Origin of the sequence: Streptomyces sp. NPDC050997 (assembly GCF_040660135.1) — a bacterium.
GTDB lineage: Bacteria > Actinomycetota > Actinomycetes > Streptomycetales > Streptomycetaceae > Streptomyces.
In genome coordinates this window covers 1-114,278 of sequence record NZ_JBFAGK010000007.1, presented here as the reverse complement: position 1 = coordinate 114,278, position 114,278 = coordinate 1, and the positions used below count along the sequence as shown (strand labels likewise).

Below are 114,278 nucleotides of genomic sequence, written 5' to 3'. Positions count from 1 at the left end.
CACGGTGCGGTGGGTGCGCGCGAACTCGTCGAGGGTGGTGTGCCCGTCGGTGGTCTCGAACGGCAGCCAGGGCAACAGCATCCGCAGGATTTCGTCGTCGTGCACCGCGAGCGACTTCACGGCCAGGTGGTGGGCCTGGAGGAAGCGGGCGAGCAGGTCCGGGTCACTGGCGGCGGCCCGGGCGATCCACGCGCGCAGCCGGTCGGCAAGGGCGTCGCGGACGGCGGCGAGCGTGTCGTCCTCGTACAGGGACTCGCGGGACGCCGTAGGGCGCAGGCTCTCGGCGTCGACGACGCAGCGGACGAAGAAGGCCCACTCGGGCAGGATCTCCTCGGCCTGCTCGGACAGCAGCATGCCCTTGACGTGCACGCGGTGGCCGTGACGACGCCCGGCGGGCACCGTCTCGGGCAGCACGCACGCGATGCCCTTCAGGCCCACGGCCGGCAGGTCCAGCTCGATGGTGTCCAGCGGCGTGAATCCGAAGACGTCCGCGCCGTATGCGGCCAGCGCACGGGAACGGGCTCCCGGCGTGGGGTACGTACGCGCCCAGGGTGCGGGCTCGGGGTTGACGGACGCGCCCGGGCCGCCCGCGCCGCCGGTGCCGTCGTCGAAGGTCACCGGGTGGCGCAGCAGGGAGCCGAAGTGCCGGGCCAGCGCGTGCACCTGCGCCGGGCGGGTCCACTCGCCCGCGTCGGCGCGCGGCGTCAGCGTGACGGTGGTGCCGGGCCGGGGGCGGGCGGTGGCGGGCAGGGTACGGACGGTGTAGCTGCCGTCGCCGCGTCCCCGCCACTCCACGGCGGGGGCGTCGGGGGTGCGGGCGGATCGGCTCAGGACGTGGATCTCGTCCGCGACCAGGAAGCAGGAGAGCAGGCCGATTCCGAACTGGCCGATGAAGTCGGCGCGTTGCTCGGCTATACCCTCGGCGCGCTTGCTGCTGCGGCCGATCGTGGCGAGGAAGGTGTGCACGTCGGCCTCGGTGAGGCCGACGCCGTCGTCCTCGACGCGGACCACCGAACCGTCGGCGTACAGACGGATGCCGAAGGCGTCGGCGGGTGCGGGCGGTTCGAGGGCGTGCCGGGCGGTCAGCGCGTCCACGGCGTTCTGCATCAGTTCGCGCAGGTAGACGCGGGGGCTGGAGTAGAGGTGGTGGGAGAGGAGGTCGACGAGGCCGCGCAGATCCACCTGGAAGGTGCGGTCGGCGCCGGCGGCCGGGCTCAAGGGGGTGTCGGGCAGAGTCATCGGGCAGTCCGGGGTGAGGTGATCGGTGGCAGGCGGGGGCGGAGTCAGGCGCGACGCCGGAAGCGGGCGTACGCCTTCTCCGGCTGTGCCATGTACTTCCAGGGCCACGGGGTGTAGGCGCCGTCCAGCTCGTGGAAGACGCGCGGGGCCACGATGCTCTCGGTGGACAGGGCGAGGGCCATGGCGAAGATGTTGAAGTCCTCCTGCCAGCCCGGACGCCGCTCGTAGGCGGGGTGGAGGATGCTGCGTCCGGCCGCCTCCCTCAACTCGTCCTGGGTCCCAGGTGTGTCGAGATGGTCCTGGTGGTCCGACTCCACCCACTCCTCGATGTGGGCCATGGCGATCACACAGCCGAGACGATGCCCGTCGGGCGCGTCGGCGAAGGCTTCGCGGGCGAACGCCAGTGCCTGCCCCGGCTCGCCACCCCAACGCGGCTGCAACTGCGACACCCACTCGAGATGGGTCTCCAGGTCCAGCGGGTCGCGGCGCAGGGCGGCGTCGAGCCGGGTCTCGTTGACGGCGGGGCCCAGCGACATACCGCGGCCGGAGGTGAGGAGACGGCACCACGGCGTGACCCAGTCCGGCCGCAACTCGGCGGCCTCGAGCAGGTGTTCCTCGCCGATGTCGAGCCGCTCGTGGAAGACCCGCCACTGGTCCTGCGTGACGTTCACGGCACGCGCGGCGGTGCGTGCCTCCCAGCCCCAGCTGATGTGGCGCGTCCCGGATATCAGCAGGGCGGTCGCCCGGTGCTCCTTGTCCTCCTCGACGGCCCGGCCGATCCAGTCCTGCACACCGTCCAAGTCGGCCAGCTCACCCAGGACCTGGTGGTCGCGGCCGAGATCGAAGGGGGCCAGGGCGGCCCTGACCGCCTCCCAGTCGCCCGCCTGGGCGGCCTCCACCAGCGCGAGCACCCGCGCGTCCCCGAGCGCGCGCAGCGTGTACGTCCCGTTCCTCTGCCTGCGCGGGACGGGAAGGGCGTGCGGATCCGCCGCCTGTCTCTCCGCGCCCCTGCCTAACAGCTTGCCGAACATGCCGCGCCCTCCCCTGGTCCCGCGTGATCGTCCGGGGCAGCATAAACGGGCCCACCGACACCGCTTCCACAGGCGTCGTACACGGCGTCATCGGCGCCGTACTGTCACTGCTCCGCCGTGGTCCTCAGGCTTCGGGCGTGTGCTCGAGCATCGCGAGCGTCAGGACGTTGCCGCCGATGCCCCAGCCGCCGTCGGTGACCTCCTCGACGAGGACCATGGTGTTGGCGCGGGCCCGTTCCCCGTAGATCTCCACGTAGAGCTCGGTGGTGCGGGTGACGATCTTCTCCTTCTGCTTCTCGTCGAGGGTGCCGGCAACGACCTTGAAGTTGGCGAACGGCATGGTGGTTCTCATTTCTTGAATGGGGTTGTGGGTTACTGAAATGGGTGGGAGGGAGCTGCCTGCGGGGTGCGAGGGGTCAGATGATGCCGCCGTTGGCGCGGATCACCTGGCCGTTGACCCAGTGCCCGGCCGGCGAGGCGAGGAAGGCGACGACCTCCGCGATGTCGGCGGGGGTGCCGAGCCGTCCCAGCGGGGGCTGGGCGGCCAAGCGGGCGATGGTCTCCTCGTCCTTGCCGTCGAGGAACAGGTCGGTGGCGGTGGGGCCGGGGGCGACGGCGTTGACGGTGACGTCCCGGCCGCGCAGTTCTCGGGCGAGGATCATCGTGAGCGCCTCGACGGCACCCTTGCTGGCGCTGTAGGCGCCGTAGCCCGGAAAGGCGAGGCCCACCACGGACGTGGAGAAGGTGACCATCGCGCCGCCGCCGCGGATCTTCCGGGCGGTCTGCCGGGCGACGACGAAGCTCCCGCGGATGTTGGTGCGGTGAACCGCGTCCAACTCGGCCAGGTCCAGGTCGGCGACCGGAGACAGGTACAGCCGGCCGGCCGCGTGGACGACCACGTCGACGCCGCCGAACTCGGACTCGGCGGCGTCGAACAGCGCGGCCACCTGATGCTCGTCGGCGACGTCGGCCTGGACGGCGACCGCCCGGCCGCCGGCGGCCCTGACCTCCTTGACGGCGGCCTCGGCCAGATCACGACTGCCCGAGTAGCCGACCACGACGGCGAATCCGTCAGCGGCCAGCCGACTCACCGTCTCGCGGCCGATACCTCGGGAACCTCCGGTGACGATGGCGACGCGGGACCGGCCCGCGGGGTGGTCGACCGCGGCGCGGCTCGTCGCGGTTCCTTGGGTCGACATGGAGACTCCTACGAGTTGCCGGATACGGAACGCCACGACGGGTGGATCGTGGCGGGGGCGTCGGTGTCGTCACCGGCTGCTCCCTGCTTGCGTCTCCAGCGTGCGCCGGTACTGCCGCGCCAACCAGGGCTGTCTCTACCCAGGGGTTGGCACCCCCTGGCTCAGGACACCGGTGCGAGCGACGATGGGGAGCGTGAACCACTCCGAACTCGCCGCGTTTCTGAAGTCACGGCGCGCCCGCGTCCGCCCGTCCGACGTCGGCCTGCCCACTGGTCCGCGGCGCCGGGTGCCCGGACTGCGACGCGAGGAGGTCTCCCAACTGGCGGGTCTGTCCGCCGACTACTACACCGAGTTGGAACGTGGCCGCGGCACCCAGCCCTCGGCTCAGGTGCTGGCCGCCCTGGCCCGGGCGCTGCGTCTGAACGGCGACGAGCGGGACCATCTGTTCCATCTCGCCGACCGTCTCGTCCCCCCGGCCGCGCACGGCCCCACCGCACATGTGCAGCCGGCCCTGCTCGGTCTGCTGGACCAGCTCACCACCACTCCCGCCCAGGTCATCACCGACCTGCACGAGACCCTGGTCCAGAACCCCCTGGCCGCCGCGCTCGTCGGCCGGCCCCCGGCGGTGCGCGGCCCCGCGGCGAGCTTCGTCCACCGCTGGTTCACCGACCCCGACGCCCGCACTCTCTACCCGGCCGAGGACCACCCCCACCACTCGCGGGTCTTCGTCGCCGACCTCCAGGCGGTCGCCGCCCGGCGCGGCTGCGACACCGAGGTGCACGAGATGGTGGCCGCGCTACGGCGGCGCAACCAGGAGTTCGCCGACCTGTGGGACACCCGCGATGTCGCCCTGCGACGGACCGACCACAAACGCATCGTGCACGCCACGCTGGGTGTCATCGAGCTTGACTGCCACAGCCTGTTCAGCGAGGACGGGCGCCAGCGTCTGCTGTGGTTCAGCGCTCCACCCGGCACCGAAGGCGCCGCCCAGCTGCAGCTTCTCTCCGTGATCGGCACGCAGGACATGACTCTCAGCACGCAAGAGTGACAGTTGGCCCCGCCGCACGTCCGAGTCAGCTGCGCAAGGTGACCGCGACTGCGCTCGACGAGGTCGACCGGCCTCAGGCCCGATGGTCACGCCTTCGCCGTGTCGTACTCCTCGCGGGCCTTCTGGATCGCCGCTATCCGCTGTTCCGTCCACTGCGCGAGGCCGCGGACCTGTTCGGCGGCCTCGCGGCCGAGGTCCGTGAGGCGGTAGTCCACGCGGGGCGGGATCACGGGCTTGGCGTCGCGGTGGACCAGGCCGTCGCGTTCCAGGGTCTGCAGGGTCTGGGTCAGCATCTTCTCGCTGACCTTGCCGATCTCCCGGCGCAGTTCGCTGAAGCGGTAGGAGCGGTCCAGCAGCGCGATCAGGACCAGGGTGCCCCAGCGGCTCGTGACGTGCTCCATGGCCACGCGGTGCGGGCACGTCGTGCCGCCGTCGGCCATCCGCACACGGTCCACGAGCGTCGTCTCACTTACTTCCACACCCATACCGTACTTCGAAGGTGACACTTCCGAGCAGATAGCGCATCTCGTCACGCGACCGGAGCGTGGCCGAACGGCGAACGGCGAACGCCGGACGAGCGCCGCCGAACGATCCGTCACGGTCAGCCAGTTGCCAGCAGGGCGTCGGCGGTTCCGCCCTCGTCGAGAAGATCTATCAGGGTCGCCCGGGCGCGGGCCACGCGTGAACGGACCGTGCCGACCGGGCAGTCGCCGGCCTCGGCCGCCTCCGCGTACGGCAGGCCGACCATCTGGGTGAGGACGAAGGCTTCCCGACGCTCGTCCGGAAGGGAGGCCAGCAGATCGAGCAGGGCGATGCCGTCGTCGAAGCCGGGCAGGTCCCGCGGCTGGGCGTTCTCGACGGCCAACTGCCAGTCCGGTACGTCGGACAGGCGGGGCCGGGCGGAGGCGTGCCGGTAGCTGTCGATCACCGCGCGGCGGGCGATGGACAGCAGCCACGCGCGGGCCGAGGAACGGCCCTCGAACCGGTGCAGGCTGCCCAGCGCGCGCAGGAACGTGTCCTGTGCCAGGTCGTCGACGGCCTGGGGATCGCCGCAGAGGTGGGCGACGTACCGCTGGACGTCGCGGTGCAGGGCGCGCACGAAGTGCTCGACCGCGTCCGCGTCACCGCCTCGTGCGGCGAGGGCCCATGCGGTTATCGACTCGTCGAGCGATGCCGTTCTCTCGCTTTTCTCGCCCTTGTGGCCTTCGTCGCGTGAGGCGGGCGAGACAGAAGTGATCACCTGGTGTCCTTCTCGTCATCCATGATCCGGGCCGGTGGCGCGGGAGAGCGCGAACGGTGCGGTCCGGTGAGTGGGGAGACGGCCGTACGACGCCTGCGTGGGCGTACGGCCGATGCCCTAGGCGCGTGGAGCTGCCTCGGGAAACCGACTGTCTTCAGACGACAGAGGTCCCCAGGGGCGGACCCCGAGAGGTGATCGCGTGGACGAGGAGGAGACGCGGCGCCCGGTCCGAGCGACGTCGGCGCGCACGGACGCGCGGGCGGTCCGCGGGGGCGGGGAGCGCGAGCAGCAGCCGCAGCGGAGCCGCCAGCCATCCGGCCACGGCCCGCAGGATCCGGAAAGCGGCCTTCTCGCCGTAGGCCAGCCACAGCCCGCACAGCAGGGCGGCCAGCAGGTGGGCGGCGAGCATGCCGAACGACGAGGAGTCGACCAGGGATGAGCCCGAGTGGGTCATGTGGCCCACGTCCATGTGACCCACGTCCATGTGGCCCGTATCCATGGCGTCCATGGAGTCCATGGAGCGCCTGTGCAACGGCCCCATGTGCGTGGGACCCATATTCATCGGGCCCATGCCCCGGGGCCCCATGGTCAGGGGCTCCATGCCGTGACCCGTGGGAGCCGCGCTCGCCGACTGCGCGAGTGAGAACGCCGAGTGCAACGCCGTCTGGGTGGCGACCACGGCGGTCATGATCAGCGGCAGCCCGCGCTCACGGCCCGCCAGGCACCAGCCCGCGACACCGGTCGCGGCCACCCCGGCGGCCAGCGTCCACGCGGGCACGTGGCTGCCGGACATCATGACGTGGCCCAGGGCGGCGAGCAGCACACAGACGGCCGCGAACACCGCGGCCCGTAGCGTGCGAGAACACCACCCTGCTGTCATGGCGCCTCATCCTCGCATCCGGACATCGCTCGTCATACGGGGTACGGAAATCTCCACAGGTCCGCACTCACTACTCAGGGCAGGCGCGTTCTACTCGCGCCGAGAACCGGCGGACCGGCCGCGTACGACGGCGAACGCCGCCGCGGCCAGCCCCAGCAGGCCCACGATCAACCCGGCGATGCCGAGCCCGCGGGCCGTCGAGTCACTGCTGGACGTGGCCGACGTCGAGCTGTCGGCACTCCTCGGTACCCCTGAAGAGGTCGTCGAGGCGCTGCTGCCCTCGCCCTGCGCGACCTTGGCCGTGAGCTTGACGACCGGCGCCGGGTTCTCCGGCTCCTCGCCACCCGACTCGGCTTCGTCGATCCAACGGGTGATCTTGCCGTCGGAGTACGTCTGGAGTGCCTTGAACGTCAACTGGCCGGTGTCCTCGGGCAGTTGACCGAAGGCGACGTCGAAGTCCTCGTACTGGCCGGCTCCGATCTTCCCGCCGGTCCAGGTGATCTCGGAGACGGCGTCGGTGATCGTGCCGTCGTCGGTCTTGACCGGTGTCTTCAGCTTCGTGTTCGTCACCTTGGCGGTCCAGCCGTCCTGCGGGGAGACGAGCACCCCGAGGACGGGGTGATCGGTGGGCAGGAAGACCTGGACCTTGGTGGTGTCGGCGGTGTCCTCCTCGTTGGGGACCCGGAAGGTGAGGACACCGTCCGTGGCTCCCTTCGCGTAGCTGTCGGGGTGCACGGTGACATGCGCGGAGGCTACGCCGCCGGCGGTGAGCACTGCGGCGGTGGCCAGCGCGGTGACGAGACCGACGCGGCGCAGGGTGGTGCGTGTCGTGGACATGGGTGGGTTGGTCTCCGTACTGAGGAAGGGATGTCGGGGGTCAGATGACGTACGACATCCCCGTCGGCGGTCCGCGCCGGTGTACGGCGTACCGCAGCCGCAGCTGACGCGACGGCCGAGTCTCACTGGCGACCCGACGTACCGGACGCGGCACGACAGGTCCCCGCGCTCCTCTCGCCACCTGCCACCAGGCAGCGAGCCCGGGTACGAACGCGGCCGCCCACCGCAGCAGCGACCACAACGCGGCCTCACCGCGCCGCAGCCACCAGGTCAGGACGACGGCCGCCCCGACATGGGCGGCGGTGGCGTGCGGCGTCAAAGCATGGGTGTGGGCGTGGACGTGGGCATGAGCGTGGACGTGGGACATCCGCATGCCCTGCATGGCCATCACGGCATGCGGGCGGGTGGCGTCGAACGCGTAGTGCAGCCCGCCCTGGACGGCCAGCGTCCCGCCACCGATGCCGGCCAGCGCCCGTTCCCGCCCACTGAACACGCAACCGGCCAGGAAGACGGGCACCCCGCCCGCGATCTGCGTCCACACCGGCGGGGCCGCGCCCGTGGCCAGCACATGTCCCGCGGTGGCGAGCAGCACACACAGCACGGCGAACACCGCCGCGCGCAGGCTCCGAACCGCCAGGGACGCACTCACATCGGCCGATGCTGCCATGCCGCCCGAGACGCGCTCCCCTCGTCTGCGCATGCGTACCACCGCCCACGTCCTGTCCGGCCGACCTGCCTCCTCCCTACGAGTCGGACGCGGACCCTGTTCAGTTCCCGCCGCACCGGGTGAAATCGAAGCAAGGGAAGCAGCCGTAGGAGCAGGAGCGCACACTCGCCGCCCGGCGCGCCCCTCGCACACACCGGCAGCGGGCGTCCGCGTCGCTGACGCCGGGTATCCCCCGGACAGTCCTCGCGACCGCCGGCCCGGGACGCCGACGCGCCGCGACCCCATGCCCACGGAGGTGGAGCACCATGACCGACACCAGCGGACTGCGGCCCGTCGCGACGTTCTGCGGAGAGTGCGACTGCGGCTGTCCCCAGTTGTTCGTCGACCCGAACGCCCCGGCGGAGCAGCGGATCATCCTGACCGACGACTTCGGTCAGCGCGTCCAGATGAGCTTCGACCAGTTCTCCAACCTGGTCGGCGACGCCAAGGCGGGCAAGCTGGACGGCATCGCGCTGCCCTGACCCGACGTCCCGGCGCCCGCCTGACGCGGTCGTAGGTCCGGGGGCGCTACGAAGTGGTAACGAGACGCAACCGTGCGGCACTTCGCGTGGTCCAGTCCACTATGAAGATCTCTTTCCTGCTCCACAACGCCTATGGAATCGGAGGCACGATCACCACCACCTTCAATCTGGCCCAGGCACTCGCCGAGCGCCATGACGTGGAGATCGTCTCTGTGCTGCGGCACCGGGAGCATCCGAACTTCACCCTGGACCCGAGGGTTTCGCTGCGGCCGCTGGTGGACCTCAGGCAGGAGAAGGAGCACCCGTTACATCTCCGACCGGCGAAGGTGTTCCCCCGCTCCGAGTACCGGCACGGCCAGTACAGCGAGTTGACCGACCAGCGGATCGGCGAGTGCCTCGCCACGATCGACGCCGACGTGGTGATCGGAACCCGGCCGGGGCTCAACGTGCATCTCGCGCTCCAGGCTCCGCGCCATGTCGCACGCGTCGGGCAGGAGCACCTCACCCTGGACAACCATTCACCCCGGCTGCGCGGCGCGCTGCGCGCCGCCTACCGCCGGCTGGACGCGCTCACCACGGTGACCGAGGCGGACGCCGCCGCCTACCGGCGCAAGATGCGACTGCCCGGGGTGCGGGTGGAGGCCCTCCCGAACAGCGTGCCGGACCCCGGCCTGCCGGCCGCGGACGGCACCGCGAAGGTCGTCGTCGCGGCCGGCCGGCTGGTCCCGGTGAAGCGGTACGACCTGCTCATCGAGGCCTTCGCCATGGTCGTCGCCGAACGCCCCGACTGGCAGCTGCGCATCTACGGCAAGGGCGAGGAGCACGACCGGCTGCGAGGGCTGATATCGGAGCTCGGTCTGTACAACAACGTCTTCCTGATGGGTGCGGTGGCACCCATGGAGGCGGAGTGGGTCAAGGGTTCGATCGGCGCGGCCGCCTCCAACTTCGAGCCGTTCGGGATGACGATCGTCGAGGCAATGCGCTGCGGCCTGCCGGTGGTGAGCACCGACTGCCCGCACGGGCCCGCTGAGATCATCGAGGACGGCGTCGACGGCCGGCTGGTACCGGTCGGGGACCGTGACGCGATGGGTGCGGCCCTGCTGGAACTCGTCCGTGACGACGAGCACCGCCGCCGCATGGGTCGTGCGGCCCTGGAGAACGCCCGGCGGTTCGCCCCCGGCCCGGTGGTCGAGCAGGCCGAGCGGCTGTTGGCCGAGGCGGTCTCCGCGAGACGGGCGGGACAACCGGTCGCCCAGGAACGCGCCCCCGTGCACCGGGTCCTGGTCAGCAAGGGTTTCGCCGCTCGCGACACCGCGATCACCGCGGCGGGCAACGCGCTGCGCGTCGTACGAAGGGGGCAGCGGTGAGCACGGAACCGGAAGGGACGAAAGAGGCGGAAGGGACAGCGGTGAGCGCGGAACCTGAGGCGCGGCCACGCGTCGGCTGTGCGGTCGACACGGACGGCCGGATCACGTTCGACGTGCCGTCGCGGCCGGCGGAGGCCAACCAGCTGCTGCTTCGGCTGCGTCCGAAGAAGGGACAGCCGGAGAAGACCCTCCACGTCCTCGACCTGGAGCCGACCGGCGACGGCGGCCGACGTGCCGTCCTGGACACCCGGCCCGTTCTCGCGGAAGGCCGGTGGGACGTCTTCCTCCTCCAGGACCCCGAGTCCCGGCGACTGCGTCTGCTGCCGGGGCCGCGCGACGTACGAGTCCTCGTCGACGGACACCTTCGTGACCGGCGGTCACCTCTCGCCGTCCGGATTCCGTACGTGACCAAGGACGGCCATCTGGCGATCCGGGCCTGGCGGCGCACCGCCCACGCGGAGGCCGCCGGCATCGAGGTCACGGACCGGTCGATGACCGTCGGCGCCCGTCTGCACGGCGCCTCACTCCGGGAAGGAGCCGTCGTGCGCCTGCGTCGGCGAAGCGGCGACGGCGCCGTACACACCTTCGAACCACGGGCCGGAGACGACGACCGAAGCTTCTCCTTCACCGTCGACTACGAGAAGTTGGCCACCGGGACGGGCGCCGGGAGCGGCATCTGGGACGCCTTCGTGCAACCCGCGCCGGAAGCGTCTCCCATCCGGATGGCCAGGCTCCTCGACGACGTGGCGGACCGCAAGGCGGTGTTCGTCTATCCGACGGTCACGGTCGGAGGTGCCCTCGTGCACCCCTACTACACCGTCGACAACGACCTCTCCGTGAAGGTCACGAAGGCCGGCTGAGGCGAGGCTCCGGCGGCGCCCCTGGTCAGGCCGCCGCCCCGTCCTCCGAGGCGATCGGCGCCAGCTCGCCCGGCTTCTGCGTGAACTGTGTGTGGTGCAGCTGCGCGTACCGTCCGTCCAGGGCGAGCAGTTCCTCGTGGGTGCCGCGTTCCACGATCCGGCCGGCCTCGACCACCAGGATTTGGTCCGCGCCGCGGATCGTGGACAGCCGGTGGGCGATCACGACGGCCGTCCTGCCCTCCAGCGCCTCGGTGAGCGCCTCCTGGACGGCCGCCTCGGAGGTGTTGTCCAGGTGGGCGGTGGCCTCGTCGAGGATGACGACGCGCTGGCGGGCCAGCAGCAGCCGGGCGATGGTCATCCGCTGGCGTTCGCCGCCGGAGAGCCGGTAGCCGCGTTCGCCGACCACGGTGTCGAGGCCGTCGGGCAGGGAGCGTACGAGGTCGTCCAGGCGGGCGCGCCGCAGGGCGTCCCACAGCTCCTCCTCGGTCGCCGTGGGACGGGCGAGCAGGAGGTTGGCGCCGACGGTGTCGTGGAAGAGGTGCCCGTCCTGGGTGACCATGCCGAGGGTCTCCCGCAGGGACCGCGCGCTCAGGTCGCGGACGTCGACACCGCCGACCCGGACGGCGCCCTCGTCGACGTCGTACAGCCGCGGCAGCAGTTGGGCGACGGTCGACTTGCCGGCGCCGGACGAGCCGACGAGGGCGACGGTCTGTCCGGGTTCGGCGCGGAAGGAGATGCCGTGCAGGACCACGGCGCCGCCCCGGGTGTCGAGGGCGGCCACCTCCTCCAGGGAGGCGAGGGAGACCTTGTCGGCTGACGGGTAGCCGAAGCGGACCTGGTCGAACTCGACGGCAACCGGGCCGTCGGGGACCTCGCGGGCGTCCGGCTTGTCCTCGATCAGCGGCTTCAGGTCGAGCACCTCGAAGACCCGCTCGAAGCTGACGAGGGCGCTCATCACCTCGACGCGGGCGCCGGCCAGCGCGGTGAGCGGGGCGTACAGGCGGGTCAGGAGCAGCGCGAGGGCCACGACGGCGCCCGGGTCGAGGGTGCCGCGCAGGGCGAACCAGCCACCGAGGCCGTAGACGAGGGCCAGCGCCAGGGCCGACACCAGGGTCAGGGCGGTGATGAACACGGACTGGGCCATCGCCGTCCGTACGCCGATGTCCCGGACCTGGCGAGCCCGGACCGCGAACTCCTTCGACTCCTGCTCCGGACGGCCGAAGAGCTTGACCAGGGTGGCGCCGGGGGCGGAGAAGCGCTCGGTCATGCGGGTGCCCATCGCCGCGTTCAGCGCCGCCGCCTCCCGCTGCATCCGGGCCATGCGGCTGCCCATCCGCCGGGCCGGGACCACGAACACCGGCAGCAGCACCAGCGCGAGAAGGGTGATCTGCCAGGAGAGCGTGAGCATGACGGCGAGGGTGAGGACCAGCGTGACCAGGTTGCTGACCACTCCGGACAGGGTGTTGCTGAAGGCGCGCTGGGCGCCGATGACGTCATTGTTGAGACGGGAGACGAGCGCACCCGTACGAGTGCGTGTGAAGAACGCGACCGGCATGCGCTGCACATGATCGAACACAGCGGTCCGCAGATCGAGGATGAGTCCCTCCCCGAGCGACGCCGACAGGCGTCTGCCGAGGATGCCGAGCGCCGCCTCCGCAAGGGCGATCAACGCGATGAGCAGGGCCAGGCGGACAACGGTGCCCTCGTCGTCGCCCGACACGATCGCGTTCACGACCCGTCCGGCGAGGACCGGGGTCGCGACGGCGAGCAGCGCGGTCACCACTCCGAGGGCGACGAACCGCGCGATGCGGCGGCGGTGCGGGCGGGCGAACGCCCCGATGCGGCGCAGCGTGGCGCGGGCCAGGGGGCGTCGTTCCTGCTCGGCGTTCATGACACTGTGCAGTTGTGTCCAGGCCGTGGTCTCCATGCTCATAGGAGGGACCGTAGAGCCTCAAGCATGCTTGAGGTCAAGGGAACCCCCGCTGTCCCGACAGTACGAAGGATCCGATGACCGTACGTAAGCCCCTGTCCCCGCTTCCGCAACCCGCAGTTGGCGCGGGATGGGAAACCTTGCCGACTGTGACAGCGGTACACCTCCCCGAGATCCCCGGCCGCCCCGAACACCCCGACTTCTCCCACATCTGCGACCTCGCCGACGACGTCTCCGACCTCGCCGACCTCTCCGAACGATCCGACATCCCCGAGGGACGACTCCCCCGTCGCGTCCCGATCCGTCGGATCCGCCAGATCCTGTGTCTGCTTCCGCTCCTGCTCGTCACCGTCGTCGCGGTCCAGCACCGGTCGGTGCTCGCCGAGGGCTTCGGCCATCTGCGGCATGCCCAGTGGCCCTGGCTGGTGGCCGCGATCGGTGCCACGTGTCTGACCTGGGTGGCCGCCTCCGTGACCCGGCAGGGTGCCGTCGTCGAGGCGCTGCCGAAGCGGCGGCTGCTGGCCACCCAGTTCGCCGCGGGCGCGGCCAACCATCTGCTGCCGACCGGGCTGGGCGCGAGCGCGGTCAACCTGCGGTTCATGACGGTGTGCGGAATTCCGCTCGCCCGCTCGTCCGCCGCGCTGGCGCTGTACATGCTGGCCGAGACGATCGGCCGGCTGAGCCTGCTGGCCGCGCTGCTCGTCGTCTTCCCCGACGCGCTGCGGCTGGGCCCCCTCCTTCCGGACGGGGCGGTCGGCCCGCTGCTGCTGGCGGTCGGCGCGGCCCTGCTCGTCGCCGCGGGTGTGCTGGCGGGCGTACGACGACTGCGTACGGCCGCGTGTTCCTTCCTGCGTACCGCGTTCGGCGAGGCGCGCTCGGTGCACACCCGGCCCGCGCGGGCGTTCGCCCTGTGGGGCGGCTCGCTGGCGTTCCCCGCGTTGCAGGCGGCCGGGCTGGCCGCGGTGGGGCAGGCCTTGGGACTGCCGGTGCCGCCCGCGCACATGGCGGTCGCCTACCTGGCGGCGACGGTGGCCGTCGCGCTGGTGCCCACGCCGGGCGGGATCGGCTCGGTGGAGGCTGCGCTGGTCGTGGCGCTGGTGGCGGCGGGCGGCCCGGCCGCGGTCGCCACGGCGGTGGTGCTGGCCTTCCGGATCATCACCGTCTGGCTGCCGCTGGTGCCGGGAGCGTTGACGCTGGGCGCCCTGGTACGGCTGAAGGTGATCTGACCGGCGCCCGTGCGTCACACCGAGATCCGCACCGGCCCGCCCTTCGGGTCCATGCGGCCCGTCCAGTGGGCCGTCAGGGTCAGGGTTCGGTTGGGCAGGGCCGTGCCCGGTGACAGACGTGCGCGGTGCAGGAGACGGCCGTCCTGGGTGATCCGCAGGACCGGCCGGGACAGTGGGACCGAGGTCCGCAGGATGTACGGCAGCCGGTCGGCCGGAGTGACACGGTTCGGGGCGATCCAGCGCAGGGGCGGATCAACGAGCAGGGGGACGCCGACCTGCCGTACGGCTCCGGCGGCGAGCGTCTCCAGGACCGCGCCGGCCGCGTGGACGCCCTCGCGGGTCGCGGTGGCCGCGCTCGCCACGGCGTGCAGCACACTGCCGACGGCGAACACACCGGGACGCGAGGTGTGCAGGGCGCCGTCGACGGCCGGGCCGCGGGTGCCGGTGTCGAGGGCGAGTCCGCCGCGCCGGGCCAGTTCGTGGTCGGGTACGAAGTCGCCGGTGAACACGACGGTGTCGCAGGGCAGTACGGCCGTCCTGCCGTCCTGGTGGCGTACCCGCACGCCCGACAGCCGTCCGTGGCCGAGGAGTTCGGTGACCGTGGTGTCGGCGAGGAGCGGGATGCCGTGGCGCAGCCGGGTGTCGAGGGCGCGGGCGGGTGTGGTCTGGGGGCGGGGCAGGTCGGTGAGCATCGCGACGACCCGGGCTCCGGCGGAACGTACGGTGTCGGCGGCGGCGTAGGAGACGTCCTCCGCTCCGACCACCACCGCGCGCGTGCCGATGTGCTGCCCGTACAGGTGGACGGCCTGCTGGAGTTCGCCCGTGGTGTAGACCCCGGCGGGGCGGGTGCCGGGCACGAGACGTGCGGCGCGGGGGCGTTCGCGGGCTCCGGTGGCCAGGACGAGCGCGCGGGCGCGGACGGTCTCGGGTCCCTGCGGGCCGACGGTGCGCAGTGCCAGGGGCCCGTCCCAGTCGAGGGCCGTCACTCCGGTGCGTACGACGGCTCCCGCGCGCTCGGCGGCGGTGACCAGGAGGCGGGCGTAGGCGGGGCCGGTCAGGGGGTGCAGCAGGGTGCCGTAGCCGCCGTGGGCACAGTGCCGGGGTACTCCCCCGGCCTGCCGCTCCCGGTCCAGGATCTCCACCCGACGCACGCCGGCGGCGGCCAGCCGGGCTCCGGCGGCGAGCCCGGCGGGTCCGGCACCGACGACGAGGACGTCGACCTCGCGTCCCGCGCTCACGGCCGGGCCTCCTCGGCCGGGTTCCGCACCAACCCGGTGTCGGGCGGTGCCTCCTCGGACAGTGCCTCCTCGAAGAGTGCGCGCACCGTCGCCCCGCAGTAGAAGCCCTGGCAGCGCCCGGCCCTCGCCCGGGTCCGGCGGCGCAGTCCGTCGTGGCCGGCCGGCGGGATCGTGCTGTTCAGGGCGTCGCGGATCTCCCCGCGGGAGACGCGCTCGCAGTGGCAGACGAGGGTGCCGTACTCCGGGTCGGCGGCGATCAGGTCGGGCCGCTGGTACGGGCGTGGGAAGGCCTCGCCCAGGTTGGGCATGCGGACCGGGTCCAACTCCCGTGCCGGGCCCGGGTCCAGGCCGGCGTCGGTGAGCAGACCTGTCACGTGTTCGGCGATGGCGAGGGACGCCGTCAGACCGGTGGAGCGGATACCGCCGACGGTGACGTACATCTGCTCGGGGTGGGCCGAGATGCGGTAGTCGTCGTGTTCGGTCGCGGCGCGCAGGCCCGCGTAGACGGCGGTGACCTCCTCGTCGAGCAGTTCGGGCAGGACGCGGCGGCCCTGGTCACGGAGCAGGGCGAGCCCCTCGGCGGTGGAGCCGGTGGCCTGTTTGTCGTCGAGGTCCTCGGCGGTCGGTCCGAGCAGCACGTTGCCGTACACCGTGGGGGCGACCAGGACTCCCTTGCCGAGGGCGGTGGGGACGGGCAGCAGGATGTGCCGGACCAGGGCGCGGGCGAGCTTGTCGAAGACGAGCAGCTGGCCCCGGCGTGGGGTGACCGTGAAGTCGTCGTGGCCGAGGTGCCGGTCGAGCGTGTCGGCGTGCAGACCGGCCGCGTTGACCAGCCAGCGGGCGCGCAGGGTGCCCCGGCCGGTGGCGAGGACATGCGAGCCGTCCCGCCGACTCGCCTGCCGCACCGGGCAGTCGAGGTGCAGGTCGACGCCGTGACGGACGGCCTGGGTGGCGTACGCCAGGGTCGTCGTCCAGGGGCAGACGATGCTCTCGCCGGGCACGTGCAGGGCGGCGAGCGCACCGGGGCCGAGGTGCGGCTCGCGGTCGTACAGTTCGGCGGGACCGATCACCCGCGTGTCCCGGTAGGCGTTGCGCTCGGCCTTCTCGGCGAGGCGGGGCAGCGCGGCGAGTTGTTCCTCGTCCCAGGCGACGAGGAGCGCGCCGACGGGTTCGACGGGGATGCCGGACTCGGCGGCGTAGCCGGCCAGCAGCCGGGCGCCCTCCCTGACCAGGCGTGCCTCCAGCGAACCGGGGACCGCGTCGAAACCGGTGTGCAGGATCGCGGTGTTGGCCTTGGAGGTGCCCTGGCCGACGTCGTCCCGCGCCTCGACGAGGGCGACCCGCAGGTCGGGGTGGCGGGCGAGGGCGCGGGCGATGGCGCAGCCGACGACTCCGGCGCCGACGACCGCCACGTCGTACGTCGCCGACGGCAGCGGGCCGCGGCGGGTGACCGTCATCCGGCCGGCCCGTCGAGCAGCGCGGTCACCGCGGCCCGGAAGCGCGCCAGGCGTTCGGCGGCCTGGTCGGCGCGGACGCGTGGCTCGTACACGGCGGCGGGCTTCCAGTCCGGAAGCGCGTCGGCGAGGGTCAGTCCCGGTTCGGCGCCGAGCCGGGCCAGAGCGCCCACGCCCAGAGCTGTCGCGTCGGGCAGCGCCGACACCTCCACGGGGCGTTGCAGCAGGTCGGCCTGGGTCTGCATGAGCAGGGCGGAGCGGGTCAGGCCGCCGTCGACGCGGAGCACGGCCGGTGTCTCGCCGAGGTCGGTCGCGGCGGCCTCGGCGAGCGAGACCACCTGTGCGGCCAGCCCCTCGCACAGCGCGCGCACCAGGTGCCCGGGGCCGGTGTCGAGGCCCAGTCCGGTGAGCGAGCCGCGCACGTCGCCGCGCCACCAGGGGGCGGCGAGTCCGGCGAGGGCGGGGACGAAGGTGACGCCCCCGCTGTCGGGTACGGCACCGCCCACGGTGTCGAGGTCGGCGGCGCCCCCGATGACGCCGAGGTCGGCGAGCCAGCGGACGGCGGAGGCGGCCGTGTACACCTGGCCGTCGAGGCAGTAGCTGGTGTGTCCGGCGAGCCGCCAGGCGACACAGCCGACCAGTCCGGAGGTGCCCCGCGTCGGTGTGTCACCGGTGTGGGCGAGCAGGAACGCGCCGGTGCCGTAGGTGCACTTGGCGCCGCCGGACGCGGTGACGCGCTGGGCGAGCAGGGCGGCCTGCTGGTCGACGACGAGTCCGGTGAGCGGAATCGGGTGATCGGTGCCGAACGCGGTGGTGGTGCCGACCGGACCGGCGTTCTCGACGACCTCCGGGAGCCGCTCGCCTGACAGGTCGAACAGGTCGAGCGCCCGCGGCGACCATCGTGCGTGGTCCAGGTCCAGGAGCTGGGTACGGCCGGCGGTGGCGGCGTCGGTGACGTAGGCGCCGGTGAGGCGGTGGACCAGCCAGGCGTCGCTGGTGGTGACGACTCCCTCGGCGGTGAGGTGTCGTCGTATCCAGGCCATCTTGGGCGCGGCGAAGTAGGGGTCGAGCGGCAGTCCGGTCAGCCGGCGCAGTTCGTCGGCGTGTTCGGCGAGTTCGGCGCACACGGACTCGGCGCGGCGGTCCTGCCAGACGAGGGCGGCGGTGAGCGGGTGGCCGGTCGCCGGGTCCCAGGCGAGCACGGTCTCGCCCTGGTTGGCGAGGCCCAGCGCGACGACGGGCTCCCCGGCCTCGGCCAGGGCCTGCCGGCCCGCGTCGACGACCGAGTCGTACAGCTCGGCGGGGTCGACCTCCACCAGGCCGCCGGGCAGATGGCGGGGCCGTACTGCGGCGAACCCGGCGCCGATGACACCCCGTTCGGGACAGATCACCAGAGCCTTGGTGCCGGACGTGCCCTGGTCGACGGCGAGCACCGGACCTGTCATCCCGCCCCTCCCTCGGTGATCACGGCCCCGCCAGCCTGCCGCCGCCTCCCGCACCGCGTCAAGGGCCTCCGACCAGCGACGACCTCGCTCCGTCCACTGACTGATGGCCAGTCAACAGACCTGCCGTGAAAAGAAGTTCGAAATGATCGGGGAACCCTTGGCTGACACATGGATGGCGCCCCTATAGTGACCGCCGACCGACGCGATCTCCTCAACCGCCGCCCAGAGGAGGGCTGTTGTTACTCCACCCTGCCGTCGCCCCGCCCGACCCGAAGTCCGGGGCGAGCGGTTGATGGCCAGAGACGGAGCCCGACCCTCGTACGATCCCGCCGGCCCTGACACCGAACTGCGCGCCGCTCTCCAGGAAGTGCGCACCGGGCGCTGGATGTCGATGCGCGCCCTGCTGGAACGGACCACGGCCTGGTGGCAGTGGACGCAGCGCACCCAGGTCCTGGCCGCCGGGGCGGCCGGCACGGACGTGGTGCGGGCCTGGCTCGCGGAGGAGCCGCACAGCGTTCCGGCCGCGGTGATGCGGGCCCGGGTCGCGGTGGAGCGCGCGTTACGGGCCCGGCGCGAGGGGCATCGCCGTACGCACGAACTGTGGATCGAGGCGTGGGACGTGAGCGACGCGGCCACCCGGGTCGCGCCCCTGGACCCGGTGCCCTGGGTGTGTCTGCTGGCGCTCGCGCAACTGGACCGCCGGCAGTTGTGGGAGGAGCACCGGGTGGCGCCGCCCGAGCCGATGCTGCCGCCCGGACCGTGGGGGCTGCTCGCGGAGGCCGAGAAGCGCGACCCGGGCAACCGCGAGGCCCACCACCGTGTGCTGCAGTTCCTGTACGCGCACGCCGCCTCGGACCGGCTCCCGGAGGCGGCCGGTCACGCCCACCGGGTGGCGGCAACCGCCCCGCCGGGCTCGGCGCTGCACGTTCTGCCGCTGTATGTCCGGGTCGAGCGCTACCGGCGCGGCAGCGGGCGCTCCGCCGCTCTCGACCTGCACTGGGTGGCCGACGAGGCCACCCGCGAGGCGAGCCGGGCGTACGCGTCCTGGTTCGAGCGGTCCCGGCCCGCCGAACGCTCGCCGCTGGACCTCAACCATCTGGCCCACGCGCTGTGGGGTGCGCTGCGGTTCGAGGACGCGGCCCGGGTGTTCGAGGCGATCGGCCCGTACTACACCCCCCTGCCCTGGGCCTACCGCGCCACGGATCCGGGCGACCAGTCCGAGGCCGTACGGATCTTCCGGCAGGCGCGTGCGCGCAGCCGGTCGGCGGCGCCCGATCCCGACGCCTGACGTCGTCCCCCGTTTCTCCCGCCCACCCATCGGAGGTTCCCCATGTCCACCAGCCCCGATCCGTCGGCCTCCCCCGGGGCCCCGCAGCACGACGAGGAGCGGCGGCTGCGCGAACTCGGCTACCGCCCCGTACTAGCCCGCCGCATGGGCGGCTTCGGCAACTTCGCGATCAGCTTCTCGGTGATCTCGATCCTGTCCGGCTGTATGACCCTGTACGGCTTCGGCATGGGCGCGGGCGGTCCGGCCGTGATGCTGTGGGGCTGGGCGGGCGTCGGCCTGTTCGTGCTGTGCGTGGGCCTCGCGCTGGCGGAGGTCACCAGCGCGTATCCGACATCCGGCGCCCTGTACTACATGGCCGACCGGCTCGGCGGGCGCCGCTGGGGCTGGTACACGGGCTGGCTGAACCTGCTCGGGCTGCTCGGCGCGATCGCCGGCATCGACTACGGCGCCGCCCTGTTCACCGGCGCGTTCATGAACCTCCGGTGGGGCTTCGAGCCGACACCGGAGAAGACGATGCTGATCTTCGTGGTGATCCTGCTGCTGCACGCCGTGCTGAACCTGTTCGGGGTGCGGCTGGTCAGCGTGCTCAACTCGATCTCCGTGTGGTGGCACCTGGCGGGCGTCGCGCTCATCGTCGGCGCGCTGGCGATCGTCCCCGACCACCACCAGTCGCCGTCCTTCGTGTTCACGGAGTTCGTCAACGACACCGGCTGGTCCAACCCGGTCTACGTGGCCGCGATCGGCCTGCTCCTCGCGCAGTACACGTTCTCCGGCTACGACGCCTCCGCGCACCTGTCCGAGGAGACGTCCAACGCCTCGGTGTCGGCCGCGAAGGGCATCGTGCGCTCCATCTGGGTGTCGTGGCTGGCCGGCTTCGTACTGCTCGCCGGTCTCACCTTCGCCATCCAGGACTACGACGCCACGCGGGCCAGCGAGACCGGGGTGCCGCCCGCGCAGATCCTGCTCGACGGCCTGGGCACGGACGGCGCGAGCGCGCTGCTGCTCCTGGTGATCGTGGCGCAACTGTTCTGCGGCAACGCGGAGGTCGCGGCGGCCAGTCGGATGGTGTTCGCGTTCAGCCGGGACAAGGCCCTGCCGGGCTCCACGCTGTGGCGCAAGGTCAGCGCGCGCACGCAGACACCGGTCGCCGCCGTGTGGCTGTCGGTGGTGGCCGCCTGCCTGCTCGCGCTGCCGTCCCTGTACTCGACGACCGCGTACGGCGCGGTGACCGCCATCAATGTCATCGGCATCACACCGGCGTACGCCATTCCCGTGCTGTTGCGTCTACGCGCGGGCGACCGTTTTGAGCCGGGTCCCTGGAACCTGGGGCGGTGGAGCAGGCCGATCGGCTGGGTCGCGGTGGCGTGGGTGGCCTGTGTGACGGTCCTGTTCTGTCTGCCACAGTCGTCGCCGGTGACGGTGGACACGATGAACTACGCGTCCGTGGCCCTCGCCGTCGTCCTGGTCCTGGCCACGGTGTGGTGGTTCGTCGCCCGCGGTTCGTACGGCACACCCACCACGGCCGCGTACTCCGACCGGGAACAGGCCGAACTGGCCGAGGGAATCGTCTGAAACCATGCCATCCGGCGCCCGTCCAGGTACGAACCCCTGTGCCGGATACGGCAGGATGAGCGGTCGCGCGGGCCACGGGGGGCCGGTTGGCCCGCGCGATCGCACTTCCCGGAATCGAGCAGGTGGCAACGTGACGCAACTTCACATCCGGCCGTCGGCGAACGCCTTCGCCGCAGTCCTCCCTTCCGGAGGTGACCGGTGAAGCGCGACCTGACCGTGGACGACCTGGTCGTCGCGGGGATCGCGCTGGCCGCGGGCCTGCTGGCGGCGTTCCTGCTGCGCATGCTGCTGCGCTGGCTGGGCAAGCACGCCGACCGCACCCGCTGGGGCGGCGACGACGTCATCGTGGACGCGCTGCGCACGGTGGTGCCGTGGGCGGCGATCTCGGGCGGCGCGGCGTCCGCGGCGGCGGCCCTGCCGCTGCTCTCGGCGGTCCAGCACACCATCAACCAGACCCTGACCGTGCTGCTGATCTTCGTCGTGACGGTGGCGTCGGCGCGGTTCGTCGCGGGCCTCGTGCGGACCGTCACCCAGTCCCGCTCCGGGGTCGCCGGATCGGCCACGATCTTCGTGAACATCACCCGGGTGCTGGTGCTGGCGATCGGCTTCCTGGTGGTGCTGCAGACGCTGGGCATCTCCATAGCGCCGATGCTCACCGCCCTGGGGGTCGGCGGTCTGGCGGTCGCCCTGGCCCTCCAGGACACCCTGGCGAACCTGTTCGCGGGCATCCACATCCTCGCCTCCAAGACCGTCCAGCCCGGCGACTACATCAAGCTGAGCAGCGGCGAGGAGGGCTATGTCGAGGACATCAACTGGCGTCAGACGACCGTACGCGCGCTCTCCAACAACCTGGTCGTGATCCCCAACGGGGAGCTCGCGAAGTCGAACATGACCAACTTCATGCGTCCCGAGCAGCAGTTGACCATCCTGGTCCAGGTGGGGGTCGGCTACGACAGCGACCTGGAGCACGTCGAGCGGGTCACCTGCGCGGTCGTCACCGAGGTGATGACCGAGATCACCGGCGCCCTCCCCGATCACGAGCCGCTGGTCCGCTTCCACACCTTCGGTGACTCCCGGATCGGGTTCACGGTGATCCTGGGCGTCGGGGAGTTCAGCGACCAGTTCCGGATCAAGCACGAGTTCATCAAGCGGCTGCACCGGCGCTACCGCGACGAGGGCATCCGGATTCCGGCGCCCGCACGGACGGTGGCCCTGCAGCAGGGCGCGGTGGTGATCCCGCAGCAGCGCGGCGGCGCGGAGATCGAGCCGGGCGAAGTCGCCTCCACCCGGCTCGACTGAGCCACTGTCCCGGCCGGGCCGATGTCCCGGCCGGGCCGATGTCCCGGCCGGGCCGATGTCCCGACTAGGCCGATGTCCCGACTAGGCCGATGTCCCGACTAGGCCGATGTCCCGACTAGGCCGATGTCCCGACTAGGCCGATGTCCCGGCTGATCCCTGGTCCCGGCTGATCCCTTACAGGGTGGCCGAGTTGTCGTGGTAGTGCCCGTTCGTCCGGCGGTTCGGCGCGACGAGCGAGGCGCTCGCCGGGGTGACCGTCCAGTCCGGGTGGCCGGGCATCCGCGGGGTCTTCGTGCCGTACAGCCAGTCCCGCAGGAAGCCGGACAGATCCTGGCCGGAGACCTCCGAGGCGACGCTGATGTAGTTCTCCGTGGTCGCCGCGGAGTTGCGGTACCGGTCCAGGAAGGTGCGCTCGACGGAGCCGAAGGCGGCCTCGCCGATCAACTGCCGCAGCGCGTACAGGACCAGGACGCCGCCGAGGTAGCGCTGGCTGTCGAAGAGGTTCGTCGCGTTCGGTGAGGCGACCGGACCGGAGGTCTTGCGCCACTGGTCGCCGCGCGCGTAGGTGTCCTTCATCCGGGCTTCCATGGTGGTCAGCCCGAGAGAGTCGGCCCAGCCGCGCTCGTAGCGGTAGAGCAGCCCGTAGAAGTCGGCGTGGCCCTCGTTCAGCCAGAGGTCGCCCCAGGTGGCGGGGCTGACGCTGTTGCCGAAGTAGGAGTGGACCAGCTCGTGCATCATGTGCGAGCCGATCTTCGACTCCTCCTGGAGCAGGAAGTTCGGCTTGTACAGCGTGAGGGTCTGGGTCTCCAGACCCGTGAAGTCGAAGGCGTTCGCGGCGTCGGAGTTGCAGGGCAGCAGCCCGTACGTCTCGAAGGGGAACGCGCCGAGCCGCTGCTCGACCCAGCTCAGCTGCCCCGAGGTGAGCGCGAGCGCCGGTTCCAGGGCACTCGCGCGGGCGGTCGGCACGACGTCCCTGAGGGGCAGTCCGCCCGGGCCCTGCCGGTCCTTGACCACGTAGTCGCCGACCGTGATCTGCACCAGTTCGGTGGCCATCGGCTCACGCGAGCGGTAGGTGTACGCGGTCCGGCCGTCGGTGAGGGTCTCGGTGTTCACGAGGAGGCCGCCGGCGACCCCGCGCAGGCCGCTGGGCACGGTGACGCGGAAGGTGAAGGCCGCCTTGTCCTGCGGGTGGTCGTTGCAGGGGAAGACGGTGTGCGCCGAGTCCGGCTGCGGGCAGACCGCGAAGCCGTCCGGTGTGGCGACCCAGGCGGTGTGCGCGAGGGAACGGCGCGGGTCGGCGGTGTACGCCACCACGACGGTGGCCGTGCACGTGTCCGGCAGGTCGCGCACGGGCGTGACCCGCAGCTTCTCGCCGACCTGTTCGAAGGCGGCCTCGCTGTCCGCGACGCGGACGGACGTGATGTCCAGGCCGAGGGCGTCCAGGGAGAAGCGGCTCAGGGCCTGGGTGGTGAGGATCTCCAGCGTCGCCGTGGCGGTGACGAGCTTGGTCGTGGCGTCGTACGCGAAGTCGAGGGTGTACGCGTTGACGCGGTAGCCGTCGTTGCCGAGGCTCGGGAAGACGGGGTCGCCGAGGGTCTCGGCGCCCGGGGAGGAGGCTGCCGGGGAGGAGGCCGCGGGGGCGGCGTGGGCGGCGGATCCCACGGTCAGCGCCGTGGCGGCGCCTATCAGGGCGGTGGCGGGTGCCGTCACTCTGGTGCGATATCTCATGGTCCGCTTTCGCTCGGGCGGCCGGGTGGTCGGGTCCGGCCGTCGGTCAAAGGGTGATCACAATGCATGACCACAAGATCAGACGCTTCGGTTGCCTCGGAGGATGCACGCGTCTCGCGGGAGTGTGTCCGGAAGTACCCGAGGACCGCTGTCGATGCCGGGTCGACCACGAGATATCTTGATGTCGAGCAATGTTGCAGACGTGGAGCGGAGCACCCGGTGACTGACTCGACCATCATCTATACGCACACTGACGAGGCCCCGGCCCTGGCGACGTATTCCTTCCTGCCGGTGGTCCGGACGTACGCCTCGCAGGCGGGTGTCGCCGTGGAGACGCGTGACATCTCGCTGGCCGGGCGCATCATCGCGTTGTTCCCGGAGTACCTCACCGAGGACCAGCGGATTCCGGACGCCCTGGCGGAGCTCGGCGAGCTCGCCAAGACGCCCGCGGCGAACATCATCAAGCTGCCGAACATCTCGGCGTCGATCCCGCAGCTGAAGGCCGCGGTCGCCGAGCTGCAGGCCCAGGGCTACGCGCTGCCGAACTACCCGGACGACCCGAAGACCGACGAGGAGCGGGACATCCAGGCCCGCTACGACAAGGTCAAGGGCTCCGCGGTCAACCCGGTCCTGCGTGAGGGCAACTCCGACCGCCGTGCCCCCGCGTCGGTCAAGAACTACGCCAAGACCCACCCGCACCGCATGGGCGCCTGGACCCCCGAGTCCAGGACGAACGTGGCGACGATGGGTGTCGACGACTTCCGCTCCACCGAGAAGTCCGCCGTGATCTCCGAGGCGGGCGCGCTGAGGATCGAGCTGGTCGGCGACGACGGCTCCACCACCGTGCTGCGCGAGTCGGTACCGGTCCTCGCGGGCGAGGTCGTCGACGCCTCCGTCCTGCACGTCGCGCCGCTGCGCGAGTTCCTGACCGCGCAGATCGCCAGGGCCAAGGCCGAGGGCGTGCTGTTCTCCGTGCACCTCAAGGCCACGATGATGAAGGTCTCCGACCCGATCGTCTTCGGCCACGTGGTGCGCGCCTTCTTCCCGAAGACCTTCGCGAAGTACGGCAAGACGCTCGCCGCGGCCGGTCTCACCCCGAACGACGGTCTGGGCGGTATCCACAAGGGCCTGGAGGCCCTGCCCGAGGGCGCCGAGATCAAGGCCTCCTTCGACGCCGAGCTCGCCGAGGGCCCCGCGCTGGCGATGGTCGACTCCGACAAGGGCATCACCAACCTGCACGTGCCGTCCGACGTGATCGTCGACGCCTCGATGCCGGCCATGATCCGCACCTCCGGCCACATGTGGGGCCCGGACGGCGAGGAGGCCGACACCCTCGCGGTGCTGCCGGACTCCTCGTACTCCGGCGTCTACCAGGCCGTGATCGACGACTGCCGTGCCAACGGCGCCTACGACCCGTCGACGATGGGTTCGGTCCCGAACGTCGGCCTCATGGCGCAGAAGGCCGAGGAGTACGGCAGCCACGACAAGACCTTCGAGGTCCCCACCACCGGCACGGTCCGCCTCGTCGACCAGGCCGGCGACGTGGTGATCGAGCAGACGGTCTCCGCCGGTGACATCTTCCGCGCCTGCCAGACCAAGGACGCCCCGATCAAGGACTGGGTGAAGCTGGCCGTCACCCGCGCCCGCGCCTCCGGCAGCCCGGCCGTGTTCTGGCTGGACGAGACCCGTGCGCACGACGCCAACCTGATCGCCAAGGTCCAGGCGTACCTGCCGGAGCACGACACCGAGGGCCTGGACATCCGGATCCTCAACCCGGTCGAGGCGACCAAGCTGTCGGTCGAGCGCATCCGCCGCGGCGAGGACACCATCTCCGTCACCGGCAACGTCCTGCGCGACTACCTGACCGACCTGTTCCCGATCCTGGAGCTGGGCACCAGCGCCAAGATGCTGTCGGTGGTCCCGCTGATGGCGGGCGGCGGCCTGTTCGAGACGGGCGCCGGCGGCAGCGCGCCGAAGCACGTCCAGCAGCTGGTCAGGGAGGACTACCTGCGCTGGGACTCGCTCGGCGAGTTCTTCGCGCTGGTCCCGTCCCTGGAGCAGTTCGCGACGGTCACCGGCAACACCCGCGCCAAGGTCCTCGCCGACACCCTCGACCGCGCCACGGCGACCTTCCTCAACGAGGACAAGTCCCCGACCCGTCGCGTCGGCGGCATCGACAACCGCGGCAGCCACTTCTTCCTGTCCCTGTACTGGGCGCAGGAGCTGGCGCGGCAGACCGACGACGCGGACCTGGCGAAGGTCTTCGCCCCGCTCGCCGAGACCCTCGCGGCGAACGAGCAGAAGATCGTCGACGAGCTGAACGCCGTCCAGGGCAAGCCGGCCGACATCGGCGGCTACTACCAGCCCGACCCGGCGAAGGCCGCGAAGGTCATGCGCCCGTCGACCACGTGGAACGAGGCACTGGCGTCCCTCAGCTGACGCCACGCCCTCGCGGGCCCGTTGTGTGACTCCGCCCCGACCGGCGACCAACCGGCCGGGGCGGAGCCGTATGACCACATCGGCGTGCGGACCGGCGAGGGCGGTGTTCCGGACGCCTTCGTCCCGCTCGGCACGGCCGCCGCCCGGCAGCCCCTGTTGTGACACCTTGATCGTGCACCCACACCACTGACAACGCCCCCGGGAGCAGCCTCATGACCTCCGCCGCGCCGTCCTTCGAGCTGCTGCCCGGTGCCGGGATGTCGCCGGTGATCCTTCATGTGCCGCACTCCTCGCGGGAGATACCGGCCGACGTGCGCGACGGCATCCTGCTCGGTGACGCGGAGCTGGAGCGGGAGCTCGACCACATCGTCGACGCGCACACCGCTGAGCTCGCCGCGGCGGCGGCGAGGCTGTCCGGCGTCGCTCCCTGGCGGTTCGTCAACCGGCTCTCCCGGCTGGTGGTGGATCCGGAGCGGTTTCCTGACGAGCGGGAGGAGATGCTCGCCGTGGGGATGGGCGCCGTGTACACACGCACCACGCACCGCGCCCCGCTGCGGTCCGCGGACACCGGCCCCGAGCCGTTGGTCGCGCGGTACTTCCGGCCGTACGCGCGAGCGATGACGGACGCGGTGGCCGGGCGGCTGGCCGCGACCGGGCGGGCCGTCGTCATCGACGTGCACTCCTATCCCACCGAGGCGCTCCCCTACGAGCTGCACGGCGACGGGCCCCGGCCGCCCGTCTGTCTGGGCACCGACTCCTTCCACACCCCCGGCGGGCTGCTGGGCGCTGCCCGGGAGGCCTTCGCGGGGCTCGGGGAGATCGGCCTGGACAGCCCGTTCGGCGGGGCCTACGTGCCGCTGGAGTTCTACGGCAGGGATCCCCGGGTGAGCGCGCTGATGGTGGAGATCCGTCGGGACACGTACATGAGTGAGCCGGGCGGGCCCGCGGGGCAGGGTCTCGGGCGTCTCGCCGACGCCCTGGCCGGTCTCGTCGACGCCGTGAGCGGCTGACGGGGACCCTGCCTGTCACCTGATGACGGACGACCTGGCCCCGGTCAGACGCGCAGCCACTGGGTGACCACCACCTGCCCGCCGGTCCGCAGCCTGAGCGCGAAGGGACCGGCGGGAGTCGTGTCGGACGCGAACCGTCCCATGTCGTCGGCCAGGAGCGGCACGCCCGGCTGGGGCCCGTTCAGCACCTCGACCGTGCCCGACCGCGGAGGCAGCACCTGGCCCATCAGGCCCTGCGCGGTCACCTCGACGTCGAGGGTGACGTCCCCCGAGTGGAAGGTCAGCATCCGGGGAACGTCCGTCGCCCCCCGCACCGGGATCGCGTCGGTCAGCGAGTCGAAGGTCAGTTCGGCGAGTTGGGCGTCGAGGTCGTGCAGCGCGTAGGCCTCGACGGCGAGCTGCCGCAACGCCGGCGGGACCGGGTCCAGGATGCCGGCGGCCCGCCGCAGCTCCTCCTCCAGCAGGTCACCGTCGACCTCGTCGTTCATGTCGTTCATGCCGTCCATGGCGCTCACAGTGCTCCCCGTGCGTCGAGTCGGGCGCGCAGCCGGCGCAGACAGCGCTGACGCAGCGGTCCGATGCTGCCCACCGCGATACCCAGGGCGGCGGACACCTCCTGGTAGCTGGGCGGCGGTGAGGCCATCAGGACGCGCAGCAACTGCCTGCACCGCTCGCCGAGTTCCTCGAACTCCTGCCACACACGCCGGATGCGTTCGGTCTCGGCGGCGGCCTCCTCCGAGTCGAGGAACGACTGCTCGGGCGTACGGTCCTCGCTGACCCGGTCCAAGAGCTGGGGGTCGTCGGTCGGCATCAGCCGCCGCAGGCTCTTGAGCACCTTCAGGCATTCGTGCCGTGTCGTGCTCGCCAGCCAGGACCCGGCCTTCTGCGGTTCCCGGATCCGTCCCAGGTGCTGGGCGAAACGGAACCACACCGTCTGGTACACCTCGTGCGCGTCGGCGTCGGAGAGCCGGTGTGCGCGCACCACCGACCACACCAGCGGGCTCATACCTTCCACCAGCGCCTTCCAGGCCGCCGCGTCACCGTCGACGGCTGACTGGACGAGCACGCCGACATCTGCACGGTCCACGGCCCCACCCCTCGTGTACGGCACGTCATCGTACGCCGTGGAGGGGGCGATTCCGGACCTCATGCGGGGGCCGAGCGGCGCACGACCGGGACCGGGCGCCAGGTGCCCGGTCGCAGCGCCGGAACGTGCGCCCCGCGCACTTCCGCGAACTCGGTGTTCGCGGCGAGCAGTTGCTGTCGGGCGACCCGCGGGTCGGACTCCTTGTGGGCGCTCATGTGGGCGGCGACCATCCCGGTGGCGACGGGGGTGGCGAAGGAGGTGCCGCTCCAATGTGCGAACCCCTCGAACATCACCTGGTCGGGCTTGGCGGTGGTGCCCTCCTCGCTCAACGCACCGGTGTGGCGCGGGGCCTGGCAGGTGCAGACGTAGGTGAAGCCGTAGCGGCAGTCGTCGTACGTGGAGTGCTGGTACGCGTACGGGACGGGCGCGTCGAAGCCGGTGAGGGCGCTGGTGAGGCGCTCGCCGGGGGCGTAGGCGTTCACCCAGGGCCCGTGGTTGCTGAAGCAGGCGCCGTGCTCGCCGTCGCCGCGCAGCGCGCCGACCGACAGGACGACGTCGCGGTACTCGGGCAGCGAGGCGTACGCGGCGGGCCAGAAGGGGGTGGCGCTGGCGTTGTTGCCGGCCGCCGCGACCAACAGGGTGCGCTGCCCGCGGAGTTCCTCCATGAAGGCGGCGATGCCGAGCAGACCGTCGGTGCGGCCGTTGGAGGTGCCGGCGGAGAGGCTGATGACGTCGGGCCAGCCATGCTCGTCGACGGCGTCGAAGAGCCTCTCGCCGAACTCGGACTCCAGAACGGCCCCGGCGTCGTTGAGCGTGTTGCGGACCGTGACGTCCGTGTTCGGGGCGACGGCCGCGACGAGCCCCGCGATGAACGTGCCGTGACCGACGTACTGCAGGAGGTTGCCCGCGCTGTCGGTCTCGGTGGCGTGCAGGTCGCCGCGGACGTGGGCGAGCAGCGGGACGACGGTGTGGTCGTGGGTGAGTCCGTTGTCGATGACGAGGACGTCGACGGCGGTGTCCGCGTCGTGGCCGGTCTCGGCGGGGGCCGGGTTGGGGCCCTGGGTGAGCGGGGCGGGCACGGGCTCGTCACCGGGGCAGGAGTTGACCGCGATCGAGACCACGTGGTTGCGGCTGATCAGCCGGTGTCCGGCGCGTCCCTCGTGCTCGCGCATGGCCCGCATGGCGTGAGCGACGGCCAGGTCGGCGTGCCGATCGCCGTGGCCGGGGTCGCCGACCTGGATACGGGTGATGCCCGAGCGGTTGGTCTGCGGGCCGGCCCGCCGCACCTGATCCCCGGTCAGTTCGGTCGCCTCGGTGAAGTGGGCGCGCACGTGGTCCTCGACGAGCCGGGCCTCCTCACCATCACGGGCGAGGACGACACCCTTCTCGTAGATGAACTCCGCCGCGTCGTCGGGCCCCAGGGCCAGCGGGACGTCGGGCATGGAGCGCTGGATCTGGTCGAACTGCTCGTGGAATCGCTGAGGTGCCATGGTGTGTCCTCCCCGTGGGCGACGGTCGTCAGTCAGAGCCCCGCGCCCGCTGATTGATACAGCGCCAAGCCTGTGTGGCGGGTGACCTGGACCACTACCATCCGTGGAGTGACAGCGGGAAGCGACTCGGTTCTCGAACTGCTGCCGATGGTGTTCGCCGCGCCCAACGAGGCGCTGGCGCGGGCCCGGGAGGTACTCGACTCCGATCCGTCTCCGTGGGATGCGTCCGTCGCCCATCAGGTGATCGGGATCTGGCAGCGGGACTGGGGCGATCTGCGGATCGCGCTGCACCATCTGCGTCTCGCCCGGGATCTGGCGGCGCGCGCCCAGTCGCCCGACCGGGAGGCGGACGTCCTGGCCGCGCTCGGCGTGGCCCTGGTGCACGCGGGGCGCACCCGGCAGGGCCTGGCGGCGCTGGAGCGGGGTGTCGCGGTGAGCGGCGGCCACACGCGCGCGCGGGTGCTGTTCCGGCGGGCGTACGCCTCGTGGGTGCTGGGGCGTCACCGGGAGGCGCTGGAGGACGTACGCCGGTCGATTCCCGTGCTGCGGCAGGCGGGCGACGTCATCTGGACGGCTCGGGCGCTGACCCTGCGGGCGACCGTGCATCTGGCGCTGGGCGCGGTGGACCGGGCCGAGGCCGACTTCACCGCGGCCGAGGCGCTGTGGGACACGACCGGCCAGGAGCACGACAAGGCCGACGCGGTGGAGAGCCGGGGCCTAGCCGCGTTCCGGTCGGGCGACATCCCGGCGGCGCTGCGGCTGCTGGACGAGGCCGCGGAGCGGTACGCCGAACTCGGCACGCCCACCTTCATGTTGACCATCCGGCGCTGCGAGGTCCTGATGGCGGCCGGGCTCGCCCCGGAGGCGCTGGCCGAGGCGGACGCGGCGATAGGTGTCCTCGACGGCATCGGCGGACAGTCCACCCGCAAGGCGGAGCTGCTGCTGGTCGCGGCGCGGGCGGCCCGGCTGGCGGGCGATCCGCACACGGCGATCGCCCGCGCGGCCGTGGCCGTGCGGCTGTTCGCGGGGCAGCGGCGCAGCTGGTGGGAGACGCACGCCCGGCTGGTGCTGATCGAGGCGCGGGTGACCACCGGGCGCGGTTCGGGGCGGCTGGTCGCGGACGCCGCCGCGGTCGCCGACCGGCTGGCGTCCTTCGGTGCGCCGGCCGCGCCGGAGGCGTCGCTGCTCGCGGGCCGGATCGCGCTCGGTCTGGGCTGGACGGCCGACGCGGAGCGGCACTTGGCCATCGCCGCCCGCAGTCGGCACGGCGGGCCGCCGCTGGCGCGGATGACGGGCTGGGCGGCGCAGGCGCTGCGGGCCCGGGCCGCCGGTTCCGGGCGGGGTGTCCTGGAGGCCTGCCGGCGGGGTCTCGACGTGCTCGACGACCATCGGATGACGCTCGGTGCCTCGGAGCTCAGGGCTCGGGCCACCGCGCAGGGCGCGGAACTCGCCGGGCTGGCCCAGCGGGCGAGCCTCGACTCGGGCGGGCCGCGACGGCTCCTGGTGTGGAGCGAGCGCTGGCGGGCCACCGTGCTGTCCGCGCCGCCGACCCGGCCGCCCGCCGATCCGACCCTGCTCAGCGGTCTGACCGCCTTCCGGGAGATCGCCGCCCGCGCGGAGGCCGCCCGCCAGGACGGCCGTCCGGTCCCGGCGCTGGAGCGGGACCAGCGGCGTCTGGAGCGGGAGATCCGCTCCCGGACCCTGCACATCCGCGGCGACGTGCCCGGCGAGGGGAGCCGGTTCGACCCGGCGCGGCTGCTGGCACGGCTGGGCGACGAGGTACGGCTGGTGGAGCTGGCGGTGCTCGACGGACGGGTTCACGTGCTGTTGTGCGGGCAGGGGCGGGTGCGGCGGTTCGAGGCGGGGCTGCTGGCCGAGGCGGAGACCGAGGCCGAGCACGTCCAGGCCGGGCTGCGGCGACTGGCCCACCCGGGGGCGGAGGCCCGGCGCCCGGTGGTGGAGGCGGCGGGCCGGCGTCTGGAGGAACTTCTGTTCGGCCCGGCGGCGGCGCACCTGGGCGGCGGGCCGCTCGTGGTGGTGCCGCCGGGCCGGCTGCACCGGGTGCCGTGGGCGCTGCTGCCGTCGCTGCGGGAGCGGGTGTTCAGCGTGTCGCCGTCGGCCGGCAGTTGGCTGCGCGCCCGGGAGACGGCATCGCCGCCCGGCGGCCGACAGGTGCTGGTGCGTGGCCCGGGTCTGGCGAGCGGCGGCGCGGAGGTCCCCGAACTGGCCGGGCGGTACGGCGGATCGACCGTGCTGGAGCACGAAGGGGCGCGGGTGCCCCGGGTGTTGGAGGAGCTCGACGGGGCGGCGCTGGCGCACATCGCCGCGCACGGCACGTTCCGGGCGGACAGTCCGCTGTTCTCTTCGCTGCGGATGGCCGACGGCCCGTTGATCGTCCACGACTTCGAACGCCTGGACCGCAGCCCGTACCGGATCATCCTGTCCTGCTGCGACACCGCCCGGTTCGCGTCCGTCGGCGCCGACGAGCTGCTCGGCCTGGTCACCGCGCTGCTGCCGCTGGGCACGGCGGGGGTGGTGGCGTGCAGCGCGCCCGTCAACGACGAAGCGGTGGTGCCGTTGATGCTGGCGCTGCACAAGGGGCTCAGTGCGGGTCTGTCCCTGGCGGAGGCGCTGCGCGACGCCCGGACCGCGCTGCCGGGCGACGCGACCCACCAGGCCACCGGGTGGTCGTTCTCGGCGTTCGGGGCGGCGTGAGCCGCGTGGGGGCCGCTCCAGTCGGCCTCGCGGGCGGCCTGACCCCTCCCCCACGGGGGTCAGACCGCCGGTCCATGGGGTCGCTCAGGCAGCGTCGTCGAGCGGCGGCTCCAGGGTCTTCGCGCCGCTTTCGAAAGTCGTCACGCTAACTGGAGCCGCCATACTCCCGCCTGATACAGGGGGACTTGAGTAGCCCCGGCTCAGGCGCCCCGGGCCCGGCTACGTCATGTGGCCGCCGCCGCCCGTTCGCCCCGTACGTCGTCCGGGAGGGCGAGGCCGAGTTGGTGGCGCAGGGTCGGGCCCTCGTACTCCGTGCGGAACACGCCCTGTTCCTGGAGCAACGGGACGACCTGGTCGGCGAAGGTGTCGAGTCCGCCGGGGGTGATGTGCGGGACGAGGATGAAGCCGTCGGCGGCGTCGGCCTGGACGTAGTCGTTGATGGTCTTCGCGACGGTGGCCGGGGATCCGACGAAGTTCTGCCGGTTGCCGATCTCGATGACCAGGTCGCGGATGGACCAGTTGTTGGCCGCCGCGCGTTCCCGCCACTCCTGGGCGGTGGCGAGCGGGTCGCGGTACATCCGCACCTGGGCGCGGCCGCGGGCGATGGTGTGCTCGCCGAGTTCCGGGTCGATGTCGGGCAACGGTCCGTCCGGGTCGTACGACGACAGGTCCCGGTTCCAGACGAACTCCAGGTGCTTGATGGCGGTGGCGCCGCTGACCTGCCGGCGGCGGACCTCCTTGGCGAGCTCCTCGGCCTCGCCGTCGGTGTCGCCGAGCACGAAGCTCGCGGCGGGCAGGATCTTGAGCTGGTCGTGGCCGCGGCCGTACTTGGCGAGGCGGCTCTTGACGTCCGTGTAGAAGGCCTGGCCCTCGTTCAGGGTGGCGTACCGGCTGAAGATGGCGTCGGCGTCGGAGGCGGCGAACTCGCGGCCCTCGTCGGAGTCACCCGCCTGGAAGATCACCGGCCGGCCCTGGGGGGAGCGCGGCACATTGAACTGCCCGTGAATGTCGAAGTGTTGGCCGGTGTGGACGAAGGACCCGGCCTTCGCGTCGCTCAGGAAGGTGCCGGTGCTCTGGTCGGCGAGGATCTCGTCGCCCTGCCAGGAGTCGAAGAGTTCGTGCGTGGTGGCGAGGAACTCCTTCGCACGGGAGTAGCGCTCCTGCTGCGGGAGGAAGCCGCCGCGGCGGAAGTTCTCGCCGGTGAACGCGTCCCAGGAGGTGACCACGTTCCAGGCGGCGCGTCCGCCGGAGAGGTGGTCGAGGCTGGCGAACTGGCGGGCCACCTCGTAGGGCTCGTTGAAGGTGGAGTTGATGGTGCCGGTGAGTCCGAGGTGCTCGGTGACGGCGGCGAGCGCGGCGAGGACGGTGAAGGTGTCGGGGCGGCCGACGACGTCCAAGTCGTATATTTTCCCGCCCTGTTCGCGGAGCCGCAGCCCCTCCGCGAGGAACAGGAAGTCGAACTTGGCGCGTTCGGCGGTCCGGGCGAAGTGGGCGAAGGAGCTGAACTCGATGTGGCTGCCGACCTCGGGGTCGCTCCACACGGTGGTGTTGTTGACGCCCGGGAAATGGGCGGCCAGATGGATCTGCTTGAGCGGCTTGCTCATGGTCGGTGGTCCTTCCGGCTCAGACGGTGGCAGGGGCTGCGTAGCGGTTGGCGGGGCGGGCCAGGCCCAGCAGTCCGCGCAGGGTGTCGGCCTCGTAGGAGCGGCGGAAGGCGTCACGGCGCTGGAGTTCGGGGACCAGGCCGCGGGTGATCGCCGGGAGGTCGTGGCCGGCGACGGCGGGACGCAGCCGGAAGCCGCTCAGCCCGGCCTCCTGCAACTCCTGGAGCAGGTCGGCTAGTTGGGCGGGGGTTCCGGTGAAGATCCGGGCGTCGCCGGTGTACGGCTCCCCCGCGAGGGCGTCCAGGCGCTCGCGGCGTGCCGCGGCCTCGGCCGGGTCGTCATCGAGGAAGACCACCAGGTCGCCGAAGACGTGCAGAGTCGCGTCGGCGCGGCCGGCCGCCGTCTGCTCGGCGCGGATCTCCGCGACGATCGCGCGGGCCTGGTCGGCATCGTGCGGGGTCACATAGCCGACGTCGGCGGACCGGGCCACCAGACGGTACGGCACGGTGTCGTGCGCGAGGGCGCTGACGATGGGCTGGCCCTGGGGCGGGCGGGGCGTGATGGAGGGCCCCTTGACACTGAAGTGCCTGCCCTCGAAGTCGATGTAGTGCAGCTTGTCCCGGTCGATGAAGCGGCCGGTGGCGACGTCCCGGATCTCCGCGTCGTCCTCCCAGCTGTCCCAGAGACGGCGCACCGCCTCGACGTAGTCGGCGGTCTCGTCGAAGAGGTCGGTCACCAGGTCCTGGGTGTCCGGGCTGTCGTAGGCCTCGATGCGCGGGATGGTGCGGCGGCCGAAGTGCGCGGCCTCGTTCGGGCGGGCGGTGATCTGCACCCGTACGCCCGCCCGGCCGGTGCTGACGTAGTCGAGGGTGGCGATCGCCTTGGAGAGGTGGAACGGCTCCGTGTGTGTGACCACCGCGGTGGGGACCAGGCCTATGTGCCGGGACAACGGGGCGATGCGCGCCGCGATCAGTACGGCGTCCAGACGGCCGCGTACCTGGTCGGTGCGCTCGTCCGGGTCGAGGAAGTGCGAGGACTGCGGGCCGAGACCGTCCTCGATGGTCACGAAGTCGAGCAGGCCGCCTTCCGCCTCGGCGACCAGGTCGGCCCAGTACCCGGCGGTGAGCAGGTCACGGGGCCGGGCCACCGGTTCGCGCCAGGAGGCGGGGTGCCAGCCGGTGCCGTCCAGGGCGACGGCGAGGTGCAGGGCGGAAGAAGGGGATGGGGACACGGATGGGTGCCTTCCTGGAGGTCCGTACGAGATCACCGGCCCGCACGGATCGGGGGCACGGCGGCTGGGCGCCGAAGGGAGGATGTGCCCCGGCCGAAGGCTGGGGAGGCTGGAGCTGCTGGGGGCACAGGTCAGGAGCGACAGAGTGCGCCGGCCACGCGCTGGAGGTCGATGTGCGGCCGGGAGTGGAGGTGGACGGAACGGAGAACGCACATCACGTCCGCCACCTCCTCCTTCTCGGCGCCGATGGCGCCTCGCGGATCTCGTTCCACGTCACAACGCCTCCGCCGCGCCCGATGTTCCTGGGCTGCGGACCACGAGGATTCTAGAGCGGCGGCGCACGGCGAAGCCGATCGACTCGTAGAGCCGGATCGCGTCGGCATTGTTCTCGGCGGCGTGCAGGAACGGGGTGTCGCCGCGTTCGCGGATGCCCGCGGCGACCGCGCGCACCAGCCGGGTGGCCAGGCCCCGCCCGCGATGTTCCGGGTCGGTGCACACCGCGCTGATCTCCGTCCAGCCGAGCAGCCGGAGCCGTTCGCCGGCCATGGCGATCAGCCGTCCCCGCTCCCGGATGCCGAGGTAGGCGCCGAGTGCGACGGTGCGCTTCAGGAACGGGCCCGGCCTGGTGCGGGCGACCAGGTCGAGGATCTCGGGGACCTCGTCGGGCCCGAGGCGTACCGCCTCGGGGGCGGGTTCGGCCCGCAGCGCGGTATCGACCAGTTGGACGCCCACTCCGCCGCCGACCACCTCCCAGCCGTCGGGGACCCGCTCCACCGGCTTGATCCGTACGACGGTCCCGGCGCCGACGAGTGTGTGCAGGTCGGCCCAGGCGGCCGGGTCCCCGGGATCGGCGAGGGCGGCGAAGGCGTAGACGTCGGCCGGATAGCGGGCGGCCAGGCCGACCCTTTCGGCGAGATGGGCGTGCGGGCCGTCGAGCGCCGCCCACACGGCGTTGTCGAGGAGGGACGTGTCGAGCGCGGGCGGGGCTCCGCCTCCGCGGAGGTCGGTCTGTGGGGCCACGGAGGCGGAGTCCCTTCTCATTCAACTGACAGGTGTTCTTGCTGATGTGATGGTTCGTCAGGAGTTGTCGAGCGGCAGTCCGGGCGGGTTGACCTCGGACTTGGACACGGCTTCGTTGGTGAGGTTCCAGGCCTTGAGCCACTTGGCGTACTGGCCGTGCTCGATCAGGTAGTTGATGGCGTCGGCGAGGGGCTTGGCGAGGCCGCTGTCCTTCTTCGCCGTCGCGGCGATCAGGCCCTGGAGTGTCTCGCCGGCACCGGAGAACTGGCCCGCGATACGGGTCGCCTGGGGCGTGTTGGCGGTTTTCGTGGTGTGGTAGGCGAGGCTTGGGTTGGGGCCGAAGTACGCGTCGATCTTTCCGCTGCTCAGCGCCAGGTAGATGCTGTTGGTCTCCTGGAAGTACTTGACGGTGAGGGGCTTCTTGCCCTCCTTGGCCAGCTTCGCCTTCCACTCCAGGAGGACCTTCTCCTGGTTGGTGCCGTTGCCGACGGAGACCGTCTTGCCGGCGAGGCTCTCGTAGTCGCCGTCGAAGTTCCAGGTGTTGTCCTTCTTCACCTCGAAGGCGAGATCGTCCTTCCGGTAGGAGGCGAACTCGTACTTCTGCTTGCGCTCCTCGGTGTCGGTGACGTTGGAGAGGGCCACGTCGACCTTTCCGCTGTCGAGCCCGATGAAGAGGTTCTCCCAGGTGGACCGGCGTATCTCCGGCTTGAGCCCGAAGACGGCGGCCACCAGTCGGCCGAGGTCGGGCTCGGAGCCCGTGATCGTCTTCTGGTCGTCTCCCACGAAGCCGAGCGGCGGGCTGCCGGAGGGCAGCGTGCCGGAGCCGATGACCAGCTTGCCGCTCTTCTTGAGGGCGGCCGGCAGCTCGGCGCTGATGGACTTCACCTGGGAGACCTTCAGGGAGGTCTCCTTCGCGGCGCCGTTGGACAGCTGCCCCACGGTGACCGTGCCGGCGGCGTCGGTTCTGGTGGCGGCGTCGCTTTCGCCGCCGCAGGCGGCGAGCCCGGAGGCAAGGGCGGTGACGGCGGTCGCCGCGCTGATACCGCGTATCAGGCCGCGTCGGGAGATCCGGGTGGGCATGGCTGTCCTTGTCGCTCAGAGGATGGAGAAGGCTGTGTGGGGGAAGCGGTGGTTCCCGGCGCCGGCCGGGTCAGAGCACCTTGCTCAGGAAGTCCCGGGTCCGCTCGTGCCGCGGCTTGTCCAGGACCTCGGAGGGCGGGCCCTGTTCGACGATCCGGCCGTCGTCGATGAAGACGACCCGGTCGGCGATCTCACGGGCGAAGCCGACCTCGTGGGTGACGATCACCAGGGTGGTGCCGCTCCTCGCCAGGTCCTTGATGACGGCGAGGACCTCACCGACGAGTTCGGGGTCGAGCGCGGAGGTCGGCTCGTCGAAGAGGATGACGCCGGGACGCAGCGCCAGGGCGCGGGCGATGGCCACGCGCTGCTGCTGTCCGCCCGACAACTGCCGTGGATAGGCGGCGGCCTTGTCGGCCAGACCGACCCGGTCCAGCAGTTCACGGGCGAGTTTCTGCGCGTCGGCCTTGCCGAGCTTCCCGGTCGCCACCGGGGCGGCGGCCACGTTGTCCAGCACGGTCAGATGCGGGAAGAGGTTGAAGTTCTGGAAGACGAAGCCGATGCGGCTGCGCTGGGTCAGGATGGCCCGCTCGCTCAGCTCCTTCAGGCGCTCGCCCTGCCGGCGTACGCCGATCAGCTCGCCGTCGAAGCTGACGTATCCGATCTCCGGCTTCTCCAGGTGGTTGATCACCCGCAGCAGGGTGGACTTCCCGGAACCGGACGGGCCGAGGATCACGGTGACCTCGCCGGCCCGCACCGTCAGGTCGACCCCGTCGAGCACCCGGTGGGCGCCGTACCACTTGTGCACGTCGTGCACCTCGACGGCGGCGGCGTCGCTCAGAAGCGTCTCGGTGGTCATACGGCGGCCTCCCGGCGGATGCGGGCCCGCAGGTCGGTGAGACCGGTCCGCAGCTTCTGCGACGGCGTCGGCGGCAGGGTGCGGGTGGCACCCCGGGCGTAGTACCGCTCGACGTAGAACTGGATGACGGACACGACGCTGGTGAGGAGCAGGTACCAGACGGTGACGACCAGCAGCAGCGGCACGATGTCGCCGGGGTAGGTGGCGCCCATGGTCTGCGCGCTGCCGAACAGGTCGAGCAGGGACACGTAGAAGACCAGCGAGGTGCTCTTGATGAGGCCGATCAGCTGGTTGACGTAGTTCGGGGTGATGGAGCGCAGCGCCTGCGGAAAGACGATCTTCCGGAACTGGTAGCCCTTCGGCAGGCCGAGCGCGGAGGCCGCCTCGTGCTGGCCCTGGTCGACGGAGAGGATGCCGCCGCGGACCACCTCGGCCGCGTACGCCGCCTCGTTGAGGCTGAGCCCGATGACGGCGACGACCATGTCGGTGGCGAGCCGGGACTCGTCGAAGGTGAAGAAGGCCGGTCCGAAGGGGACGCCCACGCTGAGCGTCTGGTACAGGGCGCTGAAGTTGTAGAGGAACAGCAGCACCACGATCAGCGGGATCGACCGCAGCGCCCAGACGTAGGTCCAGCTGACCGCTCGGAGCACCGGGCTGCGCGACAGCCGGGCGAGGGCCAGCAGGATGCCGCCGAGGAGACCCAACACCGCGCTGTAGGCGGCGACTTCGAGGGTGATGAACAGCCCGTCGAGGATGGTCGGCCGCAGGAACCAGTAGCCGAAACGGTCCCACTGGTAGAACGGGTTGGACACCAGGCCGTGGACGAACTGGGCCGCCAGGACCAGCACGACCGCGGTGGCGATCCAGCGGCCCGGGCGGCGCAGCGGCAGAACTCGCTGTGCCGTGAGGCGGGGTGACGGGGTGTCGGTGGGTGGCGGTGCCTCGGCGAGGGACACGGCGGCGCCTGGGGGTTCACTCATGGAGGGCTCCGGCGGAGTCGGGACCCCTCGGACGCGGCGAACACGGCGTGCGCCGACGGCCGCTCTGCGACGGGGACGCTACACACGGGAATGCACGGAACCGGGGGCTGGGCGGACATCGGCAACACCGCGCGGGCGGTGTTCGTCAGGAACGCTGGGGCTGGGGGAAGGAGTTCAGCCCCGACAGCGGGCACGGCCCGGTGCGGTACACAGTGCGCTGTTCACGCGCAGCAGATCAACGGTTCGGTCGGCGACGAGGAGGGTCGTGTACGACAGTACGCAGCCCTGAGGGCGGCGCGTGACCGTCCTGGGAGCTGCGTACATGGCGTCACCGTCACTCTTCCGGCCCTGTGGGCCTCGCACTTACCGAAACTTCGGTCCGGTCGTCACCTGGGGCACCCCACCGCGTGCGAGGGTTGCCGGTCAGCAAGCCAGGGCTTGTCGCTGACGCTCATGACCTTCTGGCCGCAAGTTAAGACAAACGCCGGAACGCATGTCAACGCCGGTCCGCCCATTGAAACGGGTCACACGCCCCGCGCCGCGTGAGCGGCCCAGTCGAGGATCTGCACGGCCGCTCCGGCGGCCTCCAGGCCCCGGCAGTGGGCGTGGTGCCGGCGGGCGATGCCGTCGAGGTCCAGGTGCGCGCCGAAGGCCGGGTGGGCGGCCAGGCGGCGGGCGTAGGCCCACAGGGCGTGGTGTCCGGCGACGCGGTGCACCGCGGCGGCGTCGAGGTGGTTGCGGTGCACGGTGTCCAGCTGCACCAGAGTGACCCACAACTCGACGTCGGCGAAGGTGAGATGGTCGCTGATCAGGTAGTCCTGGAAGGCCAGCCGGCGCTCCAGCACGCCGAGCGCGGCCAGCAGGGTGTCGAGGGCGGTCGCCCGCTCCGCCGCGTCGGCTCCGGCCCGGCCCGCGCGCTGCGCGGCCTCGTTGATGTCCCGGGCGCACATCCTCTCGACGGCCTCGATCTCGCTCTCCGTCCCGCACGGGTACAGCGCGGGCCGCCCGGCGCCGAAGTGCCGGGCCAGGTCGCGCGTGATGTCCGGGGCGTGGGTGCTCACGATCCGCCCGGACCAGTCGTCGCTGAGCACCGGCCCGACGGCCGGGCCGGTGTACCGGTGCGCGCTCGCGTCGTACAGCGGACGCAGCGCGGAGTGACCGCCGTCGGAACTGTCGGGCACGGCGTCCAGACAGGTCACGGGACAGGCGTCGGCGAGGCCGAGGAGGGCGTGCACGACGGCGATGCGCAGGCCGTCGGAACAGACGGGTGACAGATGCAGGCGATAGCGGCGGGGCACGGCGTAGTGGCCACTGCGCGCGTCCCGGCCGATCCGGCCGCGGAACGCGGGGGTGGAGGGGGCGGACGGGACGGCGGCGAGCGGTGTGACGGACATGGATCTCCCCGGGGATGAATGCGCAGACGTACGCGCGGCGGAAGCGTCGTCGGGCCGTGAGCGGCCGGCGTCCACCCGAGCGCGCAGCCGGTGGGGCACCGTAGTGCGGCGTGCGCGCAGGGGGTGGGGCGGGGTCGCTCAGCTCAGGGGGCGGATCGCACTGCAGACCCGCTGAAGATCGATGTGACGGCGGGAGGTCAGAAGAGGCGACGGCCGAGACGTACGGCTCACACGGCCGGTCATCGACTCAAGGCGCCCCATATTTCCCTACCCGTTCACTAGGATTCCCCTCTGGAGTGTCGATCGGCTTCGGGTCTGCGTCAAGAGGGCGTCCACGGGGCGGGCACCGACCGCGACTACTCCGGCGGCGTCGGTGTGTCGTGGGTGCGGTACATCGCCTGGACGTCCAGCTCCAGTTGGACCGTCGGACCGACCACCGCGATGCCGCGGGCCAGCATCGAGCGCCAGTTGAGCGTGAAGTCTTCGCGGTGCAGCTCCGCCTTGGCCAGGGCCGCGCAGCGCAGTTCCTCGCCGTAGCCGCCGTTGACCATGCCCAGGTACGTGGTGTCCAGCGAGACCGAGCGGCTCACACCGTGCATGGTCAGGCTGCCCTGCAGCGCCCACTTGGTGCCGCCCCGGTAGGCGAAGCGGGTGCTCGTGAAATCGATGTACGGGAATTGGTCGACGTCGAGGAAGTCGGCGGAACGCAGGTGCGTGTCCCGGGTGTTGTTGCCCGTGGTGATGCTGGACGCGTCGATGCGTACGTCGACGCGGGACCGGGTCACGTCCTGGGCGATCTGGAGGCCGCCCTTGAAACGTTCGAAACGGCCGTGCACATGGGCCATGCCGACGTGCTTGGCGACGAAGCGGATCGCCGTGTGCGGCGGGTCGAAGAGCCAGGTTCCGGGGACCGGGAGTTCGAGCTGCCGGGCCGACTGGAGCCACACGCGCCGCGGGGACGGGCCGGTGTCTCCGACGATGTCGAGGGTCTCGCGATGCGGTTCCAGCCCCTCGGCCACGATCAGCAGGCTGTAGCTGCCCGGCGGCAGGACCGCCATGAAGTAGCCGTACGGGTCCGTGGCACCGCGCGCCGCGACCCGGTGGCTGCCGAGTTCCGTCACCGTCACCTCGGCCGCGCCCATGGGCTCGTTCAGCGGGTCCAGGACCTCGACGATGACGGCACCCGCGCCGGCCGGAACGGGAAGCGTGAGGCCCGCGGCGCCTGCGGGGGCACGCTTGAGATGCCGCCGGAGCAGTCCGAGGGGCATGGTGTTCACCTTTCAGTTTTCGTCGGTCGACCAGTCCGTGAGTCGGTCGGTCGTTCAGTCGGTCGGTCGTTCAGTCGGTCAGTCGGTGATGGGGCTGTTCCTGGGAGCTGTTGCCCGTCGTTCCCGTCAGGCATGCCCGAGGATCCGCCGCACCGCCCCGTCCAGCAGTCGCTCGGCGTCCTGAGGCGTCGTGGCCGCCGTGGCGTGCCGGAAGGCGACGTACCCGTCGGGCCGCACGAGCAGCGCTCCCCCGTCGGCCACCTCGCTCAGGCGCGCCCAGTCCCCGTACGGGTCCTCGTACTCCTGGCCGGGCCCGATGACGACGGTGGCGATCTCCAGTGCCTGTGCCCGGGCCTGTGCCCGGGCCGCCGGCAGCCAGTGCCCTCCGCCGATTCCGGTGATCAGGGTGAAGCGGCCCTGTCCGACGGTGTCGAGCGTGGACACGGTGCGCGTGCCCGAGGTGATCCAGGCGTGCGGGAGCTTGGCGCCGGGGCGGGAGCTGGGCTGGTGGTGCAGCTCGGGGTCGCGGTCGAAACCGGGGTCGGAGGTGCCGTCGGGGACGATCGCGGACGAGGTGTAGCGCTGGTTGAGGTCGACGCCGTGCGCGTTGAACTCGTACACCTTGAAACCGATCGCCGCGCGCAGCTCCGCGCGCTGCTTCTGGGCCGCGGGGGTGTCGTCCTTGCGGGCGTCGATGTTGGCCCACAGTTGCTCGGGCGTCTGCGGGGAGAGCCCGTCGAGCGCCTCGAAGACGGGGGCGGTCTCGCCGATGGACTTGTTGGCGCGGGTGACGATCTGCCTGCCGACCGGGGCGCGTTCGGCGGTGTAGGTGTCCAGCAGCTTCGGGGACGCGGTGCCGTCGAGGACGAGCCGGAGCTTCCAGGCCAGGTTGTAGGAGTCCTGGATGGAGGTGTTGGAGCCGAGGCCGTTGGACGGTGGGTGGCGGTGCGTGGCGTCACCGGCGCAGAAGACGCGGCCGGTGGAGTAGGTCTCCGCGTACATCTCGTTGACGGTCCAGGCCGAGGACGACTTGACGGTCACCGGGATCTCGTCGTCGCCGACCAGCTTGCGGACGACCGACTCGGCGTACTCGGTGGTGAGGTCGGGGGCGCCCGCGGTGACGTCGTACCCCCAGACGATCATCCACTCGTTCCAGGGGCGGACGCAGCGCACCAGGCCCGCGCCGATGCCGCCGACGGTGGCGCCCGGGGCGAGCACCCAGTACAGGGTGGACGGACGGTGGGCGGTGTACTTCGACAGGTCCGCGTCGAAGACGATGTTGACGCTGCCGGCCACCCCCATCTGGCCGCCCATCGGCAGCCCGGCGTCCTCGGCGATCTGCGAGCGCCCGCCGTCGGCGCCGATCAGGTACTTGGCGCGGATGGTGTACTCGTCGCCGCGCAGCCGGTCCTCGACGGTGACCGTCACTCCGGAGGCGTCCTGGACGAAGGACTTGTAGACCGTGCTGAAGCGCAGGTGCGTGCCGCGCGCGACGGCCGCGTCGACGAGCACCGGCTCCATGAGGTGCTGGGGCATGTCGCACATGCGGGTGGGGCTGGCGAGTTCGTGCGCTGCCTGGACGAGCGGGTCGTTGCCCCAGGAGCGGACCCGGCCGAGTTCCTCGCCGGCGAGGCTGGTGCAGAAGGTCGTGTCGCCCATCAGGTGCTGGGGCGTCGCCTTGGCGACGACCTCCGACTCCACGCCGAGGTCGCGCAGCACCTCCATGGTGCGCTGGTTGGTGATGTGCGCCCGGGGTGTGACCGCGAGGCTCGCGTAGCGGGTGACGACGATGTTCGGTACGCCGTAGGTGCTCAGGGCGAGCGCGGCGGAGGCGCCCGCGGGGCCACTGCCGACGATCAGCACGTCGGTCACGACATCGGGCTCGACGGTGTGCACGGGGAACGCTCCAGGGATGAGAACAGGCGCCGACTGTTCAAGATCATGTCCGGAAACGCGGCAGTCCGGGTGTCTCAAAACGAGTCATCGCGTGGGACATGACACAGTTGGTTGCGCGTTCCACCACCCCCGGTAGGGTGAGCGACGTCGTGACCACCGCAGAGCATCCCTCCGCCCGCCCCGCGCTCGCTACCCTGCGCGAGGCCCGCGAGCAGTTCCTGATGGGGCGCCGACTGCCGGACGAGGTGCCGGAGGATGTCGTCGCCGCGTGGCGGCGCGCCCGGTTCTTCGGCGTGCGGCACGACGTGCGGGATCCGGTACCGCGGCATGCCGTACGACCGCACGAGTCCCCTCTGCTGGCCGCGGCCCGGTCCGCGCTCGAACGGATCGCCCCGGCCCTCGACACCGGGCGGGCGTCGCTCGTACTCACCGACGAGCGACTGCGGGTGCTGTGGGCGACCGGGTTCGCGCCGGTCGACCTGCGTCGCCTGGACCTCTCCGAGCAGGTGGTCGGCCACAACAGCGCGGCCCGCGCCCTGCGCACCGGCCACCGCGCCGAGGTGCACGGCCCCGAGCACTTCCTCGATCTGTGGCAGGACCTCTCCGCGGTCAGCGTGCCGGTGCGGGCGCCGGAGACCGGGCAGACCCTGGGCACGGTGACGGTGGCCTCCAGGCTGTGCGCCGAGTGCGGGCCGCATCCCGGGGCCCCGCTCGCCGAGGCCGCGGCGATCGCCGTGGAGGCGGAGCTCCTCGCGGGGTCACGGGCGGCGGAGCGGGTGCTGCTGGACGCGTATCTGCGGGCCGCGGGTGAGCACGGGCGCGCCGTCGTGGCCCTCGACGGACGCAACCGGCTCGTCAGCGAGGCCGCGGGGCGGCTGCTGTCACCGGAGGGGTTGGAGGAGCTGGAGCGGCGGACGGTCGACCTGCTGCGGAACGCGGACCGCTGGGCGCGACCGGGGTCGGGGGCGGCCACCGGTGCGACCGTGGGGCATCGCGGTCCCGCCACCGGTGCGCCCACGGGAGCTTGCGATCCCACCACCGGTCCAGCCACGGGGCCTTGCGATCCCACCACCGGTCCAGCCACGGGGCCTCACGATCCATCAGCCGGTGCGCCCACGGCGCCGTGCGATTCCACAATCGGCACACCCGCCAGACCCTGCGAACCCACCACCGGTCCCGAGCCGATGGCCGGCCCGGTGCCTTCGGCCTCGTGCCGTGTCCCGCTCCCGAACGGCACCGGAGGTTTCGCGATCGTCACCCCCGTGCCGCACCTCGGTTCGGTCGTCGGTGCGGTGGCCGTGCTGGAGCCGGCGGGGCGAACGGTCGCGCCGTCGGACGGGCCGGTGGTCGTGGGACTCGTCGGACGATCGGTGCCCTGGCGGCACGCGGCCGGCCGGGCGACGGAGCTGGCCCGGTCCCCCGAGCCCCTGTTGCTGGTCGGCGAGCGCGGCACCGGGAAGACCTCACTCGCCCGGGAACTGGTCGCGAACCCGTCGGTCACGGACGCCGCGGAAGCCGAAATACGCTCCGCACTCGGCGAGTTGACGGACGGCCGCCCCCTTCTGATCCGTCATGTCGAGCGCCTCACCCAGCCCGACACGGCAGCCCTCAACTCGCTGCTCGAAGCGCGACCAGGCGCACCCCTGCTGGTCACCTACACCCCCGGGCCACCTCCCGGACCTTGCCTCCAACGGCTCCTGGACACCCTCGCCCCCCGCTCGGTCACCCTGCCCGCACTGCGCGAACGAACGCAGGACATCCGGGAGTTGCTCCCGGCCCTGACTCCTCCGCCCGTGCCGGGGCGCCCCCCGCTCACCTGGACCCTGGAGGCGCTGCGCGCCCTGGAACAGCACCCGTGGCCCGGCAATGTCACCGAACTCTCCGGCGTTGTACGGGCGTTGGCCGAGACCCGACGCACGACGGGCCCGGTTCGGCGCGCCGAACTGCCGGACCCCGTGCGGGAGGGACCCGCGACCCGGCGCCTCAGCCCGATGGAACACGCCGAGCGCGCCGCCATCCTGGAGGCCCTGCAGCGCCACGGCGGCAACAAGGCGCGGACGGCGGCGGCACTGGGTATCGCCCGCGCCACCCTGTACCGGAAGCTGCGCGGTTATCGGGGTCATCAGGGCTGAGCTGCGTATCTGCCGCTTGACCGTTTCGACGCGGCGGACACGGCTCCGCGAGGCCCACCGGGCTCGTGTTCACCGCAGGTCGGCCTGCGCGGGGCTGTCGTCGAGGAAGCCTCCCGACTGGTGCTGCCAGAGCTTCGCGTAGGCGCCGTCCGAGGCGAGCAGCTCCTTGTGTGTGCCCTGCTCGACGATCCGTCCGCGGTCGAGGACGACAAGTCGGTCCATGCCGGCGACCGTGCTCAGTCGGTGGGCCACCACCAGCGCCGTCCGCCCCGCCATGAGCCGCCACAGCGCCTCCTGGACGAGGATCTCGCTCTCGGAGTCCAGGGCGCTGGTCGCCTCGTCGAGCAGCAGGATCGGCGCGTCGCGCAGGATCGCCCGGGCCAGTGCGACCCGCTGGCGCTGCCCGCCGGACAGCTTGATCCCGCGTTCGCCCACCATGGTGTCGAAGCCGTCGGGCAGCGCCTCGGCGAACTCCGTGACGTGTGCCGCCTCGGCAGCGCGGCGGATCTCCGCGTCGGTGGCGTCCGGCCGGGCGAACGCGATGTTCTCCCGCAGTGTGCGGTGGAACATGGCCGGGTCCTGTGGCACGTAGGCGATCAGGCTGCGCAGGTCTGCCTGGCGCAGCCTGCTGATGTCCTGGCCCCCGATCAGGATCCGGCCCGCGTCGATGTCCGTCATCCGCAGCAGCAGTCGGCTGAGCGTGGTCTTGCCCCCGCCGGACCGGCCGACGAGACCGATTCTCGCCCCGCTGGGCACCATCAGGTCGAGCCCCTCGAAGAGCGGCTCCGCTCCCGCGTGGGCGAACCCCACCCGGTCGAAGCGGACGTCGGCGGCCCGGGACCCGAGCGGCTCCGGCGACGCCGGGTCGAGCACGGTCGGCGGCGTCAGCAGCAGCTCGGTGAACTGCGCGGCCTCCGTCATCGAGCTTTCCAGCCGACGGTAGATCTGGTTGAACTCGAACATGATCCGCGTGGCGTTGGTGTAGTACGTGAAGGCCACCACGACCGCCTCCACGCCCAGCCTGCCCCCACCGAGCGCGACCGCGAGCAGCAGGCCCAGCACGTTGGTCAGCACGGACATCGGCGCGACCAGCGTGTCGATGCGCAGGTTGCCGTAGTCCCACGACCTCAGCGTGAGCCGCCGTGACGCCGCGACCCGGGACCGGTGCTCCGCGGCCTCGCGTTCCTCGGCGGCGAACGCGCGGACGGTGTCCATGTTCATCAGGCTGTCGGCGACATGGCCCGACACCCGGGCGATCGCCTCCTCGCGCCGGTCGACGAGCGCCTGGCGGCGACGGATCAGGGGCACCACGCACAGTGCCGTCAGCGCGATCATCGTGAGCAGCCCGGCCACGAGCAGCGGTTCGTAGCGCCACAGCACCACCGACCCGAACGCCAGCGGCACGAAGCTGCCCACGACCTGGAACGTCAGGGTGTCGACGAAGTCCTCGAAGCGGGAGGCGAAGCTCAGGACCCGCTTGGTCAGCGACCCGGCGAAGTTGTCGTGGAAGAACGCGGCGTCCTTGGCGAACAGTTCGTCCATGCCGATCACGTACAGGTGCTCGATGCCGAGGGCGTCAAGTCGGTTCAGACAGTGCAGGCCGATGCGCCACAGCGTCTCCGCGAACAGCAGGACACCGGCGAAGCCGAGGACGTAGGGCAGCGTCGCGCCGACGGCGATACCGGGGTCGTCGGCGATACGGCCGACCAGCTTCGCGACGATCAGCGGCGCGATGTAGTTGAGTCCGATGTTGCCCAGCGCGCACAGCAGCATCGCGGGCACCGTCAGCCATCGGAGCCGGGCCAACTCCCGTCCGTAGTAACGAAGTGCGAGGAGCACCGAGCCCCTGCCCCTGACCTTGGGGGCCTCGCGCGATTGTGACGATCCCATCCCCACCCCGTGGTGTCGTACAGCACCCCGCCACGTGCGTCGAAACCGCAGTGTCCTGCGACGGCGGCCACGGAGTCCACGCGTTTTTCTCAGCCACGGAGTGTGTCGACGTCCGGCTGGAACGCCCCCCGCGCAGTCGGCGTCGGTGTCGGTGTCGGCCTGCCCTACAGCGGGCGGCTCTGGATCTCGGTGCCTTCGAAGCCTCCTGGGGTCGTACCACCGGGTCAGGCCGAGGAGTCCGTCGCCGGCGGCGTGTTCCGTTGTTCGTGGGCCCCCGCGAGCAGGAGGTAGCCGGCGGCGGTCCAGGGGGCGTGCTCAGATGCACGGGGCGTGCTCAGATCGCGCACATCGTTCGCACAGCACCCCGTGTCAGGATCGGGCCATGTCTGGCACCTCCGGCCCCCGCCACGGCACGGTTCGCGTGCTGATCGTCGACGACGAGCCCGAGCTCACCGAGTTGTTGTCGGCGGCGGTGGCCGAGGCGGGGTGGCGGCCCTTCGCGGCGGCGGACGGCCGCGGCGCGCTGCGGATCGCGCGGGACTGTGCCCCGCATCTCGTCGTCCTCGACGGGATGCTGCCCGACGTGGACGGCGTCGACGTGCTGCGCAGGCTCAGGAGCGAGAACGCCGGGCTGCCCGTGCTGATGCTCACGGCCCGTGACGCGCTGGAGCACCGGATCGACGGGCTGTCGGCGGGCGCGGACGACTACGTGACCAAGCCGTTCTCGCTGGAGGAGGTCATGCTGCGGCTGCACGGTCTGCTGCGCCGCGTCGGTCACGACGACACCTGCGAGGACGAGCCGGTGCGTGTGCTGGGTGACCTCGTGCTGGCCGAGAAGACCCGCGAGGTGCGGCGGGGCGGAACGCCGATCCCGCTCACGGCCAAGGAGTTCGACCTGCTGAGCTTTCTCATGAGCCACCCCCACCAGGTGCTCAGCAAGTCCCAGATACTCGACCACGTCTGGAACGCCTCGTTCGACGGCGAGGGCAACCTCGTGGAGGTCTACGTCTACAGTCTGCGCTCGAAGATCGACAAAGGCCGGGCGCCGATGATCCACACCGTGCGGGGCGTCGGATACGTGATCAGGGCCGCGGACGACGGGGCATGACCGGACGCCGGCGCGGTGCGGTGCGGTGATGTCCCGTTCCGGTCTGGGACGGCGCTCGCTGCGGGTCCGCCTGGTGCTCTTCGTCTCCGTGGCCATGGTGATCGTGTGCGCGGCGATGGCGTTCACGACGGTGTTCGTCCAACGCGTCTATCTGCTCGGCGATCTGGACCAGCGCGTCACCGACGCCGCCGAGCGCAGCCAGGGCGGACTCCAGCGGCGCACGGGCGACGAGACGGATCTGGGCTTCCTCAACGAACGCGGACAACCGGCCGGAACGCTGGCGGCCCGTTTCAGTGCCGGCCGCGTCATCGCCGCCGAAGTGGTGACCGCGGACGGCCACCAGCGGGTCCTCACCGCCGCTCAGCGCGCCGCCCTCGACGGCATCACCACCGACGGCTCGCTGCACACCCGGAACGTCCCCGGCCTCGGCACCTACCGGGTGACCGCCCTCGGCGGCGACGGGGTCCCGGTACTGGTCGGCCTCCCCATGGGCGACGTACAGGGCATGATCGACGGTCTGGTCGTGATCGAGGCCGTGATCGCCGCCGTCGGCCTGGCCGCAGCCGCGGGCGCCGCGACGGTGGTGATACGGCGCCAACTGCGGCCCCTGGGCCGGGTGGCCGCCACCGCCGCGGAGGTCGCGCGCGTGCCGCTGGACCGCGGCGAGGTCGCCGGGCTCACCCGTGTGCCCGCCACGGACACCGACCCCGGCACCGAGACCGGACAGGTCGGGGTGGTGCTCAACCGCCTGATCGACCACGTCGAGTCCTCGCTCGCCGAACGCCAGCGCACCGAGGACCGCATGCGGCGCTTCCTCGCCGACGCCAGCCACGAACTGCGCACGCCGCTCGCCTCGATCGCGGGCTACGCCGAGATGATGAAGCGCGGCACCCGCAGGATCGAACCCGAGCTGGCCTGGCACCGCGTGGCCGCCCAGTCGGCACGCATGACCGGTCTCGTCGAGGACCTGCTGCTGCTCGCCCGCCTCGACGAGGGACGGCCCCTGAGGTCGGACGAGGTGAACCTGGCGACGCTGGTCGCCGAGGCGGTGTGGGACGCCCGGGCGGCGGGGAGCGGTCACCATTGGCAGCTTTCGCTGCGTGTCGACGACGGCCGGGCGGCCGTGGTCGGCGACCCGTCCCGGCTTCACCAGGTGGTGGCCAACCTGCTGTCCAACGCCCGTGTGCACACGCCCGTAGGCACGAAAATCACCGTCGCCGTCGAGGCCACGGACGCGTGGTGTGTCGTCCGCGTCTTGGACGACGGCCCCGGCATCCCGCCCGACCTTCTCCCCTCGGTCTTCGAGCGCTTCACCCGGGCCGACGCCTCCCGTTCGCGGGCCCCTGGCGAGGAGGGCGGTTCGGGCCTGGGCCTGGCCATCGCCGCGGCGATCACCGAGGCGCACCGAGGCCGCATCGACGTGGTGAGCGAGCCCGGGCGAACGGAGTTCTCGGTGACGCTCCCCTCGGCCGACGGCGGCGCCGGTCCGGCGCTCCGCCGCGGACTCTAAGCGTCTCCACAGGTTCCCAGGTCAGGTGAGTCGCTGAGGGCTGCCCGGACGTCCATCGCGCCCGCCGTGGGGTCCCCGTTTCAGCTCCGACTCAGTTGGCTCGCCCAAGGTGGGGGCCCGGCGCCCGTCCTGCGGGGACGTGCCCACAACGAAGGGAACCAACGACGATGACCGAGCTCGAGACCGGTGAGCCGACGGCCCAGGGGCCGCAGTCCGAGGCCGGCCGCCGTGCTCACGCGAGCCGCCGCAACTTCATGCGCAAGGTCTTCTTCGCCGGCGGCGCGACGGCCGTCGCCACCATGGGCGGCGCCGGGGCCTGGGCCGCGACGGCTGACGACAACACCGCCACCGCCGACGCCACGGCGAGCCCCACGCCGAGCGGTGCACCCAGCGGCGGCCCGGGCGGCCCCGGCGGCGGCGGCCCCGGCAACCAGTCGATCACCGAGGACTTCTTCGGCCTCACCACCGACGGCAAGCGGATCGACGACCTGTTCACGATCCACTCGACGGGCGTGACCACCGCACCGGTGATCTCGGCCGCGAACGCCTTCCTGGCCGGCCTCACCGACACCCAGAAGACCTCGACACAGTTCACGGTCCACTCCACCGAGTGGCGGCTGTGGAGCAACATCGACTCCTACGACCGCCAGGGCGTCTCCCTCGCAGATCTGAGTGACGATCAGAAAGCCCTGGGCACCGCCCTGTTGAAGGCCGCACTGAGCGCCGACGGCCTGGAGACCACCGAGAAGATCCGGAAGATCAACCAGGCGGCCGGCGAGGCGATCGGCAACACCACCGCCTTCAACGAGGACGCCTACTACTGGACGGTGATGGGCACCCCGTCCGCGACCGAGCCCTGGGGCTTCCAGTTCGACGGCCATCACCTGGTCGTCAACTACTTCGTCCTCGGCGACCAGGTCGTCATGAGCCCCTGCTTCTGGGGTTCGGAGCCGACCTCCATGGAGATCGACGGTGCGACGGTGACCGTCTGCCACGAGGAGGTCGTCGCGAGCCTCGCCTTCGTCAACTCCCTCACCGAAGCGCAGCAGAAGGTCGCGATCGAGTCCGCGACCAAGTCGAACGAGTCCATGAAGGCGGGCGCGTTCGCCGACAACGCCGTCCAGGCGTACACCGGCATCCGCGGCAACGCCCTGACGGGCACGCAGAAGACCAAGCTCCTCGGTATCGCGGAAGCCTTCGTCGGTCGCGCCAAGGCCGACGTGGCCAAGGTGCCGCTGGCCGAGATCCGCAAGCACATCGACGACACCTACGTCACCTGGGCCGGCGGCACCGGTGAGGACGACGCCTTCTATGTCCGGGTGCACAGCCCGGTGGTGTGGATCGAGGTCGACTGCCAGGCCCCTGGCCCGCTGCGCGGCGCCTACGGCGGCACCAGCGGCGTCCCCACCCAGATGCACGTCCACTCGATCGTGCGCACCCCCAACGGCAACGACTACGGAAAGGAGCTCCTCCGGCAGCACTACCTCACGTCGCCCCACCACCATTGACACGGACGACGTAACCACCGGTTGAACATCCCGTCATGGCGAGGGGCCGCATCCACCAGGGTGCGGCCCCTCTGCTTGGGGGGGTCCGCCACCTCTGTGCTTCTGGTCACACGCTCATCACCTTCTGTCATTTACTAGGACGTCCTACTATCTCTACAGCAAGAACTCCCCCGACCCGTCCGGGAAGGCCCCGATGAGCGACCTGCACCGTCCCGTGCATCCCGTCCGCCTGGTCACCGCGTCCGCCCTGTTCGACGGGCACGACGCGTCGATCAACATCATGCGGCGGATCTTCCAGTCCCAGGGCGCCGAGGTGATCCACCTGGGACACAACCGGTCGGTGCGGGAGGTCGTGGACGCGGCACTGGAGGAGGACGCACACGGCGTGGCGGTCTCGTCCTACCAGGGCGGACATGTCGAGTACTTCGAGTACCTGGTCGAGTCGCTGCGCGCGCGGGGAGCGGACCACGTCCGTGTGGTGGGCGGTGGCGGCGGCGTGATCGTTCCCGAGGAGATCGCCCGGCTGCGCGGGAGCGGGGTGACCATCTTCTCTCCCGAGGACGGTCAGCGGATGGGCCTGGCCGGGATGGTCAACTCGGTCGTGCGGGATTGCGACTTCGACCTGTGGGACGGCAAGCCTGCCGACGCCGCCGCCGTGCTGGCGGGCGACCGGTTCGCGATCGCCCGTGCCATCACCGGCGCGGAACTCGGCAAGCTGCCGACGGAGTTCCTGGAGCGGCTGAGGCCCGCTGCCCGGCCGGTTCCGGTACTCGGCATCACCGGCACCGGAGGGTCGGGGAAGTCGTCGCTGACCGACGAGTTGGTGCGCCGCTTCCGTGTGGACCAGCAGGACAAGCTACGGATCGCGGTGATCGCGGTCGACCCGACCCGGCGCCGTGGCGGCGGCGCGCTGCTCGGTGACCGGATCCGGATGAACTCCCTCGACGGAGGCCGGGTGTTCTTCCGGAGCCTGGCCACCCGTGGCAGTCGCGAGCTGCCCGAGCACCTGTCCGACGTGATCGACGTCGTGAAGGCCGCCGGATTCGACCTGGTGATCGTGGAGACGCCGGGCATCGGCCAGGGCGACGCGGCGATCGTGCCGTTCGTCGACACCTCGCTGTATGTGATGACGCCGGAGTTCGGTGCGGCCTCGCAGCTGGAGAAGATCGACATGCTCGACTTCGCCGACGTCGTGGCGATCAACAAGTTCGAGCGGCGCGGCGCCAAGGACGCGATGCGTGACGTGGGCCGCCAACTGGTCCGCAACCGTGAGGCGTTCGGCATGCGGCCGGAGGACATGCCGGTGTACGGCACTTCGGCGGCGACCTTCAACGACGACGGCGTCACCGCCCTGCACCAGCACCTGAAGACCGTGCTCGCCGAGAAGGGGCTGCCCTTGTCGGAGGGTGCGCTGGCGCCGGTCGACGTGCGTCACTCCTCCGGCATCCGGCAGGTGGTGCCGGCGGACCGGGTGCGCTACCTCGCCGAGATCACCGACACCGTCCGTGGCTACCACACAGCGACCGGTCAACTGGCCGAGGCGGCACGGCGGGTGCAACGCCTGGAGACGGTCAAGGGTGAGCTCGTCGACGCCGGCTCCGACGCCGGGAACGTGCGGTCGCTGCTCGACGACGCCCACAGGCAGCTCCCGCACGACATCGGCGAGCAGATCGCCGACTGGCCCGCCGTCATCGCCTCCTACTCCGGCGACGAGCAGATCGTGAAGATCCGCGACAAGGAGATCCGCACCAAGCTGACCCGCGAGTCCCTCTCCGGCAACAAGATCCCCCGCGTCGCACTGCCCCGCTTCACCGACCACGGGGAGCTCGTGAGCTTCTGGCGCCGGGAGAACCTGCCCGGCCGCTTCCCCTTCACCGCCGGGGTGTTCCCCTTCAAGCGCGACGGAGAGGACCCGGCGCGGATGTTCGCCGGCGAGGGCGACCCGTTCCGCACCAACCGGCGCTTCAAGCTGCTCTCCGAGGGCCAGCCGGCCACCCGGCTGTCCACCGCATTCGACTCGGTCACCCTCTACGGCCGTGACCCGGACGAACGCCCCGACATCTACGGCAAGGTCGGCACCTCCGGCGTCTCGGTGGCCACACTCGACGACATGAAGGCGCTCTACGACGGCTTCGACCTGGTCGCGCCGACGACCTCGGTCTCCATGACGATCAACGGGCCCGCGCCGACCATCCTGGCGTTCTTCCTCAACACCGCCGTCGACCAGCAGCACGAACGCTTCCGGGCCGTCGAGGGCCGTGACCCGTCACCGGAGGAGGCGGCCGAGCTGCGCGCACACGCGCTGGCGAACGTACGCGGCACGGTGCAGGCCGACATCCTCAAGGAGGACCAGGGGCAGAACACCTGCCTGTTCTCCACCGAGTTCAGCCTCCGGATGATGGCCGACATCCAGGAGTGGTTCATCGCCCACAAGGTCCGCAACTTCTACTCGGTGTCCATCTCCGGCTACCACATCGCCGAAGCCGGGGCGAACCCCATCAGCCAGCTCGCCTTCACCCTGGCCAACGGCTTCACCTACGTCGAGGCCTACCTCGCGCGGGGTATGCACATCGACGACTTCGCACCGAACCTGTCGTTCTTCTTCTCCAACGGCATGGACCCCGAGTACTCCGTCCTCGGCCGCGTCGCCCGACGTATCTGGGCCGTCGCGATGAAGGAGAAGTACGGAGCCAACGACCGTTCCCAGAAGCTGAAGTACCACGTCCAGACCTCCGGACGCTCCCTGCACGCCCAGGAGATGGACTTCAACGACATCCGCACCACTCTCCAGGCGCTCATCGCCATCTACGACAACTGCAACAGCCTGCACACCAACGCCTACGACGAGGCGGTCACCACCCCCACCGAGGACTCCGTCCGCCGAGCCCTGGCCATCCAGCTGATCATCAACCGGGAATGGGGCCTCGCGATGAACGAGAACCCCCTCCAGGGCTCCTTCGTCATCGACGAACTCACCGACCTGGTCGAGGAGTCCGTCCTCCAGGAGTTCGAGCGGATCAGCGAACGCGGCGGCGTGCTCGGCGCCATGGAGACCGGCTACCAACGCGGCCGCATCCAGGACGAGTCCATGCTCTACGAGCAGCGCAAGCACGACGGCACCCTGCCCCTCATCGGCGTCAACACCTTCCGCAACCCGCACGCGGACACCGCCGAGCCCGGCGCCATCGAACTCGCACGCGCCACCGAAGAGGAGAAGCAGTCCCAGCTGGAGCGCGTGCACACCTACCAGACCGGCCACCACGAGGCCGCCCACGCCGCTCTGGCCGCCCTCAAGGACGCGGCGATGGACGGCCGCAACGTCTTCGCCGTCCTCATGGACGCCGCCCGGGTCTGCTCGCTGCAGCAGATCACCGACGCCTTCTTCGAGGTCGGCGGCCAGTACCGCCGTAACGTCTGAACCAGCGGACAGGACAGCACACGGATCCGTCACCCGTCGTGAGGTCGTAAGGCCTGGTCACCGAGGCCCGCGGAGTTCGGGGCCCCGGCAGCACCTGCCACCGGTCAGACCGGACGGCGGGGCGAGCGCCCCATGCCCCGCCGCCCGCAGCGTCCCGGGCCGCCCCTCCCCCGCCCGCCGCTCGCCACCCGCAGCCGCAGCCGCAGCCGCAGCCGCCGCAGGAACCCGTGCCGGGAAGCGGCCCGCCGGGAACCCACGCTGCCCGTGCGCGGGATCTTGTGGTGATACCGGCACCCGGCCGGTGACGGCGGTGCCGCACTCGGCGTGCCGGGCGCGGCGCTGGAACGTCGGTCCCCTGGACTCGGCCGTGGCGGAAAACTGCGCCTCCAGGAGTGGCGGATTCCTGCTCGTCCTGTGCGGAACTCCGGCGAAATCTGCGCCGTAACACCGGCTGCCGATCCCCCGCACACACTCCTCGGTGTCAGTTCCTGCCGGGAGGTGAACAAGCCATGACGAAACCTGCCGGGCCCGCGAGCATCCGCACCGTATCCCGCGCGGATCACGCATCCGGCCCACGGTGCCGGGGCGCCGCGCGTCCTGGTCGTCGCGGTCATCACGGCACCGGCGGAACGGGCACTGATTCCGGCCCCGCCGCGATCGCGTCCACCGCTCGGTGTGCCGCCGTCACGGTCCGGGCCGGGCACGCGGACGGCCGCTGGGCGCCGCCCGGTTTCCGGCCACCGACCGAGGAGCTTTGGATGGCGGAGCGAACGGTCCTCTCCGGGGTGACGTTGATCGACGGCACAGGCCGTGCCCCACGGACGGACATGTCCGTGGTGATCGACGGCGCCACGATCACCGAAGTCGGCCCGGCGGAAAGGACGGTGACGACCCCTCAGGACCAGGTGTACGACCTGCCGGGGACGACGCTGCTGCCGGGGCTCATCGACTGCCATGTGCATCTGCGGTCCAACGCGGGCGCCCGGCCGCGCGACGTGCACCTGTGGAACATGCTGACCTCGGTCGAGGAACAGACCCTGCACGCGGCCGCCAACGCCCGTGAGGCGCTGCGGTCCGGTTTCACCACGGTCCGTGACACCGCGGGCTCGTTGCCCGAGGTGGCCGTCAAGCACGTGATGGACGAGCACGTCCTCGACGGGGCCCGGGTCGTCGCCTCGGGCCTGGTCGGCATGACCGCCGGGCACGGTGACATGTTCTGCCCGGCGACGCTCGACGAGAAGCGGATGTGGGCCCCCGCCGACGGCGCGGACGAATGCCGTAAACGCGTAAGGGAGTACGCCCGGATGGGCGTGGACCTGATCAAGATCTGCACCAGCGGCGGCACCCTCTCCATCGGCGACAAGACCGGGTGGCGCAATTACACGGCCGCCGAGATCGACGCGATCGTGGACGAGGCGCACGCCCTGGACCTGCGGGTGGCGGCGCACGCGCACACCCGGGCCGGGATCGAGGCGGCTCTGTGCGCCGGGGTCGACACCCTTGAGCACGGTTCCGAACTCGACGACGACCTCATCGAGCTGATGCTGGAACAGGGCACCTTTCTCTGCCCGACCCTGACGCTCAGCGAGTTCATGGCCGAGCACGGGCAGCGGCGCGGGCTGTCCGCCGAGCATCTGGACAAGGCGGAACGGCTGCGCGAGCTCCGGCTCGCCTCCGTACGCCGGGCCCATCAGGCCGGGGTACGGGTGATCGCGGGCAGCGACTCCTCCAACACCCTGCGGTTCGGCTCCCACGCCCGGGAGCTGGAGCTGCTGCACGAGCAGGTCGGCATGACCCCGATGCAGGCCCTGGTGGCGGCGACCTCGGCGGCCGCGGACGCCCTCGGTCTCGGCGACCGGACAGGAACCGTCGCCCCGGGGATGTACGCGGACCTGCTGCTCGTGGACGGCGATCCGCTCGCCGATCTGGGCCTGCTCGGGGACCGGCGGCGGCTGCGCGCGGTACTGCGCGAGGGCCGGGTCTTTGACCCCAACGCGGCCACGTCCGTACCCCCGGGCCTGGCCGCGAGGCGCCGGTCCGCGGAGACCGGGCACCATCCGCGCCGCACGTCGACACCGGCCACCACGGGATAGGGAGACGACCAGTGCTGCGTTATCTGTTGATCCGGACCGCCCGGGCGCTCGCCGTCGTGCTGTGCCTGAGCGCCGTCGTGTTCCTGCTCGCGCATCTGATCCCCGGCGATCCGGCGACCCTGATCGCCGGCGAGAACTCCACGCCCGAGCTGCGCGCCCAGATCACCCGGGAGCTGGGACTCGACCAGCCCGTGTGGTCGCAGTACCTCAGCTGGCTCGGGCACGCCGTCCGCGGCGACCTCGGCCAGTCCCTGCTCGACGGGCAGAGCGTCGCCGCGCAGGTCGCCGACCGGCTCCCGGTGAGCCTGGAACTCTCCGTCTACGCCGCGGTGATCGCGGCCGTGTGGGGCGTCCCGGCGGGCATCTGGTCCGCCATGCACCAGGGCCGGGCGGTCGACCGGTTGGTCAACGGCACCGCGTTCCTGGGGCTCGCGTTCCCGCCGTTCGTCGTCGGCACGGTCATGGTCCTGCTGGTGAGCAGGCTGACACCGGGCTGGCCGCTGTTCTCCTTCGTGCCGTTCGACCAGGACCCGCTGCTGAACCTCCAGGATCTGCTGCTGCCCGCGGTGGCGCTGGGCATCCCGTTCGGCGCCACGCTCTGCCGCTACATGCGGGCCGCCGTCCTCGACGTGGCGGGCCAGGACTTCATGCGGACCGCGGCGGCGAAGGGCGCCGGGCGACGGCGCCTGATGCTGCGGCACGCCCTGCGCAACGCGCTGGTACCCGTGGTCACCGCGGGCGGCCTTCAGCTCGGGGTGCTGGTCGGCGGCACCGTCATCGTCGAGCAGGTCTTCGCCCTCCCCGGGCTCGGCTCGCTGATCGTCAACTCCATCACCCAGCACGACTTCACGGTGGTCCAGGGGGCGGTCCTCGCACTGGGCGCCTCCTATGTGGTGATCAACCTGGTGACCGACCTGCTCTACCCGCTCATCGACCCCCGGATCCGGACGACAGGAGCACGTCGTGACGGCTGACACCGCACTGCCCGACGCGACCGCGACAGCGACAGGGACAGCGACCGCCAGGACCGCCCGGCGACGGCCGTTCCGAGGCTGGAACCCGACCCTCACCACGGGTGTCTGCCTGCTCGGCGGCCTGGTGCTGACCTCCCTGCTCGTCAGCGGCTTCGGCCCCTACTCCGCCGAGGACGTCAGCGACGCCCTGCTCGGCGGCTCCACGGGCAGCCACTGGCTGGGCACCGACAACCTCGGCCGCGACCTGTTCACCAGGACCTTCGTCGCCGCGCTGCACTCCCTCCTGGTCGCCTTCGGAGCCACCACGCTCGCCGCGCTGATCGGCGTGCCCATCGGACTGCTCGCGGGCTACAGCGGCCGGCGGGTGGACGGTGTGCTGATGGCGGTGATGGACATCGCGATGTCCATCCCCTCGGTGCTGCTCGCGCTGGTGCTGGTCTCCGTGTTCCCGCCGGGCACGGTGGTGCTCATCGTGGGCATGGGGCTGATCTTCGTACCGTACTTCGCGCGGATCGTCCGCGCTCCGGCGCTGACCGTGCGCGAACGCGACTTCGTCTCGGCGGCCCGGATCGCCGGGGTGCGCTCGCCGGTGATCATCGGCCGCCATGTGCTGCCGAACGTGCTGTCCTCCGCGCTCGTCCAGTACGCCAACACGGCGGCCACCTGCGTGCTGGTGGAGGCGTCACTGAGCTATCTGGGCCTCGGCATCCAGCCGCCGACACCGAGCTGGGGCCGAATGATCTTCGAGGGGCAGCGCTACATGGCGCACGACCCGCTGCTCGTGATCGTCCCCGGGATCACGCTCGCCGTGGCCACGGCCGCCTTCGGCCTGATCTCCGACGGCCTGCAGGAACGGATCGACCCGCGCGGCACCCGCCGTACGCCCTGATCTGCCCCCATCCCGCTTCCGGCATCTCCCTTCCGGTTCTCTCTTCCCCCCTTCCCCCCCACCTCCTGGCACCCCTCCTCGCTCACCCAACCCTCAGGCACAGGCGGTCAGATCATGAACCATGGGTACACCCGCAGAACCACCCTCGCGATCGGCGGCAGCACGGTGGCCGCAGCCCTCCTCTCGGGGTGTGGCGGCACGGCGACGACGGCCGGCAAGAGCAACGGCAAGCCCGTCAGCGGTGGTTCCCTCACCATCGGCCTCGACGCCGAGCCGACCACGGGCTTCGACCCGCAGGTGGCGCAGGCGTACAACGACCAGCAGATCGTCTCCCAGTTCTACGAGGGTCTACTGAGCCTCGACCACAAGGGCCAGGTCCAGCCCGGCCTGGCCAAGAGCTACAAGCAGGTCGACGCCACCACCCACCGCTTCACTCTCCGCGACGGTGTGACCTTCCACGACGGCAGCGAACTCACCACCGACGACGTCATCTTCAGCCTGGAACGGCTGATGGACCCCGCCATCAGGTCGCCGTTCACCCAGCAGTACAAGATCAAGAAGGTCACCGCGGTGGACGCCACCACCGTGGAGGTCAAGCTCAGCGCCCCGCAGCCGTCGCTCCACCACTTCCTGGCCCGCCCCTGGAGCGGCGCCATCATGAGCAAGAAGTGGACGACGGCCCGCACCGAGGACCAGATCAAGACCGCGGAGAACGGCACCGGGCCCTTCAAGCTCAAGAAGTGGACCAAGGGCGTCTCCATCCAGCTCGCCGCCCACACCGGCTACTGGCAGAAGCCGAAGCCCTATCTCTCCTCCGTCACCTACCGGCTCATCCCCGACGAGACCTCGCGGGTGGCGTCCCTGCGCTCGGGCGCCGTACAGCTGATGGCCTTCCGCGACCTGCGACTCGTGGACGACCTCAAGAAGACAGCCGGAGTCACCGAGGCCAACGGGCCCCTCGTCTCCAGCATCTGGATCAACATGAACACGCTGAGCGGGCCGCTCGCCGACAAGCGGGTGCGGGAGGCGTTCAACCTCGCCGTCGACCGCGAGGCGCTGGTCAAGACCCTCGGTGGCGGCAACTCGGCGACCCTCGGCTATGTCATCCCGCCCCAGGACCCGTACGGCACCACCCCGACCTCCGCCGACACCGTGTACGTGCAGAACCAGGCCAAGGCCAAGGAACTGCTCAGGGCCGCCGGCCAGACCAAGGTCAGCCTCGAACTGATCGCGCCCAGCGACCCGGCCTACGGCCCCGACATCTCCGCCATGGAGCTGATGAAGGCCCAGCTGGCCCAGGTCGGCATCACCCTCGAACTCAAGCTGATCCCGTTCGCGACGGTCGTCCCGCGGGTACTGTCCGGCGACTACAGCAACATGATCATGATGACGAGCGTGCTCAACGCCGACCCCAGCCAGTACCTCAGCCTGTGGTTCGCCAAGGGCAGCCCGGCCACCAAGGTCAAGGACCAGCACCTGTGGGACCAGATGGCGGCCGCGGCCGGCGAGAGCGACGACAGCAAGCGGGTCACCCTCTACCACCAGCTCGCCCAGTACATCGCCGACCAGTGCTATCTGCTGGTGCCGTACGCCAAGGCGGTGCGCGGCGAGGCCTGGACCGACAAGGTGGGCGGCTACCGTCCGGACGCCACGGCCACCCGTCTCGAACTCAAGAACACCTGGCTGGCGTCGTGACAGCCGGTGCACCGACCGTCGCGCCGGCCGCCACCGCGGCCGGCGCGGGCGGCCGGGTCCTCGACGTCCGCGAGCTGCGCATCGGCTTCGGCGGCTCGGAGGTCGTCTCCGGCGTGGACCTGCACGTCGAACGCGGCGAAGTGGTCGGCCTGATCGGCGAGAGCGGCTGCGGGAAGTCCAGCGTCGCCCTCGCCGCCATGGGCCTGCTCGGTCCCGGCTCCTCGGTCGGCGCCGACCGGCTGGAGGCCTGCGGCACCGACCTGCTGAGCAGCGGCCCCCGCGACCTCGAAAGCCTGCGCGGCAACCGGGTGGCCATGGTCTTCCAGGAGCCCATGACCTCCCTCAACCCGTGCATGCGGATCGGCGCCCAGGTGGCCGAGGTGCTGCGGATCCACGGCCGGGCGAACCGGCAGGAGGCCCGCGACCGGGCCGTGGAGCTGCTGCGCGCGGTGGAGATCCCCTCACCGGAGCGCAGGGCACGGCAGTTCCCGCACGAACTCTCCGGCGGTATGCGGCAGCGCGTCGTCATCGCCATCGCGATGGCGGGCGCCCCGCAGCTGCTGCTGGCCGACGAACCGACGACCGCGCTGGACGTCACCGTGCAGGCCGAGATCCTGCAACTACTGCGCTCGCTGCAACAGGAGCACGGCATGGGCATGCTGCTCATCTCGCACGACCTCGGCGTCATCAGCGCCATGTGCGACCGGGTGCGGGTGATGTACGCCGGGCAGGTCGTCGAGTCCGGGACGACCGGCCAGGTGCTGACCGCACCCCGGCACCCGTACACCCGGGCGCTGCTCGCGGCGGTGCCGCGGATGCGGGACGGCGACGGCGCCCGGCTCACCGCGATCCGCGGCCAGCTCACGGACGACGACCGCCGCCGCCCCGGCTGCCGCTTCGCGTCCCGCTGCCCGAGCGTCGCCGACGCCTGTGCCGCCCCGCAGCCGCTGCGCGACGCCCGCGACGGGCGGACGTCCCGCTGCTGGCGCGAGACGGAGGAAGAGATGGCCACGAAGACGCCGGAGACGCCGGAGACGCCGGAGACAAGGGGCGAGAGTGATGAATGAGACGCCGCTCCACCTGGTGACAGACGACGAGCCGCTGCTGGAACTCGCGGGTGTCGGGCACACCTTCGGGCACGGACCGGGCCGTACGGGTGTCCGCGCCGTGGACGACGTCTCGCTCACCCTGGGCCGCGGCGAGACCGTGGGCCTGGTCGGCGAGTCCGGCTGCGGCAAGAGCACCCTCGGCCGGATCGCGACCCGGCTGTACCGGCCCACCCGGGGGACCGTGCGCTTCGAGGGCCGGGACATGACCCACCGCCCGGACGGCACGGATCTGAAGGCCTTCCGCCGCTCGGTGCAGATGGTGTTCCAGGACCCCAACAGCTCGCTCAACCCCCGGCTGCCCGTCGGCGCGAGCATCGAGGAGCCGTTGCGGGTACGGCGGGTGCCGCGCGCCGACCGGCGGGCCCGGCTGGCGCGGGTGCTGGAGGAGGTCGGCCTGGACGGCACGGCCGCCGTCCGCTACCCGCACGAGTTCTCCGGCGGCCAGCGCCAACGCCTCGCGCTCGCCCGTGCGTTGGCCCCTCAGCCGTCCGTGATCGTCCTCGACGAGCCGACCTCCGCGCTGGACGTCTCCATCCAGGCGCAGATCCTCAACCTCCTCCAGAACATCCAGCAACAGGACCGCATCGCCTACCTGTTCATCTCGCACAACCTCGGTGTGGTCCGCCATCTCAGCAGCCGGGTCGCGGTGATGTACCTCGGCTCGATCGTCGAACTCGCCCCGTCCCAGCGGCTGTTCGCGGCACCGCAGCACCCGTACTCGCGGGCGCTGCTGTCCTCGGTCCTGGAACCCGGCGACGGTCCCGGCACCGGCGGGCGGATCGAGCTGAAGGGCGAGCTGCCGTCACCGACGGACGTTCCGTCCGGCTGCCCCTTCTCCTCCCGCTGCTGGCTGGCCGACGACCGCTGCCGTACCGAGCGGCCCGCGCTCACCGAACAGGCCCCCGGCCATCTGACGGCCTGTCACAAGCCGGGCGAGGCCGGGTGATCCGACGGCGTCGCCCGCAGCAGCGCCGACACGAAGCCCGGGGTGTTGTCGCCCGCCATGTGGTGGCCCGCGTCCGGAACCTCGAGGACCGGGATGCCGGCCTGCCGGACCGCGTCCTCGTCCGGGTACGGGCGGCTGCGGACGCCGACGATCAGGACGCGCGGCTGCGTCAGGCCGTGGAACAGCTGCGCCACCCCCGGAGCCGTCCCCCGCACCAGGCTGACGGCGCTGCGGTGCACGATCGCCGGGTCCGCCGTCCGCATGCGGGCCGCGTACTCGGGTTCCAGTTCGGCCAGCAGGGCGCGGAAGCCGTGGTCGACGAAGTCCCGCTCCGGCTGGGCGGCGATGCCGCTGCTGTAGAGCCCGCCGCCCGCCCGCAGGTTGGGCTCGGCCACGACGACCCGTGAGCACAACTCCGGGCGCCGGGCGGCCAGTACGATCGCCACGGCGCCGCCCATCGAGTGCCCGACGAGCACCGCGCCGCGGACCGCGCCATGGTCGAGGACGGCCGCGACCGTGTCGGCATGCGCCTCCAGCGTGCCCGGAAAGGTCTCCGGGCGGTCGCTGAAGCCGTGCCCGAACAGATCGACGACGATCGCCCGCCGGCCGGCCAGGCCCGGATGCACGGCGATCCCGGTGAAGTCGGCGGAACCGGCGGACCCCAGCCCGTGCAGGTACACGTGCGGAGCGCCCTCGCCCGGGATGTCGGTCCAGCGCACATGAGCGTCGGCCGAGGGGACGTACAGGGATCGCATCACAGCTCCAGCACGCCGGCGTAAGGGGAGACCACAGCCTCCAGCGATTCCGTCGCCTCCTGCGGATGCCGCAGCGGGACGACCCCCACGCAGTGGCCGTCCCGGTCCAGCAGCCGCCCCATGTGCTTGACCGTGCTCAGGACCACCGAACGGTCGTCGATCCTGAGCCGCGGCAGCCGCCGCGAGAGATGGACCTCGAAGGTGTGCACATCGGCGAGCGTGCGCAGCCAGACGTCGATCACCAGGTTGTGCGGTCCGGTGGTGATCGCGCAGGACCGGACCTCCCGTACGCCGGACAGGACCCGGCTGGTCTCCTCCAGGTACTGGGCGGGTACGGACGCGAAGTAGACGGCGGACAGCGGCCACCCGGACAGCGGCCGGGCCAGGTCGCAGCGCAGGCTCACCCGGGAGGCGAGCAGCGACTGAAGCCGGCGGCGCACCGTGGTGAGACCGCCGCCGGTGGCCTCCGCCAGGTCGCAGATCGACATCCGGCCGTCCGTGCTGAGCAGTGCCAGCAGCTGCGCGTCCAGCGGATCCCAGGCCGGTGCGGTGCTCGCCCGCGCGTCCGGCGGGACGTCCGCGAGGCGGCTTTCCTCCAGCCGGGCGCACTGCGCGTCGTCCAGTTCGCGCAGCCGCCAGCGGCTGCCCTCGGTGGGCACGCCGGTCGAGACATGTGTCCGGGTCGCCCGGACCCCCGGCGTCCGCTGGAAGAGCAGGGTGGTGAGGTTGGCGAGTTCGTTCAGGTCGGTGGCCTGCACGGTGGCCAGGAGATCGCGGCCGCCCGCGGTGAGTTTGACGTTCGCCGCCGAGTGCTCCGCGGCCAGCGCGTGGGCCACCTCCTGCGCCCGGCCGGGCTCGGTGTCGACCTCGACGATGCCGGTCACCACGATGCGGTGGTCGGACAGTCGGGGATAGGCGGTCACCCAGGCCAGGCCCGCGTCCCGCAGCCGCCGCCAACGCCGGGCGGCCGTCACCGGGTTGACCGCGAGAACGTCCCCCACCAGCGTCCACGGGGCCCGCGGACGGACCTGGAGCGCGTGTACGACACGGAGGTCCAGCTCATCGAGCTCTTCCGCGGCGGAATCCTGCGCTTTCTGGGACGGCGTATTCCTGCGTGTGTCCGTGGAATCCCCACGCGAAGCTGCACCGCGACACGGGGCGTTCTCGTTCATTCCAGACTCCAATTCGCCTGTTCCTGATATCGAGGAGTGCTGCGATCTCCATGACCGAAGCCACGACGCACAAGATCCTCAGGACCTCGCTGCGGATCGTGAACGCCCGCCTCGCCGACGGCACCGGCGCCCTTCCGGTGGACGACGCCGTCGTCGTCGCGGACTCGGCGGGAGTCCTCACCTACGCGGGCCCCGCGGCCCTGGCCCCACCGGCCACCGGCGACGCCCCGTCGGTGCGCGTCATCGACGCCGGCGGCCGTACGGTGCTCCCCGGCTTCTTCGACTGCCACACCCACCTGGCGTACGCGCACGGCTCGCCGCCCGGCCGCCGCGCGGAACTCGACCCGGTCCTGGTCGCCTACGACACCGCCACCCGGCTGCGGCAGACCCTCGACGCGGGCATCACCACCGCCCGCGACCTGGGCGGCCTGTCCACCGGCTACCGCACCGCCGTCGAGAGCGGCCGCATCCCCGGCCCCCGGCTGCACACGGCCGTCCGGATCATCAGCCACACCGGCGGCCACGCCGACTTCCGGCTGCCCGACGGCACCGACCTCACCGGCGGCGAGATGGCCGAACTCGCCGACAGCGTGGACGAGTCGCGGCTCGCCGTGCGCAGAACGCTGCGCGCGGGCGCGGACCTGATCAAGATCTGCGCCACCGGCGGCATGGCCAGCCCCTACGACCAGCCCGAGGACGAGGGCCTGCTGGAGGAGGAGATCCGGGCCGTCGTGGACGAGTGCCGGCGCCACGGCGGCAAGCCGGTCGCCGCGCACGCCCAGGGCACGGCGGGCATCATCAACGCCATCCGCGGCGGGGTCACCAGCATCGAGCACGGCTACGGCCTGGACGCCCAGGCGCTGGAGATGGCGGGCGAACGGGGCGTCTTCATCGTGCCGACGCTGTCGACGGTCTACGCCGGGATCGACAGGAACACGATGCCGGAGCACCACTACCGGAAGAAGGTCCGCTGGTCGGGCGTCACCAAGGAGAACATCGGCCGCGCGATCGAGCAGGGCGCCCGGATCGCGCTCGGCACCGACGCCGCGGTCTGCCCGCACGGCCGGAACCTGGAAGAACTCGGCCACCTCGTGGCCCTCGGCATGGACCCCATGGCCGCGATCGTCGCGGGCACCCGAACCTCGGCCGAACTCCTGGGCCTGGCCGACCGCCTGGGCACGCTCACGGCGGGCAAGACCGCCGACCTGGTCCTGTGCGACGGCGACCCGCTCGCGGACATCGGCGTGCTCGGCGATCCCGCCAACATCGTGTGCGTGATCCAGGACGGCGTCGTACGCAAGGATCTCCTGCCCATGACGGAACCGACCGGAACGACCGGAACGACCGGAACGGAGGCCCGCTGAGTCCTTCCACTCCGACCGATAGTCACTCATGCCGGGAGCATAGGGACGACCCGAGTGCCGCTGAACGGCTCTGGTCCGTTGAGCGAGACACCCCGCCGCCGAACCGCGGCCCGCGACTCGGCGGTGAACCCGTCAGCCCTCCGGCCGTCGTCGCACCCAAGGCCGAGCCGGCCGCGGACGCGGCAGCGGGGCCGCGCCGTACGGCTCCCGACTGCCTGTCATTCCTCGCGTCGAGACCCCCGCGCGACCTGTACTCGGCCCGTGAGATCTCGGCGTCGGGTTCGGCGGCCGGCGGCCAGGCCGAGGCAGGACACCCGCAGTCGCGAAGGCGTGCGGCTAGCGGGCGATCCCGCCGCCTCCCATATAGAGGTCCAGCTTCCCGGTGCGCTCGAAACTGTCGCCGTACAGCCGGGTGACGCCGCCGGTCGACAGCCCCCGGTCCGTGCCGGGCAGCAGCCATGCGGAGCTGCGAGTCCTGTCGTCGCCCGGCGCGGCCACCGTCAGGTCGGCCCGGTGGTCGCCGTCCATGTCGACGAGGCGCACCGACATACCGAACGTGGCCCGCGCGCTCTTCTTGCCGCCGATGTCGCCCGCATCGATGACCTTGGCTCCCCCACCGGTCAGGCCGTTCGGACCGCCCAGCAGGAGCAGCACCTGTTCCGGGCCCGTCTTCGCGTACTCCTCGCTCCGGGGTGAGCCGGCCACCACGTCCGCGTAGCCGTCACCGTTGACGTCACCGGTGTCCAGGGAGGTGAAGGCGGCGTCCTCGTGCTGGGGTTCCTCGCCGGGTACCCCCGGGGTGTCGCGGTCGATGGTCGTCGGCCGTTTCCCCTTCCCCGGCCCGGCCTCGGAGCCGTACACGACGGTCACCGAGCTATGGCTCGCCTTGCCGCGCCGGGGACTGAGCACGAGGTCCGCGACGCCGTCGCCGTCCACGTCGCCGACCTCCGCTGCCGCCGCGTCGGGGAGGTCGATGTCATCTGGTTGGGCGAGGCCGTCGCGGCGGAAGTGGAAGTAACTGACCGGCCAGCGCTCCTCGAACTTGGCTGTGCCGAGGGACTTGTCGTGGTGGAAGGCCATCAACTCGTCGGCACCGTCACCGTCCAGGTCCCCGGCGACGAGGCCGCGGTAGTTCGCGGTGTCGATGTCTTTCGCGGGCCGGCGCGGTGCGGACACCGGGCCGGTGCCCGCCGGGGTGCCGTCGCGTTCGAAGGGACCCCTGAGCAGGCCCTTGTCGGAACCGAGCCCGAAGACCAGATCGGCATGCCTGTCCCCGTCGAAGTCGCCGGCGACGAGTTGCTCCTCCAGGATCGGGTCCAGCGCCCAGGAGACGTGGCTGCCGTCCGTCCCCGGCACCCGGACGGCACTCTTCAGCCCGTCCGGGGAACCCCACATGATGATCACGCTCGGTTTCCAGTCGAAGACGGCGGTGGCGAGGTCGGTGTACCCGTCCCCGTCGAAGTCGCGGGCCACCACATCGGTCCCGAAGAACGCCTCGTCCCGGCCCTCCCCCGGTATCCCGGCGTCGTTCTGCGTGAGGTACTGGCAGCGGGCGATACCGGTCCCTTCGCCCGATCCGTACGCCACCGCGATGCTGCCGCCGCCGCTGCCGTTCTCCACGTCGCCCAGTGCTCCCATGGCCAGGTCGGGGTGGCCGTCACCGTCGAAGTCAGGGGCGGGCGCGGTACCGGCCGGTGCCTGGGTGCCCTTCGCCGGGGCGCCGGAGGGCGCGGTGCCGTGAGCCGCGGTGTGGCAGGTGCGGGGTGCGGCGATGGCCTCGGGCCCGGACTGATCCAGAACCACTCCGACCGCGACGACGACCGTGAGGACAGCCGCACCGCCCGCGATCACCCACCGGCGTTTGCCGCCCCGTTTCCGCACAGTTCCCTGCTCATCATGTTCGACGTCCATGTGATCAAGCACGTCTCGACGGTACCCAGCGGTTTCGGACACCCGGTTGCGAAAGGATCACCGACCCCTTGGAGGGGCGGCCGGGCAAGACCGCCCCTGCCCCGGCAGCACCGCGAAGGTTGCGTCCGCGTACTCCTTGTCGGAGTGGGCGATCGCGAGGACGCCATCGCATCCTCGGTCGGCCGTTACGGCTGCGCCCTGCGAGACTCCCGTGCGGCGGTGTACTCCGACAGGAGTGTCTCGAGGCGGCCCACCATGAAGTGGTAGTACTCCTGCATCTCGCTGAGCCGTTGCTGCTGCACTGCCGTCATCCCGGCACCCAGCACCTGCGCGTGTTCGGCGAGCTCGCGCAGTTGCGTGGTCGAAGCGACGATGTGCTGCAGGCAACCGACCCAGGCGTCGTCCCTCCAGCGGTAGACGAAATGCCGCTGTCCTTCTTCCTTGGAGCGCTCCACGGTGCCGTTGTCCATGAGCAGCCGCGTCATCTCCGAGACCGACCCCTTGCTCGCGTCGAGGGCGTCCTGGAGTTCGGCGAGGGTCATCGGCTTCTCGCTCAGCATCAACAGGCCGGCTGCCCGGCCGGCCATCGGTGGCCAGCCCATCGCCCGGCCGACGTGCATGCCGAACTCCTCGACAAGTGCGTCGTGGGCGTCGGGGTTGACGCCCTCAGCCGCCTGGGACACGGAGACCCTCCGAGCGGTCAGAAAAAAGTGAACGTTCAGTCTTGACTGAACTCTTCGAGCGCTGCACAGTACCAGGCAAGCCAGCGGGCCACCAAGGCCACGAGCGATCACCCTACGGCGGGAGACGAGACATGACGAGCGGCGGCTGGGACGTCATCGTGGTGGGGGCCGGGTCCGCGGGCGCCGCGTTCGCGGTTCGCTCGGCGGAGAAGGGCAAGCGGGTCCTGCTGCTGGAGGCGGGCCCCGATTACCGGTCGGCGCAGATGCACGAGGCGTGGCGTTCGCCCAACCCCGTGGTCGCGCTGATGGACCCCACAGCGGCCGAGGGGTTGCTCTGGATGGGGCTGACATCCTCGCGCACCGACAAGCAGCAGCAGGCGCCGTACTGGCGCGGTCGGGGGGTCGGTGGCAGTTCGTCGATCAACGGACAGATCGCGATCCGGCCGCCGATGGAGGACTTCGAGGACTGGACGGCCCTCGGCTGTTCGGGCTGGTCGCCACAGGACGTCCTGCCCTACTTCGCGAAGCTGGAGGACGACTCGGAGTTCGGTGACGAGCCGCACCACGGCCGCGGTGGGCCGACGCCGATCCACCGGATGCCACAGGACCGGTGGGGCGGTGTCGACACCGCACTGGCCCGGTCCGCTCTCGCCGCCGGGTTCGGCTGGGCCCCGGACGTCAACGCGCCTTCGGCGACCGGTGTTTCGCCGTACCCGATCAACTCGCGTGGCGGTCGGCGGGTGACGGTCAACGACGCGTACCTGGAGGCGGGCCGGGAGCTGAGCACGCTCAGCATCCGCGGAGACGCCCTGGTGGACCGGGTGGTCTTCGCCGGGAGCCGGGCGGTGGGAGTCCGGCTGCTCGTCGGCGGCCGGGTGGTGACCGAACACGCCGACACGGTCGTCCTCAGTGCCGGTGTGATCCACTCCCCGGCGATCCTGATGCGTTCGGGCGTCGGCCCGGCGGCGCACCTGCGCTCTGTGGGAATCGACGTGCGCCACGACCTTCCGGTGGGGCACGGCATGCAGGACCACCCGATGGCTCTGGTGTCGATCCCGCTGACGGATGCGGCAGCGGTCAAGACGCCGCACGACCGGCACACCAACGTCTGCGTCCGATGGACCAGCGGCTCCGATGCCCCACGAAACGACTTGATGTTCGTCTCGCTCAACCAGAACGTGCTGGCCATGGCCACTGCCTCGACCGGCACCAGTTCGGGAGCCTTCGGGGTCTGGCTGAACCAGAACTACTCCACCGGCGTGCTGACGCTTGCCTCGGCCGACCCCCTTGATCAGCCGCTGGTGCGGCAGCGAATGCTGTCCGACGGGCGGGACCTCGCCCGCATGCGTCAGGGTGTGCGGGCGCTGGTCGACCTGGCGTGTCGGCCCGAGGCCGCGGAGATCACGGCCGGCTCGCTCGAGAAGGAGAACGAGGCCCTGTTCCGTGTGCTGGACAGCGACAGCGGACTCGACGACCACCTGCTGGCCACGGTCATGGACGCGCAGCACGGCACCAGCACCTGCCGCATGGGTGTGGCCGGCGACCCCGGCACCGTCGTGGACAGCGAGTGCCGCGTCCTCGGCGTGGACGGCCTGCACGTGGTCGACGCCTCGGTCTTTCCCTCCGTGCCCCGCGCCAACACCAACCTCGCCACGATCATGGCCGGTGAGCTCATGGCCGACCGGATCGCCTGACACGGCCACGCCTGCCCGACCGATTCCGGCGGGCCCGGACCACTGCCACGCTTCCCGGCCCGTCACACGGAGGAGACCGCCCCGATGAAGACCCTGCAGAACCTGATCGGCGGCATCTGGGAGGACTCCCTGGATGACGTGCTGCTCGATGTCGTCAACCCCGCGACCGAGGAGGTCGTCGCCCGCGCTCCCGGCGGCTGCCGGGCCGACGTCGACCGCGCGGTGGCCGCAGCGATGCGGGCACAGCCCGCATGGGCGGCGCTGCCCGTGGGCGAGCGCGTCGCGCGGATTTCGGCATGGGCCGACATCATCGCCGAGCACGCCGAGGAACTCGCCGAACTCGAGTGCCGGGAGATGGGCAAGCCGACCGGGATCGGTCGCACCTTCATCGACGGCGCGGTGGCCGGCCTCAAGGCGTCGGCGAACCAGGCCCTGTCGTACGCCTTCGAGGAGACAGTCAGCCACCCCGACGCCGGCGCGACGGTGATCCGACGCCACCCGCTGGGGGCCACCGCGGTGATCACACCGTGGAACTTCCCGGTCACCATGGTTCTTGTCGCGCTCGGCCCGCTGCTGGCGGCCGGCAACACCGTCGTCGTCAAGCCCTCGGAACGCTCCCCGCTGTCGACCGTACGGCTCTTCGAACTGCTGAACCTGCCACCGGGGGTGGTGAACCTGGTCCTCGGCGACGCACGTGCCGGAGTACCCCTGGCCGAACACGAGCAGATCCAGCTCGTGCACTTCACCGGATCTGTCGAGGCCGGCCGCAAGGTGGGCGCGAGTACCGGCAGCCTGCTGCACCGCGCGGTGCTCGAACTCGGCGGCAAGGACCCCGTCGTCATCGACTCGGGCGTCGACCCCACCACGACGGCGGCGGCCGTCGCGTTCGGCGCCTTCATCAACACCGGCCAGATCTGCACGTCCATGGAACGCGTCTACGTCCATCAGGACATCGCCGACGAGTTCATCGACGCGCTGGTCGAGCAAGCCCAGACGTACACCATGGGCGACGGCCACGACGAGGGCGTCATGATGGGCCCGCTGGTCGACGAGCGTCAGCTCGACATCGTCCGGCAGCACGTCGCCGACGCGGTCGCGCGCGGTGCGACGATCCGCGCGGGAGGAGTCGAGCCGGACGGCAAGGGCTTCTTCTACCCGGCCACGGTCCTGACCGGCGTCGACGATTCGATGCTGGTCATGAACGAGGAGACCTTCGGCCCGCTCGCCCCCGTCGTGGTCGTCTCCTCCTTCGAGGAGGGCCTCGAGCATGCCTCCCGGTCCCGCTTCGGCCTCGCCGCGACGGTCTACACCGACGACCCCGACCACATAGCCGCAGCCGCCCGGATCCCCGCAGGCGTCGTCTGGATCAACCAGTGGCAGGGCGGTGGCCCGGAACGCCTCTACGAACCGGCCGGCGACAGCGGCATGGGCGCCACGGGTGCGACCGCGTCCTACGACGCCGCCACCCGCCCGACCTCCGTCCACATCGCCGCGCGGCCCGCGTCGTGAGGAGCTCGCCGACGAACCCCAAAAGCATCATCGAGCGGCGGGTCCGGACAGCGGAACGCGACCTGCTGGATCTGTCCCACCGGATCCACGCCCACCCGGAACTGGCCTTCCAGGAGATCCGTGCCAGTGACTGGGTCGCCCAGCAGCTGAGCGAAGCCGGATTCGAGGTCCAACACGGCTGCTACGGCCTGCCCACCGCGGTCCGCGCCACCGTGGGCTCCGGACCGCTGCACATCGCGATCTGCGCGGAGTACGACGCGCTGCCGGAGATCGGCCACGCCTGCGGACACAACGTGATCGCCGCCGCCGCGGTGGGCGCCGGACTCGGGCTGGCCGGCCTCGCCGACGACCTCGGAATGACAATCACCGTGCTCGGGACACCGGCCGAGGAAGGCGGCGGCGGCAAGGTTCTCATGCTCGAACGCGGAGCCTTCGACGGACTCGACGCCGCGATGATGGTGCATCCCGCGGCCGTCGAGATGGAAGCCATGCCCGGCTCGGCGGTCTCCATGTTCGACGTGTCCTACCGAGGCACGCCCGCGCACGCGGGTGCCTATCCCGAACGCGGGGTCAACGCGGCCGACGCCATGACCGTCGCCCAGGTGGCCATCGGACTGATGCGCCAGCAGACCACAGCCGCGGACCGCATCCAGGGCATCGTCACCGAAGCCGGCAGCGCGGCGAACATCATCCCGGACGCCAGCCGAGGCCGATGGATCGTCCGCTCGGACGACCTGGAGGCACTCGCACCGCTCACGGCACGCGTACAGCGCTGCTTCGAAGCCGGAGCACTCGCCACCGGATGCGAACTGTCGATCGCTCAGGTCAGCCCCGACTACGCCGACATGCGACCCGACCCCGGGCTCCTGGCGCTGTACCGGGCCAATGCCGAGGCCCTTGGCCGATCCTTCCCCGACCTGCCCGGCGGCGCGGCCGTCGGAGCCGCCACCGACATGGGCAACGTGTCCCACGCCGTGCCCGCCATCCATCCCATGCTCGGACTGGACTGCGCACCCGCGGTCAACCACCAGCCCGAGTTCACCGCCGCATGCGTCACACCGGCCGCCGACCGCGCCGTCCTGGACGGCGCCATCGCGATGGCCTGGACCGCCGCCGACCTCGCCGCGACCTCCCAGGCTGTCAAGCGAGGGAAAGAATGATCAAGGGGCCGTTTCAGATCTCCTCTGAAACGGCCCCTGACCTGCGACTTCGTAAAGTCGGGACGACAGGATTTGAACCTGCGACCCCTTGACCCCCAGTCAAGTGCGCTACCAAGCTGCGCCACGTCCCGGTGCGCTACCACGGTCGCCCGTGTGAGCGCGCGGATCAACCCTACCGCATGCGCGCACGTCAGCCGCGCGCGCCGGGGGCCACGGTCACCTGCTCCGCGGCGGTGGTGTCACCCGCGGCGAGCGGGCGGCCCGTCGTACGACCAACGCGCCGGACCGGCACGAGCAGCGCGGCCAGCGCCGCGGCCAGGCAGAGCACGGCGAGCAGGGTGAAGCCGTGGGTGTAGCCGGAGGCGTACGGCAGGCCCGACGGCTGGAGGCGGCCGGTGACCAGGACGCTGGTGACCGCGGCGCCGATGGAGCCGCCGATGGTGCGGATGTTGGCGTTCATGCCGGTGGCCGCGCCGGTCTGGTCGGCGGGGACGCTGCTCACGATCAGGTTGGCCATGGAGGCGAAGGCGAGGCCGACGCCGAGGCCGAACAGCCCTGCGACGAGGGCGATCTGCCACTGCTCGTCGTGCCAGAGGGCGAGGATGCCGCAGGCGAGCGCGCCGAGCGCGGCACCGGTCGTCAGGAGGACCTTGGCGCCGAGGACCGGCTCCAGTCGGCCGCTGAGCACGCCGGAGAGGAACATCGCGACCAGCATCGGCAGCATGAGCAGTCCGGCGCCGGTGACGCTCGCGCCGAAGCCGTACCCGGCCGAGGACGGTGTCTGCACGAACCCGGGCAGGAAGGACCAGATCGCGTACATTCCGGCGCCGAAGAGGAACGCGGTGGTGTTGGTGGTCCACACGGCCGGCAGCCGCATGACCCGCAGGTCGATCAGTGGGGTGCGGGAGCGGGCCTCGGCGGCGAGCCACAGCGCGAACAGGACGACCGCGGCGGCGAACAGACCGAGCACCCGCGCCGAGCCCCAGCCCCACACGGCCGCCTGACTGAGCGGTAGCAGCAGGGCGACCAGCCACGCCGAAAGCAGCGCGGCACCTAGCCAGTTGACCTGCCCCTGCGCCCTGGTCGGGGACTCGGGCACATACCGTACGGCGATGATCGTGGCGGCCGCCACGATGGCGACCGGGATCCAGAACAGCCACCGGTAGTCCAGCGCGGTGACGATGGGCCCGGCGGCGACCATGCCGACGCCGCCGCCCGCCGCGATCACGGCGGACAGGTTGCTGATGCTGCCGCTCACCTCGGAGGGGGCGAACTCGTCCCGGATGATGCCGAAGGACAGGGGGAACAGGGCGCCGCCGACCCCCTGGACGGCCCGGGCGACGATCAGCACGCCGATGCTCGGAGCTAGCGCGGCGAGCAGACAGCCGACCGCCACCGTCACCAGGACGGCGACGAGGGTGCGCTTCTTGCCGATCAGGTCGCCGACCCGGCCGAGGATCGGGGTGAAGATCGAGGCGGACAGCAGATAGGCGGTCATCACCCAGGTCGCGGTGGACTGCGAGGTGTGCAGCGCGTGTTGGACGGTCGGCAGGGCCGGCGCGATCAGCGACTGCAGCATGGAGAACACACCGGCGCCGGCCGCGAGGACGGCGAAGGTGAGACGGGTGGACTTGCTGGGCATGGGAAGTGCCTCTCCGAACACGGGGTGCGGCCGACGCCTCGACCCACGGCCGTGCGGGCCCGGTGCGCGCCGGGGGCGGCACGGGGCACGGGGACGGCCGTGGTGAGCGGTCGCGGAAAGGTGGTGGGCCCACGGGCGATGCACGCAGCGGAGCCCGTGGTGAGTACAGGACGGGGGGTACGGGGATGTCGCCCCGTCGCCGATGCGTGCGGCCGCACGCATCCACGGCGAGCGCACCCCGCACTGGTAAAGTGGAGGTACCCCTCCACCATAACGGAGGCGTACCTCCGCTTCAACCTCGTCCCCGCCCGGGAGGCAGCCGTGACCGCCCAGCCGTTCCCCGTCAGCGAGATCGTCGCGTCCCGGCGGCCGCACCGGAAGGACGCCGCCCGCAACTACGACGCCCTGCTGGCCGCCGCCCGCGACGCGTTCGCGGAGCACGGCGCGGAGGCCTCTCTCGAGGACATCGCCCGGCGCGCGGGTGTCGGCATCGGCACGCTGTACCGGAACTTCCCCACCCGCCGTCACCTCTTCGAGAGCGTCTACGCGGACGAGGTCAACGCCCTGTGCCGGGTCGCCGAGGAGGTCGCCGACCGGGCCCCCTGGGAGGCCCTGATCGCCTGGCTGGACCGGTTCGCGGGCTACATGGTCACCAAGCGGGCCGTCCGCGAGGCGCTCAACGACGAGTCGGAGATCTTCGCCGCGTGCCGTGAGTCGATGTACGCGGCCGGCGGCCCACTGTTCGAACGGGCCCAGAAGGCGGGCGAGGCGCGCGTCGACATGGACTTCTCCGACCTGGTGCGGATGGTCGCGGGCATCACCGGTACGGCCTTCGACGACGACGCCCAGCGCGATCGGGTGCTCTCCGTCGCCCTGGACGGCGTGCGCGCCAGGCACTGAGATCCGGCCGAGTACGACCTGCTGCGGGCGGAGGCGAAGAGCTACGCCGACCGGCTGCGGAAGGCGGGCTCCCTGGTCGATCACCACGACGTGACGGGGGCGGACCACGGCTACGACGGCTCGGACGACGAGAAGGCGCGGGAGACGTACGCCCTGATCGCCCGCCAGGTGAGGGCGGCCGTCCACCGTGAGGCGACGGATGTCGCCGGCCGAGCCCCGAGCGGCCGGCGGCATCCGGTCCGGTGGTCCGTTCAGGAGGTCGGCGTGGGCGGGACGAGGCCGAACTTCTCGGCGTTCTCCGTGAGTTCGCGCCACACCTTCGGCGCCACCGGGATCCCACGCTCGGCCCGCTCCACGGCGACGGCCGCGCTGCGCTCGCCGGGGTAGTACACGCCGTCGGCGCCGTCCGCGACCGGCAGGCCCTTGAGGGTGCTCAGTGTGGCGTCGACGGCGGCGGTGAAACCCTCCGCTCCGCCGAAGGCGGCCGGGTCGACGGCGATGAGCAGGGCGTTCTGGCGGTGTGTGCGGCCTTGCGGGTCGTCCGAGTGGAACGCGGCGAAGATCGGGGCCCCGACCAGCACGCTGGTGAGCAGTTCGAACGCGAGGGACATGCCGGACCCCTTGGCGCCGCCCAGCGGCAGCGGCATGACCGCCTTCTCCGGATCGGTGGTGGGGGTGCCGTCCTCGGTGGCGGCCGCGCCCTCGGGCAGCGGGGTGCCGCTCGCCCTGGCCTGGCGGATCTTGCCGAGGGCGACGGTGGCCGTCGCCATGTCGAGGAGCAGTGGCGGGTGACCGGACGACGAAGCGGTCGGTACGGCGATGGCGAGCGGGCTGGTCGCGACGGCGGCGCCCTTGACTCCCGTGTAGCCCATGTTGGGCATCCCGGCGACGAAGCCGAGACCGACCAGGCCCTGTTCGGCGATCTTCGAGACGTAGTAGCCGATGGCGCCGGTATGCACGGTGCCGCGTACGCCGACGGAGGCGATGCCGTTGGTGCGCGCCCGGCTCACGGCCTCGTCGGCGGCGGCGACGAGGGCGACCGGGCCGGGGGCGCGGTCGGCGTCCAGGACGGCGGCGGCCGGGGTGGTCGACTCCACCCTCATCTCGGCCCGCGCGTTGGCCACGCCCTTGGCGAGCAGCTCCAGATAGGCGGGGACCCGGGCGATGCCGTGGGAGTCGACGCCGCGCAGGGCGGCCCAGACGAACACGTCGGCGGTGGTGGCGGCGTCCTCGGGGCTGAGCCCGCCCTTCTCCAGCAGGGCGGCGGAGAAGGTGCGCAGGTCCTCGGCCCGGACGCGGACCTTGCCCGGCTTGGCGGTCGGTGTGTCGGTCATGGTGGCGGATGCCTCCTGGGTCAGCGGGTGACGAGGACGTCGACGACGGCGGTGGTGCCCTCGGACATGGCCTTGAGCGCGCGCTCCAGCGCGGGCGCGAGCGCGTCCGGCGCGTCGACGGTCTCGGTGTGCATGCCGAACGGCTCGGCGAACTGCGCGAGTCGGGGCAGCCGGTGCAGATCGGTGCCGAGCCACTCCCCCGTCTCGGCGGCGGCGCCCTCGGGGTAGAACCTGCGGTGGTTGAGATTCATCGACTTGTAGACGCGGTTGTTGAACACCACGATCAGCAACGGCAGGTCGTACGCCTTCGAAGCGTCGTACGACGGGATGACGGGGTTGTACGCGAACGCGCCGTCGCCGATCGTGAGCACCACCGGGCGCTCCCGGGCGGCGAGTTTGACGCCGAGCGCGACCGCGATGCCCTGGCCGAGGCCGCCCTGCACATAGAAGTAGGAGTCGGGGGCGTCGGTCTGGACGTGCCGCTTCACCACGCGGCTGTGGGTGATGGTCTCGTCGACGACGATGCCGTCCTTGCCGTCGAGCAGCTTGCGCAGTGTCGCGGCGACCAGCACGGGGTCGATGCCCTCGGCCTGGGCGGAGGCCTTCGCCTCGGCACCGGCGATGGCGGCCTGCTCGGCGGCGTGCCGCTGCTCCTGCGCGGTACGCCGTAGCGCGACCGCGGCCTCGTCCAGATCCTTCGCCCGCTTGGCGAGCTGGCGCAGGGTGTTGGTGACGTTTCCTTCCAAGTACTTGTCCGCGAACAGGACTTGGTAGACGACGTGGGGGCGCTGCGGGACCTCGTCGATGACGACGATCCGCGCCTTGGAGGGGCGGCGCGACGGCGGGTAGAAGGGGGCGCGGCAGTTGACGAGGAGGATCAGGTCCGCCTCGTCCATCCAGGGGCCGATGTCGCTGCCGGCGTGCAGCGGGTGGGTGCGCGGGAAGTTGCCGCAGACCGCCGAGTCCGGCTCGACGACCGGGATGTGCCACGCCTCGGCGAAGGCGACCAGGGCCTCGAAGCCGCCCGCCTCACGGCCTGCCGTCTCCGTGACGATCACGGGGTCGGCCGCCTCGCGGATCATCCGGGCGACGGGGTCGACCTCTTCCGGCGAGCTGTGTGTGGAGCCCGGCGGGACGATGGGCTTGGCCTCGCGGCCGTCCCACTCCTCCAGGAGGATCTCCAGCGGGATGTTCAGGTACGCCGGTCCCGCCGGGGCCCGCCAGGCCAGCTCCGCCGCCCGGGCGACCATCGTGGGCAGGGTGTGGACGCCGGCGGCCTCGTTGGACCACTTGGTGAAGGGCTGCGCGATCTGGTGCGGCCCGCCCACGACGGACAGGTTGCGGTACCACTGGCCGCCCGGGTCCCGGCCGGGGCCGTCGCCGTACGTGGTCGACTCCGAGGAGGAGACCACCATCGGGACGCCCGCGAGCAGCGCCCCGTGGACGGCCATCGAGCCCTGCAACAGACCGGGGGCCGCGTGCAGCAGCACCCCCTGCGGGCGGCGCTCGACCAGGCCGTAGCCGGTGGCCATGCCGACGGCGACGGTCTCGTGCGTCAGGTCCAGGTACTCGGGGCAGGGCAGCCCCTCCCGGTGGCGCCGGGCCAGCGACTCCCACACCGGGGCCCACTCGGAGCCCGACGAGCAGAACAGGTAGTCGGCGCCGACGGCGTTGAAGGCGGTGACGAGAGCGTCGCCGCCGTCGGCGCCCGGGGAGTTGGTGGTGTCGGTCATCTCTCGTGCTTCCTCAGCCCTCGATCGGCCAGTTCAGGACCTCGGAGATACCGCGGCCCATGATCCATTCAAGTTCCTCGGGCGTGAAGTCCCAGTGCTTGGTGAACTGCTCGATCGTGTCGGTGTAGGTGATGCCGTGGCCGAGCAGGCGGGTGATGTCGGTGCCGTAGAAGCAGCGCTGCGGGCCCATCTTGTCGACCATCTCGCGCACGTACTTCTGGATGTTGTTGTTCGGGAAGGGCTGCGTGGAGTAGCCCGGGAGCGCCGAGACCTTGACGTAGATGTTCGGGTGGGCGGCCAGGTCGGCGGTCTCCTGCACCCAGTAGCCGATCGCGTCGTCGACGCAGCGGGCCATGATGCCCATGTGGTCGATGATGATCTTCAGCTCGGGGTGTTTGGCGGCTATCTCGCCCAACTCCCGCTTCCAGATCGGGGCGTGGACCATGGTCGGGATGCCGAGTTCCTCGGCGATGGGCCAGTACCAGTCGTTGGTGCCGTCGATCATCCAGTTGCGGTCGATCGGCCGGTGGAAGGTGAGGCGGGTGCCCTTCACGTGCGGGTTCTGGGCGAAGTCCGCCAGCATCGCCTTGCCCTCTTCGGGCTTGTTCTGCGGGATGCGGGCCATGATGCCGAAGCGGTCCGGGTGCGCCTCGCAGGCTTCCAGGGCGTAGTCGATGCGGTCGCCCTCCCAGGACGGCGGAAGGATCAGCGCGCGATTGACGCCGGCCTCGTCCATCAGCTCCAGGGCCTCCTCGTACGAGAAGGGGTCCTCGCGGTGTCCGTTGAGGCGGATGCGCTCCCGTGCGCCGGGGACCCAGGGGCGGTCCGGGGTCTCTTCCTTCCAGATGTGGATCTGGGTGTCGACGACGAACATGTCGTGGGCTCTTTCTCTCGAACGGGGCTGGCGGGGTGGTGCGGTTGGAACGCTAGGCGGGACGGGAGGCCTTGCAGAGCCCTGGGAACGCAAGCTGTTGTTGCGCGAAAGACCGCTCTACGCAGGGCATTCACTGATTGCTTCACGCGTCGTCATGCGTCGTCACGCGTCGTCACGCCTCGCCGAAGACAGCGTCGACGATGTGTTCGGCGATCGCCATGGAGGCCGTGGCGGCCGGTGAGGGCGCGTTGCGTACGGCCGTGACCCGTCCCGTTCGGTGGATGCGGAAGTCGTCCACGAGGGTGCCGTCCCGGTCCAGGGCCTGGGCGCGGACGCCCGCCCCGCCGCGCACGACGTCCCTGACGCCGACACCGGGGACGTACGCCTCGGCGTCCTTCATGAAGGCCGCCGCGGACAGCGAGCCGCGGTACTCCTTGACGCCCGTACGCCAATGCCGGGCGGCCATCCTCCAGGAGCCCGGGTAGGCGGCGAGTCCGAGGAGGTCCCTGGGCGAGATCCTGCCGAGTTGGTAGCCCTCCCTGGCCAGGGCCAGGACGGCGTTCGGGCCGACCTCCACCGAGCCGTCGACGCGCGGGGTGAAGTGCACGCCGAGAAAGGGGTAGCGCGGGTCCGGGACCGGATAGAGGAGCCCGCGGACGAGGTGCGTCCGGTCCGGCTTGAGGAGCATGTACTCGCCCCGGAACGGGACGATCCTCGGCTCCTGTCCGTCCCGCGCCATCCTGGCCACCGAGTCCGCGTGCAGGCCCGCGCACAGGATCAGCCGGTCGACGCGGACCCGGTGCTGCCCGGAGGCCACCGCGATGCCGCCCGGCACGTCGGTGAGGGACGTGACCGGGAAGCCGAGCCTGACCTCGCCGCCCGAGGCCTCGATGTCCTTGGCGAACTCCCGGGCGATCGCCGGGTAGTCGGTGATCGCGGTGCGCGGGGAATGCAGGGCCGCGATGCCGCCGGCGTGGGGCTCGATCTCGCGGATCTCCTCCTTGGAGACCTTGCGCAGATCGGGCACGTGGTTGGTCCTGGCCCGCTCGTAGAGGCTCTCCATCCGGCCCAGTTCGTCCGGGTGTACGGCCATGACGAGCTTGCCGATCTCGTCGTACGGCACTCCACGGTCCCGGCAGTACTCGCGCAGCATGGACACGCCCCGTACGCACAGGTCGGCCTTGAGGCTGCCGGGCGGGTAGTAGATCCCGGCGTGGACGACGCCCGAGTTGTGCCCGGTCTGGTGGACGGCGACCCGCTGCTCCTTCTCCAGCACCACGACGCGGGTGCCGGGGCGGCGCAGGGCGATCTCGCGGCCCGTGGCCAGACCCACGATGCCGGCGCCGACGATGCCGATCGTCTCGTCAGCCATCGGCGTGCTCCTCTCTCGTGCTGTGCTCAGGTGCTGTACTCAATTGCTGTGCACGGGTGTTGTGCTCAGGCGCCGAAGTGGACGGCCACCGTCTTGACGCGGGTGGAGAAGCGCAGGACTTCGTCGCCCTGCTCCTTGTAGGCGGTACCGGAGTCGCGGAACCCGCCGAAGGGCAGATGGACGTCCCAGCCGGTGGTCGTGGTGTTGACCGCGACCTGTCCGCACTCGGCCTCGTCGGCGAAGCGGTAGGCGTGTGTCAGGTCGCGGGTGAAGACGGCGGCGGCCAGGCCGAAGTCGGAGTCGTTGACGGCCTCGACGGCGGCGGCGAAGTCGTCGACCGTGCGCACGGCGAGGACCGGGCCGAAGACCTCCTCACGCCAGATCGCCGTCTTCGGGGTGACGTCGGCCAGCACGGTCGGCCGCACGTAGCAGCCGTGGGCGCGCTCGCCCTCGGTGTCGGCCGTGCCGCCGGTCAGCAAGGTGGCGCCCTGTTCGATCGCGCGGCCGATGTCGGCGAGGACGGAGTCCCGCTGCTTCGGGCTGGACAGCGGGCACAGGGTGGTGGCCGGGTCGCAGCCGGGGCCGACTCTCAGGGCCTCGACCTCGGTGACCAGCAGGCGGGCGAACTCCTCGTACACCGGCCGCTCGACGATCACACGGCTGGTGGCGGTGCAGCGTTGGCCCGCCTGTCCGAACGAGGCCGCTACGACGGCCTTGACCGCGGCGGGCACATCGGCGTCCTTGAGTACGACGGAGGCGTTCTTGCCGCCGAGTTCGCCCTGGAAGCGGACGTTGCGGTCGGCGAGGCGGCGGCGGATGCGGTTGCCGACGGCGTTGGAGCCGGTGAAGGTGATGCCGACGATCCGGGGGTCGTCCAGGAGGGCCTCCTCGATCTCCGCGGTACGGCCGGTCACGACGTTGAGCACTCCGGCGGGCAGACCGGCGTCGTGCAGGGCGCGGGCGAAGTGCAGACCCGACAGCGGTGTCTCGGTGGCCGGCTTGAACACGGCCGCGTTGCCGGCCGCGAGCAGCGGGGCGAGCTTGCGGGCCGGGGTGATCAGCGGGTCGTTCCACGGGCTGATCACCAGGATGACGCCGATGGGCTCGCGCTGGGTGTGGGTGCGGTGGTTCGGGCGGACGTCGTGCAGGAGGGTGCCGTAGCCCTGGCGGGCCAGACCCGCGTAGTACTCCAGGAAGTCGGCGGCCTTGAGGGTCTCGCCGGTCGCCTCGGTGAGGGTCTTGCCGTTCTCGGCCGTGACGTCGGCGGCGATCTCCTCGACCCGCTCGCGGATCAGCCGGGCCGCGTCGGTGAAGACGCGGGCCCGCTCGAAGGGGCTGGTGCGCTTCCAGGCGGCGAAGGCACGCTCGGCGTGGTCGTAGACGCGGGTGACGTCCTTGGCGGCGAGGGCGGGGACGCGGGCGATCGGGGCGCGGACGTCGGCCGGGTCGTGGACGTCGATCCAGTCCCCGGTGGTGACCCACTCCCCGCCGGAGAGGGTTTCCAGTGTGCGCATGGAGATCACTTCCTTTGTCGTCCGCGGAGGCGGATCGTGCGGGCAGGATGCGACAACACACCATGTGGGAGCGGGCCACCAGCCCCGTGGGGGCAGGCATTGGTTGCGTCGTGCGGGGGTCGGCCGACGGTTGATCCGTGCTGGAATCGTGCGGGTCGGACCCGCCACCAGGAGGAAACAGATGGCCTATACAGTCGTCGCCCAGTACCGCTGCGCCGCCGACCACGAGGCGACGGTGCGGGACGCTCTGCTGAGGGTGCGCGAATACACCAGGGGCGAGCCCGGGAACGAGGTGTACGAGGTGCATGCCGTGGCCGACGAGGCTGGCGGTTTTCTGCTGTACGAGCGCTACACGGATCGGGCCGGGTTCGAGGCGCACAAGGTTGCGGAGCATTTCAAGGAGATCATCGTAGAGACCGTGTGGCCGTTGTTGACCGACCGTACGGTTACTTTCGCCGAGGTGATTTAGCGTCTGCCGGGCTTGTGTGCGTTTTGGGGCGCGGGTTTGTGTGTGGCTTGTCGCGCAGTTCCCCGCGCCCCTTTGGGGCGTTTCAGAACTCGTTGCCCCAGCAGTATCGGGCGATTGTCTCTACCAGCACTAGCTTCTTGTGCTGGTCCTCGGCTGTCAGCAGGGGGCGCGATGCCATGTCGGCGAAGCCTCGGGACGGCGATACGGCCGCGTCCTCCAAGTCCTTGAACTCGCCTGCCGGGTCGATCCGTTCCATCACCGTGTCGATGTCCTCCAGCTCGGGCACCGTCGCGTCGACGATGCCCAGGCAGAAGTCGCGGTTCTCGGGCAGTGCCCTGACCAGGGCGAGTTCGGCCGGGGTGCCCTGGTGGAAGGGGAGGATCCAGCGGTCGGCCCCGATCGTGCCGTAGAGCTGCTCGGCGCGGGCCCGGTCCACCGCGGTGGGAGCGACCCAGCCAGGGGCGACGCCGATCCGTACGCCCTCGGGACGCTCGTCCAGCCGTACCGCGAGCGCGTCCACGGCGAGCGCGTCCTCGAAGGACAGCGCGCCCGGATCGGCCGGGTCGGTGCCCAACTGACCTAGCAGGAGAGGGTTGTTGAGCTGAATGAGACGTACGCCCTTGGCGACCAGCAGCTCGATCTCCGCCTGGATGATCTCCGCGAGGGCCTCGCCCAGTTCGCGGGCGGAGGGGATGCCGAGGCCCGGCTGGAAGGTCGTGGCGGCGAGGTACGCCGGGGAGGGCAGCGACGTCTTCGGGGCGATGACCGTCAGCTCGGCGAGCCGCGTCGCCCAGTCCGCGAGCAGCGGGCCGTTGGCCTTCGGCAGGGACTCGGCGACCCAGCGCACCAGGCCGTCGGTGCCGGTCTCGTCCGTACGACGGAATCCTGACACGCCGTCAAAAATCGCGCTGCGGAAGTCCTCACGCGGGAAGTCGCCGTCGGTGACGACGGTGGAGCGCAGCTTGCGCTGATACGCGACCGCCTCGCGCACCGCGTCCGCCACCGACTCCGGATCGTCCGTGGACAGGCCGACGGGGCGGACCAGGCTGCCGTGGTGGTCGATGCGGTAGTTGAACGTGTCCGCCATGGCTCACGCGTCCTTTCCGGAGGTTGTGGCCTGGCCGCCCGTGACGCCCCAGGCGGCGAACTCCAGCTCGTAGCCGAGGGATCGCAGGACCTCTTCGGCGATCTGCTGGTCCTCGTCGGCGGTGCCGCCGGCGATGCCGAGGCCGCCGATGATCTCGCCGTCCTTCTTGATGGTGAGGCTGCCCTCGGTGGCCATGATCGGCATGGCGGCGCCGGGGAGTTGGGAGAGCTGGGAGAAGAAGACCGGCTGGCTCTCCTGCCACTTCCTCAGCATCGTGCCGGGGCGCTGCATGATCGCGGCGGTGTAGGCCTTGGCACGGGCGATGTCCGGGGTGAGCGGGCGGGCTCCGTCCGGGCGGCGGATGGCGATGGGGAAACCGCCCGCGTCCACCACGGCGACGCTCACCGCCTTCCCGATCGCCCGGGCGCGTTCGTGGGCGGCGTCGATGATCTCCTCGGCGGCGTCCAGCGTCAGGCTGCTCATACGGCTTCCTTCGGTGCGGGGCTCATGCGGCTTCGGTGCGGGCGTTGAGGGTGCGGCGCAGGTGGGCGACGGCCGCGTTGTATTTCCGGGGTGTCTCCCAGTACATGGAGTGCGGGGCGCCCTCGACGATCTCCAGGTGGGAGCCGGGCAGCAGTTCGTGGGCGCGGGTCACGGTCTTCACGCTGAGCACCGCGTCCCGCTCGCCGGCGAGGAACGCGACCTTGACGCCCGAGTTCTGGATGTCCTCCAGTGAGGGCCCGTCGGTGTCGAGGTTGCGCAGGTCCTGCATCTTGGCGACGTTGAAGGTGCCCATCTGCTGGAACAGGAACGTCAGGTCGGCGCGCTCCTGCTGGAACGGCCTGGTCAACAGGCGGTCGATGACGGGCAGCTTGACGGCTTCGGCGCGGTCGGCGGCGGCCAGTTCCCTCAGCTCGGGGTGGCTGATGCCGCCGAGGGAGTGGCCGAGGACGACGGAGGAGACCCGCTCGGGACGCAGCAGGCCGGCGCGCAGGGCGGCGACCGAGCCGATGGACTGGCCGACCAGCATGGCGTCGGTCAGGTTCTCCTGGTCGAGGACGGCGACCACGTCACCGGGGAAGTCCTGGCCGTCGAACTCCTTCATCGACGAGTCGGACTTGCCGAAGCCGCGCAGATCGACGGTGACGACGGTGAACTCGTCGCGCAGCGCGGCCACTTGCTGCCACCAGGCGGCGTGGTGGCCGCCGCTGCCGTGCACGAACAGGATCGCCGGGCCGCTGCCGTGGCGCTCGTAGTAGATGGCGGTGCCGTCGGAGTCGGCAATGGGCATGAGGATGAACTCCCGTATGTACGTGCTCAGTTGGGGCGACGGCCGTGGAAGACGAGCTCGATCATGGTGTGGTCCGGGTCGTGGATGTAGCAGAACTTCGACTGGTTCTCCGGCCGTTCGATCGGCCGGGTGTGTCGGATGCCCAGCTCCTTGAGGTGGGCGAGGAACTCGTCCCAGTCGTCGACCTCGACGGCGAAGTGATAGGGCGCCATGCGCTCCATCTCCTCGACGGGCGTGAAGTGCAGGTCGAAGGTGCCGCGGGTCATCAGCACCACACGCGTGTTGGACTTGGGCATGATCCGCTTCATGCCGAAGACCTTGGTGTACCACTCGGCGGTCCGGTCGGGGTCCGTGGTGGGGAAGTTGACGTGGTGGATGTAGCGGGGTGCGTTGCTCATACGTGGTTCCCTTCTGGGTGTACGGGGTTGGAGAGCACGCCGATGCCGCTGATCTCGACGTCCACGGTGTCGCCCGGCTCGATCCGGCAGGTGGACTCGGCGCCCATCCACAGCACGTCGCCGGGGTGCAGGGTGATGTGCCGGGTGATCTCGACGATGTAGTCGAAGGGGTCGAAGACCATGTCGCCGGTGGGGAACGCGGCGCGGACCTCGCCGTTGACGCTCAGCGTGGTGGTCTGCGCCAGGGCCTCGACGTCCGTCTCGATCCACGGGCCCATCGGCTTGAACGTGTCGCTGTTCTTGCTGCGCCAGAAGGTGCGGTCCTGGTGCTGCCAGCTGCGGGCGCTCACGTCGTTGCCGATGGTCCAGCCGAAGACGGACCCGCGCGCTTCCTCGTGGGTGGCGCGGCGGACCGTACGGCCGATGACCGCGACGAGTTCGGGCTCGGCCTCGAACCGGCCCTCGACCTCGTCCGGCTTGACGATGGGCGAACCGTGTCCGGTCAGCGCGTTGTTGGCGCGGTAGCCGACCTCGGGGCGGTCCGGGGTCGGCACCCCGGCGTGCTCGATGTGCCGGGGGTAGTTGAAACCGACCGCGTAGAAGACGGGAGGCACAACAGGCGGCAGCCATACGGCCGTCGCACGCGACACCGTACCGATGACATCCGGTTCGCCCTCCAGGGGGGAACCGGACAGCAACGAGATGTCCTCCTCCCCCACCCGGCCCCACACCGGTCGCCCGTCCACCGAGACTCGCGTGTACCTCATGGCACCAGCTGGTGGGAGACGCGCTTCGTGATCAGGTAGGCGTCCAGGGCCTCGGGGCCGCCCTCACGGCCGTAGCCGCTGTCCTTCACCCCTCCGGAGGGGGCCTCGTGGACCGAGCCGCCGCAGTGGTTGATCGACAGGATGCCGGCCTCCAATTCACCGGAGAGCCGCTCGACGGTCGCGGCGGACCTTGTGAAGCCGTAGGCGGCGAGGCCGTACGGCAGTCCGTTCGCGGTCGTGAGCGCCTCGTCCAGGTCGGTGAAGGCGACGATGGGGGCGACCGGTCCGAACGGCTCTTCGTGCATCAGCTCGGCGTCCGCCGGTACGTCGGTCAGGACGGTCGGCGCGAAGAAGTACCCGGCACGGTCGAGCCGTCGACCGCCGGTGAGGACCGTGGCTCCCCGGGCGACGGCGTCGGCGGTGAGGCGCTCCATCGCCGTCAGCCGGCGTTCGTTGGCGAGGGGGCCCATCGTCGTGCCGTCCGCCAGCCCGTCACCGACGACGATCCCCTCGGCGGCCTTCACGAACTCGGCGGTGAACTCCTCGACCAGGCTCTCGTGGACCAGGAAGCGGCTCGGTGAGGTGCAGACCTGGCCGGCGTTGGCGAACTTCGCCCGGGCGGCGTTGCGGGCGGCCGGTACCGGGTCGGCGTCCGCGCACACGATCACCGGGGCGTGGCCGCCGAGCTCCATCAGGGACGGCTTCATGACCTTGCCGGCCTCGGCGGCGAGGAGCTTGCCGACGGGGACCGAGCCGGTGAAGGCGATCAGACGGGTGGTCGGGGAGGCGATGAGGTGGGCGGAGACCTCGGCGGGCTCGCCGAAAACGAGGTTGAGGACACCGGGCGGGAGGCCCGCGTCGGCGTAGCACCGGACCAGTGCGGCGACGGTGGCGGGCGTCTCCTCGGAGCCCTTGATGATGATCGAGCAGCCGGCCGACAGCGCGGCGGAGATCTTCCGGTTGGGTCCGCCGACCGGGAAGTTCCACGGGACGAAGGCGGCCACGGGGCCGATGGGCGCACGCCGTACGGTCAGCACGGTGCCGGGGGCGGAGGGGATGATGCGGCCGTACGCGCGGCGGGCGTCGTCGGCGTGCCAGCGCAGGGTGCCGGCGGTGCGGCGGGCCTCTCCGGTCGACTCCGCGAGCGGCTTGCCCTGCTCCAGGGTCATCACGCGGCCGATCTCGGCGGCGCGCTCGGTGATCAGGTCGGCGGCGGTGTGCAGAATCGCGGTGCGCCGGTCGACGGATGTGTCGCGCCAGACGCGGAAGCCCTCTTCGGCGGCGCCGAGCGCGCGGTCCAGGTCGGCGGTCGTGGCCAGCGGAACCTCTCCGATCACCTCCTCGGTGGCCGGGTTCACGATCGGGGCGGTACTGCCGGTCCCGCCCCGGCACCACTCGCCCGCTATGTACATACGGACGGCGGGGTAGCCCTGGTCGGTGGTCATGGGTGGGTGCCTCTCAGGCTGGCGGGCGAAGCAGGGCGGGGCTGAGGCTGAGTTCAGGAAGCGGAGGCGTCCTGGTCGCGGTTGGTGCGCAGGGCCCAGATGTGGTGGGGCGGGGTGGTCTCGTGGACGCGGGTCTCGTAGCTGTCGTCGACCCGGTCCATGTCGGCGGCGTACTCGACACGGCCGCCGCACGGGGCGTGCAGGAAGCGGAAGACGTTGGAGCCGATGGTGTGGCGGCCGAGTCTGCGCGCCTCCCGCCAGCCCTTCTCGATCATGTGGTTGCCGCCCTCGATCACGTCGTCGAAGCCGGGGACCTCGTAGGCGATGTGGTTGATCCCGGCCCGGTCTGGCCGGTGGCACAGCAGCATGGTGTGCTGGTCGTCGTCGCCCGGAGCCTGCATGAAGACGCCCATGGGCTCGACCACGTCGGTGGGCCGGAATCCGAGACGGTCGGTGTAGAAGGCGACGGCCTGGTCCTTGCCCGGCTTCGGGATGTTGAGGGCGACATGGCACATCCGCAGCGGGTGGGCCCGCTCGATCGGCTCCAGTGCGGTGTTCCAGCGGTTGACGTCGCCGAGCGCGTTGGCGGGCCGCGCGGTGACCGGCGCCGGCCTCGGCCGGGCCAGGGTCAGTCCGACGCCGAAGCCGGTCTCGTCCACGGTGTGGAAGACACCGTCGGCGCTCTCGCGGACCTCGCGGTCCGTGCCGGCCGCGGCCGCCAGCCGCCGCAGTTCCTCAGGTGTGTCGACGCCCCACACGACCTCGCGCAGGGTGGGGCCGTCCTCCACCGGGGGCGGCAGCGAGGGATGCGGCCGGGTGTCGAGGTGGAGGGTCTGGCCGGTGCGTGTCTCGAACACCGCGTGCTCGTCGGTCCGCTCCACGGGGAACAGCCCGAAGTCGTCGAAGAACCGGACGCATTCGGCGAGGTCGTCGATGCCGTAGGTGACCGATTCGATTCTCTGGATTCCCATGGATTCCTCGTTTCCGGGTCGCCCTGGTGAGCGTAGGTTTCTCAGACCGAGAGCCTCAACGTCCCGAGCTCTACGAGGTTCGCAATCGTTTCTTGCGGGTCAGGGACGGTCTCAGGGAATCCCTTACGGCCGGATCGCGGGAATGGGATTCTGCGAGAACCACTCGGCGAGGAAGGCGAGGAACACGCTGACCTTGCGCGGGGTGTCCTGCCCGGGTCCGTAGATCGCGTACAAGGGGCGGTCGGGGACGGCCAGTTCGGGGAGCAGGGCCTGGAGGGCGCCGGAGACCAGGTCGTCGTAGACCGGACGCTGCGGGAGCAGGGCGATGCCCCGGCCGTGGACGGCCGCCTTCTGCAGGGCGATGTAGGAGTTGGACGAGAACGCGATGTTGCGGATCTTGTGCAGGGTGCTCGCGTGTCCGTGGCCGATGCGCCAGACCGGGTCGTTCACGTGCACCAGGCAGTCGTGGGTGGCGAGGTCGTTCGGGTGGGCGAGGGCGCCGTGCCGGTCGATGTACGACTTCGAGGCGCACAGCACGAACGGCAGTGAGGAGATCTTCTTCAGGCGGACGCTGGAGTCCCGCAGGTCCCTGGTGTGGAAGGCGATGTCGAACCCGCTGTCCAGGAAGTCGTACGTCCGGTCGGACATGCCTCCGAGTTCGAAACGGACCTGGATTTTCGGATGGGCGGCGGAGAACGCGGCGATGGCGTCGCCGAGATCCAGACTGCCTATCCATTTGGGGCAGATGATGCTCAGTGTGCCTTCGGCACGGTCGTGCAGCTGCGCGATTCCGGCGTCCTCGGCGTCGATCTCGTCGAGAATGCGCGCGGCGAATTCGGCGTATCGCTGACCCGGTTCGGTGAGGCTGACGGAACGGGCCGTGCGATTGACCAGGCGGACCCCCACCTGTCGTTCCAGTTCGGCGACGTGCCGTGACACCAGCGAGCCGGAGGAGCCCAGCTTCTTGGCGGCTCCGCTGAAGCTGCCTACCTGCGCGACGGTGACGAAGCTGTGCATGAGGAGCAGTCGATCCATGTTTTCCTCCGGGGGCTCCCGCCCGCTCACGCGCAGCACGGGAGCGGGGGCGCGGATGCGGCTCGGACGCGGCGGGGCAGGCACCGTTTCCCGGTGCGGCTCGCTACGCGGGGCAGTACTGGGGTGCGTCGCTCACGTTGTCCTCGGTGACCAAGACAAGAGGAATGTTGGCAATCTTGTCAACCGTCTTGGCCTTGTCCTTGTCCAGCAGGCCGAGGGTGTTCTTCACCGCCGTCTGCCCGATGGTCATCGCCGAGTTCGCCACCGTGGCCGACAGCCGGCCGCTCTTGACGGCCGCCAGCCCGTCCTTGGTGCCGTTGACGGTGACGATCTTGACGTCCTCGGCGCCGGCCGCGTCGAAGGCCTTACGGACGGCGAAGGCCATCTCCTCGTTGGCGACGAAGGCGTAGTCCAGGCCGGGCTGAGCCTGGATCATGTTCTCGGCGACGTCCTGCGCCTTGGCCGGGTTGAACATGCCGGGCTGGTTCGCCACCACCTTCGCGGTCGACGGCAGCGCGTTCTGGAAGCCGGCGACCAGCAGGTCGGACGCGGCACCGGGGGCGCCCGCGACGATGCCGACCTTTACGTTCTTGCCGGCCGCGTCCTTCTCGATCCAGCCGGCGTCCAGCGCGCCCACCTTCTTGAGGTCGACGACGGCGGCACCGAGGACGTCCGACATGTCGGAGGTGGCGACGGAGGTCAGGTAGATCGGGATGCCCGCGCTCTTGGCCTTGGCTATGTCGCCTTCGAGGGCGTCGACGTTGACGGTCTGGACGATCAGGGCGTCCACGTTCCGGGCGATCATGTCCTCGATGTTGGACAGTTCGGTACCGGCGTCCTGCTTGGAGTTGGCCGAGTAGACCGTGGCACCGTCCGCCTTGGCCGACTGCTCGACGGACTTGAGCAGACACTGGTGGAAGTTGGTGTTGGCGCCGTTGACGAACCCGAGGCTGACCGAGCCGTCGGCGGCCCCCGCCCCGTCGTTCGCGGTGCCGCATCCGGAGAGCACCAGGGCGGCCGTGCCGACGAGCGAGGCCGCGGCGTAACCGCGGGCGCGGGCGGTGGACTTCATGGGGTTGACCTTTCCTGCGTCGTTGAAGAGAAGGTGTGGTGTCCGTACGGCCCTATCGCCCCGGCGCTGACTTCCGCTGAAACTCGTTGATGATCGCCGCGACGAGCAGTACCGCGCCGGTCACGACGTACTGGTAGTAGCTGTTGACCTGGAGCAGGTTGAGCGCGTTGGCGACGACGCCGAGCAGCACCACGCCGAGGACGGTTCCCACGACGGTGCCGTGGCCGCCGGCCAGCGAGGTGCCGCCGATGACCACCGCGGCGACGGCGGTCAACTGGAGTTGCAAGCCGCCCGTGTTGGGGGCGGCGGCGCCGAGCCGGGACAGCAGCATCAGTCCGGCCAGACCGGCGAGGGCGCCGGCGAGGGCGTACAGGGCGAGTTTGCGGCCCAAGACGTTGATGCCGCTGAGGCGGGCCACGTGCTCGTTGCCGCCCATCGCGAAGGCGTCCCGGCCGAAGGTGCTGAACCGCATCGCCAGCCCGATCGCGGCGAGCACGAGGATCGCGACGACGCACAGGTAGGGGATGCCGAACAGCTTGTCGTTGCCGAGGGCCCACATCCGCCGGCCGATGGTGATCGACTCGCCGTCGAGGACCAGCAGGGCGACCCCGTCGAGGAGCATCGCGGAGGCGAGGGTGGCGACGAAGGGGGCGACCTGGGTGAAGGTCACGACCAGGCCGTTGACCAGACCGATCAGGGTGGCCAGCAGCAGCGTGAGGACCACGGTCACGAGTGTGGAGCGGCCGTCGTGCAGCAGGGTCGCGCCCACCGACACGGTGACGGCGGCGTTGCTGCCCATGGAGAAGTCCATGCCGCCCGCGGTCATCAGCAGGGTCAGTCCGGCCGCGATGACGGCGGTGACGCTGATCTGCCGCAGCACGTTGAGCAGGTTCTGTGAACTGGTGAAGGACTCCGCCTGGGCGGCGGTGAACAGCGCGACCAGGACGAGGACCACGATCAGACCGCCGTGCGGGGCCCGCAGCAGGGCACGGGGCGACAGCCGGGACGCGGGGCGCTCGGGCGGGCCGGCCGCGATGTCCGGGGTGGCGGAGGGGGTCTTGAGGCTCACTGCGGCTGACCTCCGAGTGCGGTGGCGACGAGCTCGTCGCGGGTGATGGCGGTGATGTCGTGTTCGGCGACCGTGCGGCCGGCGCTGACGACGACGACCCGGTCGGCGAGCCGCATGACCTCCTCGGCGGAGGAGGAGGCGAGCAGGACGGCCACACCGCGCGAGGCGAGGTCGTCGACCAGGGTGTGGATGTCGGCCATGGCGGCGACGTCGACACCGTTGGTGGGGTCCTCGAGGAAGCAGGCCACGGGCTCGGTCTCCAGCCACTTGCCGAGCAGGACCTTCTGCTGGTTGCCGCCGGACAGCGCGCCCACGGGCGGGTTCCCGGTGAGGGCGACGACGCCGTAGCCGGCACGCAACGGGGCGGCGCGACGGGCGAGTTCGGTACGGCGGTGCAGCCTGCGGCGGGCGAAGCGGTCACCGGCCAGCATCAGGTTCTCGTCGAGGGTCATGCCCTGGACCAGGCCGAGGGTGCGGCGGTCGCCGGTGACGCAGCGCAGACCGCTGGCGAGAGAGGCGGGGACCTTGCCGAAGGGCACGCTCCGGCCGTCGACGCGCAACTCCCCCGCGTCCGGGCGCCGTCGCCCGCAGAGCAGGTCGAACAGCCGTGACTGGGCGTCACCCGCGGGGCCGAGGACGGCGACGATCTCGCCCTTGCGCACATCGACGGTGAAGTCCTGGATGGCCCGGCCGTGACTCAGGCCGCGCACGGACAGGCCGCTGTCGTCCTTCGGGGCGGGCCGTTCGGGCCGCCGCGAGACGACATCCCGGCCGACCATGGAGCGCACCAGCGAGGCGGGGTCCATCTCGGCGGCCGTGGCGCTGGTCACCACTGCCCCGTCGCGCAGGACGGTGAGGCGGTCGGCGAGCGCCATGACCTCGTCGATGTAGTGCGATATGTAGACGACGGCGACCCCGTCGTCCCGCAGGGTCCGCACCAGGGAGCGGATGCGGCCGGCGTCGTCGGCGCTGAGGCAGGCGGTCGGCTCGTCGAGGATCAGGATCCGTCCGCCGCGGCGGACCTCGCGGGCCACCTCGACCATGGTCTGTTCGGCGACGGTGAGGGTGCCCGCGACGCGTTCCACGTCGATGTCGATGCCGAGGCCGGACAGTGCCGCGCGGGCCTCGTCCCGGACGGCCCGCCAACGCACCGCGCGGCCCCGGGTGGGCAGGTCGCCGAGCATGACGTTCTCGGCGACGGTCAGCCCCATCGCCAGTTCCCGGCGCTGCGGCACGCACGCGATGCCGAGCCTGCGGGCCTTGCGCACGGTCAGCCCGGAGTGTGCCTGCCCACTCACCTCGATCGTGCCGCCGTCGGCGTGCCGCACCCCCGAAAGCACCTGCACCAGAGTCGACTTGCCGGCGCCGTTCATGCCCATCAGCGCGTGGATCTCGCCCGGGTACAGGTCGAGATCCACGCCCTTGAGCGCGGCGGCTCCGCCGAAGCTCTTGGTGATGCCCCGGACCCGGACCACGGGCGCGGGGGCCCGGTCGGACCGGGGTGTCACGGCCGCGGTCCGTCGCTGTCGGGGACGACTCGCCCGTAGCCGCGGATGTCCGGGAACGGGGGTTCCCGGTCGGCCTGCAGGTCCACCTGGAAGGTGTTCAGGCACATGCCGAGCATGGTGAAGTTGCCGAGCGCGCCGATGGTGTCGACCAGGCCCTTGGACCCGAAGTGCGCCAGGGCGGCCGCGAAGGTCTCGTCGGTGACGAAGTGCTCGTCGAGGATCTCTCGGCAGAACCGGTAGAAGGCCTGGTCCGCCTCGTTGTCGAAGACCGCCTCGCGCTTCTCGGCGATGGCCTTGACGGCGGCCTCCGGGACACCGGCCTCGATCGCCTGGTGCACATGCGCGTTCCAGGAGTACTGCGCGTCCCAGTTCCGGGCTGCCATCAGCAGCGTGAGCTCGCGCAGATGCTCGGGGAGGCTGCAGTCGAAGCGGGCGAAGGCGCCGAGGGACTCCGCCCGTTCGCACATCTCCGGGCTGTGCAGCCAGACCCGGAAGGGGCCTCGGACAGCGCCGCGGCGCCCGGCGATGCGGGCGGCCAACTCCTGCTGCCGCGGGTCCATTTCCTCTTCGCTGAGAACGGGGAGCCTCATCTGGCCGATACCTGCCTTTTCTTTCCGGCGCGTGTCCGGCACGGGTCCACAAGCCGTGCGGTGCGAGCCGACGGTACAGCCGGGTTCGAGAAGCTCACCCCTCCCGAAACGCAAGGTAAAGCTGCACGCCGGAGGGCACCCATTCACGGGCGCGCGACCTAACGTCGACCGACGCAGTATCGGGAAACCGGAAGAACTGAGAGGACCCCCGGATGGCCACCATCATCAAGGTCGCGTCGGTACCGCCGCTCGACCGCGGCGGAGCCGTCGTCTCGACACCGCTGGTCACCACGTCGTCGGCCGGCGGGGAGAACAGGATCACCAGCGGGATGAGCGTGTACCCGGTCGGCTCCGGGGCGCCGTTGCACTCGCACAACTGCGACGAGCACGTGACGATCCTCGACGGCGAGGCGGAGGTGTGGGTCGACGGCGAGGTGACGAAGCTGGAGCGGTTCGACACCACCTACGTTCCGTCGCCCGTTCCTCATCTCTTCCGGAACATCGGCGACACTCCGCTGCGCATTCTGTGGGTGTACTCCTCGGGCCATGTGACGCGGACCTTCACGGAGACCGGTGAAACGGTGGAACACCTGTCCGCCGAGGACCAGATGGGCAAGGACTGAACACCGGCGCGGTCCTCCGACCCACCGAACGCCGGCTCCGCGTCCGCCACGGTGACCGGCGTTCGCCCTCGCTCCCCTCGGGCAGCGCGCACCTAGGGCCGTTCTGATGGGTCTCCGCGGCGTCGCGACGCCCGGCACGCCCTCCCCCACTGCCCAAGGGCGTGGGGGGACCCCCAACCGCACGGCGCGAAGGGCCAGGTGGCTCCGCCACATGACCCTCCACGCCGCACGCCGATCGCACGCACCGAACGCCGCTCCTTCTCCCACGGAGACCCATCAGAACGGCCCTGGTGCTCAGTGAGCGCTGACGAGTTCCTGGTCGGCGCCGTCCTTCGGGGTCTGTCTGGCACCGCGTATCGCGGCGATGCCGATGAAGACCATGGACGACACTCCGGCGAGCGCGAAGGCGGTGAAGCCCCAGTCGCCGTTGCCCGCGGCGAGCAACTGGCCGCCGAGCCACGGGCCGAAGACGGCGCCGAAGCGGCCCATCCCGGAGGTCCACCCGACGGCGGTGGCGCGGTTGTCGGCGTTGGAGCGGATCGACACCGTCGCGTAGATCATCGTCTGGGCGCTGTTGAGGAACACGCCCGTCAGGAAGACGACGATCATCGTCACGCTCATCGGCATGTGCACGCTGAGCAGGGACACGCCGGCGGCGGTCAGGGCGAACCAGATCGCCGAGATGCGCGGGGCCCCGAAGGCGTCCGCGGCCCGGCCGGCGACCAGCATGCCCACGATGCCGCCGAGGTTGAAGACGACCACGAAGGACAGGGCCGATCCCAGCTCGTAGCCCTCGGCCCGCATCAAGGTGGGCAGCCAGGTGGCGACGCCGTAGACCAGCAGGAGACCGCCGAAGGAGGCCAGCCAGTACAGCAGGGTCTGGATCCACTCGCCGCCGCGGAAGAGGTTGACCAGGTTGGTCCAGCGGTCGGCCGAGCCCTGCTTGCCGGGCTTCGCGGCCGGAAGCTCGACGTCGTAGCGGTCGGCCAGCGCGCGGGCCTCGTCGGTACGGCCCTTGGCGACCAGGAAGCTCAGCGACTCGGGCAGGAACCTGGCGAGCACGGGGGCGAAGAGCAGCGGCAGCACGCAGACCCAGAACGCGGCGCGCCAGCCGACCGGGTCGATGAGCCACTTGGCCACATAGGCGGAGAGGATGCCGCCCGCGTGGTGCGCGGTCATCAGCAGGCCGATGACGATGGCGCCGCGGCCGCGCGGGGCGTAGTCGGAGACCATGCTGATCGCGGTGGGCAGCAGACCGCCGAGGCCGACGCCGGCCAGGGTCCGGCCGAGGCCGAAGACCGCCACGCCGTCCGCGATCGCGCACAGGCCGGAGGCCAGCGAGAAGAGAGTCACGGAGGCGACCATCAGCTTCTTGCGGCCGACCCGGTCGGCGATCGTGCCGGCGGTCAGGGCGCCGACCAGCATGCCGAAGGTGGCGTAGCTGCCGAGGTCGCCGGCGGTGTCCGGGGTGAGGCCGAAGGTCTTCGTCTCCAGCAGGTGCGGCAGCACCGAGCCATAGATGAACATATCGAGGCCGTCGAAGAGCACGGCCAGCCAGCACAGGCCGACGGCCAGAAGGGCCAGTCTGCTGCCGCGGGCGGACAGAGCGGGGGAGGAGGACATCCTTGTATTCCTCTCGTGCGGGCGGGGTGCCCTGACGCTAGAGACCCACGCAGAGATCCGTCAACGTTTTTGTCAACAATCTCATCGACAATTGAGTTCGGCCGAGGTATCAGGCGTCAGGCGTCAGGCGTCACGTGGCGTTACGCGACCGGAGGCGTCCCGTGCGTGTGGAAGGACTCGATGGTCTTCAGGCCCCAGGCCTGCCCCTTCTTCCGCTCCTCCTCGGTCCAGGTGATCAGCGGCCAGTCGGGGGCCAGGACGAGTCGCGTGAGCGGGTTGCACAGCTCGATACGGTTGCCGCCGGGCTCGTAGACGTAGAGGAAGAACGTCTGCTGGATGGCGTGCTTGTGCGGGCCCGTCTCGATGAACACGCCGCTGTCGATGGCGAGGTCGGCCGCGCGCAGGATGTCCTCGCGGGTGTCGGTCGCGAAGGCGATGTGGTGCAGCCTCCCGGCGCTGCCGGTCCAGTCCGAGGTGTAGACGACGTCGTACGACTTGTTCGTGTACGTCAGCCAGCGCGCCGCGACCGTGCCCGTGTCCAGCAGGATCTGCTCGGTGGGCCGGGCGCCCAGCACGTTCTGCTGGAACTCGGAGTTGGCGAGCACGTCGGCGGCGAGGAAGTTGATGTGGTCCAGGCGCCGTACCCCCACACCCCGGTTGGGCTTGGCCTGCGGCTGGTTCTTCAGGGCGGGCCTGAGCTCCTCGGGGGCCCGGTAGTGCTCGCTCTCCCAGTACAGGGCGTGCTCGTGGCCGTCCGGGTCGGTGGTGACGTACAGCTTGCCGAGGCCCGGCTCGTCCTCGACCCAGTGGCCGGTGCCGCCCGCCTCCTCGACCGCCCTGACACGGCGTTCCAGGGCCGCCTCGCTGGAGGTGCGCAGGGCGAGCCGGCCGAGGCCCGGCTGATCGCGGGCGGTGAGCACCAGGCTGTGGCGCTCGTAGTCGTCGAAGGTCCGCAGGTAGACCGTGTCGCCGTCCCGGCCGTTGACGGTGAGCCCGAGATAGTCGGTGAAGAAGGCGACGCTGGCGTCCAGGTCCGGGGTGAACAACTGGGCGTGGCCGATATGGGCGATGTCGCCGAGCGGCGGAGTCATCCTTGGCCTCCTTGGGGTTGCGGGGGAATCGGTGCCGTCTCGGCGGACCGGGGGAAGACGACACCGTCGAAGATCTTGCGGGCGGTGCGGACCACGGCGGTACGGCCGGCGGTGGGCAGGCCGGCGGGGGTGGTCCCGAGGCTGCTCTCCACGTCCAGGAATCCGGTGGGATGTTCGATGCGAACACGGTCGCTGTGGGCGTCGAGTGCCGCGAGGTCCGCGCCCACGCTGCCGTCGATGCGCAGACCGGCCGCCACACTCGCCGCGCCCAGCACTCCGATCGACGGGTGGCAGCGCACCGGAATGAAGGTGCGGGTGGTGATCGCGCCTCCCTCGCGGGGCGGGGCGAGCAGGGTGAGCTTGGGCACGGTGGCGTTCGAGACGTCACCGAGGCCCATCAGCCGGCCCGCCTCCAGACGGATCGCGCGCAGCCGGCCGGCCAGTTCCTGGTCGGCCTCCAGTTCGGCGGGCGGCTCATAGCCGGAGACCTTGAGCGCGGCGGCCACGACGAGGACCGTCGGCATGCCGTTGTCCACGCAGGTCACCGGCGTGCCGTCGATCTCGTCCCGGACGTTGCCGGTGGGCAGCAACGTCCCGGCACCGGGCGGGAACTCGATCACCACCGGCGCGGCCGTCCCGGGCACGCCGGAGATCTCGGCGTCCCCGGTGTAGCGCACCCGGCCGCCGGGGGTCGGGAAGGTCGCCGTGGCGTGGTCACCGGTGTTGACCATGCGGATACGGACGGAGGTCCGCTCCTCCCCCGCCGGCACGAGCCCGCGCTCGACGGCGAACGGGCCGATGCCGGCGAGGAGGTTCCCGCAGTTCTGACGGTCACTCACCTCGGGCTTGTCGACGCCGACTTGGAGGAACAGATAGTCGACGTCGGCCTCCGGGTCGGCCGAGGGAGCGACCACGGCCACCTTGCTGGTGAGCGGGTGCGCGCCGCCCAGGCCGTCGATCTGCCGCTCGTCCGGGCTGCCCATGATGCGCAGCAACAGCGCGTCACGCGGCGCCGGTTCGGCGGGGAGGTCGTCGGCGAGGAAGTAGGCACCCTTGGAGGTGCCGCCCCGCATCAGCAGACAGGGCACCTCCTCCGGCACGGGGGTCACGGCCGCTCCCCCGCGTAGTCCTCGTACGTCTTGTACTCGACGCCGAGGTTCTTCAGAGTGTCCCTCAACCCGTAGCGGTCCAGACCGAGTTGACCGTCGATGAAGGCGGCGCGGGTGGCGGCCTCCTTGGCCTCACGGGCCTCGGACCTCTCGACCGTCTCGCGGGCACGCGCACGCGGTACGACCACGACACCGTCGTCGTCGGCGAGGATCACGTCGCCCGGATGGATCACCTGACCGTCGATGGCGATCGGTACGTTGACCGACCCACCGGTGGCCTTGACCGTGCCCTGCGAGGAGACCGCCCGGGACCAGGCGGCGAAGCCCATCTCCCGCAGCTCCTGGGTGTCGCGGATGCCCGTGTTGATGACGATGCCACGCACACCGCGCTGTTGAAGGGCGGTCGCGAACAGCTCGCCGAACAGGCCGTCCGTGCACGGGGAGGTGGTGGTGACGACCAGGAGGTCGCCCTCGCCGCACTGCTCCACGGCCGCGTGGATCATGAGGTTGTCGCCGGGCCAGCTCAGCACGGTGACCGCGGTGCCGGCGACCCGTACGCCCTGCTGGACGGGACGGATCTCCGGGCCGAGCAGGCCGGTTCGGCCCAGCGCCTCGCTGACGGTGGCCACGCCGAACCCGGCGAGCGCCTCGACGTCCTTCGCGTCCGCCTTCGGCGGGTTGGTGACGATCACGCCGCTCATGCTTCCTCCTTCTGCCGAGCTCCGCCGGACCTCAGCTCGCTCACGCCAGCTCCTTCGCGATCTGCGGGTACGGACGCATGTACGCCTCGGCCATCGTCTTGTGGGTCAGCCCCAGGTTGGGGCCGGCGTTGCGCTTGAGCTGGACGCCCCGGCGCACGGCGAGGTCGGTGTAGTACTCCCACAGGTGCTGCTGGGCGCCGAGGCACTCCATCGCCTTGCGCTTGGTGTCCCACACCTCGGTGATGTCGAGCAGGACCTCGGGCCTGAATCCGCTCATCTCGGGCTGGTGCGGCTCGAAGTAGAAGACCGGCGGGGCGCCGATGATCTCGCCCTCCCCCGGGTAGCCGATGGCCTGGGCGAGGATCCGGGACTCCAGCGCCATGCGGTTGGCTGCCGGGTGGTCGCAGTTGTACGGGTCCTCGACCGGGTGGGTGAGCACGATGTCGGGCTGGGTCTCCCGGTGGACGCCGACGAGCCGGTCGGTCAGCTCGGCGGTGGCCACGAGGGGATAGTCGCCGGCGTCGAAGAAGCGGACCTCGGCACCGAGGGTCGCGGCGGCACGCTCGGCCTCGTCCCGGCGTATCGCCTTGATCTCGTCCAACTGCCTGCCCTCGCGCCAGGCTTTGGCGGACTCGCCCCGCTCGCCGAAGGTCAGGCAGGCGATGGTGACCTTCTCCCCGCGGGAGGCGGCCAGGGCGATGGCTCCGCCGGCCCGCCACACGAAGTCCCCGGCGTGCGCGGTGATGACGAGTGTCGATCGTGGGGTGGCGGGCGCGGCGCCTGCGTGCGTCATTGCTCGAATCGCTCTCTGTTCGGGCGGTTCGCCTCCGGGGCGTCCAGTGTCGAGCCCCGTACCGTGCCCGGCCCTTCGGGCCGCGGCGCGGTCACGCGTTCGCCACCGGTGCGCCCCTTCGGCTCACTCGCCGGGGTGACAGGTGTGCGCCCGCCTCGCGCGGCTCAGCCGCGCAGCGCCTCGATCACGCTGGTGAGGTGGGCACGGACGGCCGTCTCGGCCGCCTGGGGGTCTCTGGACCTGATCGCCTCGATCATTGCCAGATGCTCACTCAGGGACTGCTGCGGACGTCCCGGCCTCAGGGCCAACTGGAAGCGGTGGCGGACCAGTTGGGCGTTGAGCCGCTCCAGCAGCTCCAGGGCCGTCCGCTGACCGGAGAACTCCCGGATCCTGGTGTGCAGTTCGTGGTTGAGGTCGGAGTAGGTCACGGGCTCGCCGTCGGCCACGGCCTTGGTCATCGCCGTACCCAGGTCCGTCAGTTCGGCCAGTTGGTCGTCGTCGGCCAGGGTGGCCACCTTCGCCGCGCACAGCCCTTCGAGGACCATGCGGCACTCGGTGATGGCGACCGCTTCCTCCACGGTCACCACCCGCACCCGCGAGCCACGGTTGCGGATCCGCTCGACGAGACCCTGGGCCTCCAGATCGATCAGTGCCGCACGGATGCTTGCCCGTGTCACACCGAACTGCTCGGCGAGTTCGTTCTCCACCAGCCGCTGCGCCGGTGCCATGTCGCCGTGCAGGATCGCCTGCCGCAGCTGCGCGAGCGCATGCTGTTTGGCTTGCTCTCCGGTGCTCGGACGGGCTTCTTTCGGCATGTGCGCCCTCTCTGAGTGAGTGCCTGTCGAACCTAAATCTAGCCAGACAAGATTGTCAACAATTTTGTCCGCTGTATCGCGGGCACAGTTCGTCGGTGTCGCAGGCATGGATCGTCCACCGGGATTCTCCCCTCACGAGACGGGCGGGACCTCCAGTTGGTCCTCGGCGTGGGCGACGAAGTCATGGACGAGCCGGCGGAAGAGCGTGGCGAGTTGTCCGAGGTCCTCGTCGGACCATCCGGCCAGAGCCATCCCCATGCCTCGGCGACTGACCTCCCGTATGCGCTCGACCGCCGCCATGCCGGCCTCCGTGAGCTGGACGCGCCGAGCCCGCCGGTCCTCCGGGTCGGGGACCCGGACCACATACCCTCCCCGCTCCAACTCCCTTATCTGCCGGGTGACATGGGAGGCCTCCACCGACAGCCGGACCGCCAGCACCCCCGGACGCTGCGGTTCACTCTCACCGATGTGCCGCAGGATGGACACGGCCGCCCGGTCCAGCGCCAGCCCCGCCACCGCCATCAGGCGCTCATGCTGGCGGGCGCGGCCGGCCAGATAGGCGACGCGCGTGAGGGCGCCCTCGATCTCGGCGACGGTCGTGCGGACGGGTGCGGGCGTGAGGGCGGGTGCAGGGGCGGGTGCCGCCGTGGGTGGCTCTGCCGTCATGCGATCACCTTCAGTTGATGGGCGCCCGCACGGAGGCCATCGCCAGGCGCTCCGCACGGACAGGAAATGGTTGCTTGACTTAAGTAACACGCTTATGCTTGCCTAAGTCAAGCAACCACACTCCCCCGTATCCCTGATGGAGGCCCCGCCATGTCCGACGCCCTTGCCCCACCCGCCGGAGCGGGGAAGTCCGCCCCGCCGAAGGCGAACGCCGTGGTGGCGGTACTGGCCCTGGCCGGAATCGTCGTCTCGCTGATGCAGACCCTGGTCATCCCGATCGTCCCGGAGCTGCCCAAACTCCTGGACGCCCCGGCGTCCGACACCGCCTGGGCGGTCACCGCCACCCTGCTCGCCGCCGCCGTCGCCACCCCGGTCGTCGGCCGGCTCGGTGACATGGTCGGCAAGCGGCGCATGCTGATGGTCAGCATCCTGCTGCTGGTGTCCGGCTCGCTGGTCTGCGCGCTCGCCGACTCCCTTGTCCCGATGATCGTCGGCCGCGCCCTGCAGGGCCTGTCGGCCGCCGTGGTGCCGCTGGGCATCAGCATCCTGCGGGACACGGTCCCCTCCGACAGGCTCGCCGGCTCGACGGCGGTGATGAGCGCCTCGCTCGGCGTCGGTGGTGCGCTCGGTCTGCCCACCGCCGCGTTCATCGCGGACAACTGGGACTGGCACATCCTCTTCTGGACCTCCGCCGCCCTCGGCGTCGTCTCCCTCCTCCTCGTCGTGATGTTCGTTCCCGAGTCGCCGGGCCGCGTCGGCGGCCGCTTCGACCTCGTCGGCTCGCTCGGGCTGTCGGCCGGTCTGGTGTCGCTGCTGCTCGCCGTGTCCAAGGGCGCCGACTGGGGCTGGACCTCGGGTACGACGCTGGGCCTGGGTGTCGCCGCCGTCGTGATCCTGACGGCCTGGGGCCGGTGGGAGCTCAAGGCCGAGCAGCCACTGGTCGACCTGCGCACCACCGCCAAGCCCCAGGTGCTCTTCACCAACCTCGCCTCGATCGCCCTCGGCTTCTCGATGTTCGCGATGTCCCTGGTCCTGCCCCAGCTGCTGCAACTGCCCGAGCAGACCGGCTACGGCCTGGGCAGGTCGATGCTGACCGTCGGCCTGGTGCTCGCCCCGCAGGGCCTGGTGATGATGGTCATGTCCGCCGTGTCCGCCCGGATCACCAAGGCCAAGGGCCCCAAGGTCACCCTGCTGATCGGCGCGCTGATCGTCGCGGCGGGCTACGGCCTGAACATCCTCCTGATGAGCGAGGTCTGGCACCTCATCCTGGTCTCCTGCTTCATCGGCGCCGGTATCGGCTTCACCTACGGCGCCCTGCCCGCCCTGATCATGGGCGCCGTGGACCCGTCCCAGACGGGTGCCGCCAACAGCCTCAACACCCTGATGCGGTCCCTGGGCACGTCCTTCGCCAGCGCCATCGCCGGCGTCATCATGGCCCAGATGACCACGGACTTCGGCGGCTACGCCCTGCCTTCAGAGAACGGGTTCAAGGTGGTCATGGCCATCGGCGCCGGCGCCGCCCTGCTGGCCTTCGCCGTCGCCTCCCTCATCCCGAAGCAGCGCCCGGCCGGGGAAACCGCGCCCACGGACGGCCCGGCGCAGTCCGTGGAGGTCACCGCGGCCAAGGCCTGACACCGACGCACCTGACCGGACGCCGGGCGGCCTCCCTCACCGAGGGAGGCCGCCCGGCGTCGTCGCCCGACGTGCGTATCGAATCAGGTCGCGGACGCGGGGTCCGGCACGCCCGTCCGCGGCGGTGCCGTCGTTCCGCGGATCTCCAGGGTCGGCGCGGCCAGATGGGTCCGGCCCGCTCCCCCGGTCCCGTCGAAGCGGTCCAGCAGACAGCGGGCGGCGCGTCGGCCGACCTCGTGGCCGGCGTTGTCGACCGTGGTGAGCCACAGGTGGCGCAGCCGGGAGATGCTCGTGTTGTCGTAGCCCGTGACGGACAGGTCCTCGGGGACGCGCAGGCCCAGTTCCTCGGCGGCCGACAGCGCGCCGACGGCGGCGATGTCGTTGACGGCAACGATCGCGGTCGGACGTTCGCGTCGGCTCAGCAGCCGGACGGTCGCGCGGAAGCCGCCCTCCTCCGTCATGTCGCCGGCCTCGACGGGCGCCTGGCCGGCCGGGCCGTGGGCGCGCATCACCGCCTCGAAGCTGCGTCGGCGCAGCTCGCCGACGGCGCCGTAGCCCGCGAGGTGCGCGATGCGGCGGTGGCCGAGCGCGATGAGGTGCTCGGTGATCAGTCGGGCGCCCCGCTCGTCGTCGCCGGCGACGACGTCAACCCCGGCCGGCACCGGCTCACGGGCGCCCGCGACGACGACCGGCATGCGGGCGGCGACCGGCCCGAGCGCGGCCGGGTCGGGGAGGGTGCCGACCACGACCAGGCCGTCGACCTGGAGGTCGAGGAAGGGCCGGGCGAGGTCCTGGCCGGTGCGGCGGTTGAGGCGGGCGTCGCCCAGCAGCATGTGCAGGCCATGGTCGTGCAGCAGCGAGTTCAGGCCGTCGAGGAGGTCGACGAACCAGGGGTTGCGCAGGTCGTTCAGGAGCACGCCCACCGTCCGTGTGCGCTGCTCGCTGAGGCTGCGGGCGGCGGCGTTCGGGCGGTAGCCGAGTTCGCGGACGGCCCGCAGCACGGCCTCCCGGCGCTCCGGCCGTACCTGCTCGGAGCCGCGCAGCACCAGCGAGACCAGCGACTTGGAGACACCGGCCCGCTCGGCCACGTCCCGGATCGTCGGCTGTCTCATGTCCTGGACCGTTCCATGGCCCGTCGGCCTTGTCAAAGGCGGACGAAGGGCGGACGAAGGGCGGGCGATGAGCAGGCTATGGGCAGGTGATGGGCACGCGAAGGGGCTTGACACCTGCTGGAGTGCCGCCCAGGGTGGGTCGGGCAAGGAATGGACCGGTCCAAAGAGGGGCTCATGGTGGATGCGCTCGGTGTCGCCGTCGTCGGGTTCGGCTGGATGGGCCGGGTGCACACCCAGGCGTACACCCGGGTCCCGCACCACTACCCGCGGCTCGGGCTGCGCCCGGAGCTGGTGACCGTCGCCGAGGAGGCGCCCGGCCGGGCCGAGGAGGCCGCCGCGCAGTTCGGCTTCGCCTCGACGACCCGCGACTGGCGAGAGGTCGCCGCCGATCCGCGCGTCCAGGCGGTCAGCATCACCGCCCCGAACTTCCTGCACCGCGAGATCGGTGTGGCGATGGCCGAGGCAGGCAAGCACATCTGGATCGAGAAGCCGGTCGGCCTCTCCGTGGCGGACGCCCGGGCGGTGGCCGACGCGGTCACCGGGGCGGGCGTCCGGGGCGCGGTCGGCTTCAACTACCGCAACGCGCCCGCCGTCGAGACGGCCCGGTCGCTGATCGCCTCCGGTGACATCGGCACGGTCACCCATGTCCGCGTCCGGCTGTTCAGCGACTACGCGGCGCATCCCGAGGGGGCGCTCAGCTGGCGGTACGAGCGGGAGCGCGGCGGCAGCGGAGTGCTGGGCGACCTGGCCTCGCACGGCGCCGACCTGGCCCGCCATCTGCTCGGCGACATCACCTCCCTCACCGCCGACACGGCGATCTTCGTACCGGAACGCGCCCGTCCCACCGGTGTCACCGCCGGTCACAGCCGTGCCTCCGGCGGCGAACTCGGCCCCGTGGAGAACGAGGACTACGTCAACTGTCTGCTGCGCTTCGCCTCCGGCGCCCGCGGCGTGCTGGAGGCCTGCCGGGTCTCGGTCGGCGAACAGAACAACTACGGCTTCGAGGTGCACGGCACCAAGGGCGCGGTGTTCTGGGACTTCCGCCGGATGAACGAACTCGGCGTCAGCCGCGGCGGCCACTACCAGGACCAGCCGGTCAGCACGGTGTACGTCGGCCCGGGCGACGGCGAGTTCGGCGCGTTCCAGCCCGGAGCCGCCAACGCGATGGGCTACGACGACCTGAAGGTCGTGGAGGCGTACCGCTTCCTCCGGTCGATCGCCGAGGGCACCTCGCACGGGGCCACACTCACGGACGCCGTGCACAGTGCCGCCGTAGTGGACGCCATGGCACGGTCCGCCGAGAGCCGGACGTGGGTGGACGTACACCCGGGAGAGTGTCCCTAGGGCCACCCCCGATCCGGTTCTCAGGCCCAGCGACGGCGGGCCCCGGGGACGGCAGGCTTCGATACGTCGGCACACCCGCCGGCGGATCCGCCTCACCGACTCCCGGGGGAACCCATGAACGAAACCATCGCCAGGCGCCTGACGGGCCTCGCGGGCATCACCGCGGCCGCCGCCCTGATCGTCGAAGTACCGCTGTACTTCGTCTACTCGGGCCCGCCACCGGACGCGAACGTCCTGACCAGGCTGCTGCTGGGGATCGTAGGGTTGGCGTCCCTGGTGGTGTTCATGACGGCCTTCCGTGAACTGGTGAAGCGGGTGAGTCCCGCCCACGAGTGGGTCGGCTCGATGGCCTTCGCCACCGGGCTGGTCTACGCGACGGTCACCCTCGTCTCCAGCGGTCTGGAGGCGGGCGCGGTCATCGCGGCCGACCGCCCGATCGACCCGACGATCGACGTCAGCGGCACCTACATCCTGTACGGGTCGATCTCCCGGCTGATGCTGGCGCTGTTCCTGACCGCGTTCGGGTACGCCGTCTCCCGTACCCGGCTGCTGCCACGCTGGACCGGCCGGTCGGCGTACGTCCTCGCGGGGATCAACGTGGCCTTCGTGCCGTCCCTGTTCTTCGGCAACACCCCGGCCGACTTCTACGCGGCGAACGGCTGGGGCACCACCGCGCTGATGGGAGCCGTCCTCAGCTACTGGCTGCTGGCGCTGGGCATCTCCCTCTGCCGCAGCGCCGGATCACCGGTGCCGACGCACTGAGCGACGGCCGCGCGTCACCCGGCCGTCGCCTGCGGCGGCATGTTGTACGGCGTGACCACCTGGATCGCCGACGGCAGTGTCGGGCCGGCCGGCGGCAGGGCGTCATGGGCGCGCATCACGATGTGGCAGGCCTCGCGCATGTCCTGGCGCAGGTCGTGGTGGAGGACGGCGGACAGGCGTTGCTCGCGCAGCAGGCGGGTGTTGTCGTGGTCGAGGTCGTGTGCCACGAAGACCGCGCACTCGCGGTCCAGGTCGTCGAAGGCCCGCAGGGTGGCGATGTTGCCGCCGCCGATCGAGTAGACGGCGCGGATGTCCGGGTCGCGCCGCAGCGCGGCCCGGACCAGGTCGTACTGGGTGGCGTCCAGCCCCTGCCCCTCGGCGATCTCGACCAGGGTGCGCTCCGGGTGCCGGGCACGCATCGCGCCGCGGAAACCCATCTCGCGCTCCTCCTCGTTGCGGAAGAAGCCGCTGCTGAGGCTGGTGAGCACATTGCCGGGGCGGTCGCCGAGCCACTGGCCCATGAGGTAGGCGGCGGTCGCTCCGGCGGCCCGGTTGTCGATGCCGACGTAGGCGAGGCGTGCCGAGGAGGGCAGGTCGGTGACGAGGGTGACGACGGGGATGCCCGCCTCCGCGAGCCGGCTGACGGCGGCGGCGACCCCGGGGACGTCCGGTGCCTTGAGCACCACTCCCTGCGAACCGCGTCGGGCGATCCGGTCCAGGGTCCTGGTCAGTTCCTCCACGGGGCCGGTCTCCCGGAAGTGGAAGCGCGAGCGCACGACCGCCGGGTGCAGGGACGGCAACTCGGCCTCCAGGGCGGCCTGTACGGCGGTGGAGAACCGCTCCGGAGTCTGCATCACGATGTCGATCATGAAGGTGCGGCCGACCAGGCGGACCTGGGTGCGCTGCCTGTCCAGGTCCTCGATGGCCTGGCGGACCTCGCGTTCGGTGCTCTCCCGCACCCCGCCCCGCCCGTTCAGGACCCGGTCGACGGTGGCCTCGCTCAGGCCCGCCTGACGTGCGATCTCCCGGATCGGGAAGGGGTGGCCCACGGACGGCTCCTTGAGGGATTTTTGATGGCCCACTGCTGGTTGTTCGAGGGGTTTGTACTGACAACAATGACAGAGCCGCGTCGCCCCCTCGCGACCGGATCCGTGTCGCATCCCGTGACCGAAAGTAGGACGACGATGTCCCTCACCGCCGCTCAGCAGCGGGCCTGGCTGACCGAGCAGGACTGTGATCTCGACGTCTTCCGCGCACTCGTCGAGCGCACGACGGACCTCGCCGACCATCCGCACGCCTCGGCCGTGGAGGACAACGTCCTCGTCTACGACAGTGAGCGGCTGCGCGCGGCCGGCGCGACCCGTGAGGTGCGGGCCGAGCTGGTCCACGCCCTCACGGACGGCCCCGGCATCGTCGTCTTCCGGTCCGCCTTCCCGGACCCGGCCGTCGTCGACCGGCTCACCGGTGTCTTCGACGCCCTGATCACCGAGCAGCGCGCCTCGGGCGCAGACGCGGGCGACCACTTCGCCGCGCCGGGCGCCAACGACCGGGTGTGGAACGCGCTGGAGAAGGCGGCCCTCTACGACCCGGAGGCGTTCGCCGACTACTACGCCAACGACATCCTGGCGCTGGTCTCGACCGCCTGGCTGGGCCCGGGCTACCAGGTGACCTCACAGGTCAACGTCGTCAATCCGGGGGGCGCCGCGCAGACCGTGCACCGCGACTACCACCTGGGGTTCCTCTCCAACGAGGCGGCCGCCGCCTATCCCGGGCATGTGCACCGCCTCTCGCCCATGCTCACGCTGCAGGGCGCGGTGGCGCACTGTGACATGCCCGTGGAGTCGGGCCCGACGCTGTACCTGCCGTACTCGCAGACCTTCGAGCCCGGCTACCTCGCCTGGCGACTCCCGGATTTCCAGGCGCACTTCAAGGCGCACCACGTCCAGCTCCCGCTGGCGAAGGGCGACGCCGTCTTCTTCAACCCGGCGCTGTTCCACGCCGCAGGCACCAACCACACGCTGGACGTACGGCGGGTGGCCAACCTGCTCCAGGTGTCCTCGGCCTTCGGCCGGGCGATGGAGACGGTGGACCGGGAGGCGGTGGCCAACGCGGTGTTCCCGGTGCTGCGCCGGCGTCTGGCCGACGGTGTGGGCGAGGAGTGGCTGGAGCGGGTGATCGCGGCGAGCGCCGAGGGCTACCCGTTCCCCACCAACCTCGACAGCGACCCGCCGGTCCACGGTCTGGCCCCGCCCTCCCAGGCGGACGTCGTACGACGGGCACTGGAGCAGGGATGGACCCCGCGTGCGCTGCGCGACGAGTTGCGGGCCGGCGCCGTACGGCGCGAAAGCTGAAGGGGCCCGGAACTCATGGGACTTCTCGACGACAAGGTCGTCCTCGTCAACGGCGGCAGCCAGGGCGCGGGCGACGACTGGCGCGCGGAGGCCGCCGCCCGGCTGCCGATGGGCAAGCTCGGCCGGCCCGACGAGATCGCCGACTTCGTCGTCTTCCTGCTGTCGGAACGGTCCGGAGTCGTCACCGGTTCGGTGATCGACTGGGACCAGAACGTCCTCGGCGGCCTCGACTGACCTTCCCCCTCCGCTCGTAAGAACCCGCACCCAAGGAGCAACACCCTCATGCGTATCGGAATCCTCGGCCTCGGCCGTATCGGCGCCTTCCACGCCGAAACCCTCTCCGGACTCGACGCGGTCGAGTCGCTCGTCCTGGCCGACCCGTTCGCGGACGCCGCCAAGTCCGCCGCCGAACGGTTCGGCGGCGAGGTCGCGGACTCCCCCGAGGCCGTGCTGGCGGCCGGGGTGGACGGCATCGTCGTGGCGGCGGCCACCGACGCCCACCCCGCGCTGATCCTGGCCGCCGTCGAGGCGGGCGTGCCCGTGTTCTGCGAGAAGCCCGTCGCGAAGACCATGCGCGAGGGCGTCGAGGTACTCAAGGCCGTCCAGGGCGCGGACGTGCCGATCCAGATCGGCTACAACCGCCGCTTCGACGTCGGGTTCGTCGCCGCCCGGGCCGCCGTGCAGGGCGGTGAGCTGGGCAAGCTGCACACCGTCCGGTCGACCACGCTGGACCCGGCGCCGCCGCCGCCCGCGTACATCGCCGCCTCCGGGGGCATCTTCCGGGACTGCTCGGTGCACGACTTCGACATCATCCGCTGGGTGACCGGCCGGGAGGTGACCGAGGTGTACGCGGTCGGCGGCAACCGGGGCGCCGACTACATCAAGGAGGCGGGCGACGCCGACACCACCGGCGCGATCCTCACCCTGGACGACGGCACCATCGCGGTGGTCTCCAACTCCCGCCACAACGCCCGGGGTTACGACGTCCGCATGGAGATCCACGGTTTCACGGACTCCATCGCCGTCGGCCTGGAGGACAAGCTGCCGCTGCGTTCGGTCGAGCCGGGCGTGACCTTCCCGGCGGGCACCCCGCACGACTTCTTCATGGACCGCTTCACCGCCGCCTACCGTGCCGAACTCACCGCGTTCACCGAGGTCGTGGCCGGCACCCGGCCCTCCCCGTGCACGATCGAGGACGCCCTGGAGGCCGGCTGGATCGCCGACGCGTGCACCCTGTCGCTGCACGAACACCGTCCCGTCACCATCCAGGAGGTACGGCAGGCATGAGCGGAACGGGCCCAGAACCGCTGCGCATCGGAGTACTGGGCGCGGCACGCATCACCGAACGCTCCCTGGTGGACCCGGCCCGGGCGACCGGCCACCGCCTGGTCGCGGTAGCCGCCCGCGACCGGTCCCGTGCCAAGGCCTTCGCGACGGCCCACGGTGTGGAACGGGTGGCGGACTCCTACGCCGAACTGCTCGCCGACCCCGAGATCGACGTCGTCTACAACCCGCTCGCCAACGGCCTGCACGGCCCGTGGAACCTGGCCGCCCTCGCGGCGGGCAAGCACGTCCTGACGGAGAAGCCGTCGGCGAGCAACGCCGAGGAGGCGGCCGAGGTCCGGGAGGCGGCGGTGAAGGCCGGGACCGTCTTCATGGAGGGCTTCCACTACCTCTTCCACCCCGTCACCCGGCGCCTGCACGAGATCCTGCGGAGCGGTGAACTCGGGGAGCTGCGACGGGTGGAGACCATGGTCGCCATACCCGCGCCGGACGACGTGGACCCCCGCTGGTCGCTGCCCCTGGCCGGTGGCGCCGTGATGGACCTGGGCTGCTACAGCCTGCACGCGGTGCGGATGCTGGCCCCCTGGGCGGGCGGCGCGCCGCGGCTGGACTCCGCGCGGGGCGGGGAGCGGGCGGGGGCGCCCGGAGTCGACGAGTGGCTGGACGCCGAGCTGGAGTTCCCGGGCGGGGCGACCGCGTCGGCGCGCTGCCACATGGCGTACGACCGGCTGGAGATGAGCTGCCGGATCGTCGGTTCCCGGGGCGAGGCGAGCGCGCCGAACTTCGTGCTGCCACAGCTGGACGACCGGGTCGTGGTGCGGACGGCGGAGGGTGAGCGGACCGAGCGACTCGGCACGCGGTCGTCGTACGCGTACCAGCTGGAGGCGTTCGCGGCAGGTGTCCGCGAGGGCACCGCGCTGCCGCTGGGCGCGGACGACGCGGTCGCGACGATGGCGCTGATCGACGGCTGCTACCGCGCGGCCGGGTTCGAGCCGCGGCCGCGCACCACGCTCGCGAACTGAGAGCTCCGGGGAATTCTCACGGAAAGAGGGCCGGGGGAATCCCCGGCCCTCTTTCGTCACCCGGTCAGGAAAGTCGTCAAGCGAGTCTGTCGTCAAGCGAGTCGTCAGGAGAGTCGACGCCCCGTCATTCCTGGTACAGCGCGGGCCGGTCGACCAGCTCCACCTCGACCCGGCCGCCCTCCTCCAGCGCCCGCACCCCGGCCTCGCACACCGCGGCCGCCGCGTAGCCGTCCCACACGCTCGGGCCGGTGACCTCGCCGCGGCGGGTGGCGTCGACCCAGGCCTGGATCTCGCGGTCGTAGGCGTCGGCGAAGCGTTCGGTGAAGTCCTGGGCGATCGTGCCGCCCCAGCGGCCGGCCATGTTGGTGACCATGGCGTGGCCGTCCCCGATGCGTGCGGTGCCGCGTTCGCAGACCATTTCGGCCTGGACCTGGTAGCCGAAGCCGCAGTTGACGAACATCTCGACATCGACGATCGCGCCGCCGTCGGTTTCGAACACGACGAACTGGGGGTCCTGCAGGTCGTCGGGCGCGTTCGCCGACGGCCGCGGACGCAGCACGGTGACCGCCGTGATCTCATGCCCGAGCAGCCAGCGGGCCACGTCCGTCTCGTGCGCGACGGAGTCACTGATGAGCATGTCGCTGGTGAACCCGGGCGGACTGGCCGCGTTGCGATGCCGGTTGTGGAGCATCAGCGGGCGGCCCAACTGCCCCGTCCCCAGAAGGGACTTGAGCTTCATGTACTCGGCGTCGTAGCGCCGCATGAAGCCGACCTGGACCCGGCGTCGGCCCAGGCTCACCTCCGCCTCCATGACCCGCGCCGCGGAGGCCGCGTCCGGGGTGAGCGGCTTCTCGCACAGGACGGGCAGGTCGCGCTCGAAGGCCGCCAGCAGGGCCGCCTCGTGGGCGGGGCCGGGGGAGGCGACCAGGACGGCGTCGACGTCCGCCGCCGCCATCGCGGCGGCCGGGTCGGTGTAGGCGGTGCAGCCGTCGACGGGGGCCGCGACGGCCTTGGCCCGTTCCGCGTCGACGTCAACGACGGCGGTCACCCGGGCTCCGCTGGTGAGCTGCTGGATCCGGCGCACATGGTCGGCGCCCATTCTTCCGGTACCGATGACTGCGATTCCGAGCGGGCCAGGGTGGGTCATGGTCGTCCCTTCGGGATGGTCAGGCGCCGCAGGACCTCAGGAACGTACGGGTGCGCACCGCGATCGGCAGCGGCCGGTCCGGTTCGCACGGGTACATGTCCTGCTCGACGATCGCGAACAGTTCCACTCCGAGTCTCTGCGCGGCCACCAGTACCGGCTCCAACTCCGGTACTCCGGACGGCGGTTCGCACATCACCCCGCGCTGCACGGCGGGCCCGAACGGCACCTCGTCGCGGACCACGTCGGCGAGGACCGCCGGGTCGACCTGCTTGAGGTGGAGGTAGCCGATGCGCTCCCCGTACGCCTCGATCAGCTTGACGCTGTCGCCGCCGCAGTACGCGTAGTGCCCGGTGTCCAGGCACAGGTTGACCAGACTCGGAGTCGGTCGAGTCGAGGAACCGCTCGACGTGGTCCTCGGTCGACTCCCAGACCGAGGGGCCGCGGTGCAGGCCGGTGAAGACCGTTCCCGCGGACACCCTCAGGTTCCGTCTGTCCACCTCGTCGGTGAGACGGGCCGGGTCGGTCGGCAGATAGCCGTACGGGCCCAGTTCGATCCAGGATTGACGCCCTCCCCTGCCCGAGGGCAGGAGATTCCGGTCCGTACCGCTACGCGGTACCACCATGGGTTCCTGTTTCACAGGCCACCGCCGACCGGTAACACCTCCACCCTGAAGGGTGGAGCACTGGGCAAGTGTTCGGCAGCCGGCCTCGGCGACCTCGTCCAGAAAGCGTTCCCAAGGCACCTGGCCCGGGTCGTCCGGGAACCAGACGCCCCAGGAGTCGGGCGCCGAGCCGACCCGGATCCGGTCGAGCGAGGCAGCCATCTCAGGCCTTTCCCTCGCCGGAGGTGGTGGCGGGGGTGGGGGTGGTGGCGGGGGCGGTGGCGGTGGCGGTCAGGTCGCCCTCTCCGGGGAGTTCTTCGACGTCGACGCCGCGGACCGTGCTCAACTCGTGTTTGAGGGCCACGAGTTCGGCGCCGCCGGCCATGTGGTTGGTGAGCTCCTCGAGGCTGACCTCGTCACGGGAGGCGTTCAGCTCCATGGTGCCCAGACGCAGGACGCTGAAGTGGTCGCCGACCATGTAGGCGTGGTGCGGGTTGTGGGTGATGAAGATGACGCCGAGGCCGCGGTCGCGGGCGGCGGCGATGTACTTCAGGACCACGCCGGACTGCTTGACACCCAGGGCGGCCGTCGGCTCATCGAGGATGAGGACCCGTGCGCCGAAGTAGACGGCGCGGGCGATGGCCACACACTGCCGCTGGCCGCCCGACAGGGTCCCGATGGGCTGTTCCAGGTCGTCGAGGACGATGCCCATCTCACGCAGCTCGTGGTCCGCGGTCTTCTTCATCGCCTCGATGTCGAGACGCCGGATCGGCCACGGGCCCTTGGTCATCTCGGAGCCGAGGAAGAAGTTGCGCCACACCGGCATCAGCGGGACGGTCGCGAGGTCCTGGTAGACGGTGGCGATGCCCTT

General features: G+C 71.2%; 98 protein-coding genes, 1 tRNA gene, 3 pseudogenes and 1 riboswitch (1 of these 103 running past the window's edge). Of the genes and pseudogenes, 37 read left to right on the top strand and 65 right to left on the bottom strand.

All coding sequences use genetic code 11. The features are described 5' to 3' along the window. From AB0H86_RS18025 to AB0H86_RS18010, 4 genes are all read right to left on the bottom strand, one after another. Positions 1-1,239, bottom strand: partial view of an HSP90 family protein gene (locus tag AB0H86_RS18025; protein WP_362438861.1) — the 5' portion only. The gene continues 621 nt to the left of window position 1, outside the view; 1,239 of the gene's 1,860 nt are visible here — the first part of the coding sequence; its start codon is at positions 1,237-1,239; its stop codon lies beyond the left edge, outside the window. A 44-nt stretch (positions 1,240-1,283) separates the two neighbouring features. Then, positions 1,284-2,270 (bottom strand): hypothetical protein, encoded by a 987-nt coding sequence (locus tag AB0H86_RS18020; protein ID WP_362438858.1) that lies wholly within the window; start codon positions 2,268-2,270, stop codon positions 1,284-1,286. A gap of 124 nt (positions 2,271-2,394) precedes the next feature. Further along, positions 2,395-2,610: a 4-oxalocrotonate tautomerase family protein gene (locus AB0H86_RS18015; RefSeq protein ID WP_362439688.1), complete on the bottom strand. Its 216-nt coding sequence runs from the start codon at positions 2,608-2,610 to the stop codon at positions 2,395-2,397. Positions 2,611-2,686: 76 nt separating this feature from the next. Further along, positions 2,687-3,469: an SDR family oxidoreductase gene (locus tag AB0H86_RS18010; protein ID WP_362438855.1), complete on the bottom strand. Its 783-nt coding sequence runs from the start codon at positions 3,467-3,469 to the stop codon at positions 2,687-2,689. Positions 3,470-3,662: 193 nt separating this feature from the next. Here AB0H86_RS18010 and AB0H86_RS18005 point away from each other — a divergent pair, with 193 nt between their 5' ends. Beyond that, the gene (locus AB0H86_RS18005) at positions 3,663-4,517 is read left to right on the top strand and encodes a helix-turn-helix transcriptional regulator (protein ID WP_362438852.1); all 855 of its coding nucleotides are present in this window, start codon (positions 3,663-3,665) and stop codon (positions 4,515-4,517) included. A gap of 86 nt (positions 4,518-4,603) precedes the next feature. Here AB0H86_RS18005 and AB0H86_RS18000 read toward each other — a convergent pair whose 3' ends face one another. The 5 genes from AB0H86_RS18000 to AB0H86_RS17980 form a co-directional block, all read right to left on the bottom strand. Continuing rightward, positions 4,604-4,957, bottom strand: coding sequence for a helix-turn-helix domain-containing protein (locus AB0H86_RS18000; RefSeq protein WP_362439685.1), 354 nt, complete (start codon positions 4,955-4,957; stop codon positions 4,604-4,606). A 161-nt stretch (positions 4,958-5,118) separates the two neighbouring features. Further along, positions 5,119-5,754: a sigma-70 family RNA polymerase sigma factor gene (locus AB0H86_RS17995; protein ID WP_362439682.1), complete on the bottom strand. Its 636-nt coding sequence runs from the start codon at positions 5,752-5,754 to the stop codon at positions 5,119-5,121. Positions 5,755-5,911: 157 nt separating this feature from the next. Next, positions 5,912-6,637 carry a hypothetical protein gene (locus tag AB0H86_RS17990; protein WP_362438851.1) on the bottom strand — a complete coding sequence of 242 codons (726 nt, stop codon included), beginning with the start codon at positions 6,635-6,637 and terminating at the stop codon, positions 5,912-5,914. Between the two features lie 90 nt (positions 6,638-6,727). Beyond that, positions 6,728-7,474 (bottom strand): YcnI family protein, encoded by a 747-nt coding sequence (locus tag AB0H86_RS17985; protein ID WP_362438850.1) that lies wholly within the window; start codon positions 7,472-7,474, stop codon positions 6,728-6,730. Positions 7,475-7,514: 40 nt separating this feature from the next. Continuing rightward, positions 7,515-8,174, bottom strand: a complete 660-nt coding sequence (locus tag AB0H86_RS17980; RefSeq protein ID WP_362438849.1) for a hypothetical protein — start codon at positions 8,172-8,174, stop codon at positions 7,515-7,517. A 272-nt stretch (positions 8,175-8,446) separates the two neighbouring features. Between AB0H86_RS17980 and AB0H86_RS17975 the strand changes: the two genes are divergently transcribed. The 3 genes from AB0H86_RS17975 (at position 8,447) to AB0H86_RS17965 (ending at position 10,889) form a co-directional block, all read left to right on the top strand. After that, positions 8,447-8,662, top strand: coding sequence for a hypothetical protein (locus AB0H86_RS17975; RefSeq protein ID WP_362438848.1), 216 nt, complete (start codon positions 8,447-8,449; stop codon positions 8,660-8,662). A 101-nt stretch (positions 8,663-8,763) separates the two neighbouring features. Continuing rightward, entirely contained in the window at positions 8,764-10,029 is a 1,266-nt protein-coding gene (locus AB0H86_RS17970) for a glycosyltransferase family 4 protein (protein WP_362438846.1), read from the top strand. 41 nt (positions 10,030-10,070) lie between these two features. Continuing rightward, entirely contained in the window at positions 10,071-10,889 is an 819-nt protein-coding gene (locus AB0H86_RS17965; protein WP_362438844.1) for a hypothetical protein, read from the top strand. A 25-nt stretch (positions 10,890-10,914) separates the two neighbouring features. On the opposite strand, the gene AB0H86_RS17960 is transcribed toward AB0H86_RS17965, so the two are convergent. Further along, complete coding sequence (locus AB0H86_RS17960) at positions 10,915-12,816, bottom strand: ABC transporter ATP-binding protein (protein ID WP_362439679.1); 1,902 nt, start codon at positions 12,814-12,816, stop codon at positions 10,915-10,917. Between the two features lie 302 nt (positions 12,817-13,118). Between AB0H86_RS17960 and AB0H86_RS17955 the strand changes: the two genes are divergently transcribed. Next, positions 13,119-14,045, top strand: a complete 927-nt coding sequence (locus tag AB0H86_RS17955) for a lysylphosphatidylglycerol synthase transmembrane domain-containing protein (protein ID WP_362439676.1) — start codon at positions 13,119-13,121, stop codon at positions 14,043-14,045. A gap of 14 nt (positions 14,046-14,059) precedes the next feature. On the opposite strand, the gene AB0H86_RS17950 is transcribed toward AB0H86_RS17955, so the two are convergent. Genes AB0H86_RS17950 through AB0H86_RS17940 form a run of 3 tightly spaced genes read right to left on the bottom strand, consistent with a single transcriptional unit; the run spans position 14,060 to position 18,182 of the window. Then, the gene (locus tag AB0H86_RS17950; protein ID WP_362438841.1) at positions 14,060-15,283 is read right to left on the bottom strand and encodes an FAD-dependent oxidoreductase; all 1,224 of its coding nucleotides are present in this window, start codon (positions 15,281-15,283) and stop codon (positions 14,060-14,062) included. Further along, on the bottom strand, positions 15,280-16,740 hold the full coding sequence (locus AB0H86_RS17945; RefSeq protein WP_362438838.1) for an FAD-dependent oxidoreductase: 1,461 nt from the start codon (positions 16,738-16,740) through the stop codon (positions 15,280-15,282). The genes AB0H86_RS17950 and AB0H86_RS17945 overlap by 4 nt, the downstream gene beginning before the upstream one ends. Beyond that, the gene (locus tag AB0H86_RS17940) at positions 16,737-18,182 is read right to left on the bottom strand and encodes an FGGY family carbohydrate kinase (RefSeq protein WP_362438835.1); all 1,446 of its coding nucleotides are present in this window, start codon (positions 18,180-18,182) and stop codon (positions 16,737-16,739) included. Before AB0H86_RS17940 ends, AB0H86_RS17945 begins: the two co-directional genes overlap by 4 nt. A 292-nt stretch (positions 18,183-18,474) precedes the next feature. Here AB0H86_RS17940 and AB0H86_RS17935 point away from each other — a divergent pair, with 292 nt between their 5' ends. The 3 genes from AB0H86_RS17935 (at position 18,475) to AB0H86_RS17925 (ending at position 22,341) form a co-directional block, all read left to right on the top strand. Next, positions 18,475-19,470, top strand: a complete 996-nt coding sequence (locus tag AB0H86_RS17935) for a hypothetical protein (protein WP_362438832.1) — start codon at positions 18,475-18,477, stop codon at positions 19,468-19,470. A 42-nt stretch (positions 19,471-19,512) separates the two neighbouring features. Next, entirely contained in the window at positions 19,513-21,042 is a 1,530-nt protein-coding gene (locus AB0H86_RS17930; protein ID WP_362438829.1) for an amino acid permease, read from the top strand. A 198-nt stretch (positions 21,043-21,240) separates the two neighbouring features. After that, entirely contained in the window at positions 21,241-22,341 is a 1,101-nt protein-coding gene (locus AB0H86_RS17925) for a mechanosensitive ion channel family protein (RefSeq protein ID WP_362438826.1), read from the top strand. A gap of 174 nt (positions 22,342-22,515) precedes the next feature. Here AB0H86_RS17925 and AB0H86_RS17920 read toward each other — a convergent pair whose 3' ends face one another. Further along, positions 22,516-24,069 carry a M1 family metallopeptidase gene (locus AB0H86_RS17920; RefSeq protein WP_362438823.1) on the bottom strand — a complete coding sequence of 518 codons (1,554 nt, stop codon included), beginning with the start codon at positions 24,067-24,069 and terminating at the stop codon, positions 22,516-22,518. Between the two features lie 219 nt (positions 24,070-24,288). Here AB0H86_RS17920 and AB0H86_RS17915 point away from each other — a divergent pair, with 219 nt between their 5' ends. Genes AB0H86_RS17915 through AB0H86_RS17905 form a run of 3 tightly spaced genes read left to right on the top strand, consistent with a single transcriptional unit; the run spans position 24,289 to position 27,518 of the window. After that, on the top strand, positions 24,289-26,508 hold the full coding sequence (locus AB0H86_RS17915) for an NADP-dependent isocitrate dehydrogenase (protein WP_362438820.1): 2,220 nt from the start codon (positions 24,289-24,291) through the stop codon (positions 26,506-26,508). Positions 26,509-26,529: 21 nt separating this feature from the next. Then, positions 26,530-26,670, top strand: coding sequence for a hypothetical protein (locus tag AB0H86_RS17910; protein ID WP_362438817.1), 141 nt, complete (start codon positions 26,530-26,532; stop codon positions 26,668-26,670). A 50-nt stretch (positions 26,671-26,720) separates the two neighbouring features. After that, positions 26,721-27,518, top strand: a complete 798-nt coding sequence (locus AB0H86_RS17905; RefSeq protein WP_362438814.1) for an N-formylglutamate amidohydrolase — start codon at positions 26,721-26,723, stop codon at positions 27,516-27,518. 44 nt (positions 27,519-27,562) lie between these two features. Here the strand turns inward: AB0H86_RS17905 and AB0H86_RS17900 are convergent, their stop codons facing one another. From AB0H86_RS17900 to AB0H86_RS17890, 3 genes are read right to left on the bottom strand one after another with little or no spacing between them, the layout of a single operon-like run. Continuing rightward, positions 27,563-28,024, bottom strand: coding sequence for a hypothetical protein (locus AB0H86_RS17900; RefSeq protein ID WP_362438810.1), 462 nt, complete (start codon positions 28,022-28,024; stop codon positions 27,563-27,565). A gap of 5 nt (positions 28,025-28,029) precedes the next feature. Next, a complete protein-coding gene (locus AB0H86_RS17895) occupies positions 28,030-28,605 on the bottom strand; it encodes a sigma-70 family RNA polymerase sigma factor (protein ID WP_362438807.1) in 576 nt (191 codons plus the stop codon). A 59-nt stretch (positions 28,606-28,664) separates the two neighbouring features. Next, positions 28,665-30,095 (bottom strand): S8/S53 family peptidase, encoded by a 1,431-nt coding sequence (locus AB0H86_RS17890; RefSeq protein ID WP_362438804.1) that lies wholly within the window; start codon positions 30,093-30,095, stop codon positions 28,665-28,667. A 147-nt stretch (positions 30,096-30,242) separates the two neighbouring features. Here AB0H86_RS17890 and AB0H86_RS17885 point away from each other — a divergent pair, with 147 nt between their 5' ends. Further along, positions 30,243-32,810: a CHAT domain-containing protein gene (locus AB0H86_RS17885; protein ID WP_362439673.1), complete on the top strand. Its 2,568-nt coding sequence runs from the start codon at positions 30,243-30,245 to the stop codon at positions 32,808-32,810. A gap of 224 nt (positions 32,811-33,034) precedes the next feature. Here AB0H86_RS17885 and AB0H86_RS17880 read toward each other — a convergent pair whose 3' ends face one another. The 11 genes from AB0H86_RS17880 to AB0H86_RS17830 all read right to left on the bottom strand — a co-directional run bounded on the left by AB0H86_RS17880 (position 33,035) and on the right by AB0H86_RS17830 (position 44,139). Then, entirely contained in the window at positions 33,035-34,414 is a 1,380-nt protein-coding gene (locus AB0H86_RS17880) for an NtaA/DmoA family FMN-dependent monooxygenase (protein ID WP_362438801.1), read from the bottom strand. A 19-nt stretch (positions 34,415-34,433) separates the two neighbouring features. Beyond that, entirely contained in the window at positions 34,434-35,645 is a 1,212-nt protein-coding gene (locus tag AB0H86_RS17875) for an LLM class flavin-dependent oxidoreductase (protein WP_362438798.1), read from the bottom strand. A gap of 131 nt (positions 35,646-35,776) precedes the next feature. Beyond that, positions 35,777-35,860, bottom strand: a complete 84-nt coding sequence (locus tag AB0H86_RS17870; protein WP_362439670.1) for a putative leader peptide — start codon at positions 35,858-35,860, stop codon at positions 35,777-35,779. A 58-nt stretch (positions 35,861-35,918) separates the two neighbouring features. Next, positions 35,919-36,665, bottom strand: a complete 747-nt coding sequence (locus AB0H86_RS17865) for a GNAT family N-acetyltransferase (RefSeq protein ID WP_362438795.1) — start codon at positions 36,663-36,665, stop codon at positions 35,919-35,921. 57 nt (positions 36,666-36,722) lie between these two features. After that, complete coding sequence (locus AB0H86_RS17860) at positions 36,723-37,745, bottom strand: ABC transporter substrate-binding protein (RefSeq protein WP_362438792.1); 1,023 nt, start codon at positions 37,743-37,745, stop codon at positions 36,723-36,725. 70 nt (positions 37,746-37,815) lie between these two features. Beyond that, positions 37,816-38,601: an amino acid ABC transporter ATP-binding protein gene (locus AB0H86_RS17855; RefSeq protein ID WP_362438789.1), complete on the bottom strand. Its 786-nt coding sequence runs from the start codon at positions 38,599-38,601 to the stop codon at positions 37,816-37,818. Then, positions 38,598-39,581 (bottom strand): amino acid ABC transporter permease, encoded by a 984-nt coding sequence (locus AB0H86_RS17850; protein ID WP_362438786.1) that lies wholly within the window; start codon positions 39,579-39,581, stop codon positions 38,598-38,600. The genes AB0H86_RS17855 and AB0H86_RS17850 overlap by 4 nt, the downstream gene beginning before the upstream one ends. A 354-nt stretch (positions 39,582-39,935) precedes the next feature. After that, positions 39,936-40,040, bottom strand: a riboswitch (SAM riboswitch). A 65-nt stretch (positions 40,041-40,105) separates the two neighbouring features. Further along, complete coding sequence (locus AB0H86_RS17845; protein ID WP_362438783.1) at positions 40,106-40,975, bottom strand: glutathione S-transferase C-terminal domain-containing protein; 870 nt, start codon at positions 40,973-40,975, stop codon at positions 40,106-40,108. A gap of 138 nt (positions 40,976-41,113) precedes the next feature. Next, complete coding sequence (locus AB0H86_RS17840; protein ID WP_362438780.1) at positions 41,114-41,218, bottom strand: putative leader peptide; 105 nt, start codon at positions 41,216-41,218, stop codon at positions 41,114-41,116. A 113-nt stretch (positions 41,219-41,331) separates the two neighbouring features. Continuing rightward, positions 41,332-42,243 (bottom strand): YceI family protein, encoded by a 912-nt coding sequence (locus tag AB0H86_RS17835; RefSeq protein WP_362438777.1) that lies wholly within the window; start codon positions 42,241-42,243, stop codon positions 41,332-41,334. Positions 42,244-42,369: 126 nt separating this feature from the next. After that, a complete protein-coding gene (locus tag AB0H86_RS17830) occupies positions 42,370-44,139 on the bottom strand; it encodes an FAD-dependent monooxygenase (RefSeq protein WP_362438774.1) in 1,770 nt (589 codons plus the stop codon). Between the two features lie 221 nt (positions 44,140-44,360). On the opposite strand from AB0H86_RS17830, the gene AB0H86_RS17825 reads away from it, so the two are divergent. Beyond that, the gene (locus AB0H86_RS17825; RefSeq protein WP_362439667.1) at positions 44,361-46,271 is read left to right on the top strand and encodes a helix-turn-helix domain-containing protein; all 1,911 of its coding nucleotides are present in this window, start codon (positions 44,361-44,363) and stop codon (positions 46,269-46,271) included. A gap of 69 nt (positions 46,272-46,340) precedes the next feature. Here AB0H86_RS17825 and AB0H86_RS17820 read toward each other — a convergent pair whose 3' ends face one another. Then, entirely contained in the window at positions 46,341-48,161 is a 1,821-nt protein-coding gene (locus AB0H86_RS17820) for an ABC transporter ATP-binding protein (protein ID WP_362438771.1), read from the bottom strand. Between the two features lie 382 nt (positions 48,162-48,543). Between AB0H86_RS17820 and AB0H86_RS17815 the strand changes: the two genes are divergently transcribed. The 10 genes from AB0H86_RS17815 (at position 48,544) to AB0H86_RS17770 (ending at position 63,411) form a co-directional block, all read left to right on the top strand. After that, on the top strand, positions 48,544-49,269 hold the full coding sequence (locus tag AB0H86_RS17815; RefSeq protein ID WP_362438768.1) for a response regulator transcription factor: 726 nt from the start codon (positions 48,544-48,546) through the stop codon (positions 49,267-49,269). 28 nt (positions 49,270-49,297) lie between these two features. Beyond that, a complete protein-coding gene (locus tag AB0H86_RS17810) occupies positions 49,298-50,779 on the top strand; it encodes an ATP-binding protein (protein WP_362438765.1) in 1,482 nt (493 codons plus the stop codon). A 167-nt stretch (positions 50,780-50,946) separates the two neighbouring features. Beyond that, complete coding sequence (locus AB0H86_RS17805; protein WP_362438762.1) at positions 50,947-52,287, top strand: DUF3500 domain-containing protein; 1,341 nt, start codon at positions 50,947-50,949, stop codon at positions 52,285-52,287. A 193-nt stretch (positions 52,288-52,480) separates the two neighbouring features. Next, positions 52,481-55,705, top strand: coding sequence for a fused isobutyryl-CoA mutase/GTPase IcmF (gene icmF / locus AB0H86_RS17800; protein WP_362438759.1), 3,225 nt, complete (start codon positions 52,481-52,483; stop codon positions 55,703-55,705). Between the two features lie 758 nt (positions 55,706-56,463). Continuing rightward, positions 56,464-57,798, top strand: a complete 1,335-nt coding sequence (locus tag AB0H86_RS17795; protein WP_362438756.1) for an amidohydrolase family protein — start codon at positions 56,464-56,466, stop codon at positions 57,796-57,798. 11 nt (positions 57,799-57,809) lie between these two features. Beyond that, positions 57,810-58,772, top strand: a complete 963-nt coding sequence (locus AB0H86_RS17790; protein ID WP_362438753.1) for an ABC transporter permease — start codon at positions 57,810-57,812, stop codon at positions 58,770-58,772. Beyond that, complete coding sequence (locus tag AB0H86_RS17785; protein ID WP_362438750.1) at positions 58,762-59,661, top strand: ABC transporter permease; 900 nt, start codon at positions 58,762-58,764, stop codon at positions 59,659-59,661. The genes AB0H86_RS17790 and AB0H86_RS17785 overlap by 11 nt, the downstream gene beginning before the upstream one ends. 114 nt (positions 59,662-59,775) lie before the next feature. Then, on the top strand, positions 59,776-61,356 hold the full coding sequence (locus AB0H86_RS17780) for an ABC transporter substrate-binding protein (protein ID WP_362438747.1): 1,581 nt from the start codon (positions 59,776-59,778) through the stop codon (positions 61,354-61,356). Then, the gene (locus AB0H86_RS17775) at positions 61,353-62,423 is read left to right on the top strand and encodes an ABC transporter ATP-binding protein (protein WP_362438744.1); all 1,071 of its coding nucleotides are present in this window, start codon (positions 61,353-61,355) and stop codon (positions 62,421-62,423) included. Before AB0H86_RS17780 ends, AB0H86_RS17775 begins: the two co-directional genes overlap by 4 nt. Continuing rightward, the gene (locus tag AB0H86_RS17770) at positions 62,416-63,411 is read left to right on the top strand and encodes an ABC transporter ATP-binding protein (RefSeq protein ID WP_362438741.1); all 996 of its coding nucleotides are present in this window, start codon (positions 62,416-62,418) and stop codon (positions 63,409-63,411) included. The genes AB0H86_RS17775 and AB0H86_RS17770 overlap by 8 nt, the downstream gene beginning before the upstream one ends. Here the strand turns inward: AB0H86_RS17770 and AB0H86_RS17765 are convergent. Beyond that, positions 63,387-64,166 carry an alpha/beta fold hydrolase gene (locus AB0H86_RS17765; RefSeq protein WP_362438738.1) on the bottom strand — a complete coding sequence of 260 codons (780 nt, stop codon included), beginning with the start codon at positions 64,164-64,166 and terminating at the stop codon, positions 63,387-63,389. The genes AB0H86_RS17770 and AB0H86_RS17765 overlap by 25 nt on opposite strands. Next, positions 64,166-65,338, bottom strand: a complete 1,173-nt coding sequence (locus AB0H86_RS17760; RefSeq protein WP_362438735.1) for an Lrp/AsnC family transcriptional regulator — start codon at positions 65,336-65,338, stop codon at positions 64,166-64,168. Before AB0H86_RS17760 ends, AB0H86_RS17765 begins: the two co-directional genes overlap by 1 nt. Positions 65,339-65,388: 50 nt before the next feature. On the opposite strand from AB0H86_RS17760, the gene AB0H86_RS17755 reads away from it, so the two are divergent. Next, positions 65,389-66,702, top strand: coding sequence for an amidohydrolase family protein (locus tag AB0H86_RS17755; protein ID WP_362438732.1), 1,314 nt, complete (start codon positions 65,389-65,391; stop codon positions 66,700-66,702). 336 nt (positions 66,703-67,038) lie between these two features. On the opposite strand, the gene AB0H86_RS17750 is transcribed toward AB0H86_RS17755, so the two are convergent. Further along, positions 67,039-68,625, bottom strand: coding sequence for an FG-GAP and VCBS repeat-containing protein (locus tag AB0H86_RS17750; protein WP_362438729.1), 1,587 nt, complete (start codon positions 68,623-68,625; stop codon positions 67,039-67,041). Between the two features lie 173 nt (positions 68,626-68,798). After that, positions 68,799-69,296, bottom strand: a complete 498-nt coding sequence (locus tag AB0H86_RS17745) for a hypothetical protein (protein ID WP_362438726.1) — start codon at positions 69,294-69,296, stop codon at positions 68,799-68,801. 131 nt (positions 69,297-69,427) lie between these two features. Here AB0H86_RS17745 and AB0H86_RS17740 point away from each other — a divergent pair, with 131 nt between their 5' ends. From AB0H86_RS17740 to AB0H86_RS17730, 3 genes are all read left to right on the top strand, one after another. Next, complete coding sequence (locus AB0H86_RS17740; protein ID WP_362438724.1) at positions 69,428-70,990, top strand: GMC family oxidoreductase; 1,563 nt, start codon at positions 69,428-69,430, stop codon at positions 70,988-70,990. A gap of 84 nt (positions 70,991-71,074) precedes the next feature. Further along, positions 71,075-72,499 (top strand): aldehyde dehydrogenase family protein, encoded by a 1,425-nt coding sequence (locus AB0H86_RS17735; protein WP_362438721.1) that lies wholly within the window; start codon positions 71,075-71,077, stop codon positions 72,497-72,499. Then, positions 72,496-73,659: a M20 family metallopeptidase gene (locus AB0H86_RS17730; protein ID WP_362438718.1), complete on the top strand. Its 1,164-nt coding sequence runs from the start codon at positions 72,496-72,498 to the stop codon at positions 73,657-73,659. Before AB0H86_RS17735 ends, AB0H86_RS17730 begins: the two co-directional genes overlap by 4 nt. Positions 73,660-73,716: 57 nt before the next feature. On the opposite strand, the gene AB0H86_RS17725 is transcribed toward AB0H86_RS17730, so the two are convergent. Beyond that, positions 73,717-73,790, bottom strand: a tRNA-Pro gene (locus tag AB0H86_RS17725). A 59-nt stretch (positions 73,791-73,849) separates the two neighbouring features. Then, positions 73,850-75,301, bottom strand: a complete 1,452-nt coding sequence (locus tag AB0H86_RS17720) for an MFS transporter (protein WP_362438715.1) — start codon at positions 75,299-75,301, stop codon at positions 73,850-73,852. Between the two features lie 321 nt (positions 75,302-75,622). Here AB0H86_RS17720 and AB0H86_RS17715 point away from each other — a divergent pair, with 321 nt between their 5' ends. Beyond that, complete coding sequence (locus AB0H86_RS17715) at positions 75,623-76,201, top strand: helix-turn-helix domain-containing protein (RefSeq protein WP_362438712.1); 579 nt, start codon at positions 75,623-75,625, stop codon at positions 76,199-76,201. A gap of 251 nt (positions 76,202-76,452) precedes the next feature. Here AB0H86_RS17715 and AB0H86_RS17710 read toward each other — a convergent pair whose 3' ends face one another. The 5 genes from AB0H86_RS17710 to AB0H86_RS17690 form a co-directional block, all read right to left on the bottom strand. Next, a complete protein-coding gene (locus AB0H86_RS17710) occupies positions 76,453-77,535 on the bottom strand; it encodes an Ldh family oxidoreductase (protein ID WP_362438709.1) in 1,083 nt (360 codons plus the stop codon). 20 nt (positions 77,536-77,555) lie between these two features. Then, positions 77,556-79,268: a thiamine pyrophosphate-dependent enzyme gene (locus AB0H86_RS17705; RefSeq protein ID WP_362438706.1), complete on the bottom strand. Its 1,713-nt coding sequence runs from the start codon at positions 79,266-79,268 to the stop codon at positions 77,556-77,558. A 13-nt stretch (positions 79,269-79,281) separates the two neighbouring features. Then, on the bottom strand, positions 79,282-80,142 hold the full coding sequence (locus AB0H86_RS17700; RefSeq protein WP_362438703.1) for an amidohydrolase family protein: 861 nt from the start codon (positions 80,140-80,142) through the stop codon (positions 79,282-79,284). Between the two features lie 172 nt (positions 80,143-80,314). Next, the gene (gene lhgO, locus AB0H86_RS17695) at positions 80,315-81,514 is read right to left on the bottom strand and encodes an L-2-hydroxyglutarate oxidase (protein WP_362438700.1); all 1,200 of its coding nucleotides are present in this window, start codon (positions 81,512-81,514) and stop codon (positions 80,315-80,317) included. A gap of 65 nt (positions 81,515-81,579) precedes the next feature. Further along, positions 81,580-83,028 carry an aldehyde dehydrogenase family protein gene (locus tag AB0H86_RS17690; RefSeq protein ID WP_362438697.1) on the bottom strand — a complete coding sequence of 483 codons (1,449 nt, stop codon included), beginning with the start codon at positions 83,026-83,028 and terminating at the stop codon, positions 81,580-81,582. 181 nt (positions 83,029-83,209) lie between these two features. Between AB0H86_RS17690 and AB0H86_RS17685 the strand changes: the two genes are divergently transcribed. Then, positions 83,210-83,497: an antibiotic biosynthesis monooxygenase family protein gene (locus tag AB0H86_RS17685; RefSeq protein ID WP_362438694.1), complete on the top strand. Its 288-nt coding sequence runs from the start codon at positions 83,210-83,212 to the stop codon at positions 83,495-83,497. Positions 83,498-83,579: 82 nt separating this feature from the next. On the opposite strand, the gene AB0H86_RS17680 is transcribed toward AB0H86_RS17685, so the two are convergent. From AB0H86_RS17680 to AB0H86_RS17625, 12 genes are all read right to left on the bottom strand, one after another. Beyond that, a complete protein-coding gene (locus tag AB0H86_RS17680) occupies positions 83,580-84,584 on the bottom strand; it encodes a methionine synthase II (cobalamin-independent)-like protein (RefSeq protein ID WP_362438691.1) in 1,005 nt (334 codons plus the stop codon). Between the two features lie 3 nt (positions 84,585-84,587). Next, positions 84,588-85,067 (bottom strand): heme-binding protein, encoded by a 480-nt coding sequence (locus AB0H86_RS17675; protein WP_362438688.1) that lies wholly within the window; start codon positions 85,065-85,067, stop codon positions 84,588-84,590. A gap of 22 nt (positions 85,068-85,089) precedes the next feature. Next, positions 85,090-85,875: an alpha/beta hydrolase gene (locus tag AB0H86_RS17670; RefSeq protein WP_362438685.1), complete on the bottom strand. Its 786-nt coding sequence runs from the start codon at positions 85,873-85,875 to the stop codon at positions 85,090-85,092. A gap of 26 nt (positions 85,876-85,901) precedes the next feature. Next, the gene (locus AB0H86_RS17665) at positions 85,902-86,273 is read right to left on the bottom strand and encodes a VOC family protein (RefSeq protein WP_362438682.1); all 372 of its coding nucleotides are present in this window, start codon (positions 86,271-86,273) and stop codon (positions 85,902-85,904) included. Next, positions 86,270-87,040: a fumarylacetoacetate hydrolase family protein gene (locus AB0H86_RS17660; protein ID WP_362438679.1), complete on the bottom strand. Its 771-nt coding sequence runs from the start codon at positions 87,038-87,040 to the stop codon at positions 86,270-86,272. Before AB0H86_RS17660 ends, AB0H86_RS17665 begins: the two co-directional genes overlap by 4 nt. Then, entirely contained in the window at positions 87,037-88,485 is a 1,449-nt protein-coding gene (locus AB0H86_RS17655) for an NAD-dependent succinate-semialdehyde dehydrogenase (RefSeq protein ID WP_362438676.1), read from the bottom strand. Before AB0H86_RS17655 ends, AB0H86_RS17660 begins: the two co-directional genes overlap by 4 nt. Positions 88,486-88,538: 53 nt before the next feature. Further along, positions 88,539-89,456 carry a VOC family protein gene (locus AB0H86_RS17650; RefSeq protein ID WP_362438673.1) on the bottom strand — a complete coding sequence of 306 codons (918 nt, stop codon included), beginning with the start codon at positions 89,454-89,456 and terminating at the stop codon, positions 88,539-88,541. Positions 89,457-89,579: 123 nt separating this feature from the next. Then, positions 89,580-90,491, bottom strand: coding sequence for a LysR family transcriptional regulator (locus AB0H86_RS17645; RefSeq protein WP_362438670.1), 912 nt, complete (start codon positions 90,489-90,491; stop codon positions 89,580-89,582). Between the two features lie 103 nt (positions 90,492-90,594). Continuing rightward, positions 90,595-91,563, bottom strand: a complete 969-nt coding sequence (locus AB0H86_RS17640) for a sugar ABC transporter substrate-binding protein (protein ID WP_362438667.1) — start codon at positions 91,561-91,563, stop codon at positions 90,595-90,597. 52 nt (positions 91,564-91,615) lie between these two features. Next, entirely contained in the window at positions 91,616-92,632 is a 1,017-nt protein-coding gene (locus AB0H86_RS17635) for an ABC transporter permease (protein ID WP_362438664.1), read from the bottom strand. Next, positions 92,629-94,140, bottom strand: coding sequence for a sugar ABC transporter ATP-binding protein (locus AB0H86_RS17630; RefSeq protein ID WP_362438661.1), 1,512 nt, complete (start codon positions 94,138-94,140; stop codon positions 92,629-92,631). The genes AB0H86_RS17635 and AB0H86_RS17630 overlap by 4 nt, the downstream gene beginning before the upstream one ends. Beyond that, a complete protein-coding gene (locus AB0H86_RS17625; protein WP_362439664.1) occupies positions 94,137-94,700 on the bottom strand; it encodes a carboxymuconolactone decarboxylase family protein in 564 nt (187 codons plus the stop codon). The genes AB0H86_RS17630 and AB0H86_RS17625 overlap by 4 nt, the downstream gene beginning before the upstream one ends. A gap of 242 nt (positions 94,701-94,942) precedes the next feature. On the opposite strand from AB0H86_RS17625, the gene AB0H86_RS17620 reads away from it, so the two are divergent. Then, positions 94,943-95,353 carry a cupin domain-containing protein gene (locus tag AB0H86_RS17620; RefSeq protein ID WP_362438659.1) on the top strand — a complete coding sequence of 137 codons (411 nt, stop codon included), beginning with the start codon at positions 94,943-94,945 and terminating at the stop codon, positions 95,351-95,353. A 294-nt stretch (positions 95,354-95,647) separates the two neighbouring features. Here AB0H86_RS17620 and AB0H86_RS17615 read toward each other — a convergent pair whose 3' ends face one another. The 7 genes from AB0H86_RS17615 to AB0H86_RS17585 all read right to left on the bottom strand — a co-directional run bounded on the left by AB0H86_RS17615 (position 95,648) and on the right by AB0H86_RS17585 (position 102,151). After that, positions 95,648-96,976, bottom strand: a complete 1,329-nt coding sequence (locus AB0H86_RS17615; RefSeq protein WP_362438656.1) for an aromatic acid/H+ symport family MFS transporter — start codon at positions 96,974-96,976, stop codon at positions 95,648-95,650. Between the two features lie 140 nt (positions 96,977-97,116). Continuing rightward, the gene (locus tag AB0H86_RS17610) at positions 97,117-98,067 is read right to left on the bottom strand and encodes a catechol 2,3-dioxygenase (protein ID WP_362438653.1); all 951 of its coding nucleotides are present in this window, start codon (positions 98,065-98,067) and stop codon (positions 97,117-97,119) included. After that, positions 98,064-99,176, bottom strand: a complete 1,113-nt coding sequence (locus AB0H86_RS17605; protein ID WP_362438650.1) for a 4-oxalomesaconate tautomerase — start codon at positions 99,174-99,176, stop codon at positions 98,064-98,066. The genes AB0H86_RS17610 and AB0H86_RS17605 overlap by 4 nt, the downstream gene beginning before the upstream one ends. After that, the gene (locus AB0H86_RS17600) at positions 99,173-99,877 is read right to left on the bottom strand and encodes a 4-carboxy-4-hydroxy-2-oxoadipate aldolase/oxaloacetate decarboxylase (protein WP_362438647.1); all 705 of its coding nucleotides are present in this window, start codon (positions 99,875-99,877) and stop codon (positions 99,173-99,175) included. Before AB0H86_RS17600 ends, AB0H86_RS17605 begins: the two co-directional genes overlap by 4 nt. 40 nt (positions 99,878-99,917) lie before the next feature. Continuing rightward, entirely contained in the window at positions 99,918-100,670 is a 753-nt protein-coding gene (locus AB0H86_RS17595) for a PIG-L deacetylase family protein (RefSeq protein ID WP_362438644.1), read from the bottom strand. 164 nt (positions 100,671-100,834) lie between these two features. Beyond that, the gene (locus tag AB0H86_RS17590) at positions 100,835-101,485 is read right to left on the bottom strand and encodes a GntR family transcriptional regulator (protein WP_362438641.1); all 651 of its coding nucleotides are present in this window, start codon (positions 101,483-101,485) and stop codon (positions 100,835-100,837) included. 132 nt (positions 101,486-101,617) lie between these two features. Next, on the bottom strand, positions 101,618-102,151 hold the full coding sequence (locus AB0H86_RS17585; RefSeq protein ID WP_362438638.1) for a MarR family transcriptional regulator: 534 nt from the start codon (positions 102,149-102,151) through the stop codon (positions 101,618-101,620). 150 nt (positions 102,152-102,301) lie between these two features. Here AB0H86_RS17585 and AB0H86_RS17580 point away from each other — a divergent pair, with 150 nt between their 5' ends. Next, the gene (locus AB0H86_RS17580) at positions 102,302-103,783 is read left to right on the top strand and encodes an MFS transporter (RefSeq protein ID WP_362438634.1); all 1,482 of its coding nucleotides are present in this window, start codon (positions 102,302-102,304) and stop codon (positions 103,781-103,783) included. An 83-nt stretch (positions 103,784-103,866) separates the two neighbouring features. Here the strand turns inward: AB0H86_RS17580 and AB0H86_RS17575 are convergent, their stop codons facing one another. Then, entirely contained in the window at positions 103,867-104,895 is a 1,029-nt protein-coding gene (locus AB0H86_RS17575) for a LacI family DNA-binding transcriptional regulator (RefSeq protein WP_362438631.1), read from the bottom strand. A gap of 174 nt (positions 104,896-105,069) precedes the next feature. On the opposite strand from AB0H86_RS17575, the gene AB0H86_RS17570 reads away from it, so the two are divergent. Then, on the top strand, positions 105,070-106,239 hold the full coding sequence (locus AB0H86_RS17570) for a Gfo/Idh/MocA family oxidoreductase (RefSeq protein ID WP_362438628.1): 1,170 nt from the start codon (positions 105,070-105,072) through the stop codon (positions 106,237-106,239). 114 nt (positions 106,240-106,353) lie between these two features. Further along, a complete protein-coding gene (locus tag AB0H86_RS17565; RefSeq protein ID WP_362438625.1) occupies positions 106,354-107,001 on the top strand; it encodes a hypothetical protein in 648 nt (215 codons plus the stop codon). A 14-nt stretch (positions 107,002-107,015) separates the two neighbouring features. On the opposite strand, the gene AB0H86_RS17560 is transcribed toward AB0H86_RS17565, so the two are convergent. After that, positions 107,016-108,050, bottom strand: a complete 1,035-nt coding sequence (locus tag AB0H86_RS17560; RefSeq protein WP_362438622.1) for a LacI family DNA-binding transcriptional regulator — start codon at positions 108,048-108,050, stop codon at positions 107,016-107,018. Positions 108,051-108,185: 135 nt separating this feature from the next. Between AB0H86_RS17560 and AB0H86_RS17555 the strand changes: the two genes are divergently transcribed. From AB0H86_RS17555 to AB0H86_RS17540, 4 genes and pseudogenes are all read left to right on the top strand, one after another. Next, complete coding sequence (locus AB0H86_RS17555; protein ID WP_362438619.1) at positions 108,186-109,352, top strand: phytanoyl-CoA dioxygenase family protein; 1,167 nt, start codon at positions 108,186-108,188, stop codon at positions 109,350-109,352. Positions 109,353-109,415: 63 nt separating this feature from the next. Next, positions 109,416-109,586 (top strand): annotated as a pseudogene (locus AB0H86_RS17550) (SDR family oxidoreductase); the annotation flags it as partial. A 48-nt stretch (positions 109,587-109,634) separates the two neighbouring features. After that, complete coding sequence (locus tag AB0H86_RS17545; RefSeq protein ID WP_362438616.1) at positions 109,635-110,639, top strand: Gfo/Idh/MocA family oxidoreductase; 1,005 nt, start codon at positions 109,635-109,637, stop codon at positions 110,637-110,639. Next, entirely contained in the window at positions 110,636-111,658 is a 1,023-nt protein-coding gene (locus AB0H86_RS17540; protein ID WP_362438613.1) for a Gfo/Idh/MocA family oxidoreductase, read from the top strand. Before AB0H86_RS17545 ends, AB0H86_RS17540 begins: the two co-directional genes overlap by 4 nt. A gap of 124 nt (positions 111,659-111,782) precedes the next feature. Here the strand turns inward: AB0H86_RS17540 and AB0H86_RS17535 are convergent, their stop codons facing one another. The 4 genes and pseudogenes from AB0H86_RS17535 to AB0H86_RS17520 form a co-directional block, all read right to left on the bottom strand. Beyond that, positions 111,783-112,805, bottom strand: a complete 1,023-nt coding sequence (locus AB0H86_RS17535; protein ID WP_362438610.1) for a Gfo/Idh/MocA family oxidoreductase — start codon at positions 112,803-112,805, stop codon at positions 111,783-111,785. A 19-nt stretch (positions 112,806-112,824) separates the two neighbouring features. After that, positions 112,825-113,365, bottom strand: a pseudogene (locus tag AB0H86_RS17530) (sugar phosphate isomerase/epimerase); the annotation flags it as partial. Between the two features lie 141 nt (positions 113,366-113,506). After that, positions 113,507-113,629 (bottom strand): annotated as a pseudogene (locus AB0H86_RS17525) (2-keto-myo-inositol dehydratase); the annotation flags it as partial. A 1-nt stretch (position 113,630) separates the two neighbouring features. Further along, positions 113,631-114,278: ATP-binding cassette domain-containing protein (locus AB0H86_RS17520; RefSeq protein WP_362438607.1), on the bottom strand; the 648-nt coding region annotated here is incomplete at its 5' end.

Coding starts and splice junctions, on each gene's coding strand:
- AB0H86_RS17585 (WP_362438638.1), bottom strand. CDS start 102,151: ATGACGGCAGAGCCACCCACGGCGGCACCCGCCCCTGCACCCGCCCTC.
- AB0H86_RS17700 (WP_362438703.1), bottom strand. CDS start 80,142: ATGTTCGTCGTCGACACCCAGATCCACATCTGGAAGGAAGAGACCCCG.
- icmF (WP_362438759.1), top strand. CDS start 52,481: ATGAGCGACCTGCACCGTCCCGTGCATCCCGTCCGCCTGGTCACCGCG.
- AB0H86_RS17960 (WP_362439679.1), bottom strand. CDS start 12,816: ATGGAGACCACGGCCTGGACACAACTGCACAGTGTCATGAACGCCGAG.
- AB0H86_RS17840 (WP_362438780.1), bottom strand. CDS start 41,218: ATGACCGGCCGTGTGAGCCGTACGTCTCGGCCGTCGCCTCTTCTGACC.
- AB0H86_RS17675 (WP_362438688.1), bottom strand. CDS start 85,067: ATGAGCAGCCTGACGCTGGACGCCGCCGAGGAGATCATCGACGCCGCC.
- AB0H86_RS17760 (WP_362438735.1), bottom strand. CDS start 65,338: ATGAACGAGAACGCCCCGTGTCGCGGTGCAGCTTCGCGTGGGGATTCC.
- AB0H86_RS17685 (WP_362438694.1), top strand. CDS start 83,210: ATGGCCTATACAGTCGTCGCCCAGTACCGCTGCGCCGCCGACCACGAG.
- AB0H86_RS17710 (WP_362438709.1), bottom strand. CDS start 77,535: ATGACCGACACACCGACCGCCAAGCCGGGCAAGGTCCGCGTCCGGGCC.
- AB0H86_RS17600 (WP_362438647.1), bottom strand. CDS start 99,877: ATGAGCGGCGTGATCGTCACCAACCCGCCGAAGGCGGACGCGAAGGAC.
- AB0H86_RS17905 (WP_362438814.1), top strand. CDS start 26,721: ATGACCTCCGCCGCGCCGTCCTTCGAGCTGCTGCCCGGTGCCGGGATG.
- AB0H86_RS17815 (WP_362438768.1), top strand. CDS start 48,544: ATGTCTGGCACCTCCGGCCCCCGCCACGGCACGGTTCGCGTGCTGATC.
- AB0H86_RS17735 (WP_362438721.1), top strand. CDS start 71,075: ATGAAGACCCTGCAGAACCTGATCGGCGGCATCTGGGAGGACTCCCTG.
- AB0H86_RS17720 (WP_362438715.1), bottom strand. CDS start 75,301: ATGCCCAGCAAGTCCACCCGTCTCACCTTCGCCGTCCTCGCGGCCGGC.
- AB0H86_RS17970 (WP_362438846.1), top strand. CDS start 8,764: ATGAAGATCTCTTTCCTGCTCCACAACGCCTATGGAATCGGAGGCACG.
- AB0H86_RS17705 (WP_362438706.1), bottom strand. CDS start 79,268: ATGACCGACACCACCAACTCCCCGGGCGCCGACGGCGGCGACGCTCTC.
- AB0H86_RS17920 (WP_362438823.1), bottom strand. CDS start 24,069: ATGAGATATCGCACCAGAGTGACGGCACCCGCCACCGCCCTGATAGGC.
- AB0H86_RS17615 (WP_362438656.1), bottom strand. CDS start 96,976: ATGTCCTCCTCCCCCGCTCTGTCCGCCCGCGGCAGCAGACTGGCCCTT.
- AB0H86_RS17650 (WP_362438673.1), bottom strand. CDS start 89,456: ATGGGAATCCAGAGAATCGAATCGGTCACCTACGGCATCGACGACCTC.
- AB0H86_RS17575 (WP_362438631.1), bottom strand. CDS start 104,895: ATGAGACAGCCGACGATCCGGGACGTGGCCGAGCGGGCCGGTGTCTCC.
- AB0H86_RS17580 (WP_362438634.1), top strand. CDS start 102,302: ATGTCCGACGCCCTTGCCCCACCCGCCGGAGCGGGGAAGTCCGCCCCG.
- AB0H86_RS17985 (WP_362438850.1), bottom strand. CDS start 7,474: ATGTCCACGACACGCACCACCCTGCGCCGCGTCGGTCTCGTCACCGCG.
- AB0H86_RS18010 (WP_362438855.1), bottom strand. CDS start 3,469: ATGTCGACCCAAGGAACCGCGACGAGCCGCGCCGCGGTCGACCACCCC.
- AB0H86_RS17940 (WP_362438835.1), bottom strand. CDS start 18,182: ATGACAGGTCCGGTGCTCGCCGTCGACCAGGGCACGTCCGGCACCAAG.
- AB0H86_RS17535 (WP_362438610.1), bottom strand. CDS start 112,805: ATGACCCACCCTGGCCCGCTCGGAATCGCAGTCATCGGTACCGGAAGA.
- AB0H86_RS17590 (WP_362438641.1), bottom strand. CDS start 101,485: ATGCCGAAAGAAGCCCGTCCGAGCACCGGAGAGCAAGCCAAACAGCAT.
- AB0H86_RS17900 (WP_362438810.1), bottom strand. CDS start 28,024: ATGGACGGCATGAACGACATGAACGACGAGGTCGACGGTGACCTGCTG.
- AB0H86_RS17640 (WP_362438667.1), bottom strand. CDS start 91,563: ATGAAGTCCACCGCCCGCGCCCGCGGTTACGCCGCGGCCTCGCTCGTC.
- AB0H86_RS17565 (WP_362438625.1), top strand. CDS start 106,354: ATGAACGAAACCATCGCCAGGCGCCTGACGGGCCTCGCGGGCATCACC.
- AB0H86_RS17545 (WP_362438616.1), top strand. CDS start 109,635: ATGCGTATCGGAATCCTCGGCCTCGGCCGTATCGGCGCCTTCCACGCC.
- AB0H86_RS17595 (WP_362438644.1), bottom strand. CDS start 100,670: ATGACGCACGCAGGCGCCGCGCCCGCCACCCCACGATCGACACTCGTC.
- AB0H86_RS17765 (WP_362438738.1), bottom strand. CDS start 64,166: ATGCGATCCCTGTACGTCCCCTCGGCCGACGCTCATGTGCGCTGGACC.
- AB0H86_RS17625 (WP_362439664.1), bottom strand. CDS start 94,700: ATGGACCCGCGGCAGCAGGAGTTGGCCGCCCGCATCGCCGGGCGCCGC.
- AB0H86_RS17975 (WP_362438848.1), top strand. CDS start 8,447: ATGACCGACACCAGCGGACTGCGGCCCGTCGCGACGTTCTGCGGAGAG.
- AB0H86_RS17845 (WP_362438783.1), bottom strand. CDS start 40,975: ATGTCCGTCACACCGCTCGCCGCCGTCCCGTCCGCCCCCTCCACCCCC.
- AB0H86_RS17805 (WP_362438762.1), top strand. CDS start 50,947: ATGACCGAGCTCGAGACCGGTGAGCCGACGGCCCAGGGGCCGCAGTCC.
- AB0H86_RS17825 (WP_362439667.1), top strand. CDS start 44,361: ATGGGGCGCCGACTGCCGGACGAGGTGCCGGAGGATGTCGTCGCCGCG.
- AB0H86_RS17835 (WP_362438777.1), bottom strand. CDS start 42,243: ATGCCCCTCGGACTGCTCCGGCGGCATCTCAAGCGTGCCCCCGCAGGC.
- AB0H86_RS18000 (WP_362439685.1), bottom strand. CDS start 4,957: ATGGCCGACGGCGGCACGACGTGCCCGCACCGCGTGGCCATGGAGCAC.
- AB0H86_RS17980 (WP_362438849.1), bottom strand. CDS start 8,174: ATGCGCAGACGAGGGGAGCGCGTCTCGGGCGGCATGGCAGCATCGGCC.
- AB0H86_RS17780 (WP_362438747.1), top strand. CDS start 59,776: ATGAACCATGGGTACACCCGCAGAACCACCCTCGCGATCGGCGGCAGC.
- AB0H86_RS17670 (WP_362438685.1), bottom strand. CDS start 85,875: ATGCCCATTGCCGACTCCGACGGCACCGCCATCTACTACGAGCGCCAC.
- AB0H86_RS17610 (WP_362438653.1), bottom strand. CDS start 98,067: ATGACTCCGCCGCTCGGCGACATCGCCCATATCGGCCACGCCCAGTTG.
- AB0H86_RS17870 (WP_362439670.1), bottom strand. CDS start 35,860: ATGTGCGTTCTCCGTTCCGTCCACCTCCACTCCCGGCCGCACATCGAC.
- AB0H86_RS18015 (WP_362439688.1), bottom strand. CDS start 2,610: ATGCCGTTCGCCAACTTCAAGGTCGTTGCCGGCACCCTCGACGAGAAG.
- AB0H86_RS17885 (WP_362439673.1), top strand. CDS start 30,243: ATGGTGTTCGCCGCGCCCAACGAGGCGCTGGCGCGGGCCCGGGAGGTA.
- AB0H86_RS17680 (WP_362438691.1), bottom strand. CDS start 84,584: ATGGCGGACACGTTCAACTACCGCATCGACCACCACGGCAGCCTGGTC.
- AB0H86_RS17655 (WP_362438676.1), bottom strand. CDS start 88,485: ATGACCACCGACCAGGGCTACCCCGCCGTCCGTATGTACATAGCGGGC.
- AB0H86_RS17755 (WP_362438732.1), top strand. CDS start 65,389: ATGACCGAAGCCACGACGCACAAGATCCTCAGGACCTCGCTGCGGATC.
- AB0H86_RS17690 (WP_362438697.1), bottom strand. CDS start 83,028: ATGCGCACACTGGAAACCCTCTCCGGCGGGGAGTGGGTCACCACCGGG.
- AB0H86_RS17935 (WP_362438832.1), top strand. CDS start 18,475: ATGGCCAGAGACGGAGCCCGACCCTCGTACGATCCCGCCGGCCCTGAC.
- AB0H86_RS17665 (WP_362438682.1), bottom strand. CDS start 86,273: ATGAGCAACGCACCCCGCTACATCCACCACGTCAACTTCCCCACCACG.
- AB0H86_RS17860 (WP_362438792.1), bottom strand. CDS start 37,745: ATGCCCACCCGGATCTCCCGACGCGGCCTGATACGCGGTATCAGCGCG.
- AB0H86_RS17820 (WP_362438771.1), bottom strand. CDS start 48,161: ATGGGATCGTCACAATCGCGCGAGGCCCCCAAGGTCAGGGGCAGGGGC.
- AB0H86_RS17555 (WP_362438619.1), top strand. CDS start 108,186: ATGTCCCTCACCGCCGCTCAGCAGCGGGCCTGGCTGACCGAGCAGGAC.
- AB0H86_RS17880 (WP_362438801.1), bottom strand. CDS start 34,414: ATGAGCAAGCCGCTCAAGCAGATCCATCTGGCCGCCCATTTCCCGGGC.
- lhgO (WP_362438700.1), bottom strand. CDS start 81,514: ATGGCTGACGAGACGATCGGCATCGTCGGCGCCGGCATCGTGGGTCTG.
- AB0H86_RS17620 (WP_362438659.1), top strand. CDS start 94,943: ATGGCCACCATCATCAAGGTCGCGTCGGTACCGCCGCTCGACCGCGGC.
- AB0H86_RS17930 (WP_362438829.1), top strand. CDS start 19,513: ATGTCCACCAGCCCCGATCCGTCGGCCTCCCCCGGGGCCCCGCAGCAC.
- AB0H86_RS17810 (WP_362438765.1), top strand. CDS start 49,298: ATGTCCCGTTCCGGTCTGGGACGGCGCTCGCTGCGGGTCCGCCTGGTG.
- AB0H86_RS17645 (WP_362438670.1), bottom strand. CDS start 90,491: ATGGATCGACTGCTCCTCATGCACAGCTTCGTCACCGTCGCGCAGGTA.
- AB0H86_RS17990 (WP_362438851.1), bottom strand. CDS start 6,637: ATGACAGCAGGGTGGTGTTCTCGCACGCTACGGGCCGCGGTGTTCGCG.
- AB0H86_RS17570 (WP_362438628.1), top strand. CDS start 105,070: ATGGTGGATGCGCTCGGTGTCGCCGTCGTCGGGTTCGGCTGGATGGGC.
- AB0H86_RS17850 (WP_362438786.1), bottom strand. CDS start 39,581: ATGAGTGAACCCCCAGGCGCCGCCGTGTCCCTCGCCGAGGCACCGCCA.
- AB0H86_RS17740 (WP_362438724.1), top strand. CDS start 69,428: ATGACGAGCGGCGGCTGGGACGTCATCGTGGTGGGGGCCGGGTCCGCG.
- AB0H86_RS17770 (WP_362438741.1), top strand. CDS start 62,416: ATGAATGAGACGCCGCTCCACCTGGTGACAGACGACGAGCCGCTGCTG.
- AB0H86_RS17540 (WP_362438613.1), top strand. CDS start 110,636: ATGAGCGGAACGGGCCCAGAACCGCTGCGCATCGGAGTACTGGGCGCG.
- AB0H86_RS17945 (WP_362438838.1), bottom strand. CDS start 16,740: ATGACGGTCACCCGCCGCGGCCCGCTGCCGTCGGCGACGTACGACGTG.
- AB0H86_RS17855 (WP_362438789.1), bottom strand. CDS start 38,601: ATGACCACCGAGACGCTTCTGAGCGACGCCGCCGCCGTCGAGGTGCAC.
- AB0H86_RS17660 (WP_362438679.1), bottom strand. CDS start 87,040: ATGAGGTACACGCGAGTCTCGGTGGACGGGCGACCGGTGTGGGGCCGG.
- AB0H86_RS18020 (WP_362438858.1), bottom strand. CDS start 2,270: ATGTTCGGCAAGCTGTTAGGCAGGGGCGCGGAGAGACAGGCGGCGGAT.
- AB0H86_RS17795 (WP_362438756.1), top strand. CDS start 56,464: ATGGCGGAGCGAACGGTCCTCTCCGGGGTGACGTTGATCGACGGCACA.
- AB0H86_RS17890 (WP_362438804.1), bottom strand. CDS start 30,095: ATGGCACCTCAGCGATTCCACGAGCAGTTCGACCAGATCCAGCGCTCC.